109 protein-coding genes, 1 tRNA gene and 1 other RNA gene (2 of these 111 running past the window's edge) are annotated in these 112510 nt (G+C 65.9%); 78 read left to right on the top strand and 33 right to left on the bottom strand.

Annotated features, from left to right (window positions below; translation table 11 throughout):
- Together cobT and STE01S_RS05565 are read right to left on the bottom strand one after the other, a co-directional pair.
- Nucleotides 1-1209 carry the 5' portion of a cobaltochelatase subunit CobT gene (gene cobT / locus STE01S_RS05570; protein WP_003049002.1) on the bottom strand. It extends 615 nt beyond the left edge of the window, so only the first 1209 of its 1824 coding nucleotides appear in the window; it begins with the start codon at nt 1207-1209; its stop codon lies off the left edge, out of view.
- Between the two features lie 47 nt (nt 1210-1256).
- Complete coding sequence (locus tag STE01S_RS05565) at nt 1257-2450, bottom strand: alpha/beta hydrolase (protein WP_062765678.1); 1194 nt, start codon at nt 2448-2450, stop codon at nt 1257-1259.
- A 154-nt stretch (nt 2451-2604) separates the two neighbouring features.
- Here STE01S_RS05565 and STE01S_RS05560 point away from each other — a divergent pair, with 154 nt between their 5' ends.
- Nucleotides 2605-3681 (top strand): DUF5694 domain-containing protein, encoded by a 1077-nt coding sequence (locus tag STE01S_RS05560; protein ID WP_062765675.1) that lies wholly within the window; start codon nt 2605-2607, stop codon nt 3679-3681.
- Nucleotides 3682-3715: 34 nt separating this feature from the next.
- Here the strand turns inward: STE01S_RS05560 and cobS are convergent, their stop codons facing one another.
- From cobS to STE01S_RS05545, 3 genes are all read right to left on the bottom strand, one after another.
- Nucleotides 3716-4705: a cobaltochelatase subunit CobS gene (gene cobS / locus STE01S_RS05555; RefSeq protein WP_003049013.1), complete on the bottom strand. Its 990-nt coding sequence runs from the start codon at nt 4703-4705 to the stop codon at nt 3716-3718.
- Between the two features lie 100 nt (nt 4706-4805).
- On the bottom strand, nt 4806-5243 hold the full coding sequence (locus tag STE01S_RS05550) for a nuclear transport factor 2 family protein (RefSeq protein ID WP_062765672.1): 438 nt from the start codon (nt 5241-5243) through the stop codon (nt 4806-4808).
- A gap of 11 nt (nt 5244-5254) precedes the next feature.
- Nucleotides 5255-5845, bottom strand: a complete 591-nt coding sequence (locus STE01S_RS05545) for a DnaJ domain-containing protein (RefSeq protein WP_062765669.1) — start codon at nt 5843-5845, stop codon at nt 5255-5257.
- Between the two features lie 28 nt (nt 5846-5873).
- Here STE01S_RS05545 and STE01S_RS05540 point away from each other — a divergent pair, with 28 nt between their 5' ends.
- From STE01S_RS05540 to STE01S_RS05525, 4 genes are read left to right on the top strand one after another with little or no spacing between them, the layout of a single operon-like run.
- Nucleotides 5874-6152, top strand: a complete 279-nt coding sequence (locus STE01S_RS05540) for a BolA family protein (protein WP_457920832.1) — start codon at nt 5874-5876, stop codon at nt 6150-6152.
- A 7-nt stretch (nt 6153-6159) separates the two neighbouring features.
- On the top strand, nt 6160-6519 hold the full coding sequence (locus STE01S_RS05535) for a DUF2200 domain-containing protein (protein ID WP_062765666.1): 360 nt from the start codon (nt 6160-6162) through the stop codon (nt 6517-6519).
- Nucleotides 6516-6887 carry a cupin domain-containing protein gene (locus tag STE01S_RS05530; RefSeq protein ID WP_218016970.1) on the top strand — a complete coding sequence of 124 codons (372 nt, stop codon included), beginning with the start codon at nt 6516-6518 and terminating at the stop codon, nt 6885-6887. Before STE01S_RS05535 ends, STE01S_RS05530 begins: the two co-directional genes overlap by 4 nt.
- On the top strand, nt 6887-7771 hold the full coding sequence (locus STE01S_RS05525; RefSeq protein ID WP_062765663.1) for a pirin family protein: 885 nt from the start codon (nt 6887-6889) through the stop codon (nt 7769-7771). The genes STE01S_RS05530 and STE01S_RS05525 overlap by 1 nt, the downstream gene beginning before the upstream one ends.
- A 237-nt stretch (nt 7772-8008) precedes the next feature.
- Here the strand turns inward: STE01S_RS05525 and STE01S_RS05520 are convergent, their stop codons facing one another.
- From STE01S_RS05520 to STE01S_RS05505, 4 genes are read right to left on the bottom strand one after another with little or no spacing between them, the layout of a single operon-like run.
- On the bottom strand, nt 8009-8800 hold the full coding sequence (locus STE01S_RS05520) for a hydrolase 1, exosortase A system-associated (protein ID WP_062765841.1): 792 nt from the start codon (nt 8798-8800) through the stop codon (nt 8009-8011).
- Entirely contained in the window at nt 8785-9459 is a 675-nt protein-coding gene (locus tag STE01S_RS05515; protein ID WP_062765660.1) for an alpha/beta hydrolase family protein, read from the bottom strand. Before STE01S_RS05515 ends, STE01S_RS05520 begins: the two co-directional genes overlap by 16 nt.
- Before the next feature lie 18 nt (nt 9460-9477).
- Nucleotides 9478-9744, bottom strand: coding sequence for an acyl carrier protein (locus tag STE01S_RS05510; RefSeq protein WP_003049034.1), 267 nt, complete (start codon nt 9742-9744; stop codon nt 9478-9480).
- Nucleotides 9741-10682, bottom strand: coding sequence for a GNAT family N-acetyltransferase (locus STE01S_RS05505; protein ID WP_255265886.1), 942 nt, complete (start codon nt 10680-10682; stop codon nt 9741-9743). The genes STE01S_RS05510 and STE01S_RS05505 overlap by 4 nt, the downstream gene beginning before the upstream one ends.
- A gap of 95 nt (nt 10683-10777) precedes the next feature.
- Between STE01S_RS05505 and STE01S_RS05500 the strand changes: the two genes are divergently transcribed.
- The 25 genes from STE01S_RS05500 to rplA all read left to right on the top strand — a co-directional run bounded on the left by STE01S_RS05500 (nt 10778) and on the right by rplA (nt 35412).
- Complete coding sequence (locus tag STE01S_RS05500; RefSeq protein WP_062765654.1) at nt 10778-12307, top strand: acyl-CoA ligase (AMP-forming), exosortase A system-associated; 1530 nt, start codon at nt 10778-10780, stop codon at nt 12305-12307.
- Nucleotides 12304-13533, top strand: a complete 1230-nt coding sequence (locus tag STE01S_RS05495; protein ID WP_062765652.1) for a pyridoxal-dependent decarboxylase, exosortase A system-associated — start codon at nt 12304-12306, stop codon at nt 13531-13533. Before STE01S_RS05500 ends, STE01S_RS05495 begins: the two co-directional genes overlap by 4 nt.
- 184 nt (nt 13534-13717) lie before the next feature.
- Nucleotides 13718-14374, top strand: a complete 657-nt coding sequence (locus STE01S_RS05490) for an XrtA/PEP-CTERM system exopolysaccharide export protein (RefSeq protein WP_058812850.1) — start codon at nt 13718-13720, stop codon at nt 14372-14374.
- Nucleotides 14375-14427: 53 nt separating this feature from the next.
- Nucleotides 14428-15963, top strand: a complete 1536-nt coding sequence (locus STE01S_RS05485) for an XrtA system polysaccharide chain length determinant (protein WP_062765649.1) — start codon at nt 14428-14430, stop codon at nt 15961-15963.
- 14 nt (nt 15964-15977) lie between these two features.
- Nucleotides 15978-17012, top strand: coding sequence for an AAA family ATPase (locus STE01S_RS05480; protein ID WP_062765838.1), 1035 nt, complete (start codon nt 15978-15980; stop codon nt 17010-17012).
- Nucleotides 17009-18745, top strand: coding sequence for a hypothetical protein (locus STE01S_RS05475; protein WP_062765647.1), 1737 nt, complete (start codon nt 17009-17011; stop codon nt 18743-18745). Before STE01S_RS05480 ends, STE01S_RS05475 begins: the two co-directional genes overlap by 4 nt.
- A 23-nt stretch (nt 18746-18768) precedes the next feature.
- Nucleotides 18769-19926, top strand: coding sequence for an XrtA/PEP-CTERM system-associated ATPase (locus STE01S_RS05470; protein WP_062765644.1), 1158 nt, complete (start codon nt 18769-18771; stop codon nt 19924-19926).
- A 45-nt stretch (nt 19927-19971) separates the two neighbouring features.
- A complete protein-coding gene (locus STE01S_RS05465) occupies nt 19972-20832 on the top strand; it encodes an XrtA system polysaccharide deacetylase (RefSeq protein ID WP_062765641.1) in 861 nt (286 codons plus the stop codon).
- Nucleotides 20833-20849: 17 nt separating this feature from the next.
- On the top strand, nt 20850-21896 hold the full coding sequence (locus STE01S_RS05460) for a FemAB family XrtA/PEP-CTERM system-associated protein (protein ID WP_062765835.1): 1047 nt from the start codon (nt 20850-20852) through the stop codon (nt 21894-21896).
- A gap of 8 nt (nt 21897-21904) precedes the next feature.
- Nucleotides 21905-23110: a TIGR03087 family PEP-CTERM/XrtA system glycosyltransferase gene (locus STE01S_RS05455; protein ID WP_062765638.1), complete on the top strand. Its 1206-nt coding sequence runs from the start codon at nt 21905-21907 to the stop codon at nt 23108-23110.
- The gene (gene xrtA / locus STE01S_RS05450; RefSeq protein ID WP_062765635.1) at nt 23107-24618 is read left to right on the top strand and encodes an exosortase A; all 1512 of its coding nucleotides are present in this window, start codon (nt 23107-23109) and stop codon (nt 24616-24618) included. The genes STE01S_RS05455 and xrtA overlap by 4 nt, the downstream gene beginning before the upstream one ends.
- A 13-nt stretch (nt 24619-24631) precedes the next feature.
- Complete coding sequence (locus STE01S_RS05445) at nt 24632-26527, top strand: XrtA/PEP-CTERM system amidotransferase (protein ID WP_062765632.1); 1896 nt, start codon at nt 24632-24634, stop codon at nt 26525-26527.
- Between the two features lie 77 nt (nt 26528-26604).
- A complete protein-coding gene (locus tag STE01S_RS05440) occupies nt 26605-27789 on the top strand; it encodes a GNAT family N-acetyltransferase (RefSeq protein ID WP_058812872.1) in 1185 nt (394 codons plus the stop codon).
- The gene (locus tag STE01S_RS05435) at nt 27786-28652 is read left to right on the top strand and encodes a cupin-like domain-containing protein (RefSeq protein ID WP_062765629.1); all 867 of its coding nucleotides are present in this window, start codon (nt 27786-27788) and stop codon (nt 28650-28652) included. The genes STE01S_RS05440 and STE01S_RS05435 overlap by 4 nt, the downstream gene beginning before the upstream one ends.
- A gap of 83 nt (nt 28653-28735) precedes the next feature.
- Nucleotides 28736-28954, top strand: a complete 219-nt coding sequence (infA, locus tag STE01S_RS05430; RefSeq protein ID WP_003049127.1) for a translation initiation factor IF-1 — start codon at nt 28736-28738, stop codon at nt 28952-28954.
- 14 nt (nt 28955-28968) lie between these two features.
- Complete coding sequence (locus STE01S_RS05425; protein WP_062765626.1) at nt 28969-29547, top strand: Maf family protein; 579 nt, start codon at nt 28969-28971, stop codon at nt 29545-29547.
- The gene (locus tag STE01S_RS05420) at nt 29540-30502 is read left to right on the top strand and encodes a hypothetical protein (protein ID WP_062765623.1); all 963 of its coding nucleotides are present in this window, start codon (nt 29540-29542) and stop codon (nt 30500-30502) included. Before STE01S_RS05425 ends, STE01S_RS05420 begins: the two co-directional genes overlap by 8 nt.
- Nucleotides 30492-30686, top strand: coding sequence for a DNA gyrase inhibitor YacG (locus STE01S_RS05415; protein ID WP_003049134.1), 195 nt, complete (start codon nt 30492-30494; stop codon nt 30684-30686). The genes STE01S_RS05420 and STE01S_RS05415 overlap by 11 nt, the downstream gene beginning before the upstream one ends.
- Nucleotides 30687-30783: 97 nt before the next feature.
- Nucleotides 30784-30859: transfer RNA gene (locus tag STE01S_RS05410), tRNA-Phe, on the top strand.
- Nucleotides 30860-31237: 378 nt separating this feature from the next.
- Nucleotides 31238-31435: a preprotein translocase subunit SecE gene (gene secE, locus STE01S_RS05405; RefSeq protein WP_040590458.1), complete on the top strand. Its 198-nt coding sequence runs from the start codon at nt 31238-31240 to the stop codon at nt 31433-31435.
- Between the two features lie 40 nt (nt 31436-31475).
- Entirely contained in the window at nt 31476-32012 is a 537-nt protein-coding gene (gene nusG, locus STE01S_RS05400; protein ID WP_003049140.1) for a transcription termination/antitermination protein NusG, read from the top strand.
- Nucleotides 32013-32052: 40 nt separating this feature from the next.
- The gene (locus tag STE01S_RS05395; RefSeq protein WP_062765620.1) at nt 32053-32988 is read left to right on the top strand and encodes an acyl-CoA thioesterase; all 936 of its coding nucleotides are present in this window, start codon (nt 32053-32055) and stop codon (nt 32986-32988) included.
- 66 nt (nt 32989-33054) lie between these two features.
- A complete protein-coding gene (locus STE01S_RS05390; protein WP_162928208.1) occupies nt 33055-34092 on the top strand; it encodes an acyltransferase family protein in 1038 nt (345 codons plus the stop codon).
- Nucleotides 34093-34277: 185 nt separating this feature from the next.
- Nucleotides 34278-34709 carry a 50S ribosomal protein L11 gene (gene rplK, locus STE01S_RS05385; protein WP_003049146.1) on the top strand — a complete coding sequence of 144 codons (432 nt, stop codon included), beginning with the start codon at nt 34278-34280 and terminating at the stop codon, nt 34707-34709.
- 4 nt (nt 34710-34713) lie between these two features.
- On the top strand, nt 34714-35412 hold the full coding sequence (rplA, locus tag STE01S_RS05380) for a 50S ribosomal protein L1 (RefSeq protein ID WP_062765615.1): 699 nt from the start codon (nt 34714-34716) through the stop codon (nt 35410-35412).
- A 334-nt stretch (nt 35413-35746) separates the two neighbouring features.
- On the opposite strand, the gene STE01S_RS05375 is transcribed toward rplA, so the two are convergent.
- From STE01S_RS05375 to STE01S_RS05365, 3 genes are read right to left on the bottom strand one after another with little or no spacing between them, the layout of a single operon-like run.
- Nucleotides 35747-36394 carry a heme exporter protein CcmB gene (locus tag STE01S_RS05375; protein ID WP_062765612.1) on the bottom strand — a complete coding sequence of 216 codons (648 nt, stop codon included), beginning with the start codon at nt 36392-36394 and terminating at the stop codon, nt 35747-35749.
- Nucleotides 36391-36975 carry a heme ABC exporter ATP-binding protein CcmA gene (gene ccmA, locus STE01S_RS05370; protein WP_062765609.1) on the bottom strand — a complete coding sequence of 195 codons (585 nt, stop codon included), beginning with the start codon at nt 36973-36975 and terminating at the stop codon, nt 36391-36393. Before ccmA ends, STE01S_RS05375 begins: the two co-directional genes overlap by 4 nt.
- Complete coding sequence (locus STE01S_RS05365) at nt 36972-37400, bottom strand: metallopeptidase family protein (RefSeq protein ID WP_062765606.1); 429 nt, start codon at nt 37398-37400, stop codon at nt 36972-36974. Before STE01S_RS05365 ends, ccmA begins: the two co-directional genes overlap by 4 nt.
- Before the next feature lie 51 nt (nt 37401-37451).
- On the opposite strand from STE01S_RS05365, the gene STE01S_RS05360 reads away from it, so the two are divergent.
- The 16 genes from STE01S_RS05360 to STE01S_RS05285 all read left to right on the top strand — a co-directional run bounded on the left by STE01S_RS05360 (nt 37452) and on the right by STE01S_RS05285 (nt 57476).
- The gene (locus STE01S_RS05360; RefSeq protein ID WP_003049156.1) at nt 37452-37739 is read left to right on the top strand and encodes a 4a-hydroxytetrahydrobiopterin dehydratase; all 288 of its coding nucleotides are present in this window, start codon (nt 37452-37454) and stop codon (nt 37737-37739) included.
- 7 nt (nt 37740-37746) lie between these two features.
- Entirely contained in the window at nt 37747-38388 is a 642-nt protein-coding gene (locus STE01S_RS05355; protein WP_062765603.1) for a YoaK family protein, read from the top strand.
- Nucleotides 38389-38473: 85 nt separating this feature from the next.
- Nucleotides 38474-39868 carry an amino acid permease gene (locus STE01S_RS05350; protein ID WP_062765600.1) on the top strand — a complete coding sequence of 465 codons (1395 nt, stop codon included), beginning with the start codon at nt 38474-38476 and terminating at the stop codon, nt 39866-39868.
- 99 nt (nt 39869-39967) lie between these two features.
- Nucleotides 39968-42760, top strand: a complete 2793-nt coding sequence (locus STE01S_RS05345) for a DUF3857 domain-containing protein (protein ID WP_162928207.1) — start codon at nt 39968-39970, stop codon at nt 42758-42760.
- Nucleotides 42761-43126: 366 nt separating this feature from the next.
- Nucleotides 43127-43495 carry a BlaI/MecI/CopY family transcriptional regulator gene (locus tag STE01S_RS05340; RefSeq protein WP_058812891.1) on the top strand — a complete coding sequence of 123 codons (369 nt, stop codon included), beginning with the start codon at nt 43127-43129 and terminating at the stop codon, nt 43493-43495.
- A complete protein-coding gene (locus tag STE01S_RS05335) occupies nt 43492-45213 on the top strand; it encodes a M56 family metallopeptidase (RefSeq protein WP_062765597.1) in 1722 nt (573 codons plus the stop codon). Before STE01S_RS05340 ends, STE01S_RS05335 begins: the two co-directional genes overlap by 4 nt.
- Before the next feature lie 156 nt (nt 45214-45369).
- Nucleotides 45370-46296 (top strand): MBL fold metallo-hydrolase, encoded by a 927-nt coding sequence (locus STE01S_RS05330; protein ID WP_409371969.1) that lies wholly within the window; start codon nt 45370-45372, stop codon nt 46294-46296.
- The gene (locus STE01S_RS05325; protein ID WP_062765591.1) at nt 46297-47082 is read left to right on the top strand and encodes a hypothetical protein; all 786 of its coding nucleotides are present in this window, start codon (nt 46297-46299) and stop codon (nt 47080-47082) included.
- Entirely contained in the window at nt 47079-47711 is a 633-nt protein-coding gene (locus STE01S_RS05320) for a DUF4230 domain-containing protein (RefSeq protein WP_255265885.1), read from the top strand. The genes STE01S_RS05325 and STE01S_RS05320 overlap by 4 nt, the downstream gene beginning before the upstream one ends.
- 80 nt (nt 47712-47791) lie before the next feature.
- Nucleotides 47792-48505 (top strand): hypothetical protein, encoded by a 714-nt coding sequence (locus STE01S_RS05315; RefSeq protein WP_062765588.1) that lies wholly within the window; start codon nt 47792-47794, stop codon nt 48503-48505.
- A 94-nt stretch (nt 48506-48599) separates the two neighbouring features.
- Nucleotides 48600-49589, top strand: a complete 990-nt coding sequence (nadA, locus tag STE01S_RS05310) for a quinolinate synthase NadA (RefSeq protein ID WP_058812896.1) — start codon at nt 48600-48602, stop codon at nt 49587-49589.
- 924 nt (nt 49590-50513) lie between these two features.
- A complete protein-coding gene (locus STE01S_RS05305; RefSeq protein WP_040590464.1) occupies nt 50514-50768 on the top strand; it encodes a GlsB/YeaQ/YmgE family stress response membrane protein in 255 nt (84 codons plus the stop codon).
- Between the two features lie 117 nt (nt 50769-50885).
- On the top strand, nt 50886-51158 hold the full coding sequence (locus STE01S_RS05300; protein WP_058812897.1) for a GlsB/YeaQ/YmgE family stress response membrane protein: 273 nt from the start codon (nt 50886-50888) through the stop codon (nt 51156-51158).
- 314 nt (nt 51159-51472) lie between these two features.
- Complete coding sequence (locus STE01S_RS05295; RefSeq protein WP_062765585.1) at nt 51473-52657, top strand: efflux RND transporter periplasmic adaptor subunit; 1185 nt, start codon at nt 51473-51475, stop codon at nt 52655-52657.
- Between the two features lie 40 nt (nt 52658-52697).
- Nucleotides 52698-56114, top strand: coding sequence for an efflux RND transporter permease subunit (locus STE01S_RS05290; RefSeq protein ID WP_062765582.1), 3417 nt, complete (start codon nt 52698-52700; stop codon nt 56112-56114).
- 72 nt (nt 56115-56186) lie between these two features.
- Nucleotides 56187-57476 carry a DUF445 domain-containing protein gene (locus STE01S_RS05285; RefSeq protein ID WP_255265884.1) on the top strand — a complete coding sequence of 430 codons (1290 nt, stop codon included), beginning with the start codon at nt 56187-56189 and terminating at the stop codon, nt 57474-57476.
- Between the two features lie 31 nt (nt 57477-57507).
- Here the strand turns inward: STE01S_RS05285 and STE01S_RS05280 are convergent, their stop codons facing one another.
- On the bottom strand, nt 57508-58299 hold the full coding sequence (locus STE01S_RS05280) for a Rossmann-fold NAD(P)-binding domain-containing protein (protein WP_062765576.1): 792 nt from the start codon (nt 58297-58299) through the stop codon (nt 57508-57510).
- Nucleotides 58300-58345: 46 nt separating this feature from the next.
- Between STE01S_RS05280 and pepN the strand changes: the two genes are divergently transcribed.
- Complete coding sequence (pepN, locus tag STE01S_RS05275; protein ID WP_062765573.1) at nt 58346-60937, top strand: aminopeptidase N; 2592 nt, start codon at nt 58346-58348, stop codon at nt 60935-60937.
- A 4-nt stretch (nt 60938-60941) separates the two neighbouring features.
- Here pepN and STE01S_RS05270 read toward each other — a convergent pair whose 3' ends face one another.
- The 5 genes from STE01S_RS05270 to STE01S_RS05250 form a co-directional block, all read right to left on the bottom strand.
- Nucleotides 60942-61262, bottom strand: coding sequence for a DMT family transporter (locus STE01S_RS05270; protein WP_003049205.1), 321 nt, complete (start codon nt 61260-61262; stop codon nt 60942-60944).
- A 158-nt stretch (nt 61263-61420) separates the two neighbouring features.
- Nucleotides 61421-62029, bottom strand: a complete 609-nt coding sequence (locus STE01S_RS05265; protein WP_234179427.1) for an ABC-type transport auxiliary lipoprotein family protein — start codon at nt 62027-62029, stop codon at nt 61421-61423.
- Between the two features lie 14 nt (nt 62030-62043).
- Nucleotides 62044-62985 (bottom strand): MlaD family protein, encoded by a 942-nt coding sequence (locus STE01S_RS05260; protein ID WP_003049211.1) that lies wholly within the window; start codon nt 62983-62985, stop codon nt 62044-62046.
- Nucleotides 62985-63809, bottom strand: coding sequence for an ABC transporter ATP-binding protein (locus tag STE01S_RS05255; protein ID WP_003049215.1), 825 nt, complete (start codon nt 63807-63809; stop codon nt 62985-62987). Before STE01S_RS05255 ends, STE01S_RS05260 begins: the two co-directional genes overlap by 1 nt.
- Nucleotides 63809-64915 (bottom strand): ABC transporter permease, encoded by a 1107-nt coding sequence (locus STE01S_RS05250; protein ID WP_058812903.1) that lies wholly within the window; start codon nt 64913-64915, stop codon nt 63809-63811. Before STE01S_RS05250 ends, STE01S_RS05255 begins: the two co-directional genes overlap by 1 nt.
- Nucleotides 64916-65022: 107 nt before the next feature.
- Here STE01S_RS05250 and STE01S_RS05245 point away from each other — a divergent pair, with 107 nt between their 5' ends.
- Entirely contained in the window at nt 65023-65742 is a 720-nt protein-coding gene (locus STE01S_RS05245; protein ID WP_082813228.1) for an HAD family hydrolase, read from the top strand.
- 38 nt (nt 65743-65780) lie between these two features.
- Here the strand turns inward: STE01S_RS05245 and STE01S_RS05240 are convergent, their stop codons facing one another.
- The 6 genes from STE01S_RS05240 to lgt form a co-directional block, all read right to left on the bottom strand.
- Nucleotides 65781-67073 carry a cystathionine gamma-synthase family protein gene (locus STE01S_RS05240; protein WP_062765567.1) on the bottom strand — a complete coding sequence of 431 codons (1293 nt, stop codon included), beginning with the start codon at nt 67071-67073 and terminating at the stop codon, nt 65781-65783.
- Between the two features lie 74 nt (nt 67074-67147).
- Complete coding sequence (locus STE01S_RS05235) at nt 67148-68554, bottom strand: SLC13 family permease (RefSeq protein WP_058812904.1); 1407 nt, start codon at nt 68552-68554, stop codon at nt 67148-67150.
- On the bottom strand, nt 68551-69318 hold the full coding sequence (pgeF, locus tag STE01S_RS05230; RefSeq protein ID WP_062765564.1) for a peptidoglycan editing factor PgeF: 768 nt from the start codon (nt 69316-69318) through the stop codon (nt 68551-68553). Before pgeF ends, STE01S_RS05235 begins: the two co-directional genes overlap by 4 nt.
- Entirely contained in the window at nt 69315-69833 is a 519-nt protein-coding gene (locus tag STE01S_RS05225; protein WP_062765557.1) for a GNAT family N-acetyltransferase, read from the bottom strand. The genes pgeF and STE01S_RS05225 overlap by 4 nt, the downstream gene beginning before the upstream one ends.
- Nucleotides 69830-70867, bottom strand: coding sequence for a class I SAM-dependent methyltransferase (locus STE01S_RS05220; RefSeq protein ID WP_082813231.1), 1038 nt, complete (start codon nt 70865-70867; stop codon nt 69830-69832). The genes STE01S_RS05225 and STE01S_RS05220 overlap by 4 nt, the downstream gene beginning before the upstream one ends.
- A 25-nt stretch (nt 70868-70892) precedes the next feature.
- The gene (gene lgt, locus STE01S_RS05215) at nt 70893-71774 is read right to left on the bottom strand and encodes a prolipoprotein diacylglyceryl transferase (RefSeq protein WP_003049239.1); all 882 of its coding nucleotides are present in this window, start codon (nt 71772-71774) and stop codon (nt 70893-70895) included.
- Nucleotides 71775-71851: 77 nt separating this feature from the next.
- Here lgt and STE01S_RS05210 point away from each other — a divergent pair, with 77 nt between their 5' ends.
- From STE01S_RS05210 to STE01S_RS05195, 4 genes are read left to right on the top strand one after another with little or no spacing between them, the layout of a single operon-like run.
- Nucleotides 71852-73555 (top strand): class I adenylate-forming enzyme family protein, encoded by a 1704-nt coding sequence (locus STE01S_RS05210; protein ID WP_062765551.1) that lies wholly within the window; start codon nt 71852-71854, stop codon nt 73553-73555.
- A 47-nt stretch (nt 73556-73602) separates the two neighbouring features.
- Nucleotides 73603-74460 carry a cytochrome b/b6 domain-containing protein gene (locus STE01S_RS05205; protein WP_062765548.1) on the top strand — a complete coding sequence of 286 codons (858 nt, stop codon included), beginning with the start codon at nt 73603-73605 and terminating at the stop codon, nt 74458-74460.
- Nucleotides 74457-75227: a molybdopterin-dependent oxidoreductase gene (locus STE01S_RS05200; RefSeq protein ID WP_062765545.1), complete on the top strand. Its 771-nt coding sequence runs from the start codon at nt 74457-74459 to the stop codon at nt 75225-75227. Before STE01S_RS05205 ends, STE01S_RS05200 begins: the two co-directional genes overlap by 4 nt.
- Before the next feature lie 43 nt (nt 75228-75270).
- Nucleotides 75271-76506: an SAM-dependent methyltransferase gene (locus STE01S_RS05195; RefSeq protein WP_062765542.1), complete on the top strand. Its 1236-nt coding sequence runs from the start codon at nt 75271-75273 to the stop codon at nt 76504-76506.
- 348 nt (nt 76507-76854) lie between these two features.
- Here STE01S_RS05195 and STE01S_RS05190 read toward each other — a convergent pair whose 3' ends face one another.
- A complete protein-coding gene (locus STE01S_RS05190; RefSeq protein ID WP_062765539.1) occupies nt 76855-77061 on the bottom strand; it encodes a hypothetical protein in 207 nt (68 codons plus the stop codon).
- Nucleotides 77062-77446: 385 nt separating this feature from the next.
- Here STE01S_RS05190 and STE01S_RS05185 point away from each other — a divergent pair, with 385 nt between their 5' ends.
- From STE01S_RS05185 to STE01S_RS05165, 5 genes are all read left to right on the top strand, one after another.
- Nucleotides 77447-78664: an argininosuccinate synthase gene (locus STE01S_RS05185; RefSeq protein ID WP_062765536.1), complete on the top strand. Its 1218-nt coding sequence runs from the start codon at nt 77447-77449 to the stop codon at nt 78662-78664.
- Nucleotides 78661-79311 carry a DUF1345 domain-containing protein gene (locus STE01S_RS05180; RefSeq protein WP_058812775.1) on the top strand — a complete coding sequence of 217 codons (651 nt, stop codon included), beginning with the start codon at nt 78661-78663 and terminating at the stop codon, nt 79309-79311. Before STE01S_RS05185 ends, STE01S_RS05180 begins: the two co-directional genes overlap by 4 nt.
- 103 nt (nt 79312-79414) lie before the next feature.
- A complete protein-coding gene (locus tag STE01S_RS05175) occupies nt 79415-79597 on the top strand; it encodes a hypothetical protein (protein WP_062765533.1) in 183 nt (60 codons plus the stop codon).
- A 378-nt stretch (nt 79598-79975) separates the two neighbouring features.
- Nucleotides 79976-80977, top strand: a complete 1002-nt coding sequence (locus tag STE01S_RS05170) for a threonine aldolase family protein (protein WP_062765823.1) — start codon at nt 79976-79978, stop codon at nt 80975-80977.
- A complete protein-coding gene (locus tag STE01S_RS05165) occupies nt 80974-81930 on the top strand; it encodes a DMT family transporter (protein WP_062765530.1) in 957 nt (318 codons plus the stop codon). Before STE01S_RS05170 ends, STE01S_RS05165 begins: the two co-directional genes overlap by 4 nt.
- Here STE01S_RS05165 and murA read toward each other — a convergent pair.
- Nucleotides 81927-83210: a UDP-N-acetylglucosamine 1-carboxyvinyltransferase gene (gene murA, locus STE01S_RS05160; protein WP_003049268.1), complete on the bottom strand. Its 1284-nt coding sequence runs from the start codon at nt 83208-83210 to the stop codon at nt 81927-81929. The two genes, STE01S_RS05165 and murA, sit on opposite strands and share 4 nt — an antisense overlap.
- A 429-nt stretch (nt 83211-83639) precedes the next feature.
- Here murA and rnpB point away from each other — a divergent pair.
- An RNA gene (gene rnpB / locus STE01S_RS05155) (RNase P RNA component class A) lies at nt 83640-84024 on the top strand.
- A gap of 86 nt (nt 84025-84110) precedes the next feature.
- Nucleotides 84111-84272 (top strand): hypothetical protein, encoded by a 162-nt coding sequence (locus tag STE01S_RS20280; RefSeq protein WP_162928206.1) that lies wholly within the window; start codon nt 84111-84113, stop codon nt 84270-84272.
- Here the strand turns inward: STE01S_RS20280 and STE01S_RS05150 are convergent, their stop codons facing one another.
- The 3 genes from STE01S_RS05150 to STE01S_RS05140 form a co-directional block, all read right to left on the bottom strand.
- Nucleotides 84273-84902: a hypothetical protein gene (locus STE01S_RS05150; RefSeq protein ID WP_062765527.1), complete on the bottom strand. Its 630-nt coding sequence runs from the start codon at nt 84900-84902 to the stop codon at nt 84273-84275.
- A gap of 89 nt (nt 84903-84991) precedes the next feature.
- Nucleotides 84992-85474 carry a transcription elongation factor GreB gene (gene greB / locus STE01S_RS05145; RefSeq protein ID WP_003050287.1) on the bottom strand — a complete coding sequence of 161 codons (483 nt, stop codon included), beginning with the start codon at nt 85472-85474 and terminating at the stop codon, nt 84992-84994.
- 7 nt (nt 85475-85481) lie between these two features.
- Complete coding sequence (locus STE01S_RS05140; protein WP_062765524.1) at nt 85482-87515, bottom strand: lytic transglycosylase domain-containing protein; 2034 nt, start codon at nt 87513-87515, stop codon at nt 85482-85484.
- Nucleotides 87516-87616: 101 nt separating this feature from the next.
- Between STE01S_RS05140 and dapA the strand changes: the two genes are divergently transcribed.
- The 13 genes from dapA to STE01S_RS05075 all read left to right on the top strand — a co-directional run bounded on the left by dapA (nt 87617) and on the right by STE01S_RS05075 (nt 102072).
- Entirely contained in the window at nt 87617-88492 is an 876-nt protein-coding gene (gene dapA, locus STE01S_RS05135) for a 4-hydroxy-tetrahydrodipicolinate synthase (protein WP_058813324.1), read from the top strand.
- A gap of 20 nt (nt 88493-88512) precedes the next feature.
- Entirely contained in the window at nt 88513-88998 is a 486-nt protein-coding gene (smpB, locus tag STE01S_RS05130) for an SsrA-binding protein SmpB (RefSeq protein WP_003050298.1), read from the top strand.
- A complete protein-coding gene (locus STE01S_RS05125) occupies nt 88995-89609 on the top strand; it encodes a DUF2062 domain-containing protein (protein WP_003050300.1) in 615 nt (204 codons plus the stop codon). Before smpB ends, STE01S_RS05125 begins: the two co-directional genes overlap by 4 nt.
- A 96-nt stretch (nt 89610-89705) precedes the next feature.
- Nucleotides 89706-91766, top strand: coding sequence for a M13 family metallopeptidase (locus tag STE01S_RS05120; RefSeq protein WP_162928205.1), 2061 nt, complete (start codon nt 89706-89708; stop codon nt 91764-91766).
- 71 nt (nt 91767-91837) lie between these two features.
- Entirely contained in the window at nt 91838-94237 is a 2400-nt protein-coding gene (locus tag STE01S_RS05115; RefSeq protein ID WP_062765521.1) for a hybrid sensor histidine kinase/response regulator, read from the top strand.
- Entirely contained in the window at nt 94230-94583 is a 354-nt protein-coding gene (locus STE01S_RS05110) for a response regulator (RefSeq protein ID WP_058813322.1), read from the top strand. Before STE01S_RS05115 ends, STE01S_RS05110 begins: the two co-directional genes overlap by 8 nt.
- A gap of 124 nt (nt 94584-94707) precedes the next feature.
- Nucleotides 94708-95784 carry a recombinase RecA gene (gene recA, locus STE01S_RS05105; protein ID WP_003050311.1) on the top strand — a complete coding sequence of 359 codons (1077 nt, stop codon included), beginning with the start codon at nt 94708-94710 and terminating at the stop codon, nt 95782-95784.
- A 207-nt stretch (nt 95785-95991) separates the two neighbouring features.
- Nucleotides 95992-96807 carry an agmatinase family protein gene (locus STE01S_RS05100; RefSeq protein WP_062765518.1) on the top strand — a complete coding sequence of 272 codons (816 nt, stop codon included), beginning with the start codon at nt 95992-95994 and terminating at the stop codon, nt 96805-96807.
- A gap of 12 nt (nt 96808-96819) precedes the next feature.
- The gene (locus tag STE01S_RS05095) at nt 96820-97443 is read left to right on the top strand and encodes a glutathione S-transferase family protein (RefSeq protein WP_062765515.1); all 624 of its coding nucleotides are present in this window, start codon (nt 96820-96822) and stop codon (nt 97441-97443) included.
- On the top strand, nt 97433-98023 hold the full coding sequence (locus STE01S_RS05090) for a hypothetical protein (RefSeq protein ID WP_062765512.1): 591 nt from the start codon (nt 97433-97435) through the stop codon (nt 98021-98023). The genes STE01S_RS05095 and STE01S_RS05090 overlap by 11 nt, the downstream gene beginning before the upstream one ends.
- A gap of 108 nt (nt 98024-98131) precedes the next feature.
- Nucleotides 98132-98866 (top strand): hypothetical protein, encoded by a 735-nt coding sequence (locus tag STE01S_RS05085; RefSeq protein WP_062765509.1) that lies wholly within the window; start codon nt 98132-98134, stop codon nt 98864-98866.
- A 51-nt stretch (nt 98867-98917) separates the two neighbouring features.
- Nucleotides 98918-101572, top strand: a complete 2655-nt coding sequence (gene alaS / locus STE01S_RS05080) for an alanine--tRNA ligase (RefSeq protein ID WP_062765506.1) — start codon at nt 98918-98920, stop codon at nt 101570-101572.
- Between the two features lie 11 nt (nt 101573-101583).
- Nucleotides 101584-102072 carry an SRPBCC family protein gene (locus STE01S_RS05075; protein WP_003050328.1) on the top strand — a complete coding sequence of 163 codons (489 nt, stop codon included), beginning with the start codon at nt 101584-101586 and terminating at the stop codon, nt 102070-102072.
- A 120-nt stretch (nt 102073-102192) separates the two neighbouring features.
- Here the strand turns inward: STE01S_RS05075 and STE01S_RS05070 are convergent, their stop codons facing one another.
- Entirely contained in the window at nt 102193-102606 is a 414-nt protein-coding gene (locus STE01S_RS05070; protein WP_062765503.1) for a holin family protein, read from the bottom strand.
- Between the two features lie 56 nt (nt 102607-102662).
- A complete protein-coding gene (locus STE01S_RS05065) occupies nt 102663-103238 on the bottom strand; it encodes a glycoside hydrolase family 108 protein (RefSeq protein ID WP_003050332.1) in 576 nt (191 codons plus the stop codon).
- A 68-nt stretch (nt 103239-103306) separates the two neighbouring features.
- Here STE01S_RS05065 and STE01S_RS05060 point away from each other — a divergent pair, with 68 nt between their 5' ends.
- Nucleotides 103307-104284, top strand: a complete 978-nt coding sequence (locus STE01S_RS05060; protein ID WP_062765501.1) for an NADPH:quinone oxidoreductase family protein — start codon at nt 103307-103309, stop codon at nt 104282-104284.
- A gap of 131 nt (nt 104285-104415) precedes the next feature.
- Complete coding sequence (locus tag STE01S_RS05055) at nt 104416-104763, top strand: EF-hand domain-containing protein (protein WP_062765498.1); 348 nt, start codon at nt 104416-104418, stop codon at nt 104761-104763.
- A gap of 72 nt (nt 104764-104835) precedes the next feature.
- On the opposite strand, the gene STE01S_RS05050 is transcribed toward STE01S_RS05055, so the two are convergent.
- Nucleotides 104836-106533, bottom strand: coding sequence for an N-acyl-D-amino-acid deacylase family protein (locus STE01S_RS05050; protein ID WP_062765495.1), 1698 nt, complete (start codon nt 106531-106533; stop codon nt 104836-104838).
- A complete protein-coding gene (locus STE01S_RS05045; RefSeq protein ID WP_062765817.1) occupies nt 106526-107149 on the bottom strand; it encodes a helix-turn-helix domain-containing protein in 624 nt (207 codons plus the stop codon). Before STE01S_RS05045 ends, STE01S_RS05050 begins: the two co-directional genes overlap by 8 nt.
- Nucleotides 107150-107293: 144 nt before the next feature.
- Between STE01S_RS05045 and STE01S_RS05040 the strand changes: the two genes are divergently transcribed.
- From STE01S_RS05040 to STE01S_RS05025, 4 genes are all read left to right on the top strand, one after another.
- Nucleotides 107294-109270: a serine hydrolase domain-containing protein gene (locus tag STE01S_RS05040; RefSeq protein WP_062765814.1), complete on the top strand. Its 1977-nt coding sequence runs from the start codon at nt 107294-107296 to the stop codon at nt 109268-109270.
- Nucleotides 109270-110280 (top strand): dipeptide epimerase, encoded by a 1011-nt coding sequence (locus tag STE01S_RS05035; protein WP_062765493.1) that lies wholly within the window; start codon nt 109270-109272, stop codon nt 110278-110280. Before STE01S_RS05040 ends, STE01S_RS05035 begins: the two co-directional genes overlap by 1 nt.
- Nucleotides 110281-110367: 87 nt before the next feature.
- Nucleotides 110368-111522 (top strand): dipeptidase, encoded by a 1155-nt coding sequence (locus STE01S_RS05030; RefSeq protein WP_062765490.1) that lies wholly within the window; start codon nt 110368-110370, stop codon nt 111520-111522.
- A gap of 4 nt (nt 111523-111526) precedes the next feature.
- A protein-coding gene (locus STE01S_RS05025; protein WP_062765488.1) for a TonB-dependent receptor crosses the window boundary here: on the top strand, nt 111527-112510 show its 5' end (the start). Its footprint extends 1203 nt past the window's final position; only the first 984 of its 2187 coding nucleotides appear in the window; its start codon is at nt 111527-111529; the stop codon falls past the right edge of the window.

The following is a 112510-nucleotide window of genomic DNA, read 5'->3' as shown; positions in this document are numbered from 1 at the left end:
CGTGACGACGGTATCGCGAAAATCGGTATCGCGTTCGATCTTGTAGGACAGCGAATGGCCCGGTGACACGACGACGCGGGCAAGACGCGAGGCGTCGAGCTGGCCTTCCTCCTGATCGAAATCCCAGGCGCGGTTCTGCTGCGCCATCAGGCGGCGTTGCAAACGGTTGGCGAGCTTCGTCACCGCGCCCTGCAGATGCGTCATCTGTTGGTCGAGATAGGCGCGCAGCCGCGTCAATTCCTCTTCGTCGCACAATTCGGTCGCGGCGACGATCTCGTCATGCTTCTCGGTGAAGCGGACATAGTTAAAATCGGGAACGTCGGTGGGCAGGCGGTTGGGCCGCACGGGCAACATGCCCTCGTCGCCTTCGCCGCCCATCTCGGGCTCGCCGTCGGCTTCCATTTCCTGGGCGTCGGGATCGCTTTCGCCATCGTCGGCCTGATCGCCCGACATTTCGGCGCGCGCGTCGACCTGACTCTCGCCGGTGCCGCCGTCCTCGCTTTCCTGTTCTTCCTGGCTCTCTTCGGCTTCGGTCTGATCGTCCTCGCCGCCGTCCTCGGCGCCTTCCTCGAGCGGATCGTCGGCCTGCATCAGGTCGAGGTGGCGTAGCGCAAGCCGCGCGGTTTCGGCAAAGGCGGCCTGATCGTCGATCAGCATCGCGAGCGCGGTCAGGTCGGCGCCGGCATCCTGGCTGATCCATTCGCGCACCAGCGACAGCCCGGTTTCGGTGCCCTGCGGCGCCTGTTCGCCGGTCAGCGCCTCGCGCAGCATCAGTTCGAGCGCGCTCGATATCGGGACTTCGCCGCGATCCTGCGCGCGGCTGATCGGGTCGCTGCGCATCCGCATCGCCAGGCTGGCGCGCAGATTGGCGCGCATTCCGGCCATGTTGCGGGCGCCCAGCGCCTCGACTCGCGCGCGTTCCATCGCATCGAAGGCCGCAGCGGCGAGCGGTTCGACCGGGCGCGCCGCGGCGTGCACCGTGTCGCTGTGATGCTTCATGCGCAGCGCATAACCGTCGGCAAAGCCGCGCGCTTCGGCCACCTGATCGGCGGGCAGGGTGCGCGACGGGGTCGGCACCTTGATCTGCTTGCCGATCTGGACCGGCGCGTCAGCGGTGAACCCCACCTCGACCTCGGCATCGCGCGTCACGGCGCGCGCTACACTCGACAGCGCGGTCTTGAAATCGTCGAGGGGAGACTGGCCGGACATCGAATCGGCTCTAACGGGCTTTCACCGACGAAGGAAGAGCATCGGCTCTAATCCTTGTCGCCATCGGGGAGACGGTTGCAAATCGTCTCGTCGAGCCGGCTCGGCATCTGCGGATCGGGGGCGAGGCGAAAGACATGGGCGAGATGCGTGGGCGTGCGTTCGGGCCGACTGCGCTTGCCGCGGATCATGTCGACAAAATCCATGCAGGCGAGCGCGCTGCGCAGGAAATCGCTGTGCCCCGTCGATCCGCGCGAAATGTCGGTGGTGTCGACGATCGTCAGGCCGGGAATGGCGGCGGCATAGCAGCGTTCGGGCAGGCCCTTTGCGCGCAGATCCGCCGCCTCGAACGGATCGAAGCAATACGGAGAGCCGAGCCGCGGATAGCCGTGCAGCGCGCGCGATGCCGCCAGCGCCTTGTCGCTGCGCGATACATAGGCGGTGATGCGTCGGTCGCGCGCGACCCGCGCGGTGGCGAGCACGTCGTTCGCAATGTCGCGCTCGAACGTCTCGCGGTCGAAATCGGGCGAGGCGAGGATGATGTTGGAAATGTTGCTGCTGTCCGCGCTCGGCGCCGTCCGGTCGACATAGGCGATTGCGGGTATCACCAGCCGCGCGCCGAGCGAATGCGAAACGACGACGATTTCCTTTACCCACGGACGCTCGGCCAGCGCCTTCAGGAACAGGCGGAAATTGCGCACGTCATGATACATGTTGGTTTCGTCGACGGCATAGCTCAGCAGCTTGCCCTGCGACGGCCAGCTATATTCGACGATGGGCCCGTCGAAACCGGTCATCCGCGCGATCTGCGCCGCATCCTTCGACGTCGTTTCGAACGTCTCGCGATAGCCATGGACATAGAGGAGGACGCGGCCCTGACGGCGATCGGTTTCGGCCTGCAGACCCGCCCACCAGTCGCCCGCCTCCTGAAAGGCAAGCGGGGTCAGAAAGCGTGTCTTGCCGTCGACCTTCCTGTCGTGCGGCGCTGCAAAGCGGCCATAGCGGATGCGGTCGCCGCGATGGTTGGTCAGCCGGATGTCGGGCGTCCGGCAATCGGGTAGGCGGCTCGTCACGAAGAAGAGCGGCAGCGCCGCGGTATCGACCTCCGCCCCGGCCTGCGCGGTGCAGCGTGCGTCGGCGACATAGGCCGAATGCGGAACCTTGCCATAATCGACCGCGGTCGCACACCCTGCAAGCGGGAGGGCGAGAGCGAAAGCGAGCAAGCGCTTGGGGGGGCGGGGCATGCGCGGGAATCGCCGGATCATGGCGGCGACGCTGGCAGAGCGCAGCGGGCTTTGGAAGCGCGAAGTGCGGCTTCAGGCTGTATTGATGAATTAATACACGTTGGTATAGTGGCTCCACTGCGCGCGGTCGGCCGTGCAGCGACAGGGAAGGAAAATGATGTTCGCACTTGCCGCGCTGATGCTCGCTGCAACCGCCGCGCCCGCGGCTCCCGCCTATGAGCCGAGCTTCGACCCCAGCCGGCTCAAGCAGACTGTCGCGGGCGAGCCGGGGCAGGCACTCGTGCTCGGATCGCCGCACCTGTCGGGCTTTCCCAAGGATTTCGATGCCAAAGCCCTCGACCCGCTGCTGACTAGGCTCGCCGCGTGGCGACCGCAGATCGTCACCATCGAAGGGCTCTCGGGTCCCGATTGCGAGATGCTGCTGCGCTACAAACCGATCTATCCCGGCGTGTATGACGATTATTGCTGGAACCCCGAACCGGCGCGCGCGGCGACGGGGCTCGACGTTCCGGCGGCGACGGTTGAGGCGGAGCGGCTCCTCGCCGACTGGCCCGCCGAGCCCACCGCGGCGCAGCGCCGGCATCTCGCCGCGGTTTTCCTGGCGGGCGGCGAGCAGGCATCGGCGCTGGTCCAATGGTTGCGCTTGCCTGCGACCGAACGGCGCGCGGGCGATGGGCTCGATGCGGTGCTGGTCGAGCGCCTGACGATGCTGACAACACGCCGCAACGAAAATTTCCTGATCGGCGCGGCGCTGGCCGCGCGGCTGGGACTCGACCGGGTCTATTCGGTCGACGATCACAGCGCCGATGCGACGATCAACCGCGTTGCGGGCGAAGCGGGTTATGGCGAAGCGATCCAGCGCGCTTGGGACAATCCGGTGACCGCGAAGCGCAGCGCTATCGATGCCGACCTCAGAAAGCGGCTCGACGGTGACGGCGTGCTCGCCCTCTATCGCGCCTACAACAGCCCGGAGGCGATGCGGATGGCGTTCGACAGCGATTTCGGCGCCGCGCTCGCCGAACCCTCGCCGCAGCATTACGGCCGCTACTACACCGGCTGGTGGGAAACGCGGAACCTGCGCATGGTCGCCAATATCCGCGCCGCGATGGCGGCGCAGCCCGGGGCGCGCGCGCTCGTCATCGTCGGCGCGTCGCACAAGGGCTATTTCGAAGCCTCTCTGAACATGATGCACGACATCCGGCTCGTCGATGCCGAGGCGGTGCTGCGCTGAACGCGAGGGAAAGGGCGCATCGCGCCCTCCCGCCTTATTTGCCGACGACGCCTTCGGGCAGGTCTTCGCCGAACACGCGCTGATAATATTCGGCGACGATCATCCGCTCGGCCTCGTCGCACTTGTTGAGGAACGACAGGCGGAAGGCGAAGCCCAGGCTGTGGAAGATCGCCGCATTCTGCGCCCAGCTGATGACGGTACGCGGCGACATGACAGTCGAGATATCGCCGTTGACGAAGCCCTGACGCGTCAGATCCGCAACCTTCACCATATTGGCGACGGTGGCATCGTCGGTGCCCGGCACCTTCTTCAGGATGATCTCGCTCTCGGTCGCCGCGGGCAGATAGTTCAGCGTCACGACGATGTTCCAGCGGTCCATCTGGCCCTGGTTGATCTGCTGCGTGCCGTGATAGAGCCCGCTCGTGTCGCCCAGCCCGACGGTGTTCGCGGTGGCGAACAGGCGGAAGTGCGGGTTCGGGCGGATGACGCGGTTCTGATCGAGCAGCGTCAGCTTGCCTTCGGCCTCCAGCACGCGCTGGATCACGAACATCACGTCGGGCCGCCCCGCGTCATATTCGTCGAAGACGAGCGCGGTCGGCGTCTGCAGCGCCCAGGGAAGCAGGCCTTCGCGGAATTCGGTCACCTGCTTGCCGTCGCGCAGCACGATCGCATCGCGCCCGACAAGGTCGAGGCGGCTGATATGCGCGTCGAGGTTGATACGGATGCACGGCCATTTCAGCCGCGCCGCCACCTGTTCGATATGCGTCGATTTGCCGGTGCCGTGATAGCCCTGCACCATGACGCGGCGGTTATATTTGAAGCCCGCGAGGATCGCGAGCGTGGTGTCGCCGTCGAAGACATAGGAGGGGTCGAGGTCGGGAACCCGCTCGTCGGATTCGCTGAACGCCGGCACCTTCATGTCGATGTCGACCCCGAACAGCTCGCGCGCATCGACCTCGGTATCGGGCGCTGCCAGCAGCGTCGAACCATGATGGTCGGGAAGGCTGTTCGGAATATCGGTCATGTCGCAAGGTCCAGCAAAACGCATCGGGAGAGAGTCGCCGGACGGGCCGACGCTTCGGCTAGCGCGGTATCGCGATGGGTTGCCCCTTGCAACGCCTTATTCAGAACAGATCAAGCGCCTTCATCACCGCCGACTGGTCGTAATAGGGACGCTCGCAGACGATCCGGTCGCTGCCTGGTGCGAATTCGAAACTCGCCGCCATACGGATACGAAAGGCCTTGCCCGTCGGCTCGACGGTGCGCAGCCCCAGCTTCAGCGGGCCGAGGTGCGTGCCCGTCAGCCAGAATTCGACGAGCACCGTATTCGTCGCCGCGTCGGCGGCGATCGCGATGATCTCGTTCGCCTGATCGGGGAAGGGCTCGCGCGACGCGGCGAAATAGGATCGCACCGCCGCCTCGCCGTCAAAGACGGTGCCGGGGCCGAGCAGTTCGTAGCGCGGATGGTCGAAGGTCGCGATCACCCCGTCCCAGTCGTGGGTGATCTCCAGCGCCATATGGCGTTTCACCGTTTCGATCCGCGCCGCGTCGAGTTCGCTCATCCGTGCCTCTCCTATGCAAATGCCTTGGTCTTGCGCAGCAATTGATAGGCCGCGACGACTTCGCCCAGCCGCACCTCATGGCTGCGGTCGCCGCCGTTGCGGTCGGGGTGATATTTGCGCACCAGCTCGCTGTAGCGGCGGCGCAGCGCGGCGCGGTCGGCATCGGTGGCGAGCCCCATCAGTTGCAGCGCGCGATGCTCCTCGCGCGTGAAGCGCGGGTCGGCGGCTTCGCGCCGCGCCTCGTCCATGCGCTGGCGAAAGCGCGCGCCGAGCGCATCCATCGGATCCTTGAAATCGGCCCAGCGCGGCGGCAGGTCGGCGCTGCCGGCAGCGCGAAAGGTGCGGCTTTCGGTCTCCCAACCCGCGGTCGGCGACTGCGCGGCCATGATCTGGTCGGCATTCATGCCCTCGAAATAATTATAGCCCGCGTTGAATTCGCGAACATGATCGAGGCACAGCCAGCGATAGGGCGGCGGTCCGTCGGGCGAGCGATGCGGCGACGCGGGGGCGCGAAATTCGCCGGGCTCTTGGCAGCCGGGAACGGCGCAAGGGGCCTCACGCGGAACGCGGCCGTGGAATCGGGGGGAGCGGGGGCTTGTCATGCTGGGTATCTGCTCCCAACATGGGGGCATGACGCAAAAAGGTCCAGCCCAACGCGAAATGGAAGCGCTGCTCGCCGCGGCTTTCCCCGACGCCGATTTCACCCTGAATAACGACAGCGCCCAGCATCACGGCCACGCCGGCGATGACGGCAGCGGCGAATCGCATTTCAGCCTGACGATCCGATGGGCGGGCTTCGCGGGCCAGACCCGCGTCGCGCGCCAGCGGGCAGTGAACAAGGCGCTCGGCGACATGCCGGGCAACCGCGTTCACGCGCTGGCGATCCGGGCGCTCGCGCCGGGCGAATGAGGCGCGGATGACCGAGCATCGCATCTATCGCATGAGCTTCGCGAAGGTTTACCCGCTGCTGGTCGCCAAGGCCGAACGCAAGGGGCGAACGAAGGCCGAGGTGGATCAGGTTATCGGTTGGCTCACCGGCTACAGCCAGCGGGAGCTCAAGGCGTTGCTCGCGGCCGGCACCGATTACGCCAGCTTTATCGCGGGCGCGCCGGCGATGAATGCGGCACGCACGCAGATTCGCGGCGTCATCTGCGGCGTGCGTATCGAAGAAATCGACGATCCGCTGATGCGCGAGATACGCTATCTCGACAAGCTGATCGACGAACTGGCGAAGGGCAAGGCGATGGACAAGATATTGCGGGCGCCCGTGCCATGACGATCGACAAGGTCAACCTCGCCGCAGCCTTTGCGACCTTCCACGATCACTGGAACCCGCGTGTCGCCGGCGACATCAATGATTTTCAGGTCAAGCTGGTCAAATTCGAAGGCAAGTTCGACTGGCATCACCATGAAACGGAAGATGAATTGTTTCTGGTGGTGCAGGGCCGGATGAAGATGGGCCTGCGCAGCGGCGATGTGATCGTCGGGCCGGGCGAATTCATCATCGTTCCGCACGGAACCGAACATTGTCCCGAGGCGCTGGACGGCGAGTGCCATGTGCTGCTGCTCGAACCGGGATCGACGCGCAACACCGGCACGGTCGAAACCGACAAGACGCGCCACAGGCTGGAAAGGATCGGCTGATGTTCACTGTCATTACCCCCTCGACCCATGACATCGGGGCCTTCGATGTGCGGCGCACGCTGCCGAACAAGGAGCGGACGATGGTCGGCCCCTTCATCTTCGTCGATCAGTTCGGGCCGGCGCATTTCGACATCGGGCAGGGGATGGACGTGCGCCCGCATCCGCACATCAACCTCGCCACCGTCACCTATTTGTTCGAAGGCGCGATCGACCATCGCGACAGTCTTGGCACTTGGGCGACGATCCGGCCGGGCGCGTGCAATCTGATGACCGCCGGGCGCGGCATCGTCCATTCGGAGCGCACGCCCGCGGCCGAGCGCGCGACCGGATCGCCGATCTCGGGCATGCAGACGTGGCTGGCGCTGCCCGACGGCAAGGAGGAGATCGACCCGGCGTTCGAGCATGTCGCCAAGGAGGATCTGCCGCTGGTCGAGGACGGCAAGGTGTCGGCACGCGTGATCATGGGGACGCTGTGGGGCGCGACATCGCCGATCACCCAGCACGCCGCGACCATCTATGCCGACATATTGATGGCGGCGGGGGCAAGTCTGCCGATCGAAGCGGAGGCCGACGAGCGCGCGGTGCTGGTCGCGATGGGCGATGCGACCCTCGATGGCGAAGCGCTCGACCGTTACAGCCTCTATATATTGAAGCCGGGGCAGGCGATGACGCTGCGCGCCGCCACCGACGCACGCGTGATGCTGCTCGGCGGCGAAGCCTTCCGCACCCCGCGGCACCTGTGGTGGAATTTCGTCAGCTCGTCGCGCGACCGGATCAATCAGGCGAAGCACGACTGGAAGAATGGCAATTTCCCGCTGGTCGCGGGCGACAGCGAAGAATTCATTCCGCTGCCCGACGCGCCCAAGACGCCGGGCTATCCGTGATCGATTGCGAGCTTGCAGGGCCTATATTTCGCGAGTCGCGCCGAACGACTTTTTTCACCGTCATCCCGGACTTGATCCGGAATCCATTGTTCCGACGCTGCGTGAATGGATCCCGGATCAAGTCCGGGATGACGAAAGGCGAATAGGCTCGCCTACCCCACTCCGTTCACCCTTCTACAAGCTCAGGGTGAGCGGGTGGGGAAGTGGCAATGTCCGCATTCGGTCCCAAAGCCGCCGTCAGCGCAGCCGTTCCAATATTCTTGCAAAAAGCCAATCCGCGTCACCGCCAGCGAAGCTGTGCGATGCGCTTTCGAGATGTTCGACCGGGATGTTTGCGGGCCGGCAATGCGCGATGAATGCCTGCGCGGTGCGGTCGCCGGTCGCGAGCAGGATCGTCGAGGGGCAAGCCAGCGCGGTCATCGCCGCGTCGAGCCGCGCGGCGAGGCTGTCGGGTGCGGCGGCTTGCGGCGTCCGTTTCATCGCCGACAGGCCGCGGACCAGTTTGCCGATATCGATCTCGCCCTTCAGCAGGCGCAGCAGGCTTTTCGGATCCTTGATCCGCGCCAGATAGCGTGCGCGGATCGCCGAGGCTGGCGGCAGCGCCGGCTGTTCGCCTGGATCTGGTTCCGCGTCATCATAAGTCCACGGATTGGCGAGGATCAGACCGTCGAGCGGGAGCGGCTGGTGCAGCAGCAGCGCGCTCGCCGCGTCGCAATTGCCGAAGGCAAGGATGCGGGTGACGTGCGGCGCAGCCGTGCGAAACGCGGCGATCGCGGCGGCGATGTCGGCGCCGCTGCGCGTATAGCCACCATTTTCGCCCTCGCTGTCACCGATCCCGCGGCGGTCGAAGCGAAAGACCGGATGGCCCGCCGCCGCGACCCGCTGCGCCAGCATCGCCATGCCGCGATGCGCGCCGCTGCGGATCTCGTTGCCGCCCGACACGATCAGCAGCCCGGTCGTTCCCGGCGCGTCGTCGAGGCTCGCGGCGAGCGCCGCGTCTTCGCAAAGGAAGCTCAGCTGATGCCGCATGTCCGGCTCCATGCGGCGATGTCGGCGGCTATAGCATCAGCCATGGCGGCGTCTTCGCCCGGTTCGGCGCGCAGCCACAGCGGCGTGCCGGCAATCGCTTCGTCGCCGCTGCCCAGCGCCACAGTGCGCAGCGGCGTGACCGCCTGCGGCTCGCTTGTCGCGAGGGACACGACCATCGCCGGCGACAGGCGATTGCCGGCGAGCAGCAAGGGCTCGCTTTTCGCTTGCTCCTGAAGGCTGTCGAGCGAAGATGTCACGCCCGCCTCGCGATCGGCACTGACGCGCGCGCGCAGCAGGGTGCGGAGCAGCGAGCCGCCGCCGACGGGCGCCAGCCGCCACCATGCTGCGGCCGCGGCCTGATGGTCGATCAGCGCGCCGCCGCGCAGCGCGGCGATAATTATCGGCCCTTCTATTTCACTGGCCACCTCGGCAAAGGCGCTCTGCCACCGGTTCAAATCGACATCGGCGAGCGCGACGGGGCTTTCATTCTGGCCCGGCAGGTCGGGAAGCACGGCGGCGAAACCTTGCGCGGCCAAGGCGCGCATCGCGCGTACGATAGTGCGGCGGCTGCGGTTCGCTTCCTCGAACAAGGGGGCCGCGAACAGGATCGTCGCGCGGGGCGTGCCGTCGGGCGCGATGCGAAGCCTATGCTCGTCCATTCGCCCCTCGCATGCCGGTCAGCCCTGAACCTTGCGTTCGGCGAAGCGCAGCAGATTGCCATAGGTTTCGAAGATTTCGCCGTCGACGTCGTCATCGTCGATCAGGATGCCGAGACGGTCCTCCATCTCGGTCAGCACGGTTGCGACGGCCATGGAATCGAATTCGGGCAGTTCGCCGAACAGGCCGCTGTCTTCGGTCAGCGCTGCCGCGCGTTCGTCGCCAAGGCCGAGGACGTCGGCGAGCAGGGCGCGAAGGGTGGCATCGACTTTATGGGCTTCGGTCATGTGTCTTTCCTGAGCAGCGAACGGGCAAAGGCCTTCAATGCCGGTCCCCATGCCGCGATGCGCCCGCGATTGAAACCCTCCAATCGCCACAAGGGCTCGTGCCGGTTCATCCAGTCGCGCTTGTAGGCGTCGTTGCCGGTGCCGAAATCGATACGGCGCACGCCATCGACCGCGATGACATGGCGGAACAGAGCCGCCGAAAGCAGGGTGCCGGGCGATGCCTTCAGACTGTCTTCGACATGCGCGAGCTTGTGGATGAAGGCGGTGCCGTCCTCGACCGTCCAATATTGCGCCGCCACCGCTGCGCCGTCGATCCGCGCCAGCCCCATGCGAAAGGTGCCGCGCGCGCTTTCGCTCTCGGCAAAGGCGCGGAGCAGCGCGGGGTCGCCCTCTTCGGGCTTCCAGCTCGCGGCGTAGATATGCTCATAGGCCGCCCAGGCATCGGCGTCGAATGCGGTCAGAATCTCGATCGCGACAATATTCTTTTTCGCCTTGCGCTGGACCGTGCTGCGCAGCGCGCCGGGGCGGGTGGCCCACCAGCCGTCATGATCGAGCCCCGTCAGGTCGAGCCAGTGGCGATCGCCCGCCGGCAACGCGCGCACCCACCAGCCGGCGGCGCGCATCGCGGCAGCGATGCTGTCCTTTTCGGCATCGGGCACGGGATAGAGCGTCAGGCGTGCGGCCTCGGTGCGGGCGCGTGCGAACAGGTCGCGCAGCGCGGCCATATGGTCGCCCTGGCCGGTATAAAGCGGGCGGATTGCAAAGCTGTACCAGTTGACGAGGCCCGCAAGCACGCTCGATTTTTCACGCCGAAGCGGCAGCCACGCCGCGGTTTCGCCTGCGAAGCCCGCCGCATCGAATCGGCCTTCTCCGGCAAATCCATGCGCGGCAAGCAGGTCGAACCATTGGGGACGGTCGAACGGTGAAGCATGACCCATGCCGCGCGCTGCGGCGGGCAGCTTGGCATCATTAGCGTGATGTTCACCGTTCCCATCCATGGTGCGGCGCTCTATCACCACTGTCCTAACAGCCGATGACCAAAGCCGAAAACCCGCCCTCATACCCCCTCGACCATCTCGCGCTGCGCGGCGCGGCCGATGCGCCTGCGCTGCTCATCGGCGACGCGCCGATGTCGTTTGCCGATCTCGATGCGGGTGTCGGCCGGCTAGCGGCATGGCTGAGCGCCGCGGGCGCCCGGCCCGGCGACCGGGTGGCGAGCTGGAGCGCAAAGACGCGCGCTGCCTGCCTGATGCCGCTCGCCGCGGCGCGCGCCGGGCTGATCCATGTGCCGGTCAATCCGCTGCTGAAGGCACCGCAGGTCGCGCATATTCTGGCCGACAGTGGCGCAGCGCTGTTGCTTACCAATCGCGCGCGGGCCGACATGCTGGGCGACGGCCTTCCCGGCGGCTGTGCGCTGCGCGATCTGACTGCGGTCGAGGCGGCGATCGACGGCCATCCGGAGCGCTTGCCCCCTTCGGCGGGCGATCCCGGCGATCTGGTCGCCATTCTCTATACCAGCGGATCGACCGGACGGCCCAAGGGCGTGATGCTCAGTCACGCCAATCTGTGGCTCGGTGCCGAGAGTGTCGCGACCTATCTGGCGCTTGGCGCCGATGATCGCGTGCTGGCGGTGCTGCCTTTCAGCTTCGATTATGGCCAGAGCCAGCTTCTTTCGGCCTGGTATGCAGGTGCGGCGGCGGCGCCGCTCGATTATCTGGCGCCGCGCGATGTGGTGAAGGCGGTGGCGCGGCACGGCGCGACGACGCTCGCCGGGGTCCCGCCCTTATGGGTGCAACTGGTCGAGGTCGATTGGCCGGTGGATGTCGCCGCATCGCTGCGCCGCCTTACCAACAGCGGCGGCGCACTGACGCCGTCGCTGATCGACGCGATGCGCGCGACTTTTGTCGAGGCCGATATTTATCCGATGTACGGCCTGACCGAAGCGTTCCGGTCGACCTGGCTCGACCCGGAGTTGGTCGCGGCGCATCCGACCTCGATGGGCCGTGCCATTCCGCACGCCGAAATTCTCGTCTGCCGCCCCGATGGCAGCATCACCGCCGATGGCGAAGCGGGCGAGCTCGTCCATTGCGGACCCCTCGTCGCGCAGGGCTATTGGCGCGATGCCGAACGCACCGCCGAGCGGTTCCGCGCAGCGCCTGCGGCATCGACGTGGGGCGGCACCGCTGTCTGGTCGGGCGACACGGTGCGCCGCGATGGCGATGGTCTGCTCTATTTCGTCGGCCGCGACGATGCGATGATCAAGACCGCGGGCAACCGGGTCAGCCCGACCGAGGTCGAGGATGCCGCCGTCGCCACTGGCATGGTCTATGAAGCCGTCGCCTTCGGCGTGCCCGACGCGCGGCTGGGCGCTGCGATCCAGTTGATCGTGCGCGGCAAGGCCGATGCGGACCGCGAGGCGTTCGCCGCCGAACTGCGCCGGACGCTCCCCAACTTCATGCAGCCCAAGGCCGTGGAGTGGCGCGAGGCGCTGCCGCGCAATCCCAATGGCAAGCTCGACCGCGTCGCGATCGCGGCCGAATGGGGTGCAGGGGTGGCGGCATGAAGCCGCACGGCCCGATCCCGCCCGGCTTTGCTGCTGACGCCGACGGCATGCTGCGCATCGGGGGCCGGCGCGCCGATGCCCTCGCCGAGGCCGCGGGCGACACGCCGCTCTTTGTCTATGACCGCGCGATGCTGACCGCGCGCGCCGCCGAATGGCGCGCCGCAATGCCCGGTGGGGTGCAGCTCCATTATGCGATGAAGGCCAATCCCTTCGCGCCGCTGCTTGCGCATATGGCGACCATCGTCGACGGGTTCGACGTTGCATCCGGCGGGGAATTGGCGCTGGCACTCGCGAGCGGCATGGCGGCCGAACACATCAGCTTCGCCGGCCCCGGGAAGCGCGACCGCGAACTGGAAGCGGCGATTGCGGCGGGCGCGACGCTCAATCTTGAATCGGCGGGGGAGGGGGCACGGGCGCTGGCCATTGCCGACCGTATCGGGACGCGGCCCCGGCTCGCAGTGCGCGTCAATCCCGACTTTGATCTCAAGGGATCGGGCATGAAAATGGGGGGCGGCGCCAAGCCGTTCGGGGTCGATGCCGACGCGGTGCCGGCGCTGGTCCGCACGCTGATCGATGCCGGCGCCGATTGGCGCGGCTTTCATATTTTCGCAGGATCGCAGGCACTTGATGCCGATGCGATCGCTGATACGCAGGCGCAGACGGTCGCGCTCGCGGCGCGGCTTGCGGAGGCGGTCGGCGCCGCCCCGCCGCTCGTCAACCTGGGCGGCGGCATGGGGGTTCCCTATTTCCCCGGCGACCGCGCGGTCGACGCTGCGACGGTCGGCGCGCGGCTAGCCGAAACGCTCGGCGCGCGAGGGGCCGCGCTGGCAGAGAGCGGCTTTGCGATGGAACTTGGCCGCTGGCTCGTCGCCGAGGCCGGGGTCTATCTCACGCGCGTCGTCGACCGGAAAGTCAGCCACGGGGAAACCTTCGTCGTCACCGACGGAGGACTGCATCACCAACTCGCCGCGAGCGGCAATTTCGGGACGGTGATCCGGCGTAACTATCCGATCGCGGTTGCCGGCCGGTTCGGCCGCGAGGCCGTCGAAACCGTGTCGGTCGTTGGCTGTCTGTGCACCCCGCTCGACCGGCTGGGCGATCAGGTTGGCTTGCCGCGCGCCGATGTCGGCGATCTGATCGCGCTGTTCCAGGCGGGCGCCTATGGCGCCTCGGCGAGCCCCGCTGCATTCCTCGGGCAGGGGCCGGCGCACGAGATGCTCGTCTGAACCTTACCGAACGCGGTTAAATTTTGTGCCGAAGCGGCACAATGTGCGACAAGCGCGGACACAACTTATCCCAATACTAACGGTATGTTCACCCTTTTCCAGCATGGCTGACCCTGACGCATTGGCTGTTGCTGCGGGGATTGGCGCCGCGGCGGCACCCGTCCGCTCGAAAGGTGAATTGAACATGACGTCCTTCCCCTCGCTTCGCGCCGCCCGCGCCGCGCTGATTTCCGGCATCGCCGCGACCGCGCTGACCGGGTGCATGGGGGCCGGCACCACCGCGCCGCAGCTTCCCAGCGCCAATTTCGTCGCGAACCAGGAAGGACCGGGCGAGGAATATATCATCGGGCCGCTCGACGAGTTGCAGATCTTCGTGTGGCGCAACCCCGAACTCGGCGGCAAGGTGCAGGTGCGCCCCGACGGCCGGATCACCACGCCGCTGATCACCGATATGCCCGCGGTCGGCAAGACGCCGACGATGCTTCAGCAGGACATCAAGCTCGCGCTCAGCCAATATATCACCGATCCCATCGTCAGCGTGATCGTCACCAGCTTCAACAGCACCTTCTCGCAGCAGGTGCGTGTCGTGGGCGCGACCGAAAAGCCGGCGTCGATCCCCTATCGCGCGAATATGACCGTCCTCGACGCGATGATCGCGGTCGGCGGACTCGGCGACTATGCCGCTGGCAACAAGGCGCGGCTCGTCCGCTTCGACAAGGGCAGCGGCAAGCAGCATGAATATGGGCTTCGCCTCAACGACCTGATCAAGCGCGGCGACATCAAGGCGAACGTCAAGCTTCAGCCGGGCGACGTCATCATCATCCCCGAAAGCATGTTCTGACGGCGCGCATGCGCCCCCGACCGCCACTGCCCAGCAAGGACTGACGACAAGCGATGAACGGCCTTTATGACGAATTCCGGGTTGCGGTGCACAGCGTCTGGACGCGGCGCTGGCTCGTGCTCGCGGTCGCCTGGGGCATTTGCATCCTCGGCTGGCTGGCGATCGCGTCGATCCCGAACCGCTATGACAGCCGCGCGCGCCTGCTCGTCGATGTGAACCAGATCCTGCCCGACGATGCGCAGGGCGGATCCTTTGGCGGGCGCCAGCAGATCGACCAGATTCGCGAAACGCTGACCAGCGCGCGCAATCTGGAGAAAGTCGCGACGACCACCGGCCTGATCCCGGCGGGTGCGGGCGAGCGTGAGAAAGCCGGTGCGGTCGCGATGCTGCAAAAGAATATCAAGATCGTGCCGCAGCAGGATAATATCTTCGAAATCACCTCTAGCGTCGGCATCGGCAGCCTGTCGGACGCCGACAATGCCAAGCTGGCGAGCGGTGTGCTTGACAGCCTGATCACCGTCTTTCGCGACGATCAGCTGCGCGGGGGGCGCGTCGATGCGCGCGAGGGGCTGAAATTCCTGGATTCGCAGATCGCTGACCGCGAAAAATCGCTGCGCGAGATCGAGGCGCGGCGCGCCGCGTTCGAGGCGCAGAATATCGGCCTGATTCCGGGCGGTGCCGGATCGCCCGCCCAGCGCGTCGATGCGGCGCGCGCCGAACTCAGCCAGATCGAAACACAACTGGTTGCGGCGCAGGCGGCGCTGGCGGCCGCCAACGGCCAGCTCGCCTCGACCCCCGCGACGGTGCCGGGCGCAGGCGGTGTCGGCGGCGGCGTCGCGCGGCAGCAACTTGCGGGCGCACAGAACGAGCTTGCATCGATGCGCGCACGCGGGCTGACCGACGCGCACCCCGATGTCATCGCGCTCAAGAGTCAGATCGCCTCGCTCAAGGCGCAGGCCGACCGCGAAGGCAATGGCGGTGGCGGCGGGATGCAGAACCCCGCCTATTCGTCGCTGGCCGCGATGCGCGCCGAGCGGCAGGCGACCGTCAGCGCGCTGTCGGCGCGCAAGGCGCAGCTCACTGGCGACATCGCGCGCATCACCTCGCAGCAGATCCAGAACCCGGGCATTGCCGCGGAATATGACCGGATCAACGGCGAATATACGGCGCAAAAGGCGCAGTATGACAAACTGCTCGCGCAGCGCGAACAGGTGCGGTTGCGCGGCGATGTGCAGACCGAAACCGACGCGATCCGGATCGAATTGCTCGATCCGCCGTCGAAGCCGACCAGCCCTGCGGCGCCCAATCGCCCGCTGTTCCTGACACTCGTCCTGCTCGCCGGGATCGGCGGCGGCATCGGCGCGGCCTTTGGCCTGGCGCAGGTGCGCACAAGCTATGCCACCGCCGCGAAGCTTGAGCGCGCGAGCGGACTTCCGGTCATCGGATCGATCACCGAGGTCGTGACGCCCGACCGGCATGTCGAGCGGCGCAAGCGGCTTGTCTGGCTTGCCGGCGGGGGCGCGGCGCTCGTCGGCCTCTATGCGCTGCTGCTGGTCGCCGAGTTCGTCCAGCGTGGCATGGTCGCGTGAGCGAGGAAAAGGACATGAACGACCAACGCCCCGTCAAGCGCCAGCCCTCGCTGCTCGAACGCGCGGCCGACATGTTCGGCCTTGACCCGGCGAAGCATGCGCCGACGATCGACGTCTCGCAGCTTCCGCCCGAACCCGAGCGCAAGGCGAAGAAGGCGAAGCCCGCTGCCGAAGCGCCGCAGCCCGAAATCCTGCCGCCCGATGCGCCGGCACCGGCGGTCGAAGCGACGCCCCCATCCACCTCCACGCCCGCGGCAAAGGCATCGCCGCGCAAGGAGGTGGCGCGCGCCGCCCCGGCGATCGTCGCGAACCGGCAGGGCAAGATCGATCGCGAGCGGCTCGCCGCGCGCGGGATGGTGGTACCTGGCGCGCCGGTCACCGGCATCGCGGAAGAATATCGTATCGTGAAGCGCGAGATCATTCGCAACTTCGCGGGCACCGCCAACCGTCCCGTCGTGCCGCGCGGTCACCGCGTGCTGATCGCATCGGCCAATCCGGGCGAGGGAAAGACCTTTACCGCGGTCAATCTGGCGCTCAGCCTTGCGGTCGAGGCCGATCACGACGTGTTGCTGATCGATGCCGACATCGCCAAACCCAGCGTCCTCGAAACGCTGGGGCTGCCCGATGGGCCGGGCCTGATGGACGCGCTGGCCGACCCGCATCTGTCGCTCGGCGACTGCCTGATCCAGACCGACATTCCGGGGCTGAAGGTCATGCCTGCCGGTACGCAGCATATGCACGACACCGAACTGCTCGCATCGGCCCGAACCGAGACGCTGCTCGCGCAGCTCGAACAGGGTGCGCCGGGGCGGATCATCATCCTCGATTCGCCGCCGGTTCTCGCCGCCTCGCCGGCCGCGGTGCTCGCGGGGCATGTCGGCCAGCTCATCATCGTGGTGCGCGCCGATCAGACGCTCGAATCCTCGCTGCGCGATGCGGTCGGGCTGATGGGCGGTTGCCCGCATATCCAGCTGCTCCTCAACGGAGTGAAATTCTCGCCGGGCGGCCGCCGCTTCGGCACCTATTACGGACAGGGAGGCGCGTCATGATGCGCGACCGGACTTATTTGCGCGGCGTGGCCGCGATCGCGGCGTTGTTGCTCGCCGGAACGGCGACGGGCGCGCAGGCCCAATGGTCGCAGGACAGCGGTTCCGGCTCGGGCTCGGGCGCAAGCGATGCTGCCCCGGCTTCGGGCGCTGCCTCCGGCGAAAGCGACCGCAAGGGCGGCAAGCGCGCCGAGAAGCAGAAGAAGCGCCGCCAGGTCGACGTCAGCCCCTATCTCGAGATCGGCCAGGTACTCACTGCCGAGCTCAAGAATGGCGGCGACGTGCTCACCTACACGACCGTAGCGGCCGGGGTCGATGCGGTGATCGCGACGCGCCGCGCCGAGGCGGCGGCCACGATTCGCTACGAACATCGCTTCGGCGAATCGGGCGGTCTCGGCGATGCAGACGTGCTCAGCGGTCTCGCGCGGGCGCGCCTCGAACTGATGCAGGGCTTCAATATCGAAGGCGGCGCGCTTGCGACCCGTGCGCGCGCCGACGGTCGGGGCGCCGACAGCGGCCTGTTCATCGGCGGCGCGAACAATGTCGCCAATCTCTATTCCATCTATGCCGGTCCGACGCTGACCAAGCGCATCGGCAACCTCGACTTCGGAGCCGGCTATCGTTTCGGTTATACGAAGGTCGACATCGATACACCCGCGGTGCTCGCACCGGGCGTTCCGGTCGGCGATGCCTATGACAGCTCGACGAACCATGTCGCCTGGGCCAGCCTCGGCCAGCGTCCGGGCGATCTGCCCTTCGGCTGGCAGGTTTCGGGCGGCTATGAGCGCGAGGACAGCAATCAGCTCGACCAGCGGTTCGAGGGCAAATATGCCCGCGCGGACGTTACGGTGCCGATCAGCCCCAGCGTCGCCTTGCTGGGCGGCGTGGGCTATGAAAAGGTCCAGATAAGCCAGCGCGATCCGCTGCTCGACACCAATGGGGTGCCGGTGCGCGATTCGAACGGCCGCTTTGTCACCGACACGTCGCAGCCGCGACAGCTTTCGTTCGACACCGACGGACTGATCTGGGATGCCGGCGTGATGTGGCGGCCCAGCCCGCGCACCTCGCTGACCGCGCGCGTCGGCCGCCGCTATGGCGACACGGTCTATACCGGCAGCTTCGCCTATCGTCCCGACGACAGGACGCTGTTCCAGCTTGGCGTTTATGACGGGCTTTCGAGCTTCGGGCGCGGGCTGACCACCGGGCTGTCGGCGCTGCCGACGCAGTTCGATCCGACACGCAATCCGATCAGCGGCGATGTGAACGCCTGCGTCTTCGGGCAGCAGAGTGGTGGATGCCTTGCCCCGCAGCTTGCCAATACGACGACCGCGCAGTTCCGCAGCAGCGGCGTGCAGGCGATCCTGTCGTCGCGCTATGGCCGCTGGAGCTATGGTGTCGGTGCGGGATACGACCGCCGCAAGCTGCTGGTGCCGACCGGATCGGTACTCGGCGCGATCAACGGCACGGTGGACGAGGCCTATTATCTTTTCGTCTCCGCCGGGCGCCAGCTCGATTCCTCTTCGGACCTCAGCATTTCGGGCTACCTCAACTATTTCGACAATGGTTCGCCCGGTGCGTCCGACGTCCAGTCGGCCGGTATCTCCGCGGCCTATTCGCGGCGCTTCTGGCGCGGCCTGACCGGAACGGCGGCGGCGGGGCTCAACGCCTTCGACCAGGATGGCTTCAACAGCCAGCTTATCGGATCGGCGCTCGTCGGTCTGCGTTACAACTTCTGATCCAGCACAACGGGATTACTGCGATGTACGATCAATTCTACGGCTTCACCGGACGCCCGTTCCAGCTGACGCCCGATCCCGCTTTCTATTTCGAGAGCGGAACGCACCGCAAGGCGATGTCCTACCTTGGCTATGGGCTGGCGCAGGGTGAAGGCTTCATCGTCATCACCGGCGATGTCGGCGCGGGCAAGACGACGCTGGTCGGCCATCTGATGAACACGATCGATCCGAACCGGCTGACCGCCGTCAAGCTGGTGTCGACACAGGTCGAGGGCGACGATCTGCTGCGCCTTGTTGCCGAACAATTCGGCATCGAATGGGAGGGGCAGAGCAAGGCCGAACTGCTGCGCGCGATGGAGCAATATCTGCGCGAACAGGCGCGCGCCGGGCGGCGCACGCTGCTGATCGTTGACGAGGGGCAGAATCTTGCGATCTCGGCGCTCGAAGAGCTGCGGATGCTGTCGAACTTCCAGCTCGGCGGCCATTCGCTGCTGCAGATTTTCCTGCTCGGCCAGCCCGAATTCCGCCAGACGCTTTTCCATTCGCCGACGCTGGAACAATTACGCCAGCGCGTGATCGCGACGCATCATCTCGATCCGATGGAACCCGAAGAGGTCGAACCCTATATCCTCCACCGCCTCGGCAAGGTGGGCTGGACGGGCAACCCGAGCTTCAGCCCCGACAGTTTCGAGCTGATGTATGATTATAGCGAAGGCGTGCCGCGCAAGCTCAACGTCCTCGTCAGTCGCCTGCTGCTGTTCGGCGCGGTCGAGGAACTCAACCGCATCAACGCGCAGCATGTTCGCAACGTGATCGCCGAGATCGAATCGGACCGCGGCATCGACGAGGCGAGCCTTGCGCCGTTGCCCGTCGAGGAAGTGGTGGCGCATGCTGCATCGGCGCGCGCGCCGCACGCCGCCCCACCGCACGAATGGCCGGTGGCAAGCGCAGAGCGCGCGCCCTTCGCGGCGCCGGCGACGGACGCCGCTGTGCCGGCAGTCGCGGCTCCGCAGGATACGGCGCAGTTCGATGCGCTGCGCGCGCAGATTTCGGCGCTCGAGACGCGGATTGCCGAACAGGACGAAGCGCTGCGCCGGGTTCTCGATCTGCTGATCGAATGGGTCGAGCGCGATCCAGATAATGCCCCCAACCCCGCAAAATCGCAGGTTTGGGCGGCCTGACGGCAGCGCCGATTTCGGCTATGCGACCGGCAGAGGTGATGGACGATGCAGAACGGCCTGTCGGTCGATGTCGAGGACTGGTTTCAGGTCGGCGCCTTTGAGCGCACGATCGATCGCGCCGACTGGCCGGCGCTCGAATGCCGGGTCGAGGCGAATTGCGACGCGGTTCTGCACCTGTTCGCCGAAGCCGGGGTTCGGGGCACCTTCTTCACGCTCGGCTGGGTCGCCGAACGCTATCCCGCGCTGATCCGGCGGATCGTCGATGCGGGGCACGAGCTGGCGAGCCATGGTTATGACCACAAGCGCGTGTTCCAGATGACGGCGGGCGAATTCGCCGCCGACCTTGAAAAGACGCGCGCCATCCTCGAAAATCTGGGCGGACAGCCCGTGCGCGGCTATCGCGCACCCAGCTTTTCGGTCGATATGCGCACGCCCTGGGCGCATGCCGTCCTTGCCGAACAGGGCTATGCCTATTCGAGCAGCGTCGCGCCGGTGGTGCACGATCATTATGGCTGGCCGAAAAGCCCGCGCCATGCGTGGCAGCCGCTTCCCGACAGCGCATTGATCGAATGGCCGGTGACGACTGCGCGCGTCGCGGGCCGTACGCTTGCTGCGGGCGGGGGCGGTTTCATGCGCCTGCTTCCTTATGGGTTCACGCGCTGGGCGATCGAGCGGATGAATCGCGAGGGACATCCCGCGATCCTGTATTTCCACCCTTGGGAGATCGATCCCGGTCAGCCGCGCGTCGCCGATGCGCCGCTACGGTCGAAGGTCCGGCATTATACTGGCCTCTCAGCGATGGCGGGTAAGTTGAAGAAGCTGCTCGACGATTTCGAATGGACGCGCGCCGATGCACTGCTCGCGGCGCAGCGGTATCGCGCCCGGCCGTGGCGCGCCGCGGCGTGAACGCACCGGTCAAAACGATGAGCGACGCCTTTGCCGGCGCGCCGCTTGCGGACGCGGCGGCGTGGGACGCCTATGTCGCCGCGCACCGCGATGCAACCCCCTTTCATACGCGCGCCTGGTGCGAAGCGATCACCAAGGCGGCGGGTCACCGCTGCCATCTCGTCACGGCGCGCGATGCGCACAGCGCGCTGACGGGGCTTGTCCCACTACACCATGTCCGCTCGCCGCTGTTCGGACAGGCGCTGGTCGGCAGCGGCTTTGCTGTCGACGGCGGACTGCTGGCGGACGATGCAGCGGTTGCCGCCACACTGGCCAAGGGCGCCGCCGACCTGGCCCGCGCGCTCGGCGTTCCGTCGGTCGAACTGCGCGGCGGCCCGCTGCCCGCAGGCGAGGGCTGGCGCTGCGAAGGCGACGTCTACGCCGGCTTCACGCGCGACCTCGCCGCCGATGACGAAGCCGAATTGCTCGCCGTCCCGCGCAAGCAGCGCGCCGAGGTGCGCAAGGCGCTGGCGGGCGATCTGTCGGTGACGACGGGGCGCGATGCCGCCGAGCGGCGCGACCATTACCGCATCTACGCGACGAGCGTTCGCAACCTCGGCACGCCGGTCTTTCCGAAGGCGCTGTTCGATGCGGTGCTCGACGCCTTTGGCGAGGATGCCGACATATTGACCGTGCGCGCCGACGGCCGGCCGGTGGCGAGCGTGCTCAGCCTCTATTGGCGCGGCACGGTGATGCCCTATTGGGGTGGCGGGACGGCGGCAGCGCGCGGGCTGCGCGCCAACGAGCTGATGTATTTCGCGCTGATGGGGCATGCCCGCGCGCGCGGCTGCACCCGTTTCGATTTCGGCCGTTCGAAGCTTGGCACCGGTCCCTTCGCCTATAAGAAGAATTGGGGTTTCGAACCCCGCCCGCTGACTTATGCGCGCTGGCTCGCGCCGGGCGAGGCGCCGCGCGACACCAACCCGAACAGCGCCAAATACCGGTTGCAGGTCGATCTGTGGAAGAAGCTGCCGCTGTGGGCGGCCAACCGCATCGGGCCGCTGATCGCGCGCGGATTGGGTTGACCCGCGCGATGGCCGAAATCCTGTTCCTGGTCCACCGCGCGCCCTGGCCGCCCGACCGCGGCGACCGGATAAGAAGCTGGCACATGTTCGAGGCGCTGCGCAAGCTGGCCCCCGTCCATGTCGCCGCGCTCGCCGACAATGTGGGCGAGGCGGAGACGGCGCGGACGAAAATGGCGCCGCTTTGTAAAAGCCTGTGCATCGACGCGCGCCGCGCTGCGCGGCCCATCGCGCTCGCGCAGGCGGTGCTGCGCGGCGAGCCGGTGTCGAACCGGCTGTTCTGCAGCAGCGTGGTCGCCTCTTACGTCGATGCCTTGCTGGCGACCGGGCGCATTACCCATATCGTCGCCTTCTCGGGCCAGATGGCGCAATTTCTTCCGGCGCGTTTCGACGGACCGGTCATCATGGATTTCGTCGACGTCGATTCGGCCAAATTTGCGACCTATGCCGAACAGGACAGGCGCCAGCCCATGAACTGGGTTCACCGGCGCGAAGCGGCAAAGCTCGGCGCCTATGAAGCGAAAGTCGCACGTTCGGTCGATACCAGCCTGTTCGTCAGCGAGGCGGAGGCGGCGCTGTTCCGGACGCGCAGCGGCCTTGGCGGCGACATCGCCGTCGCGGTCGAAAATGGCATCGACACCGACCGTTTCGACCCGGCGCAGGATTTCGCGGCGGTGGATGAAGGCGATGGACCGCTGGCGGTGTTCACCGGCCAGATGGACTATCGCCCCAATATTGACGCGGTGAGCTGGTTTGCGGCGGCGGTGCTGCCGCTGCTGCGCCAGCGCGAACCGCGCGCACGCTTTGCGATCGTCGGCCGCGCGCCGACCGAAGAGGTGCGGCTGCTCGCCCGGCTGCCCGGCGTCACCGTCACCGGCGAAGTCCCCGACGTGCGCCCGTGGCTCTCCGCCGCCGATGTCGTCGTGGCGCCGCTGCTGCTCGCGCGCGGGGTGCAGAACAAGCTGCTCGAGGCGATGGCGATGGCGCGGCCGGTCGTCGCGAGCGCCGCCGCCGCGACCGGGATCGACGCGGTCGACGGCGACCATCTGCTCGTCGCCGATGGGGCCGCGGCCATGGCGGACGCAATCGCCGGCGTATTTGGCGATCCGGGCGGTGCCGCGAAGATGGGTGCCCGCGCGCGTGACCGAATGATCGCGCGCTATGGGTGGGACGCGCGGCTGGAACCACTCGGCGACTTGCTGGGGCTTCCCGAATGACCGCCCGGCCGATCGCGGCGCTGCGCGGCTGGTCGCTGTGGCAGCGGCATCTGGCTGCGCTCGGCGCGCTCGCGGCGGCGATCCTGCTGCTGTTCGCGCGCGATGCCGCCGACATGGCAGGCATCTGGTGGCACAGTTCGACATTCACCCATTGCCTGTTGATTGTGCCGATGATCGGCTGGCTGGTGCAGCAGCGCTGGCCGCAGCTTCGCACGCTGGCGCCGGTCTGGTGGTGGCCCGGCGCCGTATGGCTGGCGGGCGGCGGCTTCGTCTGGTTGGTGGGCGAAGCGGCGGGCGTCGGCCTGTTCAGGCAGTTGGGGCTTGTCCTGATGTTGCAGGGCGCGGTCGGTGCTGCGCTCGGCGAAAACCTCGTGCGCGGGCTTCTCTTCCCGCTTGGCTATGCGCTGCTGCTCGTTCCCTTCGGCGAGGAATTGGTGCCGCTGCTCCAGACGCTGACGGCGCGGATCAGCGTCGTCCTGCTTCATCTCTCGGGGCTCGACGCGGCGATCGAGGGCGTGTTCATCACCACGCGCGCCGGCTTCTTCGAGGTGGCGGAGGCTTGTTCGGGGGTCAATTTCCTGATCGCGATGCTCGCCTATTCGGTGTTCGCCGCGAACCTCTGTTTCAAAAGCTGGACGCGGCGGATCGTCTTCGTCGCCGCGGCGCTCGCGACGACCGTCGCCGCCAATGCGCTGCGCGCCTATGGCACGATGGTCGCCGCCGAAATCTGGGGGATCGAGGCCGCGGGGGGCATCGATCATGTCTTCTACGGCTGGATATTCTTTGGGATCGTGATCCTGATCGTGATGCTGGTCGCAAAGCGATGGTTCGACCGGCCGGCGAACGATGTGGCGGTCGACATCACTGGGCTGGATGCGCCGCTGCGATTTGCCGGTCGGGCGCCTGCGGTATTGGCGGTCGCCTTCGCGCTGCCGCTCGCCTTTTCGGGGTGGGCCGCGCTGATTGGGGGCCGCGCCGCGCCGCTGCCCGCGACGATGGCGGCGCCGCCGCCGCCGGGCTGGCACGACGCAGCGAGCGAGGGCGCCGCGTGGCATCCGCGCTTCGACGGTGCCGACCGCCGGTTGGTCCGGCATTTCGTCGATGCCGCGGGACGCCGCGTGACAGTCGCGATCGGGGGCTATGAACGACAGGCCGAAGGCCGCGAGGTCGTCGGCTTCGGGCAGGGCGCGATCGACCCCGACAGCAAATGGGCGTGGAGCGCGGCGCTGCCCGCTGTCGATGGCGGCAAGACCGAGCGGCTGCTTCATCCTGGCCCGGTGCTGCGCGACGCGGCGACCTGGTATGTCGTCGACGGCCGCGCGACGGGCAGCGCGCGCGCCGCGAAATTGGCCGAACTCAAGGCGCGGCTGCTCGGCGGGGATCCGCGCGCGCTGGCGCTGATTCTGACGGCGGAGGAGCGCGCGGGCGGCCGCGATGCGATCGCCGATTTCCTTTCCGCGTCGGGCGGAGCGCAGGCGATGGCTGACCGCGCGCTGAAACTGCGCTAGGGCTGCTTCCTATATGTGTGGGATCGCGGGCATTTATCATCTGGAGACGGCCAAGCCCGTCGATCCCGCGCGGCTGCGCGCGATGCTGCATCCCATGAGCCATCGCGGCCCCGATGGGTCGGGCGAATGGACCGCACCAGGCGTCGGGCTTGGGCATCTGCGGCTGTCGATCATCGACATCGAAGGCAGCCCGCAGCCGATGGCGAGCGACGACGAAGCGGTGACGATCAGCTTCAACGGCGAGATCTATAATTTCCGGCAATTGCGCGCCGAACTCGAAGACCGTGGCCACCGCTTTCGCACCAGCGGCGATACCGAGGTGATTCTGGCGGCGTGGCGACAGTGGGGTCCGGATTGCCTGTCGCGGCTCAATGGCATGTTCGCCTTTGCAATCCACGACCATCAGCGGGGTTGCCTGTTCCTTGCGCGCGACCGGCTGGGCGTGAAGCCGCTGCATTTCGCGCAGCTGTCGGACGGATCGATCGCCTTTGCGTCCGAACTCAAGGGCCTGCTGCGGCATCCGCTGCTGCGGCGCGAGGCCAATCTGTCGGCGGTCGAGGACTTTCTGGCGCTGGGCTATGTGCCCGACGACAATTGCATCATGGCGGGCGTCAGCAAATTGGGCGCGGGCCATTATCTGCTGCTCGAACGCGGCAAGCCGTTTCCCGCCCCGACCTGCTGGTGGTCGCCCGATTTTTCGAACCGCATCCGCGCCAGTGAGGGCGAGGCGGCCGAGCATCTCGTCCATCTGATGCGCGCCGCGGTTACCGACCGCATGGTCGCCGACGTACCGCTCGGCGCCTTTCTGTCGGGCGGCGTCGATTCGAGCGCTGTGGTGGCGCTGATGGCCGAAGCGAGCGCGAAAGCCGTCAAGACCTGCACCATCGGTTTTGATCAGGCGGCGCTCGACGAAACCGCCTATGCGGCGACGATCGCGGACCGCTTCGCCACCGATCACCGCACCCGCACCGTCGCGGCCGCCGATTTCGCGCTGGTCAACCGTATCGCCGACATGTTCGACGAACCCTTCGCCGACGCGAGCGCGCTGCCGACCTATCGCGTCTGCGAACTGGCGCGCGAAGAGGTGACGGTCGCGCTGTCGGGCGACGGCGCCGATGAGGCGTTTGCGGGCTATCGCCGGCTGGTCTTCCATCATCAGGAGGAACGGCTGCGTTCGCTGATCCCCGCCGTGCTGCGGCGCAATCTTCTGGGGCCGCTCGCGCGCGTCTGGCCGCAGATGGACTGGGCGCCGCGCCCGCTACGCGCCCGCGCTACGCTTGCCAGCCTGTCGAAGAGCGGCGCCGAAGGCTATGCCGAAGCGGTCGGCGTCACCGGCCCCGACCAGCGCGCGCGCCTGTTCAACGATGCCGCGATCCGCGCGCTCGGCGATCATGTCGCGGAAACGCGCTATTGGCAGGCGATGGCCGAGGCGCCGGCGCGCGAACGGCTCGACCGCGCGCAATATGCCGACCTCAAGATCTGGCTGCCCGGCGACATTTTGACGAAGACCGACCGGATGAGCATGGCCGTCAGCCTCGAGGCGCGCGAGCCGCTGCTCGATTACCGGCTCGTCGAATTCGCCGCCTCGCTCCCCGCCGCGATGCGGGTGAAAGGCGGGACGGGGAAAGCGATCCTGAAACAGGCGATGGAACGCTATCTGCCGCACGACATATTGTACCGGCCCAAGATGGGGTTCGTGACGCCGGTGTCGCACTGGTTCCGCGGCGCGCTGACCGAACAGGCGCGCGCGCTCGCCCATTCGGGGACGCTCGCGCGGACGGGTTGGTTCGACATGGCGGAGATCGAACGCGTTGTCGCCGCGCACCAGTCGGGCCGCCGCGATCATGGGCGGCTGATCTGGCAATTTTTCATGCTGGAAAAGTCGCTGGCGAAGCTTTTTGGTATCTAGTTTCTCGGCGGCGCGCGTGGTGCGAAGCCGCTGAATCGCCACCGCTTCTTAACAACTCGCTGCTAGGCTCGCCGCCGATGACGGTGCATCCCGCCTTTCCGACCCATGCCGCCGAAGCCGCGCCGCTGACCGTTCGTGTTGTCGATCCGCTCGCGCTGTCGGACGATCTTGCCGCGGCTTGGGACCGCCTGGCCGCGGCGGCGAGCGAGCCCAATCCCTTCGTCGAACGCTGGTGCCTGCAATCGGCGCTGCACCTGCTCGATCCTGAGCGGCAGGCGCGGCTGGTGATGGTGATGACGGGCAGCGACGGGCCGCTGATCGGCGTAATGCCGCTGGCGCCCGCCGCACGCTACGGCCCGTTGCCGCTCCGCCATGTTGTCGGCTGGGCGCATCCCAATCATTTTCACGGCGCCCCGCTGGTGCGCGCGGGCTGCGAAACGCTGTTCTGGTCGATCCTGCTTGGCTGGTGCGATGCTGCGCCGTGGGCGCAAACGCTGGTTCAGGTGCCGCGATTGACCGAAGACGGCCCGCTGCATCGCGCGCTGGCCGAAGTCGTGCGCGGTCGCGGCGACGAGGCCGAAGCCGTCCACCGCGAGGAGCGCGCGCTGCTCGAAAGCGACCTTTCGCCGGGCGCCTATTGGGAAGCCGCCATGCGCGGCAAGAAACGCAAGGAATTGCGGCGCCAGGCCAACCGCCTTGCCGAACTGGGGCCGCTGACATTTCGCCAGTGGCGCAGCGGCGACGCGATCGAGGGCTGGATCGATGCCTTCCTCGACCTCGAAGCGCGCGGCTGGAAGGGGCGCGCCGGATCGGCGCTTGCGAGCCAGAGCGAAACCGAGGCCTGGTTCCGCGCGATCCTTGCCGCAGCGGCCGAGGCGGGCCGGCTCGACATGCGCGCGCTCGATCTTGGCGAGCGGCCGATCGCGCTGCTGATCAACTTCGTGGCGCCGCCCGGCGCCTTTTCCTTCAAGACCGCCTTCGACGAGGAATATGCCCGCTTCTCGCCCGGGGTGCTGCTTCAGCAGGCGAATCTCGATATCCTCGCCGACGCGCGCGTCGCATGGGTCGACAGCTGCGCGGCGCCCGATCATCCGATGATCGACAGCGTCTGGCGCGAACGGCGCCGGTTGGTGTGGATCAACGCGCCCCTGTCGGGCGCCTCGGACCGCTGGCGCTTTCGCGCGCTGGCGCGTGCCGAGAAAATCTGGCGCCGCCTGAAGCGCGCCGCCCCCAAACCGCCGATCGAACAGGATCCGTCATGACCGCGCAATCCGCCGACCAAGTTCGTGTCTTTCCGCCCGAAACGCTGGAGCGTATGACCGCGCTCTATCCGGCGCAGGCGGGGCTGCTGCACCACCACCTGCCCGACCATCCCTTGCTCTCGCTCGATGCGCTGGCCGCGCTCGCCGACACTTTGCCGGGGTCGCAGGTCGAATATAATCCGGGCGATCTGCCTGTCGGTATCCGGCCCGAGGATGTGCCATCGAACGGGCTGTCGATTGCCGAAACGATCCGCACCATCGATAGCAACCGCAGTTGGGCGGTGCTCAAGAATATCGAAACGGTCGATGCCTATCGCACGCTGCTGATGGATCTGCTTGGCGAGCTGGAACCCGTCGTTTCGCCGCGGACGGGTGCGATGCTGACGCCGCAGGGGTTCGTCTTCATCTCGTCGCCAGGATCGATCACGCCCTATCATTTCGATCCCGAGCACAACATCCTGCTCCAGCTTCGCGGCAGCAAGGTGATGCACGTCTGGCCCGCGGGCGACGAACGCTTTGCCCACCGGATTGAGCACGAACGCTACCACACCGGCGGTCACCGCAACCTGCCGTGGGAAGATGGCTTTGAAGGCGCCGAACAGGCGGTCCCGCTCGCGCCGGGCGATGCGGTGCTGATGCCGGTGATGGCGCCGCATTATGTCCGCAACGGCGACGCGCCCTCGATCTCGCTCTCGATCACCTGGCGCAGCGAATGGAGCTACCGCGAATCCGAAGCCCATGCCGCCAATGCCGCGCTGCGCCGGATGGGGCTGAACCCCGCAATGCCGCCACGCTGGCCGAGCTATGCCTGGGCAAAGACCGTCGGCTGGCGCGTCGCGCGCAAACTGAAACTCGTGTCCTGACGCCACCGCGACAGATGGCTTTCAATTGCGCGCATTTGGAGCTATGGGCGCGCATCCTTAAATTTCGAGCCCATAGAGGATAGATGGCGAAAGAAGAACTTCTCGAAATGCGCGGCCAGGTGGTCGAACTGCTGCCCAACGCGATGTTCCGCGTCCGGCTGGAAAACGACCATGAAATTCTGGGCCATACGGCCGGCAAGATGCGCAAGAACCGCATCCGCGTTCTGGTGGGCGACGAAGTGCTCGTCGAACTCACCCCCTATGACCTGACCAAGGGTCGGATCACCTATCGCTTCAAGTGAGTGGGGCGGCGATCTTGCCCGCACCGTCGCTCGTGCTCGCATCGACGTCGCCGCGTCGGCGCGAGCTGCTGGCGCGCATCGGTCTCGAGCCGGCGCGCATTGCGGCTCCCGACATCGATGAAACCCCGCTGAAGGGCGAACTGCCGCGCGCCTATGTCGCGCGCCTCGCCGAGAGCAAGGCCCGCGCCGTCGACCGCTCGGCGGACGAGGTGGTGCTGGCGGGCGACACGACCGTCGCGGTCGGGCGCCGCATTCTCGAAAAGCCAGCCGACGAGGCCGATCTGCGCCGGATGCTCGGTCTGTTGTCGGGGCGGCGCCATCATGTCTATTCGGGGGTTTGCGTTGTCGCGGCGGATGGCCGCCCGCGCGTTCGCGTCGCCGATACCGTCGTCGCCTTCAAACGGCTGACGCCCGCCGAGATCGACTGGTATGTCGCGAGCGGCGAGGGGATGGGCAAGGCCGGCGGCTACGCCATCCAGGGCAAGGCCGAGATGTTTGTGCGCTTCCTTTCGGGCAGCCATTCCAACGTCGTCGGCCTGCCGATCTTCGAGACGCGCGCGCTGCTGACGAGTGCCGGAGTGCCACTTGGCTGAGTGGCTATACGAAGCCGGCATCGGCGAGGCGCGGGCCGCATTGATCGAAGACGGTCATATTATCGAGGCGCGGATCGAACGCGAGGGCGAGCGGCCGCGCGTCGGTGCTATTATCACCGGGCGGTTGATCGAACCGGGGGTGGTGCGGCTCGACCTGCCGGGCGACCCCGTCGCGACCGTGGCGGCAAGGGGCGTTCCGCTCGGCACGCGGCTGGCGGTCGAGATCATACGCATGGCGCTGCGCGAGCGCGGCCGCGACAAGCCCGCGCGCGGCCGGCTTAGCGACGCCGCGCCAGATGACGGCCCCGACCTGCGCGCGCGCATCGCCGCGAGCGGCCTGCCGGTGACCGACTTGGCGCCGACCGGCCCCGACCGGCTCGAGGACGCGGGCTGGTCCGATCTGATCGATCATGTCCGCACCGGCCACTGGCCGTTCGCCGGCGGCGCGCTGTGGGTCGATGCCACGCCCGCGATGCTGCTCATCGACATCGACGGCGATGGCGATCCGCTGGCGCTGGCACAAGCCGGCGCCGCCGCTGCGGCGCATGTGGTGCGCTGCTGCGACATCGGCGGTTCGATCGGCATCGATTTTCCCTCGCTGCCCGGCCGCGCCGAGCGGCAGGCGGTAGATGGCTGGGTCGATGCGTATTTCCCGCAGCCGTTCGAGCGCACCGCGACCAACGGGTTCGGCTTTCTGCAGATCATCCGGCGCCGCGAGCGCCCGTCGCTGATCGAGCAGGTTCGCTTCGATCCCGTGGCGACCGATGCCGCGCTGCTCTTGCGTCAGGCCGAGCGCGCGGTTGGTGCCGGACCGCTGCAACTCACGGCGCGACCGGCCGTTGCCCAATGGATCGGCGCGCACCCGCACTGGGTCGCGATGCTCGAACGGCGCGCCGGGCGCGCGGTCGCGATCGCCGCCGATGCGCAAGTGAAAGGAACGGGCCATGCCCAGTAATGCCGCCGCCCGATCGCGCCGCTGCCCCTTGTGCGGCAAGCCGCGCGACGAGACCTACAAGCCCTTTTGCAGCCGCGGTTGCCGCGACCGCGACCTCAATCGCTGGTTCGACGAAGGCTATCGCGTACCGGTCGATCAGGCGCCCGACGGGGGCCTCGACGGCGACCGTTTCGAGGATGAATGACAGGACAAAATTTGCGCAACAAAGGCTCTGGACAGGATCGAAACCCCTGCCTATAGCCGCCGCTCCCGAACAGGCCGCACGGCCTTGTGGAGCCCGTGCCCGGGTAGCTCAGTTGGTAGAGCATGCGACTGAAAATCGCAGTGTCGGTGGTTCGATCCCGCCCCCGGGCACCACGGTCCCTCGGCGACCGTTCCGGAACATCTTGAAACCGGCATGATATTTCTCCGATGGCTGGCGTGGCTCTTTGGCGCGGCGGGGCGCGCCATGCCGCTCGGTTCCGATCGGAAAATTCCCGGCCGGCCTTCTGTGGGCGCGTGCATGGCGCGATCTCTCAGGCCGGCGCGTGGGGGTGCCATGCGGCAATCGCTTGCCAAGGCCCTGGCGCGCGGCTAAAGGCCGCCCATTCGGACAGATGCGCCGTTTTCCTTCCGCCTTTCGCCGACATGCTCGGGGAGGGTGGGCGGACTATTGCCTGAAGCCGTGTTTGACGCGGCGGGGGCGGCAACCCATCTGGCCGTGAACTGAGACGCATGAAGGACGGGACGATCGATATGGCGAGGCCCAAAATTGGCGAATTCGTCAACCAGGTAAAGGCGGAAGCCGGCAAGATCGTGTGGCCGACGGGCCGCGAGACGATGCAGACGACGATCATGGTTCTGATCATGACGATCCTGCTGTCGCTGTTCTTCTTCGGCGTCGACACGGTATTCAAGCTGATCGTCGGCTGGCTGACGTCGCTCGCGGGCTGATCCGCGCTTCACACCCAATTTCAGGACAGGACACGCACAGATGGCGCGCTGGTACATCATTCACGCCTATTCGGGTTTCGAGAACAAGGTTCGCGATTCGGTCGTCACCGAAGCCGAGCGTCTGGGACTCAGCGATTTCGTCGAGGCGGTCGAAGTGCCCGTCGAAACGGTGACCGAGGTCAAGCGCGGCAAGAAGGTTCAGTCCGAACGCAAATTCTTCCCCGGCTATGTGCTCGCCAAGCTGACGATGACCGACGATGTGTATCACCTCGTCAAGAATACACCGAAGGTTACGGGCTTCCTGGGGTCGTCGGGCAAGCCCCAGCCGATCAGCGAAGCCGAAGCCGCGCGTATCCTGAACAGCAAGGAAGAAGCCGCCGCGCGCCCGAAGACCGAGATTCGCGTAGATTACGAAATCGGCGATCAGGTCAAGGTGCTCGAAGGCCCGTTCGCGAGCTTCAACGGCGTGGTCGAAGAACTCGATTTCGACAAGGCGCGCGTCAAGGTCAGCGTATCGATCTTCGGCCGTGCGACGCCGGTCGAGCTCGATTTCGAGCAGGTCGAACGGATGAAGTGATGGCCGTGGGCCGTCGCTTTTCGCAGCACTGGATAATCGCATGAGTCTGAGTCAGGACGAGATTCAGGCTCGCGTTGCGCGCGCACGCGAAATCAACGCGGGTGTTTCGGCCGAGAAGGTCGTCGCGGCGGTCGCGCGGCTGTTCGATCTCGACCCCGTGCCCGGCGTCGAGGATGAATTTACCTATCCCGCCCTAGCGACCACCGCGCGCGACCGGATTTTCGGCGGGCAGGTCATCGCGCAGGCGATGTTCGCGGCTTCGCGCACGGTCGAGACCGGAAAGCAGGTGCATTCGCTCCACGCCTATTTCCTGCGCGGCGGCGACGAGACCAAGCCGCTGCACTTCCGCATCCACCGCGATTTCGACGGGCGCAGCTTTTCGAACCGCCGTGTCGTCGTGCGCCAGGACGGCAAGGTGATCTTCAACCTGACCGCATCGTTCCAGATTCCGGCGAAAGGGCTGTCGCATCAGGTGCCGATGCCCGACCTGCTGCCGCCCGAGCAGTGCTGGGACTTCACCGATTTCATCGCTGCCGATCCCAATATTTCGGACCGCCACCTTGCCCATATGGCGCGGCGGCGGCCGTTCGAGGTGCGCAGCTATCGCCCCCCGGCTTCGGCCAAGGCGACGCAGCATTATCAATGGTTCCGCGTCGCCGCACCGATCGGCGACGATCCGCTGCTTCATCGCGGTTTCCTCGCTTTCGCATCCGACATGGGGCTTTTGTCGTCGGCGATGCTGCCGCACGGCGTCAACTTCTGGACGCCCGGTCTGGTGTCGACCAGCCTCGATCATGCGATGTGGTTCCACGACGATATTCGTGTCGACGACTGGTTCGTGTTCGTGATGGACAGCCCGTGGACCGGCGGTGACCGCGGGCTGTGCCGCGGGTCGATCTATCGCCAGGACGGCACGCTGATCGCAACCGTGGTGCAGGAAGGCCTGGTACGCTATCGCCCGGATGCCGCGCGATAGCGATTGCGCGCGCCGCAGAAGGGGGCTGCTTTTCGAATGGGAACGGACGGCACGGCCATCGGACGATTGAAGCAGCTTGACGGGGTGCGCGGGCTTGCTGCCTGCGCTGTCGCCTTCGGTTATCACACTCAGGTGATGTTCGACCGTGCCGTTTTTGCCGACGGCTGGGGCGGACCGGTCATAGTATGGCTCCGTCACTATGGATGGGCGGGGGTCGACCTGTTCTTCATCCTGTCGGGCTTTGTCTTCGCGCATGTCTATCGCTTTGGCGAAACGCTGCGAACACCGGCAAACTTGGGCGATTTTACCGTGGCGCGTATTGCGCGGCTCTATCCGCTTCACCTGTTCATGCTCGGGGTTACGGCTATCGCCTTCTGGTGGATGTCCTATAATACTGTGGGCGCTTTCATCGCTCACCTGTTCATGTTGCAGGTGTTCACGCAGCCCGTCGCGCGAACCTTTGATGGGCCGTCCTGGTCGATCTCGGTCGAAATTTTCTGCTACATCCTTTTCGCTGCGGCAGCGTTTGTCGGGCGGCGGACACTCGTGGCGGTCGCGTGTCTGGCGATTGCCGTAAGTGCGGCGGTGCTGCTGCTCGACGGACATGCCGGCCAACCGCTGACGTCCGCGAACAGCCTTGCCCGCGGCGGGCTCGGCTTTTTCATCGGTTTGCTGCTCTGGCGCTATCGCGCGCTGCTGGCGCGCGTCCCGACCTTGCTGCTCGCCGCGATCGCGGTGGCCGGATTGTTCATTCCGACAGGTATGGCGAATCCCGCCTTGCCCTTCGCCATACTGACATGGCCGGCGGTGCTGATCCTTGCGCTCCGGACCCGGTTCATGGGTGCAGCCCCGCTCGTCTGGCTCGGCGATCGCAGCTATTCGATCTATCTGCTGAATATCCCGGTCGCGGAAGGTCTGTTGAGGCTGACCACGAAGTTCCGGCACTGGGACTATGGCTTGTTGACGGCGCATGTCCTCTTCGCAGCAATCGTGTTGCTGCTCGCCGAACTCACCTATCGCATCGTCGAGCGTCCGGCGCAGCGCATCATCCGAAACCGGTGGAAGAATCGCCGGAGCGGACTGGCGGTCGCCGCGGCCGCCTGACCACGCCGCGCGGCGCGTCTTTCCTTGCATTTCGGGCGAAAGCCCGCTAACGGCCGCGCTTCGCGATCGCCCTCCTTTGGAACGGCGGCGTGATTCCGCGCGGGAGGAGGGCTGATAACCCTCTGCTGGACCGCTTATTTTGAGCCCCGGACGCGTCCGGGGCGACAGAAAGAAAGGAGGCCATCATGGCCAAGAAGATCAGCGGCTATATCAAGCTGCAGGTGCCCGCCGGCACTGCCAACCCCTCGCCGCCGCTCGGGCCAGCGCTGGGTCAGCGCGGCGTCAACATCATGGAATTCTGCAAGGCGTTCAACGCCGCGACCGACGGCATGGACAAGGGCACGCCGACCCCGACCATCATCACCGTCTTTGCGGACAAGAGCTTCTCGTTCGTCACCAAGACGCCCCCGGCGACCTACCTCATCAAGAAGGCCGCGAACCTGAAGTCGGGTTCGAAGGAGCCCGGCAAGATCAGCGGTGGCAAGATCGCGCGCTCGAAGCTCGCCGAAATCGCCGAGATCAAGATGAAGGATCTGAACGCCAACGACATCGAACAGGCGACCAAGATCATCGAAGGCAGCGCCCGCTCGATGGGCCTCGAAGTGACGGAGGGCTGAACCGATGGCAAAGCTGACCAAGAAGCAGAAGGCCCTCGAGGGCAAGGTCGACGCGACGAAGCTGCACAGCATCGAAGACGCGCTGAAGACCGTCCGTGAACTCGCTTCGGCGAAGTTCGACGAAACGCTCGAAATCGCGATGAACCTGGGCGTCGATCCGCGTCACGCCGACCAGATGGTCCGCGGCGTCGTCACGCTGCCCGCCGGTACCGGCAAAGACGTCAAGGTCGCGGTTTTCGCGCGCGGCGACAATGCCGACAAGGCGCTCGCCGCCGGTGCCGACAAGGTCGGTGCCGAAGACCTGATGGAAGACATGCTCGCGGGTAACCTCGACTATGGCCGCGTCATCGCGACGCCGGACATGATGGGCATCGTCGGCCGCCTCGGCAAGACGCTGGGTCCGAAGGGCCTGATGCCGAACCCGAAGCTGGGCACTGTGACCCCGAACGTCGCCGAAGCGGTCAAGGCAGCCAAGGGCGGCCAGATCGAATTCCGCGTCGAAAAGGCCGGGATCATCCACGCTGGCCTCGGCAAGCTGTCGTTCGGCGAGGAAAAGCTCCGCCAGAACTTCGACGCGTTCGTCGACGCGATCGTCAAGGCCAAGCCGGCCGGTGCGAAGGGCAAATATGTCCGCAAGATCGCGCTGTCGTCGTCGATGGGCCCGGGCGTCAAGATCGACACCGCGGACGTCGCCGGCGCCTGATTTCAGGCGAAGCCATTCAACGAAAGGGCCGGGGGAAACTCCGGCCCTTTTCTTATGGGCTGAAGGGATGGATTGGGATGGAAAGTGGGCGTTGCCGCTAACCGCTTGGTGTTCCCCGGCGAAAGCCGGGGGCCAGGGCTTTACAGTATCAACATCAGCGCTCGACACTCTGGACCCCGGCCTTGGCCGGGGAACACAAAGACGACGTGGAGCTCTATTCGTTCGTCATCCCGGGCTTGATCCGGGATCCATTATTCTGACGCTGCGTGAATGGATCCCGGATCAAGTCCGGGATGACGATGAGGATCAGATGCCCCTTTCCGCTCGAAACCCGCTATTCCCGCAAGCCTCGTAACGCCGCCCCCGCCGCAAAGGGGCCGATCACCGTCAGCAGCAGGCTGGCAGCGGCGAGCAGTTTCATGGCGCCGCGCCCCGACGGATCGAGCATTCCGGCGCCGAAGATCAGCAGCGGCACCGCGAGCGGCAGGACGAGCAGGCCGCCGATTGCATTGCCGCCCTTGAGGTTCGCCGTGAGCGCGGCGCTGAGCACGGCGAGCGAGGCGAGGGCGGGGATGGCGATGGCGAGGCCGAGGGCAATCGTCGCGACGCGCGCCGCATCCTGTGCAAGCAGCGCGGCGGCTGGCAGCAGTGCAATCAGCAACGGCAGCCCGAAGCCGATCGCATGGGCGGCGATCTTGACCGCCGCGACGACCTCGTCGGCGATGCCGCGCACCGCAAGCTGATCGAGCACGCCCGCATCCTTGTCGGGGCGGATCAGCCGGTCGATCGGCAGCAGCGCCGCGAGCAGCGCCGCGACCCACAGCATGCCGCCCCCCGTGCGCGCGAGCAGCGGCGCGTCGGGGCCCACCGCGAAGGGAAAGGCGGTCGCGACCAGCAGGAAAAAGACGACGGGCAGCCACAGCGCGCCGCTGCCCCAGGCGCGGCGCAGGTCGCGCCAGAAAAGCGCGAGCAGGGCGGTCATGCGCGCGCGCCCATGTCCAGCTCGGCAAGATCTGGGATGTCGAGCGCGAAGTGCGAGGCGAGCAGTACCGCGCCGCCGTTCGCGCGGTGCGCCGCGATCGCTGCGACGAGCCGCGTCCGGGCGGCGTCGTCCATGCCATTGGCGGGTTCGTCGAGCATCCAGATCGGCGCCGCGCTGCCGATGACGCGTGCCATCGCGGCGCGTTTGCGCTGGCCCGTCGACAGCATAGCAACCGGTACTTCGGCAAGAGCGCCGAGCGCCATCGCCTCCATCGCGCGCTGCGTCATCGGGCCGTCGATGCCGTCGATGCGCGCCCAGACGTCGAGCGCCCGGCGCAGCGGCAGTTCGGCATCGAGCGCCGCGGCTTCGTCGATCAGCGCGCAGCGTTCGTGCCGCGTCACCGTGCCCGCCGCGGCGCGGAGCAGGCCCGCGGCAACGCGGATCAGGCTCGATTTGCCGGCACCGTTGGGACCACGCAGCCACAGCGCCTCGCCGCGCGCAAGCGCCAGCGACAGGCCTTCGAACAGCAGCCGGTCGCCACGGATGCAGGCAATGCGGTCTAGCTGGAGCAACAGCGTCACGCCATGTCTTCCAGCGCGTGCATATCGTCGTCCGAAAAGCCGAAATGATGTCCGATTTCGTGGATCAGGACGTGGCGCACCAGCCAGTCGAGCCGTTCGCTGCCTTCGATCCATTCGATCAGAATCGGGATGCGATAGAGCGTCACCCGGTCGGGCATGCCGCCGCTCATGTCGATGCTGCGTTCGGTCAGCGGCCGGCCTTCGTAGAGGCCGGTCAGATCATAGGGATGCTCGATACCGAGCGAAGCGAGCGTTTCGTCGTCGGCAAATTCCTCGATCGCGACGACCACGCCGCGGATGTGCGGCTTGAAAATATCGGGCAGCGCGGCCAGCGCCGCGTCGGCCATTGCGTGAAAGGCATCGGCATCGGGGGCGCCGCCGGTCCAGCCGTCGGGCAATCGGGAAAGGGCGGCCTTGTCGCTCATCGCGCCCTTCCTTATGGCGGGGACACGGTCTTTACCAGCGGGAGAAAGCGGATGGTCCAGAAACTCGACGATGCGGCGCGTGCGGCGCTGCTCGCGCGCTTTCCCGAATGGACGCACGAGCCGCAGCGCGACGCGATCACGCGCCGGTTCCGGTTCGACGATTTCGCGCAGGCCTTCGGCTTCATGGCGAGCGTCGCGATCATCGCCGAAAAGATGGATCACCATCCCGAATGGTCGAACGTCTATAATCGCGTCGACATCCTGCTGACCACGCACGACGCCGACGGGCTGTCCGATCGCGACGCGCGCTTGGCGGAAGCGATCGAAGCCTTGCTCTGATCCGCCGATGATCCGCTTCGATCAGGCTTATCGCACGCTCGCTGTCGGGATCGCTGTTTTGGCGGGCTTCGTCGATGCGATCGGCTTCGTCGAATCGGCGGGCTTTTTCGTGTCGTTCATGACGGGCAATTCGACCCGCCTCGCGGTCGGGGTGGCGGAGGGCCATCGCGCCGCCCTGCTTGCGGGCAGCATCATTGCGATTTTCGTCACCGGCGTCGTCGCCGGATCGTTGATCGGCGCGCGCGCAGGGCGGCGGCGCACGCCGGCGGTGCTGATGTGCGTGACGCTGCTGCTGGTCGTCGCGGCGCTGCTGCGCGTGGCCGATGCCGGCTGGGTCGCCATTCTCGGCCTCGCTTTTGCGATGGGCGTCGTCAATGCGGCGATCGAGGGCAGCGACGGCACTGTGGTCGGCGTCACCTATATGACGGGCACGCTCGTCCAGATGGGGCAGAAGATCGCCAACGCGCTTCGTGGCGAGGGCGACCGGCGGTGGCGTCATCATCTGGGGCTATGGGCGGGGCTGGCGGGCGGTGCCGTCCTGGGTGCGCGCACCGTTCTGTGGTCGGCACCGCTGGCTTACGTGCTCGCGATCGCGCTTGCCGCGGGGCTGGGGGCGCGCGCGATGTGGATGGCGCGCCAGGCGCCATAAGGCGGCGCTTGCCTTCCCCGGCCGAGCGTTCCAAAAGTCGGCAATAAAGTAACACGCCAAATCGTGAGACAGGGGAGTGTGCCGCATGTCCGACAGCCTATTTCGCCGCAAGGCGATCGTTCCCGACGCGCATGAGCACAAGCTCGCGCGCACGCTCGGATGGCCGCATCTCGTCGCGCTCGGCGTCGGCGCGATCGTCGGCACCGGTATCTTGACGCTGATCGGCGTCGGCGCCGACAAGGCGGGCCCCGCGGTCATCCTTTCGTTCGTCATTGCCGGACTGATCTGCGCCTGCGCCGCGCTCGCCTATGCCGAAATGGCGACGATGATCCCCGCGTCGGGCAGCGCCTATACCTACAGCTATGTGGTGATCGGCGAACTGATCGCGTGGATCGTCGGATGGAGCCTGATCCTCGAATATTCGCTGGTCGTCAGCGCGGTCGCGGTCGGCTGGTCGGGCTATGCCGCGCCGCTGCTCCACGAATGGGCGCGGGTGCCGCAGGAATTGATGCAGGGCCCCGAACTCGGCGGGATCGTCAACCTCCCGGCGATCGCGATCATCGCGGTGGTCGCGGGAATGCTGCTTTATAGTATGCGCGAGAGTGCGACGGTCAACGCCATTCTCGTGCTGGTCAAGATCGTCGCGCTTGCGGTGTTCGTGGCGGTCGCGCTGCCCGCCTTCGACGCCGCCAATCTCGAACCCTTCAGCCCGTTCGGCTTTGCCAAGCATATGGGGCCTGACGGCGTCGAGCGCGGTGTAATGGCGGCGGCGGCGATCATCTTTTTTGCCTTCTACGGCTTCGACGCAATCGCGACGGCCGCCGAGGAGGCGAAGAATCCCGACCGCGACCTCAAGATCGGGATCGTCGGGTCGATGATCGCCTGCGTCCTGATCTACATTGCCGTCGCGGTCGCGGCGGTCGGGGCCATTTCCTACAGCCGCTTTGCGAACAGCCCCGAACCGCTGGCCTTGATCCTGCGCGAACTCGGCCAGCCGCTCGCCGCCCATTATCTGGCGATTTCTGCGGTCATTGCGTTGCCGACGGTGATCCTGGCCTTCTTCTACGGTCAAAGCCGCATCTTCTTCACCATGGCGCGCGACGGCCTGTTGCCCGCCAGCCTGGCGAAGCTGTCGGCGCGCGGGACGCCGGTGCGGATCACGATCTTCACCGCCGCAGTCGTCGCGGTGCTGGCGGGTTTCATCCCGCTCGGCGAGCTGGCGGCGCTGGCCAATGCGGGAACGCTCGCGGCCTTTACCGCAGTGTCGGTGTGCATGCTCATCATGCGCCGCCGCGCGCCCGACGCACCGCGGACCTTCCGCGCGCCAATGCCGTGGGTGGTCGGCGGCATCGCAGTGCTGGGGTGCATCTATCTTTTCTTCAGCCTGCCCGCGAAGACGCAGCTGTGGTTCCTCGTCTGGAATATCGGCGGTCTGGCGGTCTATTTCCTTTATGCGCGGAGCCGTGCCGTCGCCGGCTGACCAATAGATCCATGCTGGCATGGAATGGCGGTTGCATCGCGCCGTCAGCCCATGCAGGCTGGAATTTGTTTTGGGGCATTTGATTGGGGGAAAAGGCCGATGGCCGGATGGGGACGTGTTGCCGGTGTGGTATTGCTGATTGGCCCGGCCGGGTCGGCGTTGGCGGGCGAGCAACCGCTCTATCAGCCCGCCCCCGACTGGGCACAGGTCGCCACCCTGCCCGACGCTGCACCGGGCGGCGGGTTGCAGGTGCTCGATATCGAACAGCGTGTCGATGGCGCGACGGTCTGGAACTACACCGACACCGTCATCAAGCTCAACACACCCGAAGAACTGGCGCAGAACAGCAATGTGACGGTCGGCTGGGCGCCCGACAAGGGCGATCTGATCGTCCACGAACTGTCGATCATCCGCGACGGGCAGGTGATCGACGCACTGGCGGGCGGCCAGAAGTTTACCGTATTGCGCCGCGAAGAAGCGCTCGAACAGCGCGAACTGACCGGCATCCTGTCGGCCAATCTGCCCGTCGAGGGACTGCGCGTGGGCGACATGTTGCGGCTGCGCATGTCGATCACCAACAAGGATGACGCGCTGGGCGGCCGCGCACAGCTGGCTGTGCCGCTGATCGCCGAACCCGCGCGCATCGGATCGGGCAGCTACCGTCTGTCCTGGCGCGCCGACGACAAGCTGCAATGGAAATCCTTCGCCAATGGCGTCACGCTGAAGCCGGTGCGCAAGGGCGCCTATTACGAGCTGCCCGTCACCCTGCCGATCGCGAAACAGGCGGAAATGCCGTCGGACGCGCCGATGCGCTTTCGCAGCCCGCCGCTGATCGAGGCATCGACCTTTTCGGGCTGGTCCGACGTGTCGAAGGTGATGGCGCCGCTGTACGCGACCGCCGGCACCATCGCGGACGATAGTCCGCTCGCCGCCGAAGTGGCGGCGATCAAGGCCGCTGCGACCGACCCGCTCGAACGCGCCGCCAAAGCCTTGCAACTCGTGCAGGGCAAGGTCCGCTATCTGGCGGTCGGCATGGACGGCGGTAATTATGTGCCGCAGACGCCCGCGAAGACCTGGGACGTCCGCTATGGCGACTGCAAGGCGAAAACGCTGCTGCTGCTCGCGATGCTGCACGCGATGGATATCGACGCCGAACCGGTGCTTGCGCATGCGCAGCTCGGCGATGCGGTGGCGAGCCGCCTGCCCACCGCGCTGGCTTTCAATCATGTCATCGTCAAGGCGACGATCGGCGGCGAGCCGCTGTGGCTCGACGGAACGGGGCTCGGCACGCGGCTCGCCGATATTCGCGATACGCCGGCCTTTGGCTATGTCCTGCCGGTGCGGGCCGAAGGGGCGGAGCTGGAGAAGATCGCGCTGCGCCGTCCGGCGCGTCCGACGATCGACCTGGCGCTCGATGCCGACGAAAGCACCAGCATCGACCTTCCGTCGGTCATCAAGGTCGACATGGTCGTGCGCGGCCAGCTCGCGAGCCTGCTTACCCTGTCGACCGCGCAGCTCGGTCCCAAGGAGCAGGAGGACATGCTGAACGGCCTGCTGCAGAATTTCGTCGGGCAGGCGCAGTTCGACAAGCTGGAAGCCAAGCCCGACGCCGCGGACGGCAGCGTGACGATCACCGCGCGCGGCGTGTTCGGATCGGGGTGGGAGCGCGAGGATAATCACAGCGAGCGCTGGCTGTCGCGTGTCGGCAATCTGATCGAATTTTCGCCCGACCGCGCGCGCGCTTCCTGGGCGAATATTCCCGTTGCGACGGGCGCGCCCGACTATGCGCATTATCGTTTGCGCGTCCGGTTGCCCGACGGCGGCCGTGACTACAAGATCGAGGGCGAAGGCGCGCTCGACGCGCGGCTCGCCGGCGTCGATGTCAAGCGCAGCGTGACGATGGCCGACGGCTATGTCGTCGTCGACGAGGTGCTGGCGAGCAGCGGCGTCGAAATCGCGCCGACGGATGTCGCGGCCGAGCGCGACCGCGTTGCCACCGTCATCAGCCAGACCCCGCGGCTGGTCGCGCCCGAGGATGCGCGGCGGCGCTGGAACCTGAAAGGCGCACCATCGACGTCGCAGCTCGACGCAGTGCGGTCGATTTATGCGGTCAACGCCGCCAAGGCCGATGAGGAAAATGTGTCGGCGCTGATCAGCGAAGCGTCGTTCCAGCGCGGCATCGGCGATTATAAGGCAGCCGAGCAGACGTTGACCCGCCAGATCGCATTGCAGCCGTCGGAGGACGCCTATCTGTCCCGGTCGGGGGTGCGCAAGGAATTGGGGAATATTGCGGGCGCGCTCGCCGATGCCGAAGAGGCGCGCAAGCTCGACCCCTCGTCGCTCGGCGCGATCGGGGCTGTCGCAATGCTGACCGCCGAAAAGGGCGATGTCGCCGCGGCGACGCGGATGTTCGACGATCGCATCGCGCTTGGCGGCAAATCGAAAAGCGACCTCCGGCTCGCCAAGGCGGCGATGGTCGGCGAATTCGGCGATCCCAAGGCCGCGATCGACGAGCTCGATGCGCTCTTTGCGACAAAGCCCGGGTCGCCCGACCTGCTCAACGCGCGCTGCTGGGTGAAGGCATCGCGCGAAGTCGCGGTCGACAGCGCGCTCAAGGACTGCACCTCGGCGATGGAACTGGCGGACAGCACGGCGCATATTCTGGACAGCCGCGCGCTGGTGTGGCTGCGCCTTGGCCGCAACGACGATGCGCTGCGCGATCTCGACGCGGCGCTGCTGCAGGTGCCGTCGCTCGCATCGAGCCGCTTCCTGCGTGCGATCGTCTACCAGCGGCTGGGCCGCGCCACCGATGCCGCGGCCGATCTCGCGATCGCGCGCCAGCTGTCGCCGTCGACCGAACGCGATTATGCCCGCTTCGGGCTGAAGCCGTAACGACAGCGAAAATTGATGCGGGAAATGCATCCGGGGGGCGGGGCCTGAAGGCCGCTCCGCCCCCCGTCTGCGTCGGGGGCAAGTGGGGATGTCCCGGTGGGGGCAGGGGGCATCAGGGACCAGACCGATGCCCCCCACCGCTCCATTGAGCGGAACACTCGGGAACATATCTTACTATACAAGTGCCGTGCCATTTTCGGGCCGTCGCGCAAATCGGCGGGTTGCGCTGGTTAGCGATTTCTTACCGTGCGGCAGACTTGTCAAAAATTCCGACACCGGCCGGAAAAATTCCGTTCATCGACCGTTCAGTCAATTGACTACATTTGTAGTCGCATAGATTGTCGCAGCCGAAGGGAGGGGTTCACCATGGCGGAACGACCAAGCGAATCCGAAATGCAGGTGCTGGCCGCACTGTGGGATGACGCCCCGCAGACCGCGGCCGATCTGACCGCGCGCGTCGGCCGGGCGAATGGCTGGACGCAGGCAACGGTCAAGACGCTGCTCGCGCGGCTCGTGCAGAAGGGCGCCGTTGCGGCGGAGGCCGACGGCCGGCGTTATCTCTATCGTCCGGCGGTCGATCGCGACGCGGCGGTGGGCGAGGAATCGCAGCGTTTCGTCGATCGCCTCTTCGGCGGCCGCGTCAGCCCGCTGATCGCGCATCTCGCCGACCGCGAAGCCTTGACCGACGCCGATATCGCCGAGATCGAGGCGCTGCTCCGGAAGCTCAAGTCATGAGCGGCCCGACCATCATGCAGATTTGGGGCGACACGCTCGTCACCACCGCTCTGCTCGTCCTCGCGGTGCTGCTGGTGCGCAAGCCCTTTGCGCGCCAGTTCGGTCCGCGCCTGACCTATGCGCTGTGGCTCGTGCCGGCGCTGCGGCTGGTGCTGCCGCCCTTGCCCTTGGCCAATCCGGTGGCAGCGCCGACCGCGGCCAGCGTCCCGGCCGATGTGATGCTGATCGAGGCGGCCGACGCGGCGCGGACGATCGGGACGCCGGCGGCGATGCCGCAGCCGAGCTGGGGGCTGGCCGACGCGCTGCCGCTGCTGTTCACCCTGTGGATGGCGGGCGCGCTGTTGCTGATCGCGACGGCGATCGTGCGCCATATGCGCTTCCGGCGGCTGGTGCTGGCGCAGGCGGTCGCGCTCGAACCGATCGGTTCGATCCGTCTCGTCATGAGCGGCGCCGTCGATGGTCCCGTCGCCTTTGGCCTTTTCAGCCGATATGTGGCGGTACCCCACGACTTTTTCGCCCGCTACGCCGCCGAAGAGCGCGCGCTGGCGATCGATCATGAACTTGCGCACCATCGCCACGGCGATTTGTGGGCGAACAGCGCCGCGCTGCTTCTGCTCGCTTCGCAATGGTTCAACCCGCTCGCGTGGCGCGCGATCCGGGCGTTTCGTTTCGACCAGGAGGCGGCGTGCGACGCGCGCGTGCTGACGATGGCCGACACCGCCGAACGCCGCGTGCGCACCGCCCATTATGCCGCCGCGATCGCCAAGGCAGCGGTCGGTGCGCGCCTGTCACTTGCCGCCCCGATGGCGGTTCACGATAATCTGCAGGAGAGGCTGACCATGTTGATGCAGCAGGATATTTCGAAACAGCGGCGCTTTGCCGGCAAACTTCTCGTGGGCAGCGCGACGCTGGCCGTTCTCGGCGCGACGGCGACGCTCGTCCCAGCGGGAACCGCCACCGCGCATGTCCAGGACGCCGGATTGATCGCGCCGCCCGCCACGCCGGCTCCGCCCGCCGCACCGGAGGCGCCGCCGGCTCCTCCTGCGCCGGTTCTGGACGGACCGCACCGTATCATGATTGTCACCACCAATGGCGATGACAAAAGCGAAACCGTCACGACGTCGGCCGATGGCACGCGGCGCGAAGTGAACCGCGTGGTCGTGCGCCAGATCGTCGATGGCGACGGCAAGGCGGCGCGCGTCGCGCTGGCACCCGGTACCGAAGCGGGACGGCGGTTCGAGCTTCACTTGCCGGGAAATCTGTCGCGCGAGGACATTCTGGCGACGCTGAAGGAACAGGGCATCAGCGGCGCGCGCGCCGAGGCCATAGCGGACAAGCTGGAAGCCAAGCGCACCGAGCGCTTCCGCACCGCGCTGGCACCGATGCCGCCAATGCCGCCACTCCCGCCGATGCCTCCGATGGGCGAAGGCGCCTGGCGTTCGAAGGATGGCAAGGCGATGGCGACGGCCACCTGCAAGGACGGGCCGAAATCGGTTCGGCTGTTTTCCAGCGACGAACAGGAACAGGGCGGCCGCAACCGCATGGTGATGATGGTGTGCGGTGATGCCGGGGCGAGCAAGGCCGATCGGGTCGCGGCGCTCAAAAAGGCGCGCGACCGGTTGGCCGCCGACAGCCGTAGCGCGATGTCCGGCGAAATGCGCGCCAAGGTGATCGCCGACATGGATCGCGCCATAGCCGAGGCCCAAAAGGGCCAATAACGGGATCAGCTTTGACGCCGGTCTTTGCTCCCCGGTTGGGATCGGCGGCAGGGGCGGGGAAAGGGAGCGCGGTTCTTCCCCGCTTCCTTTCTCCGCTCCCTTTTTTGCCCTTCTTTCGGCGGGCGCGGGCTTTTCCTTTCGCCCGCGCGATGCCACATGGGAGGGGTGAGCGAAGAAAAACCCTGGCCCGACACGATCCGCGCCGGCGACTGCGAACAGCATGAGCCGCTGGTGCGCCGCGTGCTCGCGCCCAATCCGTCCCCCTATACCTTCACCGGAACCCAGACATGGATCGTCGGCGCCGGCCGCGATGTCGCGATCATCGACCCCGGCCCGACCGGATCGGGGATGAGCATCGGCGATCCACCCGACGCGAATGGCGCAGGGCATGTCGATGCAATTTTGCGCGCCGTCGAAGGGCAGAGCGTGGCGGCGATCCTCTGCACGCATACGCACCGCGACCATAGCCCCGCCGCCATGCCGCTGAAACAGGCGACGGGCGCGCCGATTATCGGCTGCGCACCGCTCGCGCTTTCGGACGATGGCCCGCGCGCCGATTCGGCCTTCGACCCCGATTATGCGCCCGACCGCGTGCTGACGGACGGTGAGCAGATCGCGGGCGACGGCTGGACGATCGAGGCGGTGGCGACACCGGGCCATACGTCGAACCATTTATGCTACGCGCTTATGGAAAGCGGCGCGCTGTTCACCGGCGATCATGTCATGGCGTGGTCGACGAGCGTCGTCAGCCCGCCCGACGGCGATATGGCCGCCTATATGGCGAGCCTTGCCAAGCTCTATGACCGCGACGACCGCGTCTATTATCCGGCGCATGGTCCCGCGGTCGCAAAGCCCAAACAACTCGTCCGCGGCATGCTCGGCCATCGCCGGCAGCGCGAGCGTCAGATATTGCGGGAACTCGAAAAGGGGCCGCGCGTCGTCCCCGATATGGTGAAGCATATGTACAAGGGGCTCGACCCCCGCCTGACCGGCGCTGCGGGCCGATCGGTGCTCGCCCATCTTCTCGATCTGCAGGCGCGGGGCCGGGTGCGCGTCGAGGATCAGACCTGGGAGCTTAGCTGAATGATCGCGATCATCCTGCTGGCTCTCGCCGCGCAAGCCGCGCCCGATGCGCCATCAGACGACCGCATCGTGATGCTGTCACCCGGAGGCGACGGGGCGCTGTGCGTTGCCGGTAGGGGCCTATGCCTCTCGCTTACGGGAGATGGCGATGCGCGCGCGCTTCACGTCGCCGCTCCGGTGTCGGGCGATGCTGCGGGAACGGACCTGCCGTTACCCGCTCCCCTTGCTGCTGCGCCGGACATTGCGCTCTGGCCCCATCTCATTGCTGTTCCCCGCGACGACGTGGCCGGACAGGCGGCGGGATCGGAGTATCTTGCCGGATTCGTAACGACCGAGAGGACAGGCTATTCGGGTGGCGGCGGGACTGGTGGACGCCTGCATCTTTTCCGTTTGACCACGGCGCCCGACGCGATCGGCTTCGGCAGCGAAGTGCTCGACGTCGTTTGGGACAGTTCGCTCATCATCCGTGCCTGCTTTTCGGAGCGCGATGCAAAGGACAGGCTCGGTGCCTGCCACGACGAATATCGCTTCATTGCCACGCTCAACCCGGCGCCGGGCGACGGAGCGGAGCTTCCGGCCTTGCATTATCGCAGCATAGCCACGGCCTATCCGCAAACGGCGCGGCGCGGCGAGGACAATAGCGGGCAAAAGCTGACCAAGGCCGATCTTTCGGACTGGCGCGACTTCGACTGCAGCTACGAACGTGTTCTGCACTATAATCCCGCGACCGCGCGATATGAAATGGATCGCCCGGCGCCCGATTGCTCGGCCTACACGACGCCATGACCGAAGCGAAAATTTCTTCCGCGCGCATGATCGCCCGCCTTCTTCTCCTCGCCGCCGCAATGCTATTCGCGCTCGGCACATGGTGGGCGGTTTCGGCGTGGCGCGATTGGCGCGAGGGTACGGCGCCGCAAACCGTGGTCGCGGCGAGCCTGCAGGGGCTTCAGGAGCAGAATGTCCTCGTGCCCTTCACCGCGCGCTATGTCGCGGTCGTTACCTCGACGCAGAACCGGCTGGGGCTGGAGGCCAAGAAGACGCTGATCATGCCGGGGACGGTGCGGTACGAGGTCGATCTTGCCAAGCTGAAGCCCGCCGATCTTGAATGGAACGCGGCGACCAACGCGCTGACGGTCACCTTGCCGCCGCTGCGCCTCGCGGGGCCGGAAATCGACATCGATGCGATCAGCGAATATCGCGACGGGCTGATCCTTCTGACGCTGACCGATGCCGAACAGGCGCTCGATGCCGCGAATCGCAAGGCGGGGCAGGCCGAATTGATCAAGCAGGCGCGGGGCGACACGCCGATGCGGCTCGCCGAAAATGCCGCCCGGACGGCGATCGAACAAAGCTTTGCGATGCCGCTCAAAGCCGCGGGGATCGACGCCAAGGTCACGGCGCGCTTCGGGCGCTGAGCCCCTCCGAAATTTCGGCTTTCGTCAGCGCGGGCTTCACGCTAGCTTCCGCCGCCTGTCCGGCCTGAGGGGGGTATGGCATGGCAACGACCGCAAATCGCGCGCTCGCCGGCGAGCGTTTCTGGCAGCGTATGGCAATCGGCCTCGCGCTTTTCATCTTCGTCGCATTCGCCCAGTTCGCATTTCGCGGGCTGGCCGATCCGGTAGCCGCACCGATTTGGGTGCATCTGCACGCGCTGGCGATGTTCGGCTGGCTCGGGCTGCTCGTTGTCCAGCCGCGTCTGGCGGCATCGGGCAACCGGACGCTGCACCGCCAGCTTGGCTGGACCGGCGCCGCGCTGGCGACGATCATCGTCGGGCTTGGCATCTTCACCGGCTTTGCCGCGGTGATCCTGCACCGCCAGCCGCCCTTTTTCACCGCACCTTATTTTCTCGCGCTGACCGCAATCGAAGCGATCGCTTTCGGGCTGCTTGTCTATGCTGCGATCCGCCGCCGCCGTGCCACCGACTGGCACCGGCGCCTGATGCTGGGGGCGACGATCATCGTCCTCGAACCGGCGCTTGGGCGCGTCTTGCCGCTACCGCTGATGATCGGCTGGTCCGACATTCCGATCGGCCTTGTCGAACTCGCGGTCGTCGGCCTGATCGCGTTCCATGACCGCCGCACGATCGGGCGCGTGCACCCGGCGACGATCCGGGTCGCGCTCGCGGTGGTGCTAACCCGCATTGCGGTCTACTCGCTCGCATTGGCACCGCCGGTCGAGGAGCTTGCGCGGCGCCTTGGCGGCGGCTGACCAGCCGCGGCCGGCATAAGCCGCGGCGGGCGCGTTTGCCCTCGCGCTGACGGCGGTGTAGGGAGCGCCCGACAAGCACCGACAAGGAACCGCCATGACTGCTCCCGTCCGCGAAAATCTCTCCGGCCTCGACCTGCGCGCCGAGATCGATCGTCTGCGCAAGGAGCGCAATGCGGTGATTCTGGCGCATTATTACCAGAAGCCGGAAATTCAGGATCTTGCCGATTTCGTCGGCGATTCGCTCGAGCTTTCGCGCAAGGCGGCCGAGACCGATGCCGATGTCATCGCCTTTTGCGGGGTCAAGTTCATGGCCGAGACGGCGAAGATTCTCAGCCCCGAAAAGATCGTGATCCTGCCCGATCTCGACGCCGGGTGCAGCCTGGAGGACAGCTGCCCGCCCGAACAATTCGCGCGGTTCCGCGCCGCCCATCCCGACCATATCGCGCTGACCTACATCAACTGCTCGGCGGCGGTGAAGGCGCTCAGCGACGTTATCGTGACCTCGTCGAGCGCCGAGACGATCATCAGCCAGATCCCGCCCGAACAGAAGATCATTTTCGGCCCCGACCGCCACCTCGGCGGCTATCTGAACCGCAAGTTCGGGCGCGACATGCTGCTCTGGCCCGGCGTGTGCATCGTCCACGAAGCCTTCAGCGAAACCGAGCTGCTGAAGCTGAAGGCGCAGCATCCGGACGCGCCGGTCGCGGCGCACCCCGAATGTCCGCCCTATATCGTCGATCATGCCGATTATGTCGGATCGACCAGCGGCATCCTGCAATTCGCCAAGACCTTCGACGGCGATACGCTGATCGTCGCGACCGAACCGCATATCATCCACCAGATGCAGCTCGCGCTGCCCGGGAAGAATTTCATCGGTGCGCCGGGTGCGGACGGCAACTGCAACTGCAACATCTGCCCCTATATGGCGCTCAACACGATGGAAAAGCTCTACATCGCGCTGCGGGACCTGAAGCCGCAGATCGAACTCGACGAGGACCTGCGCCTTGCCGCGCGCAAGAGCCTCGACCGGATGCTCGAAATGGCGTCGGGAACCGTCGGCAAGGGCGATCTGGGCGCTCGCTGAGTCGCGAGTCGGCGTCGCGCGGGGCGAGTCGGATCGGCGAGTCGTCGCTGAAACCGCCTCTGGGCGAATCCGAAAATGCTGCAACGCTGTTACAAAAATGCTGCCCCGAATCCGCTTGTTGCTAATGCCGGACTTATCCACAGAAGGCGGCGTGTGCTGCGCGCGAAAGCGCGTTTTTTATTTGGCGCTCCGCGGCCTTCATGTCAGCTTCAAATCATCGGACGACAGAGACGTCGGACCGCCGGGACACGAAGGGTGGTTGCAAGACTAGCCAGAAGAGAACGGGCCGGTTGACGAGGAAATTGACCGATAGCTCGATCACGGAACGCCGCGATTCCCACGAGTTGAGGCGAACCCGATCGGGTACGGGAAAGCAGACCGTCGCTTGGACGGCGACCGCTTCGGCGGACGCGCAGACCGGATGACGAAGGGCTTTCCGGGTGAGGCCGGCCCCCGAAAGGGGGCCGACCAAACCATCGCCGGATCGAGCCGGCGCGCGCCGCGACGCATCGTTTGGCGGGCTGCTGGTCGCCAGGCCAGCGGTTCGGGATGAAGCGGAACGGACGCGCGACGATCGAAACCGGATAGTGGGGGTTGGCAGCGATGTCGGCCCCCATTTCGTTTGCGTGCCGCCTGTTTGGGTGCCGCTATCGGCCTTCGGCATTTTTTTCGCACCTGTGATGCCTGTCACAACCGCGGTGCACCAATCCCCCTAAATCCCGTCCTGCGACCCGGAGCAGTTCCCCGACCGGAACTGATCCCACTGTCCCGGCCGTGACCTTTCGGGGAAGCGGCCGGGAACTTTTCGACCTCCATCGACATTATGATCGCATCGTTGAAGCGATGTCGCACCGCGACCGGCCGAGCGCCGGAACGGGTTCCGCATCGACGTTCGACTATGTTCAAGGAGGAGATTGCAACATGATCGGCATTATCATTTGGCTCGTTGTCGGCGGTGTGGTCGGCTGGCTCGCCAGCATCGTCATGCGCACCGACGCGCAGCAGGGCATCCTGCTCAATATCGTTGTAGGCATCATCGGCGCCTTCATTGGCGGCCTGCTGATCGGCGGCGGTTCGATCAACAACGCGATTACGCTGTACAGCTTCCTCGTGTCGCTGCTGGGTGCGATCATCCTGCTGGCGGTCGTGAATCTGGTGCGCCGCGGCAGCGTCCGCTGACCCCGATGGCGGCGTCCTTCGGGTCGCCGCCAATTCATTAGGCAATCGGGGCCGTTCGCGTTATCAAGCACATACCCGCAGACTGGCGGGCAACAATGATCGTAGGGGGTCAATGTCATGATCGATTTCATCATCGCTATCGTCGTAGGCGGCATCATCGGCTGGCTTGCCAGCATCGTGATGCGGACCGATGCACAACAAGGCATTTTCCTGAATATCATCGTCGGCTGCATCGGCTCTATTCTGGGGCGGTTTCTGCTCGGCGGTCTGATCGGCGGCGGCCATTTGCGTGGTGACGCGTTCGATCCCAAGACGTTGCTGACGGCCTTTCTGGGCGCCGTGATCCTGCTTGCCATCGTCAATCTGGTCCGGCGGGGCAGGGTGCGCTGAAGCGCTGAAACCGACATAGCTCCAAAGCGGAGCGAAGGTTCGAAAAAGGGCGGTCTGCGGTGGCAGGCCGCCTTTTTTCGTGGGGCATAAGCGCTGGAAAAGACCGATGATTTCGTCTAGTTGCGCGCGGCTGTGCGCGGGGTGGGCACGGGCTCAATCGCCTCTTGTATGTGGTGATGTAATAGGGTAATACACCTTCGACATATTTGTCCTGCCGTTCGGAAGAGAGGGGCGGCCGTCACGAACGGCTGCGGCACATGCCGGCGCGGAGGGATGGGGAGTTCGACGTGAACTACGAGCGGAAAGTGGATTCGATGGATAGCCTGGCGGGTTCGACCCAAAGCTTTTACGAAGAGGCGGACAATCGCCGCAAGCGGACGATCCTGATCGTCGCGCTGGTATTGACCGCGATCGTGCTTGCCGTCGCCTGGTTCGCGTTCGGTTCGGGTAAGGCCGGCGACGATGCGGCCGCGGGCGGTGCAGCGGGCGCCGCTGCGGGTGCCAGCACGCCGACCGTGACGGTGATGATCCCGGGCCGCCAATCGGTCCAGGCGGTGATCGCTGCCAACGGTACCATCGCGGCGCGCCGCGAGATGCCGGTCGGCGTCGCGGGCGAGGGCGGTCAGGTCGTCAGCGTCCTTGTCGAACCCGGTCAATGGGTCGGCGCGGGCCAGACGCTCGCGGTGATCGACCGGTCGGTGCAGGCGCAGCAGGCCGCAAGCCTCTCCGCATCGATCCGTGTTGCCAAGGCGGATGCCGACCTCGCGCAATCCGAACTCGATCGCGCCGAGGCACTGGTCGGACGCGGCTTCATCTCGAAAGCGGACCTCGACCGCAAGCGCGCGACGCGCGACTCCGCGAACGCACGGGTTCGCGTTGCCGAAGCGCAGTATAAGGAAGCCGTTGCGCGCAATGGCCGCCTGAATATCGTCGCACCCGCGGCGGGCCTGGTGCTCACGCGTCAGGTCGAACCGGGCCAGGTCGTCGGCGCCGGCAGCGGCGTTCTGTTCCGCATGGCCAAGGCCGGCGAAATGGAAATGCTCGCGCAGTTGGCCGAGGGCGACCTCCAGCGTGTCCGCACCGGAACGCGCGCGACCGTGACCCCGGTCGGCACCAATCTGCAGATCGCCGGACAGGTGTGGCAGGTGTCGCCGGTCGTCAATCCCGACACGCGGCAGGGCACGGTGCGCATTGCTGTTCCCTACAGCGACGCACTGCGTCCCGGCGGCTTCGCCGACGCGCGCCTCGTCTCGGGTTCGGCCGAGGCGCCGCTTCTTCCCGAAAGCGCGGTGCAGAGCGGGCCCGAGGGCAATTATGTCCTGATCGTCGGCAAGGACGACAAGATCGAACGGCGTCCCGTCAAGGTCGGAACCGTCACCGATGGCGGCGTGTCGATTGCGTCGGGTCTGACCGGCAATGAAAAGGTCGTCGTGCTTGCGGGCGCCTTCCTCAACGTCGGCGACAAGGTGAAGCCGACGATCCAGAAGTCGTCGCAATAAGCCTCTCTCCGGACCGACTGCGCACAAGGGCGTTTGAATCATGAGCTTTCGCAACATTTCCGCCTGGTGCATCCGCAATCCGGTGCCGCCGATCGTCCTGTTCGCGCTGCTGCTGCTGGCGGGGATCGTCAGCTTCAACCGGATGGACGTCAACGACAATCCCGATATCGAATTCCCGGCGGTGCAGGTCATCGTCGCGCAGCCGGGCGCCGCGCCTGCGGAACTCGAAACGCAGGTGACGCAGCGTATCGAGGCCGCGGTGCGCAGCGTCAGCGGGGTCGATGAACTCTCCTCCTATGTCAGCGAAGGCAGCAGCCGTACGATGGTGCAATTTGCGATCGGGACACCGATCGATCGCGCCTATAATGACGTCAATCAGGCGATTTCCCAAATCCGCAGCAACCTGCCCGACGGGATTCTCGAGCCGCAGGTGGTTCGTGTCGATATCGCCGGCGGCCCGATCACCTATTTCTCGGTCGAAGCGACCGACATGACGCTCGAACAATTGTCGTGGTTCGTCGACAATACGGTCGCAAAAGAGCTGCTGTCGGTGCCGGGTATGAGCCAGGTGCGCCGTTCGGGCGGGGTCGACCGCGAAATCCGCGTGATCCTCGATCCCGCGCGGATGCAGAGCTATGGCCTGACCGCGAGCCAGGTGAACCAGCAGCTCCGTCAGGTCAATCTGAACGCGGCGGGCGGGCGCACCGAAATTGCCGGGTCGGAGCAGGCGGTCCGCGTCCTCGGCAACGCACAGAATGCTTTCCAGCTCGGCGAAACGCGCATTTCGATCGGCAACGGCCGGACGATCCAGCTTTCGGACGTGGCCAAGGTGACCGACGGCTATGCCGAACAGCGCAATCTGGCCAAGATCAACGGCCGTCAGGTGCTGTCTTTCTCGATCGAAAAGGCGAAGGGCTCTTCGGACGTCAGTGTCCATGACGAGGCGATGAAGAAGCTGGCGCAGATCGAGAAGAACAACCCCAAGGTGAAGTTCAAGATCCTCTTCACCCGCACCGACTATACGAAGGAACAATATCGCAGCTCGATGGCCGCGATGATCGAAGGCGCGGTGCTCGCCGTCGTCGTCGTCTTCCTGTTCCTGCGCGACTGGCGCGCGACGATGATCAGTGCGATGGCGATCCCGCTGTCGGCCATTCCGACCTTCTGGTTCATGGATCTGATGGGCTTTTCGCTCAACAGCCTGTCGTTGCTCGCGCTCAGCCTTGTCGCCGGGGTGCTGGTCGACGACGCGATCGTCGAGATCGAGAATATCGTCCGACATATGCGTATGGGCAAGACGGCCTATCAGGCTTCGATCGACGCCGCCGACGAAATCGGCCTCGCGGTTGTGGCGACGACGATGTCGATCGTCGCGGTCTTCCTGCCCGTCGCGTTGATGCCCGGCATCTCGGGCCAGTTCTTCATCCAGTTCGGGATGACCGTGGTGTTCGCGGTGCTGATGAGCCTTGCCGTCGCGCGTATGATAACGCCGATGATCGCGGCCTATTTCCTGGCCGCGCACGGCGAACAGGCGCACGCCGAAGGGCCGTGGATCGATCGTTACGAGCGCGTGCTGCGCTGGACGCTCGACAATGGCAAGCATCACGCGGTGCGCGCCCGCTACGAAGCGGTTCCGACCCGGCTCGCCTTCCTCGCTGTTCCCCTGATCCTGTCGGGCATCTTCGTCCTCTATTCGGCCTACGCCTATTTCCAGCCGGTGCCGGTCGGTCAGGATGCGCCGAATACCGCGCTCTATTTCCTGCTGCGCACGCCGACGCTGACCGTGATCGTCTTCCTTGCGATCAGCTTGCTCGCGATCTTGCTCGGTGCGCTCGCCTGGTTTGTCGGGATGCGGCAATGGGCCTTTACCGGCTGGGCCAAGTTCATGCTGCAGCGCGCCTGGGCACGGCTGTTCGATCACCGCGTGTGGATCGTCGGCATCGGCGCCGCGGCCTTCGTGCTGAGCATTGTCCTGTTCGCCACGCTGCCGCAGCAGTTCCAGCCGACGATCAACAGCGATTACAGCCAGATCAAATATGAACTGCCGCCGGGATCGACGCTGGCGCAGAGCGAGCATATCGCGAACCAGGTTTCGTCGATCCTCAGCGCAAGCCCCGCCGTCGATACCGCCTTTTTCGACGTGAATGTCGGCGGCGGCAATGCCTTCCTGACGCTCAAGAAGGACCGCGATATCAGCAGCGTCGAATGGGAACGCAGCCTGCAGCCGAAGCTGACGGCGATTCCCGATGCGCGCGTGTCGTTCCAGAGCCAGTCGGGCGGCTTTTCGGGCCGCGACATCACGATGGTGATCGGCGGCGACGATCCGGTCGCGCTGGAAAAGCACGCGCTCAAGATCGTCGACGAAATGAGCAAGCTCAAGGAACTGCGCGCGCCGCGGATCGAGGGTGACATTCCGCGGCCCGAGATCATCGTCAATCCGCGCATGGATCTGGCCGCCGAACTCGGCGTGACCACCGCGGCGCTCAGCCAGACGATCCGCATCGCGACGCTGGGCGATATCGATCAGAATGCGGCGAAATTCTCCCTGTCCGATCGCCAGATACCGATCCGCGTGCTGCTGTCCGAAGATTCGCGCCGCAGCCTCGCGACGATCGAAAATCTGCCGGTGCCGACCTCGCGCGGGACGACCGTGCCGCTGAAATCGGTAGCCGAAATCGGCTTCGGGGCGGGGCCGACCGAATTGCGTCGTTACAATCAGACGCGGCGTATCGTCATCGGGGCGGATCTTGCGCCCGGCCTTGTGACGGGCAATGCGCAGCAAAAGATCGATGCGCTGCCCGCGGTCAAGAATATGCCGCAGGGTATCCGCAAGGTCATCCAGGGCGATCAGAAGTGGCAGGCCGAGCTGATCAAGAACTTCCTGATCGCGGTCGTGTCGGGCCTGATGCTCGTATTCTCGACGCTGGTGCTGCTCTATCGCCGCTTCCTGTCGCCGCTGGTCAACATGTCGTCGCTGCTGCTGGCACCGCTCGGCGGGTTGCTCGGCCTGCTCGTGACCGGGATGCCGATCTCGATGCCCGTCTATATCGGCCTGCTGATGCTGCTGGGGATCGTCGCCAAAAACTCGATCCTGCTCGTCGATTTCGCGATCGAGGAAATGGACAAGGGGATCGGCAAGGTCGAGGCCCTCGTCGATGCAGGGCGCAAGCGTGCGCAGCCGATCATCATGACGACCGTCGCGATGGTCGCGGGCATGGTGCCGACGGCGCTGTCGCTGTCGGGTGACGGCGCATGGCGCGCGCCGATGGGCGTCGTCGTCATCGGCGGCCTAATCCTGTCGACGATGCTGACGCTGCTGATCGTACCCGCGGGCTTCAGCCTGGCCGACAGCATCGAAAAGCGCCTCGGCCGCTTCTTCTCGAGCAATCTGCTCACCTACAAGAAGGGCGACGATACGCGGCCGCACGGCGATGCCGCGCCGCAGCCGGCCGAGTAACCGGACGCGACCGGCGACCGCGCGCGCGGTCCGCCGGTTGCAACCTTTGGCGGGCTGCCCCATTTGAACGGCATGACCAGCGTATCGCCCCCGACCGAAAGCAGGCGCGCCCACCCCGCCGGAGTGGGCGTCGCCGTTCCGACCGGCGGCATCAACGTCCGCATTGTGGCAACCGGACTGCTGCTCTTCATGGCCGCGGTCTTCGTGACCGCAAAATATTATCAGGACGTTCACCCCGCCGTCGGCTTCGTCCGCGCCTTTGCCGAAGCGGCGATGGTCGGCGGGCTGGCCGACTGGTTTGCCGTGACCGCGCTGTTCCGTCACCCGATGGGGCTGCCGATTCCGCACACCGCGATCGTGCCGCGTAACAAGAATCGCATCGGCGACACGCTGGCGCGCTTTCTGCTCACCAATTTCCTGTTGCCGCGCCTGATCGCGCGCAAGATGCAGACGGTCGATGTTGCGGGCGCGGTCGGCAAATTCCTCTCGCAGCCTGCCGAGGGCGGCGGGCGGCTGAGGCTCGGCGCGTCGCGAATTATCGCCGACGGGCTCGGCGCGCTCGATCAGCAGCGGCTCGGCGGCATGGTCAAATCGGCGATCGCGGACCGGCTGCGCGAACTCGACGTCGCGCCGCTGCTCGGGCAGGCGCTGCAGGCGGCGCTGGCCGAGGGGCGGCATCAACCGTTGCTCGATGCGATGGTCAAATGGGGGTCGAAGACGCTCGACCTCAACGAGCATCTGATCCACCAGATGGTCCACGACAATTCGGGGGCCATCGTCCGCTTCACCGGCCTCGACGAGAGCATTTCGAACCGCATCGTCGCCGGCCTGTCGAAGCTGCTCAGCGAAATGGCGGTCGACGAAACCCATCCGATCCGCATCCGCGTCGAAGAGGGGCTCGCAAAGCTGGCGCTCGATCTGCAGCATGACCCGGAAATGCAGGAAAAGGTTGCGCGGGTGCGCGACGAACTGCTCGATAACCCGGCGGTCAAGCGCTGGCTCGACGGATTGTGGGAACAGGGGCGGGGCGCCTTGCTGCGCGCGGCGCGCGATCCCGAGACGATGCTCGCGGGCCGGATCGGCGAGCTGGTGACGCAGTTCGGCGCGATGCTGGGCGAGGACCAGGCGATCAAACGCACGCTCAACCGCTACGCCCGCCGCGCCGTCGTCGGCGCGGTCGACAGCTATGGCGAAACGGCGCTGAAGCTGGTGTCGGACACGATCCGCGGCTGGGATGCGAAGACGATCACCGACAGGCTGGAGAATGCCGTGGGCGACGACCTGCAATATATTCGTATCAACGGCACGCTGGTCGGCGGACTGGTGGGCGTTTTGATCCACACGATCGATATCTGGATTTGACCGTCGCCCCTCGAAGGGTGGAGCCGCTGGCTTAAAGACAGGCCGCCAGCCCCTCGCGAAAACTCGGGTAGCGCGGATGCCAGCCCAGCAGCCGCTTCGCCTTGCCGTTCGCGACGCGGCGGTTCTCGGCATAGAAGGCACGCGCGGCGGGCGACAGGCCGGCGGCGTCGAGCGATTGCAGCGGCGGCAGCGGCGCCCCCAGCAGCGCGCAGCCCCATTCGACGAGGCGGTTCTGGTGGCACGGCGCATCGTCGGCGAGGTTGTAGACGCCCGCCGGGCCGCGGAAGGAGGCGATCACGCCGCCCGCGATATCGTCGACATGGACGCGGCTGAAAACCTGATCGGGCAGATCGATCCGGTGCGCGCGGCCTTCGCGGATACGATCGAGGATGCTGCGGCCGGGACCATAGATGCCCGGCAGCCGAAAGACGCACATGTCGCCGCGCAGCGCGGCCCACGCCGTATCGGCGGCGTTGCGGTCGGGCCGGCGGCCCGTCACCGGTGCGCTTTCATCGACCCACGCGCCGCCGGCATCGCCATAGACGCCTGTCGAGGAGAGATATCCGGTCCAGCGCGCCGGCGCGAGCGCCACCGCCTCGCCATAGCGGGCGAGCACGGGGTCGGCGCCGTCCGCCGGGGGAACCGACGACAGGATATGCGTCGCCGATCGCAGCGCGCCCAGCACCGCGGCCTCGTCGGCGAAGGCGATGCTGTCGCCGCGTCCGTCGCGCGTCGTCCCGCTCACCTCCCACCCGCGCGCGCGCAACCGGTCGGCGATATGGCCCGCCGCATAGCCCATTCCGAAAATCAGCATATGTCCCATCGCCGCCCTTATTGCGCGGCGCGCGGCGCAAGCCTAGACCCGCATTATGACCGACGCTTCTTCCTCCCCCGTTCCGCCCGTCACCATCCACCGCAGCGATTATCGCCCGCCCGAATGGCAGGTGCCCGACATCGCGCTCGATTTCGCGCTCGGCCTCGATACGACGCGCGTCGGTGCGGCGCTGTCGGTCGTGCGCCATGCCGATGCGCCGGCGCCGCTGACGCTGCGCGGTGACGGTCTGACTCCGCTCGCGGTGCGCGTCGACGGCGAAAGCTGGAACGATTGGCATATGGAGGGCCCCGACCTGATCGTCGATCTCGGCGACCGGGCCCGCGCTATCGTCGAGGTCGATACCGCGATCGATCCCACGGCCAATACCCAGCTCATGGGCCTTTATGCCTCGAACGGCATGCTCTGCACCCAGTGCGAGGCCGAGGGGTTCCGGCGGATCACCTTCCATCCCGACCGTCCCGATGTCCTCAGCCGCTACAAGGTGCGGATGGCGGGCGACAAGACGGCCTTTCCCATCCTGCTGTCGAACGGCAATTGCGTTGCAAAGGGTGCGGGTGACGACGGCAGCCATTGGGCTTTGTGGGAAGATCCCTGGCCGAAACCTTCCTATCTTTTCGCGCTCGTCGCGGGCGATCTTGTCGTCAACCGCGACAGCTTTACCACCATGTCGGGGCGCAAGGTCGAACTGGGCATCTGGGTGCGCGCGGGCGACGAGGGCCGCACCGGCCACGCGATGCAGGCGCTCAAGGACAGCATGGCGTGGGACGAGCGCGTCTATGGCCGCGAATATGACCTCGACCTGTTCAACATCGTCGCGGTCAGTGATTTCAACATGGGGGCGATGGAGAACAAGGGCCTCAACATCTTCAACACGCGTTATATCCTGGCCGATCCCGATACCGCGACCGACCTCGACTATGACGGGGTGCAGGGGGTGGTCGCGCACGAATATTTTCACAATTGGTCGGGCAATCGCGTCACCTGTCGCGACTGGTTCCAGCTCAGTCTGAAAGAAGGCTTCACCGTCTATCGCGATCAAAGCTTTTCGGCGGACATGGGATCTGCACCGGTCAAGCGGATCGAGGATGTCCGCCTGCTCCGCGCGGCGCAGTTTCCGGAGGATGCGGGGCCGCTTGCGCACCCGATCCGGCCCGACAGCTATCAGGAGATCAGCAACTTCTACACCGCGACCGTTTATAACAAGGGCGCAGAGATCATCCGGATGATGGCGACCCTGCTCGGTCCGCAGCGCTTCCGCGCCGGCACCGACCTCTATTTCGACCGCCACGATGGCGAGGCCGCGACGTGCGAGGATTTCGTGCGCGCGATGGAGGAGGGCGGGGCGATCGACCTGACCCAGTTCCGCCGCTGGTACGAGCAGGCGGGGACGCCGCGGCTCAAGCTGACGCTTTCAGAGGATCAGGGGCAGTGGGCGCTCGATGTGGTGCAGACCGTGCCGCCGACCCCCGGCCAGCCCGAAAAACTGCCGATGATGATGCCGCTGCGTATCGCGGCCTTCGATAGAAGCGGCGGTGCATCGCTGCCCGATACGCTGGTGACGCTGACCGGTGCGACGCAGCGGATCGCGCTCGGCGCCTTCGACGGGCGCCCTGCCTTGTCGGTCAACCGCGGCTTTTCGGCACCGGTCATCGTCGATTTCGATCGCGCGCAGGGGGAACTCGCCTGGCTTGCGGCGCATGATGACGACCCCTTCGCGCGCTACGAAGCCTTGCAGCAGCTCATGCTCGACACACTTGTCGCGGCAGCGGCGGGGAATGAAGTCGATCATCGGGCGGTGGTCGATGCGGTGGCGCAGACGCTGCGTGGGCGCGGCGAAGATCCCGCCTTTGTGGCCGAGGCGGTGCTGCTGCCCAGCGAGGCGTTCATCGGCGACCAGATGCTCACCGTCGATTCCGACGCAATCCGCCGCGAACGGCTGGCGCTGCAGGCCGCGATCGGCCGCGCGCTCGAGGAGGAATGGCGCGCGATACTGGCGGGCAAGGCACCGCCGGCGACCGACCTGTCGCCGCACGCCAAGGGTGAACGGCGCCTGCGCGGCGTCGCGCTCGCCTATCTTGCCGCGACGGGGATCGCCGATATCCCGGCGCTCGTCTTCGGGGTGTTTTCGGATGCCGACGGTATGACCGAGCGTCAGGCGGCGCTGGCGACGCTCGCGCATGGCGACAGCGACGAACGCGCCCATGCGCTCGACATCTTCTATCAGCGCTACCGCGACAATCCGCTCGTGCTCGACAAATGGTTCCAGGTACAGGCGTGGTCGATGCGCCCCGACACGGTGGAGGCGGTGCGCCAGCTGGCCGAGCATCCCGATTTCACCCTGTCCAATCCGAACCGGGTGCGATCGCTTTATGGGGCGTTCACGGGCAATCAGGCGGCCTTTCATCAGGCCGATGGCGCGGGCTATCGGCTGATCGCCGACCTTGTCATCGCGCTCGATCCGCGCAATCCGCAGACCGCGGCGCGAATGATCCCGCCGCTCGGGCGGTGGAAGCGCTTCGACGAGGCACGCGCCGCGATGATGCGCGCCGAACTGGAACGCATCCTCGCCCAGCCCGGCCTGTCGCGCGACACGACCGAACAGGCGTCGAAGAGCTTGCTGGGCTGAGCGATCAGGCCGGCGCCGACAGCTTCGTGCCGACGACGCCGATCACGATCAGCGCCATGAAGCCGATCTGCACGGTGCCGATTTTTTCGCCGAACAGGACGATACCGCCGATGATGACGCCGACCGCGCCGAGGCCGGTCCAGATTGCATAGGCGGTGCCGGCCGAAATCTCGCGCATCGCAAAGGCGAGCAGCGCCATGTTGAGGAAGCTGAGCGCGATCGGCACCGTCGAGGCCTGCCACGTGCCGAGCGTTGCGGCCCATTTCAGGCTGAGTGCCCAGCAAATTTCGGTAAATACGGCGATTGCCAGGATGAACCATCCCATGCGCGAGTCCTTTCGTCAGGCGGGCTCGTGCGGGAGGCGCACGCCGGAAACCCGAAAGAGGCGATGCGCGAAAGAGGCGGCTATCGCGGCCGCGGCTCGCCCCTAAGGGGCAGGCGCGCAAAGTGCAAGAGTGGAGCGGCGAAGAGGCGCGGCGCGCGTCAGCCTGCGAGCCAGGCCGCGACGTCCGCGGCGACCTTGTTGGCGGCGCGGGTCAGCGCCTCGCCGACCGGCTTTGCCTCGATCTTGCCGCCGATCGGTTCGCGCACCTCGAAGCGGCGCTGTGTGACCGTCTTGCCGCCCGCCGCGACGCGCATCGCCTGGAGCGAGACGACCGCTTCGTTGGTGCGCGCATCGACGCCGAATTCGAGCAGCTGGCTGGCAAGCTGTTCGCCCGGTGCGGTCAGATACTGACCTTCGTCGAGCACGACCAGCGGGGTTTTTGCCGCAACGGTTTCCGACAGGAGCCGCTGGAACAGGCGCTGCGGCGCCTCGACCCACTGGGCGTCCTTGACATAGGCGACGCTCGCATCGTCCTGCTGCACCGGGATGCGCGTGGTGCGCAGCTTTTGCGGCGCATTCGGGATCAGGATCGTCAGCGTCTGCGCTTCGCCCGCCGAGCGCGCCTCGCCGACGACCGGGGCGACATCGGAATCGAGCGTGAGCAGAAAGGGCGGCGCCTTGCCGCCGAAACTGACACAGGCCGAGAGCGACAGCGCGCCCAGCGCGAGCAGCGCGGGGGTGCGAAGACGGCGAAGCGGGTGGGGCATGGCGGTCGTCATCCTCATTTCTTGTAATCGGGCAGCTTGCTGCCGCCGAGCACCGCGCCCGCGCCTTGCTGATCGAGCTTGTCGGTCAGGCTCGAAAGCGAGGAGGAGGTACGGCGCAGGTCGCGGATCAGCGCATTCGCTTCGGGAATCGTCGTTTCGCTGAAGGTCTTGAGGCCGGGCCGGGCGTCCGAAATCGCCGATTCGAGCGTCTGCATCGACTTGTTTGCGGAGGCGAGCGTGTCGCGCAGATTGCGCATCGCAGGATCGACATTGCGGTCGATCGTGCCCTGCGTCGCGGCGGCAAGATTGCCGATCTGTTCGGCCGCGGTCCCCGTCTGCTGGATCGCAACGCGCGTGTCGGCGAGCGCGGCTTCGATCGCCGGTCCGTTGCGCGCGAGGATCGCGGTCGATTGCTCGACATTCTTCAGGATCGCCGCGAAGCTCGCCTGATTCTTGTCGTCGGCCAGTTCGGCCAGCCGCTCGGTCAGCGTCGACAGGCGCTGGAGAAGCTGCGGCGCGGTGTTGAGCAGTTCACCGAGCCCACCGACGCGCGTCGGGATGACCGGTTTGCCGGCGGGGCCCTTGTCGGCGATCGGCGGCGCGCCCTTGACCGCGCCGTCTAGCGAGATTTGCGATACGCCGGTGAAGCCGACGCCTTCCAGCGCCGCGGTCGTCCCCTGCAGCACCGGCACATGCTCGTCGACTTCGATACGCACGCGGACGAATTGCGGATCGTCGGGCCACAGCGCGATCTGCCGCACCTGGCCGACGGGGACGCCGGAGAATTGCACCTGTGCGCCTTTGTTCAATCCGTCGACAGACTGTTTGAAAAATATATCATATTCCTGACGCTTGCCGCCGCTGTCGTTCGCCAGCCAGACCACGAACAGCGCGAGCGCAACGGTGAACAGCAGGACGAAGGCCCCGACCAGAACATTGTTCGACCGCGTTTCCATCAGCTCTTCCTATCTGCCCGCGTCAGCGCGTCGTTGCTGCCAGAGGCGGCGCGTCCGCGCGGTCCGTTGAAATATTCCTGTATCCAAGGATGCTCGGTGGCAAGAAGTTCCGGAATCGTGCCGACCGCGATCACTTTTTTCTCGGCCAGCACCGCGACCCGGTCGCAGGTCGCGTAGAGCGAATCGAGGTCGTGGGTGATCAGGAACACGGTCAGCCCCATCGTGTCGGCCAGTTCGCGGATCAGCTCGTCGAACTTCGCGGCGCCGATCGGGTCGAGCCCCGCGGTCGGTTCGTCGAGGAACAGCAGCGCCGGATCGAGCGCCAGCGCCCGCGCCAGCCCCGCACGCTTGACCATGCCGCCCGACAGCTCGGCCGGATATTTGGGGCCGGCATCGTTTGGCAGGCCGACCATCGCGACCTTGTAGGCCGCGATTTCGTCGAGCAGCTCTGAGTCCATGCGCGGATAGAACTCGCGCAGCGGCACCTGGATATTCTCCGCAACGGTGAGCGTCGAGAACAGCGCACCGCCCTGGAACATCACGCCCCAGCGACGGCGCAGGTCGCGCGATTCCTCTTCGTCAACGATCGTGTCGAGCGTCTTGCCATAGACTTCGACCTCGCCCGCGGTCGGGATCTGCAGCCCAATGATCGACCGCATCAGCACCGACTTGCCGGTACCCGATCCGCCGACCACTCCCAATATCTCGCCCGACCGCACGTCGAGATCGAGGTCTTCGTGGATCACCGCATCGCCGAACTGGTTGCACAGCCCGCGCACCTTGATCGCAATGTCGAATTTTTCTGGTTCGATCAGCTCGGCCATCAGTTCCAGCCCAGCGAGGTGAAGAAAACGGCGAAAAAGGCGTCGAGAACGATGACGAGGAAGATGGCGGCGACAACCGCCGAGGTCGTCCGCTTGCCGACTTGCTCGGCATTCTGGCGCACCTGCATCCCTTCGTAACAGCCGGTGACGCCGATCAGGATGCCGAAAACCGGTGCCTTGATCAGCATGATCCAGAAATCGGTCATCGGGATGATTTCACGGATGCGCTGGACATAGGTCAGCGGCGGGATTTCCAGCCCGATCCAGCAGAAGATGCCGCCTCCGATGATCGCGCAGATGCTGGCATAAAAGCCGAGCAGCGGCATGGTGATCGTCGACGCCGCGACGCGCGGCAGGACGATCGCTTCCATCGGCGACACCCCGATCGTGCGCATCGCATCGACTTCCTCGGTCAGCTTCATCGTTCCGATTTGCGCGGCGAAGGCCGAACCCGACCGGCCGGCGACCATGATCGCGGTCATCAGCAATCCCAGCTCGCGGATCGACGCACGGCCGACGAGGTTGATCGTGAACACTTCGAGCCCGAATTGCTTGAGCTGCACCGATCCCTGCTGCGCGATGACGATGCCGATCAGGAAGCTCATCAGCCCGATGATGGGCAGCGCGTCGACGCCGACGGTCTGGAACCGCGTGACGATCGCATTCCAGCGGATCGCGCGGCGGGCGCGGATCTGGTTGAACAGCGCGACGACCATCGCGCCGAAAAAGCCGATGATGCCAAGCAGTTCGTTCCAGATCGCCACACTTGCGGTGCCGAGCTGTTCGAGCATACGCACCCAGGCAGGGCGCCGGTCGCCATGGATGCGATACTCGCTGGTGTCGTTCGCCAGCGCGTCGAGCAGCCGCTGCGCATCCTGGCTCGCGCCGACGACCTTCGCGTCGTGGCGATGCATCGTGCGCGTCACGATCCACGCCCCGACGGTGTCGATGCGGGTAATATTTGAAAGATCGAGGAGCGAAATCGGTCCAAGCTCGTCGAGCCGCTGCGGCAGGTCGCCCATCCGGGCGAGCGTCAACCGGCCCGAGAAGCGGACCTCTGCGCCGTCAGCGCCATCGTTCGTTTCGAAGTCCGCCCAAACCGCCATGACGCGGGCGACATTGGATTATTTGCCAGGGCACGGCAAGCGAATTGGCCGCGCTTGCGGCAGGCTGCGCTCTTGGCCGGCGGTGGGCGCGCGGTTATAGCGGGAGTATGGAGGTTCCGACGCTCGATCCCGTCCGCGACTATGCGCATCGTGTTGCGATGTACGACATGGACCGCACGATCACGCGGTCGGGGACGTATAGCGGCTTTCTGATGCACGTTGCGCGGCGGCGCCAGCAATGGCGGCTGCTGTTGCTGCCGCTGGTGGCGCTTGCCGCCGCTGCCTATTCCTTGCGCCTGATCGACCGGTCGCGGCTGAAGGCGATCAATCTGCGGCTGCTGGTCGGAAAGAGTTTCAACCGCGCCGAGATCGCTCCGCTCGCCGAAAGCTATGCCGATCAGGTCATCGCGCGCGGCGTGCACGCGGCGGCGCTCGACCAGATCGCGGCCGACCGCGCGGCGGGTTACCGCGTCCTCCTCGCGACCGCGTCCTTCCATCTCTATGTCGATGCGATCGCGCGGCGGCTGGGCATCGACGATGTGCTGGCGACCCGCCTCGACGCAGCCGACGGCGCCGATCATATCCACGCGCGGCTGGCGGGCGACAATTGCTATGGCGCGGCCAAGTTCGCGCGCATCGGCGAATGGCTCGCCGATAATGCCATCACCCGCGAAGACGCGCACATCCGCGCCTATTCGGATCATGTCTCCGATCATCCGATGCTGGGCTTCGCCGACGAGGCGGTGGCGACGACGCCGTCGCGCGCGCTGAAGAAGCTGGCGCCGCAGCGGGGATGGGCCGTCGTCGACTGGCGGCAGAAGACATAGTCATCCCGGCGGTGCGGGAGGGCTTGCCTCGCTTCCGCTCAGACCGCGTCCAGTGCCTGCGCGAAGTCGGCGATCAGATCGTCGGCATCCTCGATCCCGATAGAGATGCGGACGAGATTGTCGGTGATGCCCAGCGCCTTCTTGCGTTCGTCGGGGACCGACAGATGCGTCATCGCCGCCGGATGGCTCGCGAGCGTTTCGGTGCCGCCGAGGCTGACCGCGAGCTTCGCGATCTTGAGCGCGTCGAGAAAGCGGAAGCTCTCTTCCTCGCCGCCCTTGATGAACAGCGAGAAGGTCGATCCCGCGCCGCTGCAGTGGCGGTCGAAGATGTCCTGCTGGCGCGGGTCGGCAATGAAGCCGAGATAGCCTAGTCCTTCGACCTTGGGATGATCGCGCAGGAAGGTGCAGACCTTCAGCGCATTCTCGCCCGCCCGGCTCATGCGCAGTTCGAGCGTCTCGAGGCTGCGTAGCAGCATCCACGCCGTGTTGGGATCGCAGATGGTGCCAATCGTGTTTCGCATCGGCCGGATGATGTCGATCAGCCGTTGATCGCCCGCCACGCCGCCCGCGACCAGGTCCGAATGACCGCCGGCATATTTGGTCAGGCTATAGACGACGAGTTCGGCGCCCTGCTTGAGCGGCTGTTGCCAGAGCGGGCCGAGGAAGGTGTTGTCGATCGCGATCGCGGGCTTGTGGTCGCCGGGGAAGGCGGCATCGCGTGCGCCGCGCACCGCCTCGACATCGACGAGCGCGTTGGTCGGGTTCGCTGGGCTTTCGAGATAGACGAGCGCGACCTTGCCGCCCTTTTCATCGGCGAGCGCCTGGGCGCGGGTGAGCACGTCGTCGATCTGCTCGCGCGTCGCGCCTGCCGGAAAATCGACGAAGCCGACGCCGAAGCGCGAGAGGATGCGCGCGATCAGCGTCTCGGTCGCGGCATAGAGCGGCCCCGAATGGACGACCACGTCATTCTGTCCGACGAGCGCCAGCATCAGCGTCGCGATCGCCGACATACCGCTTGAAAAGACGAGCGCATCGTCGGCGCCGTCCCACAGCGCCAGCCGGTCCTCGACGATTTCCTGATTGGGGCCGTTGAAGCGCGAATAGACAAGGCCATCGGCGGGCCCCTGCCTTTTGCCGGTGATATGTTCGAAGAAGCGCTTGCCCGCCGCTGCGCTTTCGAACGCGAAGGTCGAGGTCAGGAAGATCGGCGGCTTCAGCGCGCCTTCGGACAGAAAGGGGTCATAGCCATGCCCCATCATCTGCGTCGCGGGGGTCAGCTTCTTGCCGCCGACTGCTTCGATATTCGCCTTGTTCTTGCCGCGCGTGGCCATGACATGCTCCTGAAAATGATCACGCAGCTATAGCAAGGCTGGTTACGATTGAAACCGGTTCGCGGTCAGCCGGGTCAGGCAAGCGCGGCGATGGCCCAGATAATGCCGATCAGCAGCGGTACGCCGAGCAGATCGAGCGCCAGCCCCGCCTTGAGCATACGCGGCAGAGCGATGTTGCCCGTCGCCCAGGCAAGCGCGTTGGGGCCCGTTCCCGATGGCAGCATGAAGCCCCAGCTTGCCGCCATCGCGACCGGCAGGGCAAGGAGGACGGGATCAGTGCCGGTGGCCGCGATCAGCGCGGCGAGCACGGGCATGATGCCGCTCGCCGTTGCGACATTGCTGGCGAATTCGGTGATCAGGATCGTCAGCGCGACAATCACCGCCGCGAGCAGGATCGTCGGGATCGAACCGAGCGGTGCGAGAACCGCGCCCAGCCAGGCGGCAAGTCCGCTCTCGGTGATTGCGGCAGCGAGGGCAAGCCCGCCACCGAACATCATGATGACGCCCCAGGGCGCGCGATCGGCTTCCTTCCAGACGAGCAGCGGCCGGCCGGTACCGTCGGGCACGACGAACAGCAGCAGGCTGCCCGCCACCGCGACGGTGCCGTCGGTCAGCGCGCCCTTCGGGAACAGCGGTTCGAGCCAGGGCTGCATCACCCAGGCGATCAGCACGAGCAGAAACACGGGCACGACGCGCCGCTCGGCGGTCGACCAGATTGCCTGGTTGCCGAGCGCGGCCGCCGCCGCGCGCCCGTCGAACGGATGCTCGGCAAGCCGCTGCACCCGCGCAAGGACGATCATCGCAAAGGGCACCGACACAAGCACCACCGGCACGCCATAAATCGCCCAGTCGAGGAAGGATATGTGCAGCCCGAGCGTCCGCTCGATCAGGCCCGCGGCGATGGCGTTGGTCGGGCTGCCGACCAATGTGCCCAGTCCGCCGAGCGAAGCGGCGAAGGCAATCCCCATCATCACGGCGCCGGGGAAACCCTCGGTATCGCCCTCGCGGGCGCCGGCGGCTCCGACGACCGCCAGCGCGATCGGCACCATGATGAGCGCGGTCGACGTGTTGGAAATGAACATGCTGAGCAGCGCGGTCGCCGCCATGAAAGCGAAGAGCAGCCCGGTCGCGGTCGGCGACGCGCGCTTGAGCAGCGCCAGTGCGAGCCGGCGGTGCAGCCCGACGCGCTCGATCGCGAGTGCGAGGAAGGCACCGCCCAGGATCAGAAACAGGATCGGCGAATAATATTCCTTGGCGATGGCATTGGCGTCCATCACCCCGAAGGCCGGGACGGTCAGGAAGGGAAGGAGTGCGGTGACGGTCAGCGGCATCGCTTCGGTCATCCACCAGATTGCCATCAGGACGGTCAGCGCCGCAACGCGCCACGCCGTCGGTTCCATGCCCGCGGGGGCCGGCAGCGCCAGCATCGCGACGAAAGCCAGCAAGCCGCCGATCAGCCCGAGCAGGCGCGTGCGCGTCATCCGTCCCCCAATCCGATCACCGAAAGCTGCCGGCCATAGCTGTTCTCGCTTTTATGGCAGGCGCGGCGATAGCTGAAATATTCCTCTGCTTCGGCGTAGGTGTCCTGCCCGCCGATGGCAACCGTGGCGACGCCCGCCGCCGCAAGGCGCGCCGCGACATAAGCGGCGATGTCGAACATGGCGTGTCCCGGCTTGCCGGCCGCGAAGAAGCGTTCGTTGGCGGGATCGTCGGTGACGCAGCGCCGCACAAAGCTGTCGTCGACCTCATAGGACGCGCGGCCGATACAGGGGCCGATCGCGGCGACGACATCGCTGCGCCGCGCGCCGAGGCTTTCCATCGCGCCGAGCGCCGCGTCGGTGACCCCCGCGATTGCGCCCTTCCACCCGGCATGCGCCGCCGCGACGACGCCGGCGGAGCGATCGGCAAACAGCACCGGGACGCAATCGGCAGTGAGGATGCCGAGCAAGATGCCCGGCGTGCGCGTCGCCAGCGCGTCGGCTTCGGGTCGGGCGGCAAGGTCGCTGTCCGCATCGACGATATGGCAGCGATTGCCATGCACCTGATAAAGCCCTGTCAGCGTGGCACCGGGCAGCACGGCGGCGCCGACGCGGCGGCGATTTTCCGCAATCAGCGCGGCATCGTCTCCCGATCCCACGCCGCAGTTGAGCGAGGCAAGGTCGCCGGTCGACACGCCGCCGCGCCGTCCGAAAAATCCGTGCGCGACGCCGGCGAGCGGGGCGGCGGTGGTGAAAGGCGGGGTCACAGGTCGAGCCTCCAGATCCGGTCTTCATCGATATGGTTGCCGACGCGGAATGCGTTGCGGCCGACATCGACGAAGCCATAACGGCGGTAAAAGGCCTGCGCGCGCGGGTTCTCGGTGAAGACCGACAGATAGAGGATCGATGCCCTTTGGCGCGCCCAGTCGATGCCCCATTGCATCAGCGCCGCAGCAACGCCCGTCCCTTTGGCTTCGGCGGCGACATAAAGCTGGTGGAGTTCGGTCGCGCCCTCCGCCGGCTGCCCCGCGGGCAGATCGAAATCGATGGGGCCAAGCTTGATATAGCCGAGGATCGCCTCGTCGGCGCCGCGGACGAGCGCGACTACCATCGCGGGATCGGCGATCTGCGCGCGCAGTTTCTCGGGCGGATTCCAGTCCGCGAGAAAGCTCGCAAGGTCGGCGGGATCGTAGATATGACCGAAGGTCTGCACGAAGGCGGCTTCGGCAAAGCGCGACAGCGCGTCGGCGTCGGCAGCGGTGGCGAGCGTGACGTCGGTCATGCAATCTCTCCCGAACTATCGAATCCGGCGGGCTGCGGCCAGCCGGCGCCGGTCAGCGCCATCGCCTCGAACAATGTTCCCATCTGATCGGCTGCGACCAGCCGGTCGCGCTGTCCCTGCAAATCGCCCGCGCGTGCGGGCGAGGCAGCGACCAACGTCTGCAAGCGGGCGTCAATGCCCATCGCCTGCAACCACGCGCCCTGATCAACGGGGCCGAAGACGTTCGTGCCGGGGCGCCGCGCGGCATGGGCGAGCGCTGCGAAGTCGACATGGGCGGTCAGGTCAACCTCGCCCGGATCGGCGAAGGGATCGGCGAAACGATGCGCCTTTACCGCCTGCAGCGTGTCGCCGGTGGCGGGGCCGCAATAGCCATAGTCGATCGCGAGCATTGCGCCGCCCTGCCGTGCGAGCCGTGCGCTGCACTGATGCATCACCGCGGCGGCGACGGGCGCGGTTTCGACGATCGTGCCTTCGGCGCGGTCGCGCAGCGCCGGCGGTATGGCCTCGTCCGCGGGAACCGTGTCCGGAGCAGCGGTTATGCCGTTGCCCCCACGCACGACGATGCGCTCGCGCCAGCCGTCCTTCGTTGCCACATATTGATGGATGGGCAGCGCGTCGAAAAATTCATTGGCGATGACGATCAGCGGCAGGTCGTCCGGCAGGCTGTCGATCTCGTCATGATGCTCTGCGTCCGGCAGGCGCGCCGACTGCGCCGCGCGCAGCGCCGGGCTCGTCTCGACGAGGTGGAGGCCTTGCGGCTTGCAGTCGAAGCGGGCGGCGGTGCGCAGCGCGTCGGCGGCCAGTGTGCCGCGCCCCGGCCCCAGTTCGACATAGTGAAAGGCGGGGCCGCCCGCACGCGTCCACAGGTCGGCGATCCAGACGCCGACCATTTCGCCGAACATCTGGCTGATTTCGGGCGCCGTGGTGAAATCGCCCGCGGCGCCAAGCGGGTCGCGCGTCGCATAATAATGCGCATTCGCCGCCGCCATATAGTCGGCGATGGTCACCGTGCGCGCTGCGGCAATTTCCCTCAGTAAATCGTCGGGAGTCGGCGGTCCGTCAGGCAACGCTGTCGGACCCCGCGACGGGTTCGACGCGCTTGCGCCGGCCCTTGGCGGTCGCGACGAGCCAGATGCCGGCGAGCAGCATGGGTACGGTCAACCACTGGCCCATCGACAGGCCGGTCATGTCGACGACCCACTGGCGCTGGACATCGGGTTCGCGGAAATATTCGACGACGAAACGGCTGACGCCATAGAGGATCGCGGCCATGCCAAACAGGAATCCGGGCTTGTAGCGCGCATCGGTGCGCCAGAAGAACCAGGCGAGCACCGCCATCATGACGATGCCTTCCAGTCCTGCTTCGTAAAGCTGGCTGGGATGCCGCGGGTCCATCGTCCCGCTTTCGGGAAAGATGATCGCCCACGGCACCGTCGTGGCGCGGCCCCACAACTCGCCGTTCACGAAGTTGGCGAGGCGGCCGAAGAAGAGGCCGAAAGGCACGACGCACGCGACATAGTCGCAGAAGCGCAGAAAGCTGAGCTTCTCCTTGCGCGTCACGTACCAGATCGCGACCAGCACGCCGAGCACGCCGCCGTGCAGCGACATGCCGCCGTCCCAGAGGCGGAAGACTGCGGCGGGATCGCGAATGTAGGATTCCAGATTGTAGAACAGGACATAGCCGATGCGTCCGCCCAGGATGATTCCGAGCATTGCATAGAAGATCATGTCGTCGGCGTGACGGCGCGCCATCGGCGAGCCCGGCTGGTCGATCAGCTTGGTAAGATACCAGTAGCCGACGAAAATGCCCGCGAGATAGGCGAGGGCGTACCAACGGATCGGAAGCCCGAATACCGAAAAGGCAATCGCGCTATTGTCTCCCATCAGGTCATGGAAGTTCACATATTGCGTTGCTTCGGCTAGGGTTGCAAAAAGAAACATATATTCTCGGAACCTTCCCCAGGAGAGGGCTTCCCCATAAGGGGTAAGCGCCACGAGACCAAGAGGAGAGATACAGGATGCCATCCGCGCTCGATCTGCGCCTGGACGCCGCATATGAACTGATCACCGGCCCCGGCGGGCCGATCCAGGTCGGATCCATCGAAAAGGACGGGCGTTCGCTGCCCTTCATCACCAATGCGCCGACTAATCTGGGCGACTATGTTGCGTTTTTTTGTGCGCAGCATGGCGACGCCATTTTTCTGGTCGAAGGCGATGAACGGCTGAGCTTCAAACAGGTCTATGCCGCCGCGCGGAAAGTTGCGGCGGGACTGATCGAAACGCACGGCGTCGCGCGCGGCGACCGTGTCGGGCTGGCGATGCGCAATGCCAATGCCTGGTGCGTCAGCTACCTCGGCATCCTGCTCGCGGGCGGCTGCGCGACGCTGCTCAACGGCTGGTGGCAGGGCGGCGAGCTGGCGGCGGGGATCGAGGATGCGGAGGCGAAGCTGGTGATCGCCGATCCGCAGCGCGCGGCGCGGCTGGCCGAACCCGGCGTGGCGCACAGCGCCAAGGTCGTGACGCTCGACATCACGCGCCCGATCGACGAAGCGATCGCGCCGGTCAGCGGCAGCGCCGACACCGCATTGCCCGCGCTGACGGGTGACGATCTGGCGACGATTCTCTTCACCTCGGGTTCGACGGGTCAATCGAAGGGCGCCTATTCGCGTCACCGTTCGGTGGTGCAGGCGATCTTCAACTATGTCACCCAGACCGCGAGCATCGTCCATCTTCTGACCGAAGACGGGCAGATGTCCGATATTCAGCCCGCGACGCTGATCTGCACCCCGCTGTTCCACGTCACCGCCGAAATCCCCGTGTTCCTGCAAAGCTTCGCGCTCGGCCGGAAGCTTGTGCTGATGCCGAAGTGGAATGCCGAAGAGGCGATGCGGCTGATCCAGGACGAACAGGTCAATTATTTCGTCGGCGTGCCGCTGATGAGCTACGAGATTCTCGTCCATCCGAACCGCAAGAATTACGATCTGTCGACGTGCAAAAGCTACGCCGGCGGCGGGGCGCCGCGCCCGCCCGAACATGTGAAGCGCCTGGCGACCGAAATGGGCGAGGGCAAGCCGCTGCTCGGCTATGGCCTTACCGAAACCAACGCCGTGGGCTGCGGCATCATCAACGAAAATTACGTCGAAAAGCCGCTTTCGACCGGCCCGGCGTCGAAACCGCTCGTCGATCTTGCGATCCTCGACGACAATGGCGCGGCGCTCGCGCAGGGACAGGTCGGCGAAGTATGCATCCGGTCGATCTGCAATTTCGAAGGCTATTGGAACAATCCGGCGGCGACCAAGGCGGCCTTTTTCGACAATGGCTATTTCCGCACCGGCGACCTCGGCTATCTTGATGCCGACGGCTATCTGTTCATCGTCGATCGCAAGAAGGACATCATCATCCGCGGCGGCGAGAATATCAGCTGTCAGGAGGTCGAGGCGGCGATCTACGAACATGCCGACGTCAACGAATGCGCGGTGTTCGGCCTGCCCGACGAGCGGCTGGGCGAAGTGGTCGGCGCTGTCGTGTGGCTGAAACCCGAGAGCAGCGTCGATGCAAACGAACTGACGGCCTTCCTGCAGGAGCGGCTGGCGGCGTTCAAGGTGCCCTATCGCATCTGGATGGCAACCGATGCGCTGCCGAAGCTGGGCAGCGAAAAGATCGACAAGGTCAGCCTGCGCAACAAATATCGCGAGGAATTTGCGGCTCAGCCCGCGGCATGATCGCAACGACGGCGTAACCGGAGAGGGAGCGGGAGCGAATGAGGGATATGGAAGAGGACCAGTCCCCCGTCGCCCCCGCGGCCGCCCCGCCGCCGCGCGTCTATCGCCATCGGCTGCCGACGCGGCTTTGGCACTGGATCAACGCCGGGACGCTGCTCGTCATGCTGATGAGCGGGCTGATGATCTTCAACGCGCACCCGCGCCTCTACTGGGGGCAATATGGCGCAAACTACGACCAGCCGTGGCTGTCGATCGGGTCGAAGGCGAATCGCGGCTACCTCCGCATTGCCGCGGTCGAGATCGACACGACGGGTGTGCTTGGCCGCTGGACCGACGCCAATGGCGCGACGAAGACCTGGGCCTTTCCGGGCTGGGCGACGATTCCCACCAGCTACAGCCTTGCCGACGGGCGGCGCTGGCACCTCTTCTTCGCCTGGGTGCTGGCGATCAGCCTGACGCTCTATATGCTGTGGACCGTGATCGGGGGGCATTTGCGCAAGGATCTGCACGTCCGGCGCCCCGAATGGTCGCCGGGGCATATTTGGCAGGATATCAAGGATCACGCCCGGCTGCGCTTTCCGACGGGCGAAGCGGCGGCGCGGTACAATATCCTGCAAAAGCTCAGCTATATCGGCGTGATCTTCGTGCTGCTGCCGCTGATGATCGCGACCGGGCTGACGATGTCGCCGGGGATGAATGCCGCGGCGCCGTGGCTGCTCGACCTGTTCGGCGGGCGCCAGTCGGCGCGCTCGATCCATTTCATCCTGGCCTGGGCGCTCGTCGCCTTCTTCCTCGTCCATATCGCGATGGTGCTGCTCGCCGGGCCGGTCAACGAACTGCGCTCGATGCTTACGGGCTGGTTCCGTCTGCCGGCCGACAAGCCTCGCGTGGGAGAAAACGCATGACCGGCCTGATCCTGCCGCGACGCGAACTGATCGTCCGCGCGGGCGGTATGGCGGCCGCGCTGCCGCTGCTCGCTGCGTGCGATCGGGTCAACGAGGCGCCCGCAGTGCGCAAGATCCTGTCGATGGGCGAGGAGATGAACCGCGCCAGCCAGCGGGCGCTGACGGATCGCGATGCGCTCGCCCCCGAATTTGGCCGCGCCGACCTGTCGCCCGTCTTTCGCGCCAACGGCACCCGCCTGCCCGAAGGGGCCGACTATGCCGCGCACGCCGCGAACGGCTTTGCCGGCTGGCGCGTCCGCATATCGGGGCTGGTCGCGCGGCCCTTGTCGCTGTCGCTCGCCGATTTGCGGGCGATGCCGCAACGTCGGCAGATCACCCGCCACGACTGCGTCGAGGGCTGGAGCGCGATCGCCGAATGGATGGGGCCGCAACTGCGCCAGGTGTTGGCAGCGGCAGGGGTGCGCGATGCAGCGCGCTATATCGTCTTTCATTGTGCCGACCGGATAGGCGGCGCGGCTTATTATGAAAGCTGCGACATGGTCGATGCGCTTCATCCGCAAACGATCCTTGCGTGGGCGCTCAACGGATCGGTATTGCCGATCGCCAACGGCGCGCCGTTGCGGCTGCGGATCGAGCGGCAGCTCGGCTACAAACATGCCAAATATCTTACCGGCATCGAAGCGGTCGCCAGCCTCGACAAGGTGGGGGCGGGGAAGGGCGGCTTCTGGGAAGACCGCATTGATTATGAATGGTATGCGGGTATTTAGGGGGCCGCAGGGGGCAGGCAAGACGCAAAAAAAGGTCGCACCCATGTCCATTCTCCGCCCGTTCCTGGCCCGCGTCATCCGTCACGGCCAGCTGACCGTCCTGTCGCCGGACGGGAGCAGCGAAAGCTTCGGCGCGCCAGCCGCCGGCTATCCCGAAGTGACGGTGCGTTTTACCACGCGAAAGGGGATGCGCCGCATCATCCTCGATCCGCGGCTCGGCGCCGCCGAAGCCTTCATGGACGGCGAGATGGAGATCGTGCAGGGCGATATCATGGAGCTGATCGGCCTGCTGCGCGCGAACACGCCGTGGGACCGCGGCGCAAAGCTCAAGGACAAGACCGCGCTCGGCGAATGGATCGAGGGGGTGAAGACGCGGCTTAATTCGATCAATCGCCGGCGCTCGTCGCGCGCGAATGTCGCGCATCATTACGACATCGGCAACGATCTCTACCGCCTCTTCCTCGACAGCGACATGCAATATAGCTGCGCCTATTGGCCGCGCCCCGACATGACGCTGGAGGAGGCTCAGGCGGCGAAAAAGGCGCATATCGCGGCCAAGCTGGCGCTCGCGCCGGGGCAGCGCGTGCTCGACATCGGCTGCGGATGGGGCGGCATGGCGATCGCCCTCGCGCAGCTCGAACGGGTCGAGGTGCTGGGGATCACCCTGTCCGAAGAACAGCTCGCGCTCGCCCGCGAACGCGCCACGGCGGCGGGTGTGGCCGACCGGGTGCGCTTCGAACTGATCGACTATCGCGACCTTGCCGAGCGCGAGGTCGGGGGTTTCGACCGGATCGTGTCGGTGGGCATGTTCGAACATGTCGGCGCCGCCAATTTCGAAACCTTCTTTCGCGCCTGCGCCAATCTGATGACCGCCGACGGCGTGATGCTGCTCCACACCATCGGCCGTTTCGGTAAACCCGGCGCGACCGACGCCTTCACGCGCAAATATATCTTCCCCGGCGGCTATATCCCCGCGCTCAGCGAAACGGTCGCGGCGAGCGAAAAGAGCCGGCTGATCGCCACCGACGTCGAAACGCTGCGGCTGCATTATGCGCTTACGCTGCGCCAATGGTATGCGCGCACGCTGGCGCATCGCGACGAGATCGTCGCCATGATGGACGAACGTTTCTATCGCATGTGGACCTTCTACCTGGCCGGCGCCACCGCGGCCTTCGAAAGCGGCGGGATGGGCAATTACCAGATCCAGTTCGCCCGCAGCCGCCACGCCCTGCCGCTGACCCGCGACTATATGGCTGAAGCCGAGGGGCATTATCTTTAGCCTCGCGATGTGAAAGGCGGCAGGCTTGTGCTTCGGGGTGGAAGGGGACTTCGCCGCTCACCGCTTCGTGTTCCCCGGCGAAAGCCGGGGTCTAGGGCGTCGAACGCTGACGTCGGTGCCGTAAAGCCCTAGACCCCGGCCTTCGCCGGGGAACACATATAGATGCTGGGCTCCACCTCAGTCGTCATCCCGGACTTGATTCGGGATCCATTCACTCAGCGTCGGAATAATGGATCCCGGATCAAGTCCGGGATGACGATGAAGTAGATTTCTACAATTGGTCTTTAGAAGTGATTCCGTCCAAATAAGCAGGGAACGGCTGATATAGGTTTGGAAGCGAACTCTGGTTCACTGGGTTTCAGAGTTATGCATAGGGGTCTTGGCCGCTGTCATCCTGACAATTCCAAGCGCTCCTAGAGTAAGAACAAGTGCGCCATAAGCGAGGTTCTCAGGCTTCTCTAATCCTTGGACGCCATAACCATACTCGGCCAGCAGCAAGCCCAGAACCGCCCCGGCGAGGGCAATCGACAGCCGATCAAGCGCCGTCTGGATCATGGGACCTTAAGCTCCTTCAATTGGTCATATAATTTGGATTCGCGAGGTCCGCAATCAGTCGGACGCCGCCATTTCATCCCAGCAAATCGCTGTCCTACAAAACCGGGCCGCGCTAGCCTCCTGCTTATGCCGTTTGTGTCCACCCAGATTGGTCGCTTGGCCGCTTCGACGCGGCCGCCCTCAAAGCGAAGAAGGAGGTATTTTGACCCTGCGCACGGGTTCTCTTGTCGCGTTTAGGCCGCCGTTGAAGCCGCGCGCGGCTGCGCGACTATGATTTGCGCGTGAAGTTTCGCAGTTTTCCGTCTCTTTTTCCGATCGGGCCGTTGCGCCGCGTCGGCAGGCCTGCTAGCCGCGCCCGCGTCATTTCCCGCCAGAAGGTACTGCCATGTCCGAGTCCATCAAGCGCGTCGTCCTTGCCTATTCGGGGGGACTCGACACCAGCGTCATTCTGAAATGGCTGCAGGTCACCTATGGGTGCGAGGTGGTGACCTTCACCGCCGATCTGGGACAGGGTGAGGAACTCGAACCGGCGCGGGCCAAGGCCGAGCTGATGGGGATCAAGCCAGAGCATATCTACATCGACGATGTGCGCGAGGAATTCGTGCGCGACTTCGTTTTCCCGATGATGCGCGCCAACGCGCGTTATGAAGGCGATTATCTGCTCGGCACGTCGATCGCGCGCCCGCTGATTTCAAAGCGGCTGGTCGAAATCGCCCGCGAAACCGGCGCCGACGCGGTGGCGCACGGCGCGACGGGCAAGGGCAATGACCAGGTGCGCTTCGAGCTGTCCTGCTACGCGCTCAACCCCGACATCAAGGTGATCGCGCCGTGGCGCGAATGGGATCTGACGAGCCGCACCGCGCTCATCGACTTCGCCGAAAAGAACCAGATTCCGGTGCCCAAGGACAAGCGCGGCGAAAGCCCCTTCTCGACCGACGCGAACCTGCTGCACACGTCCTCGGAAGGCAAGGTGCTCGAGGATCCGTGGCAGGAAACGCCCGATTACGTCTATTCGCGCACCGTGAATCCCGAGGATGCACCCGACGCGCCAGAATATATCACGATCGATTTCGAACGCGGCGATGGCGTCGCGCTCAACGGTCAGGCGATGTCGCCCGCGACGCTGCTCGCGGCGCTTAACGACCTCGGCCGCAAGCATGGCATCGGCCGCCTCGACCTCGTCGAAAACCGCTTCGTCGGCATGAAGTCGCGCGGTATGTACGAAACGCCGGGCGGCGAAATCTATGCCCGGGCGCATCGCGGGATCGAAAGCATCACGCTCGATCGCGGCGCGGCGCATCTCAAGGACGAGCTGATGCCGAAATATGCCGAGCTCATCTACAATGGCTTCTGGTTCGCGCCCGAGCGCGAGATGCTGCAGGCGGCGATCGACCACAGCCAGGAAAAGGTGAGCGGCACCGTCCGCCTGAAGCTCTACAAGGGCAATGCCAGCGTCGTCGGCCGCAAGTCGCCGAACAGCCTCTACAGCGAAGCGCATGTGACGTTCGAGGATGATGCCGGCGCCTATGACCAGAAGGATGCGGCGGGCTTCATCAAGCTGAACGCGCTGCGCCTCAAGCTGCTCGCGAAGCGCGATCGGTGACGCAGACGGGCAAGACGGCGATCCGGCAGGCCCGGGTGCCGTGGCGCTTTGTGCTGTTCACCGTCCTGCTCGCCGACATACCGCTCTTTCATCTGCGCTTCGCCTGGCCCGAGGCGGCGCTGCTCGGCTTCGTCGCCGCGGCGCTGGTCTTCTTCGCAACGCTGGTACCGCTGTTCCGCGACGGCAATGGCGCGATCCGCGAACAGGCCGAGCGCAACGATCCCGATCAGCTCATCTCGCTCGCGATCACCGTCGCAGTGCTGATGCTTGTGCTGTTCGGCGTCGGCTTCATTCTCCATGGCCGCGCCGACGCGCCGCTGCTCTGGCAGAAGATTTTGGTGCTCGGCACGCTGCTCGTCGCCTGGCTGTTCTTCAACATGGTGTTCGCGCTGCACTATGCGCATCTGTTCTACGCGCCCGATCGCAAGGGCGAGTATCGCGGCGGCATCGACTTTCCCGGCGAGCGCCAGCCCGGATATTGGGATTTCGCCTATTTCGCCTACACGCTGGGAATGACCTTCCAGACGAGCGATGTGGAGATCCACAGCCCGCATTGGCGCCGCATCGCACTGGTCCAGAGCTTTGCCGCTTTCGTCTTCAACATCGGCGTCATCGCTTTCACGATAAACAGTCTCAGCGGCGGTTGAACCGGATTGCCGGGCCGATGGTCGCGCGACGCGGCGTTTCCGGTCTCCATTCTCCCCGGCTTATGCTAATTTGCGGAAATGGGGCGGACTCGGAGAACAGCATATGGATGCGCCGCCCGCCAATGATTCCGCCCGGCACGAATGGATACCCTGCCTCATCTGGCTGCCACGTCTGGCCCTGATCATAACGACGCATGGCATCGCCACGCGCCTGCTATTGCCCGGTGCCTATTATGTGCGCTGGTCGCGCTCGCTGGGCCGCAAAATCTATCGCCGGCGCCATTAGGGTCAGGACCCATTAATTCCGCGATCGAGGTTTGAAGCGATTTTGCTCAGGGCGAGGAGAAAAGGTGTAGGAATATGGATATATTTCAAGGCTTTTTGACGACGCCATGGGCAAAATCGGTCAAATCCCGCAGGGACGTCGAAATGGCTTCGATCTCGGGCCCGCGCGGCCTTGCGGGTAGCGATGCTACCCGCTGCACCCGCCCGAACCCGATGTCTTCGCCATTTCGACGCCTCGATCGTGGAATCAATGGGTCCTGCCCCTAACTTCCTTTGGAAAGGATATTGTCTCGATTTCGCGAACGAATGGCACTGAATTTCACAAATAACGGCTTAGCATGACGTCACATCCTGCGCTAAGGGCGACGTCATGACCGCCATGCGCTTTTTTTCGGACAATGCCGCCGCCGTCCACCCCGCCGTAATGGAGGCGCTTGCCGCCGCCAATCATGTCGACACCGCCTATGACGGCGACGCGATCAGCCAGTCGCTCGACGCGGCCTTTTCCGACCTGTTCGAAACCTCTTGCGAGGTGGTGTGGATTGCGACCGGCACCGCGGCGAACAGCATCATCCTCGCCCATTTCGTACGGCCGTGGCAGGGTATCCTCTGCTATGAAGAGGCGCATATCGAAGTCGACGAATGCGGTGCGCCGACCTTCTATTCGGGCGGCGCCAAGCTGATGACGCTGCCGGGCGCGGGTGCGAAGATCGACGCCGAGGCGCTGAAGGCGCGGATCGGCGGCATCCGCAAGGATGTGCATCAGGTGCAGCCCGCCGCGATCAGCATCACCAACGCCACCGAATATGGCTTGGCGTGGCGGCCGGACGAAGTGCGCGAAATTAGCGAAATTGCGCGGGCCAACGGCATGAAGCTGCATATGGACGGCGCGCGTTTCGCCAATGCGGTCGCCTTCGCCGGCTGTTCGCCCGCCGATGTGACGTGGCGCGCGGGAGTCGATGCGCTGTCATTCGGTTTCACCAAAAATGGCGCGATGATGGCCGAGGCGCTGGTTTTCTTTGGTGGCAGCGGCGGTGCGGGCGTTCGCGAGCTCAAGAAGCGCGGCGGACATCTGCTCAGCAAGGGACGCTTCGTCGCCGCGCAGATCCGCGCGATGCTGAAGGACGATCTGTGGCTCGCCAATGCGCGCGCCGCCAATGCCGGCGCGCAGGCGCTCGCGCAGGCGTGCGGCGGCCGGCTGATGCACCCCGTCGAGGCAAACGAACTATTCGTGCGGCTGAGCGCCGAAGAAGCGGCCGACCTGCGCGCCCGGGGTTTCGATTTTTACGATTGGGGCGAGGGCGCCGCGCGTCTTGTCACCAGCTGGGACCAGGATGCCGCCGCGGTGGCGCCGCTCGCCGCTGCGATCGCGGCGCTATGACCGCACCTTCGGCGTCGCTGCTCAGCCCGCGCGTCCTGCTTCCCTTTGCGCTGGTAACGCTGATCTGGGGATCGACCTGGATCGTCATCAAGGGGCAGCTTGGCGTCGTACCGCCGAGCTGGTCGGTCACTTATCGTTTCGCGGTTGCGGCGGCGGCGATGTTCGCCTTTGCCGTCGTCCGCCGCGAGCGATTGACGCCGGGTTCGCGCGCGCTGGCGTTCGCGGCCTTGCTCGGCGTCGCGCAATTCGCCTTCAACTTCAATTTCGTCTACCGCGCCGAGCAGCATATCACGTCGGGGCTGGTGGCGGTGCTGTTCGCGTTGCTGATCGTTCCCAACACGCTGCTTGGCCGCCTGTTCCTCCGCACACCGATCGAGGCGCGTTTTCTGGCGGGGGCGGGGATTGCGATCGGCGGGGTGGCGATGATGATCCTGCACGAATATCGCGCCGCCGCGCTCGACGCGCACGCCGTGCTGATCGGAACCGCGCTCACCCTGTCGGGGGTGCTCAGCGCCTCGGTTTCCAATGTGATGCAGGGGACGCATTTCGCGCGCGCGCAGTCGATGATCGTGATGATCGCGTGGGCCATGCTGTTCGGCGCGCTTGCCGACGGCGCCTTTGCGTGGATCACCACCGGTCCGCCGCGCATCGAGGCGACGCCGGCCTATATCGGCGGCGTCCTCTATCTCGGCGTCATTGCGAGCGCCGTTACTTTCCCGCTCTATTTCGGCGTCATCCGCGCGGTGGGGCCGGGCCAGGCGGCCTGGTCGAGCGTGCTGATCCCGATCATCGCGATGGGCTTTTCGACCGCGCTTGAGGGGTATCACTGGGCGCCGCTGTCGATCGCGGGCGGCGCGGTCGCGCTTGTCGGACTGGTGATAGCGGTCGCGAAACGGCCTGCCAAACCCTCCGTCAGCGGCAATATGGTGTCGATGCCGGTCGAGAGCGACTAGCCCGCGCTGATCCGCTCGATATCGGCGCCGACCGCCTGCAGCTTTTCCTCCAGCCGCTCATAGCCGCGGTCGAGGTGGTAGACGCGGTTGACCTCGGTCTGGCCCTGCGCCGCCAGCCCCGCGATGATCAGGCTCATCGATGCGCGCAGGTCGGTCGCCATCACCGGCGCGCCGACCAGATGATCGACGCCGCGGACGATCGCGGTGCGGCCCTTGACCTGGATGTCGCAGCCCATGCGCGCGAGTTCGGGGACGTGCATGTAGCGGTTTTCGAAGATCGTCTCTGTAAACAGCGAGGCGCCGGTACCGAGTGTCGCCATCGCCATGAACTGCGCCTGCATGTCGGTGGCGAAGCCGGGGTAGGGCGCGGTCGATAGTGTCACGGGTTCGGCGCGGCCGTCCATCGCGACGCGGATCCCGGCCTTGGTCGTCTCGACCGTCGCGCCGGCTTCGCGGAGCGCGGCGAGCGTCGCTTCCATCTCGTCCGCCTTGGCGCCGACCAGTTCGACATCGCCTTGGGTGATCACCGCGGCGCAGGCGTAGCTGCCCGCCTCGATGCGGTCGGCCATCACGCGATAGGTCGCGCCATGCAGACGGTCGACGCCTTCGATCGTCAGCGTTTCGGTCCCGATGCCGTCGATATGCGCGCCCATCGCGACCAGGCAGTTGCACAGATCGACGATCTCGGGCTCGCGCGCGGCGTTTTCGAGAACACAGGTGCCCTTGGCGAGAACTGCCGCCATCACCGCATTTTCGGTCGCACCGACCGACACGACGGGGAAGGTGAACTTGCCGCCGGCAAGGCGCCCGCCGGGGGCGACGGCCTTCACATAGCCCGACGCGAGTTCGATCTCGGCGCCGAAAGCCTCCAGCGCTTTCAGATGCAGGTCGATCGGGCGATTGCCGATGGCGCAGCCACCCGGCAGCGACACGGTGGCTTCGCCCGCGCGCGCCAGCAGCGGGCCGAGCACGAGGATCGACGCGCGCATCTTGCGGACGATGTCATAGGGCGCGACGGTCGAGGTGAGCGTCGTCGCGCGCGCGGTCATCACGCGGCCGAAATCTTCGGGCCGCGATCCTTCGATCGTCGTCGAACAGCCGAGCTGGTTGAGCAGATGCCCGAAGCCGTCGACGTCGGCGAGCCGCGGCAGGTTGCGCAGGGTCAGCGGCTCGTCGGTCAGCAGCGCACAGGGTAGAAGGGTGAGCGCGGCGTTCTTGGCGCCCGAGATGGGGATACGGCCCTTGAGTCGCTGGCCGCCGCGAATGACGATCTGATCCATCGGGCGTCTTTAGCGGATGCGTGGGTGCGTGCAAGCGGATGCGGTAAGGGCAGGAAGGCTGGTTGCGACCGATTGTGGTCTTTCGATCCTCCCTGTGGCGTAGCCATGGGGAGGTGGCAGCGCGAAGCGCTGACGGAGGGGCTAATGGCGCGCCGTCGCAGCCCCTCCACCATCGCCTACGGCGACGGTCCCCCTCCCCATCGCTGCGCGACAGGGAGGATATTCTAATTCGTCCGACGTTGATGCGCTCCCCGGCGAAAGCCGGGGTCCAGAGCGTCGAACGCTGACGTCGGTGCCGTAAAGCCCTGGACCCCGGCCTTCGCCGGGGAACACGAAGCGGTTAGCGGCGAAGTCCGTTCCCCCACCCCGTTTTCGCCGTTCGCGCAATCGCTCGCAATCGGCGCTCGTTCGCGCTATAACCGCATGAGGCCAGAGGGTCGGGCGATCGCCGCCGCGCAAGCGGGGGAGGAAAGTCCGGGCTCCACGGAAACCACGGTGCCGGATAACGTCCGGCGGCTTCGGGCAACCGGAGCAAGGGAAAGTGCCACAGAGAGCAGACCGCCAATGGCTTCGGCCCGGCGAAAGGTGAAAGGGTGCGGTAAGAGCGCACCGCGCGGACGGCAACGGACGCGGCACGGCAAACCCCACCGGGAGCAAGGTCGAATAGGGATGGCAAGAGGTGACTCAGGGCTGGTTCCGGTCCCGCCGTCCGGGTTGACTGCTTGAGCGTCCGGGCAACCGGCCGCCTAGAGGAATGATCGCCCATCCCCGGCAACGGGGTGGACAGAACCCGGCTTACAGACCCTCTGGCTTCACTCTCCCATCCCCGCGCGCCCCGCGCGCGGGAACCGCGCTGTCCAGCCCCGCGTTGGATGCAGACAGTCTGAAGGGAGACGAAGCATGAAAGTCGTCGACGACCATGTCGAAGTGACCGACGAAGAAGCCAGCAGCGGCGTCAAAGGTCATGGCGTGCGCTATGTCCTTGCGATTTCACTGTTTCTGGCGGTAATCGTGCTGTCGATAGTGTGGATTATCCCGGCGCTGATGGGGCAGGGGCAATAGTCATTTCGCCGCTGCGTCGAACGCATCGTCGCCGCTGGGCGCTTCTTCCATCCAATAGACGCGGATCGGGCGGCGAAAACGCTTGAGTCCCGTTTTTTGATAGGACGCATTTTCGCCTGACCCGCTTAGCTTGAGCGTGGAGGTGATGACGTCGCCGGTCAGCAGATTCCAGCTCAGTTCGCTGCCGTCGTGCGCGAAGGTGCGGCTATACATCGTCGCATCGAGGCCGATGAGCTTCATCCGCCCAGCCTCCGGGTCGAGTCGAAAGCGATAGGTCGCCGTCGTCGCGGTCGTTCCGCCGGTCAGGTCCTTGACCACCAGAACGCCCTTCGCGACCGACATCTCCGCCGCGCCGAGCGGATAGGCGTCGAGGTCGAGCATGCCCAGCGGCGCATGGCCGAAATCGATCTTGCCCTTGTCGGCCAGGCGAACGCGCAATGTCCTTTTGTCGTCACCGCGGACGATATAGGCGATGTCGTCGACGCCATCGCTATTCAGGTCGCCCGCGATGCGCGTTTCAAGCTCTTCGCCGCGGCTTAGGTCAGCCTTGATCTGTGCATCGCCCGGCGGCTGCATCGCCTGGGTACCATTTGCCGCCAGCGACAATGCAACGACGATAATTCCCCGCATCGACCCATCTCCTTGCGTGACGATCGGATATCCTCGCACGATCTTTCGCGTGTCGCTGTGATCTGGCGCACAGACGGCGGGAGCCGCGATTACGGATAGGCGATGGCGACGATTTCCCATTCCTTGGGCCCCGCGGGCAGTTGGACCGTGCGCAAATCGCCGGTCGCCGCGCCGCGCAGCGCCCGGGCGAGCGGACTGTTCCAGCCGATCCGGCCGGCGCCCGCATCCGCCTCATCGTCGCCGACCAGCGTGACGGTGCGGCGCGCATCCTCCTCGTCCGCGAGTTCGACCGTGGCGCCGAACCAGATGCGGCCTTTGTCGGGCTGTTCCGCGGGATCGATGACGCGCGCTGCCTTCATTCGGCGCGCGAGGAAGGACAGCCGCCGGTCGATCTCGCGCAACCGTTTGCGGCCGTAGATATAGTCGCCATTCTCGCTGCGGTCGCCGTTGCCGGCGGCCCAGCTGATCGTTTCGACGAGCTTGGGACGTTCGGTTGCGAACAGCAGATCATATTCGGCGCGCAGCGCGGCGAAGCCCGAAGGGCTGATGATATTGGTCTTGTCCCCCGCCATCGACCGGTCAGCCGGGTGTGCGCTTGCCGAGATAGAAGCTCAGCGGTGCATTGGGCAGCGACCGGTCGCCGTCGCGCAGTGTGTCGTAGACGACCGCATTTTCGAGCACGCGCTGCACATAGTTGCGCGTTTCGAAAATCGGAATCGCCTCGATCCAGTCGATCATGTCGACCGTGCCCGATCGCGGATCGCCATTGGCGCGCAGCCATTTGTTCACATTGCCGGGACCGGCGTTGTAGGCCGCGACCGCGAGCGGATAGCTGCCGCCGAAATAGCTGAGCATCTGCTGAAAATAGGTCGATCCCAACGTCATATTATAATTGGTGTCGCTGGTCAGCGAGCTCGCGTCATAGCCGAGGCCGAGCTTGTTTGCGACTTCGCGCGCGGTTCCCGGCATCAGCTGCATCATCCCGCGCGCGCCGGCGTGACTGATCGCCTGGCGGTCGAACTGGCTTTCCTGACGGGTGATCGCGTGGATGAAGGTCCAGTTGCTTTCCTGCCCCGCCGGGACACGCACCGTGGGGAAGCCCGAAACCTCGACCGCGTCGAGGCTGTTCGCCTGCGCGCTGCGGCCGATCATGACGCCGAGGTCGGGACGGCCGATCGACGCGGCGAGCTGGCCCGCCAGAACATGGTCGGTCGGCGTCGTCGCGCGCTGCGCCAGCGCGCGGAGGAACAGCGACTGTTCACGCCAGGCGCCGATCTCGCCCAGCGCGCGCGCGGCGCGCACCAGCCGGTCGTCATCGAACGCCTCGCGCTCTGATGCGCTGACCCGGATCGTCGGGACGGGCTCCGGCTTGGGCTGGCGACGGCCAAGCCGTTCGAGCGAGAGCTGGCCGTAAAACTGGTCATAATGTTCGGCAGCGTCGGCGAAATGCGCGTTGGCCGCAGCCGTGTCGCCCGCTGCGAGCGCGGCGCGGCCGGCCCAGTAAAAGCCCTTGGTGCGCGTCTGCGCCGAGCGTGCGGCTTCGCCATAAGCGCGGAACAGTCGCACCGCCTCGCCCGGACGGCCGAGGCTCTTGTAGGCGAGCTGGCCCGCGAGCCATGCCAGCGAGGTGTAATCGTCGCGGACGTCGAGCGGCTGTTCGCGCACGACCGTCCCCGAGGGCAGCGCGTCGTCGAGCTGCCGCGCGATATTATAGGCGGTCGTCTTGTCGCCCGCGGCGTCGGCCTGACGCGCATTGGTGAGCAGGGTTTCGAGCCATTCCTCGGCATCGGTGGGTGCCGAGGCCAGATTGCGCGGCCCTGCGAGCAGCGCGCGCGCTTCGCCGACGCGGCCGGCCTTGCGCAGCCACGTCGCCTTGTCGGCAATATAGCCGGGGTCGGTGCGGGTCAGCGACGGATATTGCGCTTCGATCGCCGACGCCTGCATCGCGGCGTCGACCGCGCCGCTGCGCATCGCCAGCCGCGCCGCGAAGATCGGCCGCCGGTCGGGCGAGGTGAAGGCGAGTTGGCGCGAGGCGGGGCCGGTCGCGCCCAGCCATAGCAGCTTGTCCATGCGGGCATCATGATCGGCAAGCGAGATCGCGCCTGGGAAGAGGCTGAGCACCCGGCTGACCTCCGCCTCGTCGAGCGTGCCGCCGGTCCAGGCGCGGCGCACCGCGGCATAGGCTTCGTCGCGGCGGCCCGACGCGTTGAGCGCCAGCGCCATGCGCAGTTCGCCGCTCGCAGTGCGCGGCGGAAAAGCCTGGAAATAGGCGAGGGTACGCGCAGGATCGAAGCTGTCGATCGCGATCGCCTTTTCGGCGCGGACGCGCATCTTGTCGGCATCGGGCCAGTCGCGATTGGCCATCAGGAACCGCGAAAGCCGGTCGAAGGACGCGTTCTGGTCCTGCGTCAGTCGCCGCCATTCGAGCACCGCGTCGCCGACGGTGTTGGTCGCGCTCGGCGGCAAGGTCGAGACCGACGCGAGCCCCATCTGGGCGCGATACCACGCCATCTGATCGGGCGTCAGTTCGCTCGCGGTGGCGACCGATGGGACAAGCAGCGCTGCGGCGAGCGCGAGGCGGGAAATTGGGGGCAGCGAAAACATGCCGGCCATGTTAGTGGCAAACTCCTTGCAGGGCGCTGAATAGGCGTTCATGACGCGGCGCGCTGACCGGATTCTATCGGTGAAAGCGGCTTTTTGTAAAGGAGCGGAGCATGTTCTCGGGGTCGATTCCCGCTTTGGTGACGCCATTTCGCGACGGTGCGTTGGATATGCAGGCCTTTGCCCGCCTCGTCGACTGGCAGATCAAAGAGGGGACGAGCGCGCTTGTGCCGTGCGGCACCACCGGCGAGAGCCCGACGCTGAGCTTCGACGAACATTATCGCATCATCGACGCGTGCATCGAGGCGGCGGCGGGACGGGTGCCGGTAATCGCCGGCTGCGGGTCGAACGACACCGCCACCGCGATCCGCCACATGCGTCATGCGCAGGCCGCTGGAGCGAGCGCCGCGCTGATCGTCGCGCCCTATTACAACCGGCCGACGCAGGAAGGCATGCTCGCCCATTTCAGGGCGCTCGCCGACGCGAGCGATCTGCCGATCGTCGTCTACAACGTCCCCGGCCGCACCGTCGCCGACATCAGCGCCGAAACCATGTGCAAGCTTGCCGAAATTCCGACGGTCGTCGCGACCAAGGACGCGAGCGGCGATCTTGCGCGCGTGACGATGCACCGCGCAGGGGCGGGCGCCGATTTTTGCCAGCTCAGTGGGAACGACGACTTGTGGTTGCCGCACGCCGTTCTGGGCGGGGCGGGCTGCATTTCGGTCACCGCCAATGTCGCGCCGCGCCTGTGCGCCGATTTCGCCGCCGCCTGCGCCGCGGGCGACTGGGCGCGCGCGCTGGTCCTGCACGACCGGCTGTTTCCGCTGCACAAGGCGATGTTCACCGACGCGTCACCGGCGCCGGTCAAATATGCGCTGTCACGGGTGCACGACTGGTTTTCGCCCGATGTGCGCCTACCTATCATTCCGGCGTCCGCTGCATCGCGCGCCGCCGTCGATGCCGCACTGGTTTCGGCGGGCGTTCTCTAGGTTTCAGGTTTTCTTCATTCATGGCCCGTCCGCAATCCGCCCCCGAATTCGACAAGAAGAAGGTCGTTGCCGAAAACCGGCGCGCGCGCTTTGACTATGCCATCGACCAGGTGTTCGAGGCGGGGATCGCGCTGCAGGGCACCGAGGTGAAATCGCTGCGTTTTGGTGAGGGGACGATCGCCGAAAGCTATGCCGAAGTGGCGGGAGGCGAGGTGTGGCTGATCAACGCCAACATCCCCGAATTCAGCCACGGAAACCGCTTCAATCACGAGCCGCGCCGGCCCCGCAAGCTGCTGCTCAACACGCGCGAGATCAATAAATTGCACGCGGCGGTGGCCCGGCAAGGGATGACGCTGGTGCCCTTGAGCGTATATTTCAACGGACGCGGGCGCGCGAAGGTCGAACTCGCGCTCGCCAAGGGCAAGAAGGCGCACGACAAACGCGAGTCGATCAAGGAACGCGACTGGAAGCGCGACAAGCAGCGATTGATGAAGGAACGGGGATGAGCGGGGGGAAGCCGCGCGACAAGGCGGCGGTGATGAACTGGATCAAGCGCCACTCGCCGTCGCGTGAGGAGCTGCTCGAAAGCCGGTTCGTCAAGCCCTTTGCCCATCGCGTCGCGCATAGCCATTTGTGGCGCTTCACCCGCACCTCGGTGCGCCGCGGCACCGCGCTCGGCCTGTTCGTCGGCATCTTTTTCCTGATTCCCGGCGCGCAGATACTGGGCGTGGCGCTGCTTGCGCTGCCTTTCCGTGCCAATATTCCGATCGGCGTGGCGATGACCTTCCTGTCCAACCCTGCAACGACGCCGCTGCTGATCGCCGCAGCGGTATGGCTTGGCAATGATCTATTCGGGCTGCATGCCAATGTCGCAACCTTCTCGATCATGATCGACAAGGGCGCATCGGTCGGCGAATGGGCGCGCTGGCTGTTGTCCGACGCCGCGCCGGCTCTGATCGCGGGTCTCTTCGTGATCTCGGTCGTTACCGCGGTGGTCGGCTTCCTGCTCGCGGCGGTGATCTGGGACAATTGGATCCGCCTGCGCTGGCGGCGCAAATTGCGCCGCGCGCGCGACCAACGACTTGAGTCATCGACGAGCGACACGGCGGCCGGTTGATCGCCCGCCGTCAGCTTTTATAGCTGTCTCCATCGCAGGATCCGCGCCGTCCATGGCGCGGAGGATCATGTCCTGCCCGTCAACCTGGGGATAATCATGACACGTATGACGCATTCTTCGCGCCTGATGGCGACCGCCGCGCTGGGCGCGATGCTGTTCGGCATGGCGCCGGCGGTTTCGGTTTCGGCCAAGGAACAGGCTGCCGCCTCGGCCAAGGCCGACAAGCCCGAAATCGGCGACTTCGGTTTCGACACGACCGGCATGGACAAGAGCGTACTGCCCGGCAACGATTTCTACGCCTATGCCAATGGCACCTGGGCCAAGAACACCGCGATCCCGGCGGACAAGTCCAACTATGGCATGTTCACCGCGCTTGCCGATCTGTCGCAAAAACGCACGCAGGAGATTCTCGAAGCGGCGAAGGGCGATCCGAACAGCATGATCGGACGGGCCTATGCCTCCTATCTCGATTCGGCGCCGGTCGAGGCGAAGGGGCTTGCCCCGATCCAGCCGTGGCTCGCGAAGATCCGCGCCGTCGACAAGCCGGGCCTCGCCGCGTTGCTCGCCGAAGCCGACCGCAACGGCGTCTCGCATTTCTTCGGCGGCTATGTCGGGCAGGACGACAAGAATCCCGACGTCTACATCTACACGATGTTCCAGGGCGGCCTCGGCATGCCCGATCGCGACTTCTACCTGAAGGACAATGAGCGCAACGCCAAGCTGCAGGCGGCCTACCTCAAGCATCTGGAAAATGTCCTGACGCTTGCAGGCGAACAGGACGCCGCGGCGCGGGCGCAGGCAATCTATGCCTTCGAAAAGCAGATCGCGATGGTCCATTGGGACAAGAATGACAGCAGCGACGCGACCAAGGTCTATAACAAGATGACGCTTGCCGAACTGGAAAAGGCGGCGCCGGGCTTCGACTGGACGACCTTTGTTCGCGGCATCGGCGTCAAGGAAGACGCGCTGCTCGTGTCGCAGCCGAGCGCTTTCACCGGCGAGGCGAAGCTGATTGCCGACGCGCCGATCGGCGTGCTGCGCGACGCGCTGCTCGTCCGCAGCCTCGACGGCTTTTCGGACGTGCTGCCCGATGCGGTCGCGCAGGAAGCCTTCTCCTTCTATGGCACCGCGCTGTCGGGAACGCCGCAGATGCAGGAGCGCTGGAAGCGCGCGGTCGATTTCACGACCGGCAATCTGGGTGAAGCGGTCGGCAAGGATTATGTCGCGAAATATTTCCCGCCCGAAACCAAGGCGGAAATGGACAAGCTGGTCAAGAATGTCATCGCGGCGCTCGGCCACCGCATCGACAATCTTGCGTGGATGCAGCCCGAAACCAAGGTGAAGGCGAAGAAGAAGCTGGCCAATTTCACCACCAAGATCGGCTATCCTGATCGCTGGAAGGATTATGGGTCGCTGGAAATCCGGGCCGACGACCTGTTCGGCAACGCGCTGCGCGCCAACCAGTGGCAGCATGACGACAATATCAGCCGTCTCGGCGGCCCGATCCGGCGCTGGGAATGGGGCATGACCCCGATGACGGTCAATGCCTATGCCAATTTCGGGATGAACGAGATCGTCTTCCCCGCCGCAATCCTGCAGCCGCCCTTCTTCGATCCGAAGGCCGACCCGGCAATCAACTATGGCGGCATCGGCGCGGTGATCGGCCATGAGATCAGCCACCATTTCGACGACCAGGGTTCGAAATATGACGAAACCGGCAAGCTCGCCGACTGGTGGACGCCCGAGGATGTGAAGGCCTTCGAAGCGGCGAGCAAGGCGCTCGTCGCGCAATATGACGCCTATGAAGTGCTGCCGGGCGAGCATCTCGACGGCACCTTCACGCTGGGTGAGAATATCGGCGATCTCGCCGGCCTCAACATCGCCTATGACGCGTACAAGGCGTCGCTGGGCGGCAAGGAGGCGCCGGTGATCGACGGGCTGACCGGCGACCAGCGCTTCTTCCTCGGCTGGGCGCAGGTATGGCGGCGCAACTATCGCGAACAGAATCTGTCGCAGCGCATTTCGACCGATCCGCATTCGCCCTCGATCCAGCGGACTTGGGTCTCGCGCAATCTTGACCCTTGGTATAAGGCCTATCAGGTTAAGCCGGGCCAGAAGCTCTATCTGGATCCGAAGGATCGTGTTCGCATCTGGTGATGCGCTGACTGGGAAAGTGTGAATTGACCGCGCAGAGCCTGCCTTCCGCTGATACCGATTTCAGTAGGGGGGTGGGCGCTGCCGGTCCGCTTTCTGCAATTCAAGGACTTTCCCGGATCGACCTTGCGCTGCTCGGCGGTCTCGCGCTGGTGTCGGTCGGGCTGTTGTTCTGGGCCACCGGCGACGCGGTGCTTGCCGCCGGTTTCCTTGCCGGACTCGCGCTCGCGGCGGGCGGCATGATCCTCGCGCGGCGTCTTTTTCCGGCGGCCGCGGTGGGCGAGGCAGCGCCGACCGATTGGTCGATGCTGCGCGCCGCGGTCAATCATGACGATATTGCGATTGCGATCACCGACCGGGCCGGACGTCTCGTCTGTGCGAACGACCTGTTCGCGACATGGATGGGCGGCTTCGTCACGCCGCCGGGCCTGCCGCTCGAAGGGCGCGGCGCCGAGCTGCTCAAAAATGCGGGCCGGACCGCGTGGCGCGACGGTGAGGGTGGGGTCGACGAAATCGCGGTCGGGCCCTTGCAACTTCGCGCGCAAGTGCTGCGATCGGGGCAGGCCGAAGACTATCTGATCTGGCGCTTTTCGGCCCATGAACGGCTCGATCTGGCGGGAGAGATCGTCCGCCACCTCGACGGACCCGCGGGGCGCACGCTGGCACAGGCGGGGGTGATGGCGGCGCTGGTCAGTGCCGAGGGCCGGTTGCGCGTTGCCAATCAGGCGTTTCTTTTGCGCGCGCTCGGCGAGGAGGATGCGCTGCATTATGCGGGGCGCGATGTCGCCGGTATGTTGCGGCTCGATGATGCCGGCGCGCTCTATTTTGCGCGTGAGGGCGATCGGGCAACGCCGGTGCGGATGCTGCAAATCCCGCTGACGCCGGCCGATACGCACGGGCCGATGCTGCTCGCCATGCTCGACGAGGAGATCGGACCCGCCGATCGCGGCACCGCGCAAAGCTATATCGAAACGCTGCTGTCGCTGCTGCCCTTCGGGCTTGCGCTCGTCGATCGCGACGGCCGCTTTCTTTACATGAACCGCGCTTTCATGCGCGCCGCGGGCGTCGCCGATAGCAAGAAGCCGCGCTACCCCGGCGATCTTGTGGTCGGCGAGGACAAGGGGCCACTCGCCGACATGATCCGCCGTCACAGCAGCGGGCAACAGGTCGGCGGCGATCTCTCGATCCGGCTGGCCGGACAAGGCGACGAGCCGGTGTCGATGCGCGTCGTCGGCGTGCGCGGGCTGGGCGAGGCGGCGGTTCTGCTCAGCCTCAAGGATTCGAGCGAGGAGTCGCGCCTCAAGCGGCAGGTGGCGCAGGCATCGAAGATGCAGGCAGTCGGCCAGCTTGCGGGCGGCGTCGCGCATGATTTCAACAATATCCTGACCGCGGTGCTCGGAAGCTGCGATCTGATGCTGATGCGGCACACGCCGGGCGACAGCGACTATGACGATATTCAGCAGATCCGCAGCAACGCCAACCGCGCGGCGAGCCTGACGCGGCAGTTGCTCGCCTTTTCGCGCCAGCAAACGTTGCGGCCGCAGATATTGCAGCTTCCCGACGTGATTTCGGAGGTATCGCATCTGCTCAAGCGGCTGATCGGCGATACGGTGCAATTGTCGGTGCATCACGGTCGCGGGCTGGGTGCGGTGCGCGCCGACCCGGGGCAGCTCGAACAGGTCATAATCAACCTTGCCGTCAATGCGCGCGACGCGATGCCCGGCGGCGGGACGCTGACGATCGAAACCTATCCCGTTTCGGCCGCCGACGTGCGCCAGATGGGCAATGAATTCATGCCGCCCGCCGATTACAGCGCGCTGAAGGTCAGCGATACGGGCACCGGCATTCCCGCAGAAGTGCTGCCCAAAATCTTCGAACCCTTTTTTACGACCAAGGATGTCGGCAAGGGGACAGGGCTGGGACTGTCGACGGTCTATGGCATCATCAAACAATCGGCGGGCTTTATCTTTGCCGACAGCAAACCGGGCGCGGGGACAAACTTCACCATCTACCTGCCGGTCCACCGGGCCGAAAGCGGCGTGCCAGCGACGCCGCCGCCGGCCGCGAAGGCGAAGAAAAGCCAGTGGGGCACCGGCACCATCCTGCTCGTCGAGGACGAGGATATGGTGCGGGCGGTCGCCGAACGGGCGCTGACCCGCGCGGGTTACACGGTCGTCACCGCGTCGCAGGGCGAAGAGGGGCTTGAACGCTTCGCCGCGATGGACAAGATTGACCTGGTGATCAGCGACGTTGTGATGCCGACGATGGACGGGCCGACGATGGTCCGTGCCATGCGCGCCAAGCGGGCGAACCTGCCGGTGCTGTTCATGTCGGGCTATGCCGAGGAGCAATTGCGCCAGTCGATCAACATCGACGATGTCGCCTTCCTGCCCAAGCCTTTCTCGGTCGCGCAGCTTGCAGAAGCAGTGTCGATGGCGCTCGACGATGCGGCGCACAGGGTGGGCCATGGCTGAAGACCGGTTGATCCTGCTTGTAGAAGACGATGTCCTGATCGGCATGATGCTCGTCGATATGTTCGACGCGCTCGGCTATCCCGAACCGGCGCAGGCGACGACCAACGAAGAAGCGCTCGCGGCAATCGCGTCGCAGCCAGTGGCGGGCGCACTCGTCGATATCAACCTGGGCGACGAAAAGGGCTGGCCGGTCGCCGATGCGCTGGCGGAGCGGGGGATTCCCTTTGCCTTCACCTCGGGCGGCGGCGACGTGATTCCCGCGCCGCATGCGAACCGCAAGCTGGTGACGAAGCCGTTCCGCATCGCCGAAATCGAGGCCGTTCTGGACGGGTTTTTCGCGGAATAGCGCGCACCTTGCGGATAGCGCGCAAAAATATCTGTTCTCCACTTGTTCCAATAGAACAAATGACGTACACAGCTCTGGCGTTGCGGTGGTTCTGCCTTCGCTCTAGAGCTGGAAAGGAACGGTCATGGCCGGACAATTATCACTCGTCGAATCGGGGAAATCAGTGAACAGCACAGACAGGCAGAAGGCGCTCGACGCCGCACTCGCGCAGATCGATCGCGCGTTCGGCAAGGGCTCGGTGATGAAGCTCGGATCGAAGGAAGCGATGCAGGTCGAGGCGGTCTCGACCGGATCGCTCGGGCTCGACATCGCGCTCGGCGTGGGCGGTCTGCCGCGCGGCCGCGTCATCGAAATCTACGGTCCCGAAAGCTCGGGCAAGACCACCCTCGCGCTGCATTGCATCGCCGAAGCGCAGAAGACCGGCGGAACCGCGGCCTTCGTCGATGCCGAACATGCGCTCGATCCCGTCTATGCGAAGAAGCTGGGCGTCAATATCGACGAACTGATCGTGTCGCAGCCCGATACGGGCGAACAGGCGCTTGAAATTGTCGATACGCTGGTGCGCTCGAACGCGATCGACGTGCTTGTCGTCGACTCGGTCGCCGCGCTCGTTCCGCGCGCCGAAATCGAAGGCGAGATGGGCGACAGCCACGTCGGCCTTCAGGCGCGCCTGATGTCGCAGAGCCTGCGTAAACTCACCGGCTCGATCAGCCGTTCGCGCTGCATGGTGATCTTCATCAACCAGCTGCGCATGAAGATCGGCGTGATGTACGGCAATCCCGAGACGACGACGGGCGGCAATGCGCTCAAATTCTACGCCTCGGTCCGCCTCGATATCCGCCGCACCGGCCAGATCAAGGACCGCGACGAAATCGTCGGCAACACCACGCGTGTCAAAGTCGTCAAGAACAAGGTCGCGCCCCCGTTCAAGCAGGTCGAATTCGACATCATGTACGGGCAGGGCATTTCGAAGATCGGTGAAATCCTCGACCTGGGGGTCAAGGCCGGTCTGGTCGAAAAATCGGGCGCCTGGTTCAGCTATGATTCGATCCGCATCGGTCAGGGCCGCGAAAATGCGAAGAATTTCCTGACCGAAAATCCCGAACTGATGGAGCGGCTCGAAAAGGCGATCCGCAGCCGCACCGATGCGGTGGCCGAAGAGATGATGACCGGCCCCGACGCGGACGACGACGATATCTGATCCGAATCCGGCGAGCCGTCGCAATACGGCTCGCCGGCGAACGGCGGCGGGCCCGTGCCTTCTCCGGCACGCCTCCTTGGATCTGCCCGACCCCTCTCTTGGCAGGTCGGCCCGGCCGCCGTTGACCATGCCGGCGCTGACCATGCTGGCGGGGGCATGTGCCGCATCCCGGCTTGCGTGTTCAGGGGCAAGGACTACACAGGCTCGATGCCCGCGATCCGCCTTTTCGGTTTGCCGACCGACGTCAACAGCAGTTTCGAACGCGGCGCGGCGGGTGGTCCTGCCGCGATCCGTGCGGCGCTGCGCAGCGCTCGCGGCAATATGGCAAGCGAACTCGGTCCCGAAATCGGCACGGATATCGCCTTCACCGACGATGGCGACCTGCCGCTGACCGAGCATGTCGCACACGACGATGCCGCGATCCGGCGCCATGTCGCGATGCTGCACGAGGATGGCGAAATTCCCGTCGCGCTTGGCGGCGATCATGCGGTGACATTCCCGCTCGTCGAAGCCGCCGCCGCTTGTTTCGGCCCGCTCAACATCCTGCACATCGACGCGCATTCCGACTTGTACGACGACTTCGGCGGCAATCCGCGCAGCCATGCGTCGCCCTTTGCCCGGATATGCGAAGCGGGCCATGCCGCGCGGCTGGCCCAGGTCGGTATCCGCACGTTGAATCGTCATTGCGCCACGCAAGCCGATCGCTTCGGCGTCGAGATCGTCCCGATGGCGGGCTTCGTTCCCGAAGCGGTTCCGGTGCTGAGCGGCCCGCTCTATATCTCGATCGACCTCGACGGACTCGATCCGTCGGCGGCGCCCGGCGTCGCGCATCCCGAGCCCGGCGGGCTGACGGTGCGCGAACTGCTTGCAGTGCTGCACCGGCAGTGCGCGCCGATCGTCGGCGCGGACATCGTCGAACATCATCCGGGCCGCGATATCGGCGGCGTGACCGCGATTGTCGGCGCCAAGCTGGTGTGTGAGCTGGCGGCGCTGATCGATCGCAACGGATATTGGCGCGGATAAGAGGAGAATGCGATGAGCTTGATCGTCCACCATCTGAACAACAGCCGCTCGCAGCGCATATTGTGGCTGCTTGAGGAAATCGGCGCTCCATACGAAATCCGCCACTATCAGCGCGACGCGGCGACCAACCTCGCGCCGCCCGAGCTGAAAGCCGTCCATCCGCTCGGCAAATCGCCGCTGCTCGAGGACGATGGACGGGTGATCCAGGAATCGGGCGCGATCGTCGAATATCTGTGCGAGCGTCATGGCGGTGACGCCCTGGTCCCGCCGCGCGGCACCGACGATCATGTCCGGCACCTCGAGCTGCTGCACTTTGCCGAGGGTTCGGCCATGACTCCTGTTCTCCTCAATCTCTACGTCGCCCGCCTCGGCGACGCTGCGGCGCCGCTGCGGCCGCGGATCGACGAACAGCTCGGCGCGCATTTCGCCTATCTCGAAGGCGAGATCGGCGACGCCGGGCATTTCATCGGCGATCGCCTGTCGGCTGCCGACATCATGCTGAGCTTCCCGGCCGAGGTTGCGGCGATGAACGGTGCCGATCGCTATCCGCGCCTCGCCGCCTTCGTCGCGACGTGCCACGCGCGCCCCGCCTGGCAGCGCGCGCGCGAACGCGGGGGCGATTATTTTGTCTTTTGATCGCCGGTTCGGCGGGCTGCTCCTGACCGCACTATTCACAGCGGCGACTCCGCTGGCGGCCGCACCGCCCGTTCTGGGGCCCGAGGTCGAGCGCGACGTCGTGGTACCCGAGGGCAAGAGCTTCGAGCCCGCCCCAGCCGACGAGGAGGGCGCGATCGACCGCTTCACCGGGTTCACGATGGCGCTGGCGAAGCGCGACTATGAGGCGGCTTATGCGATGCTGCGCCTGTCGTTTCAGGCGTCGAACCCGCGGCTGGAATGGGAGATGAACCTGCGCAAGCGGGCCGCGCTGTGGGCCGATGGCACGCTGCGCATCCTGCGCCTGACCTGGTATGCCGACCCGGCCGGACAGCCGCCCGGCCTGTATGCCGCGTTCGATTTTCGCGGCGATCGCAAGGATGGCACGATGGATTGCGGCTATGTCGTCGTCCATCGCAGCGCGCCCGGTGCCGCCTTCACCGTCGTGCGCGTCGATACGTCGGAAGTGCCGCCTGACCTGATCGAGGACGGGGTGCCCAAGGCCGACGTGCTGCATCAACTTCCCTGCTATCTGGGCAAGGGCATCGCGACCGCCTTTTGAGCGTAGCGGCGCTGAGCCAGCCGACATCGGACTTGCGGTCCGCGCCCGTTGTCCGCAATATCGACCCGCGTTCATCCGGGCGACGGATGGCGGGGGGAGTTCGGGGTTATGGCAGGTCTGGTATTGGCGCTGTTGCTCGCGGCGGCGGGAGAGCCCGCAATCCGCGTCGAGAAGCTGGCGGCGGGTGGTTTCAGCGCTGATGTCGCCGATATCGAGGCGGCGCGGCTGACGACGACGATGGAAGAGGTCCAGCGGATCGCGGCGCAGCGCTGCGGCAAGATGAAGGTGCGTTTCGGCCGGTATAATTTCGACAGCCGCGTCGATACGGCCCGCAACGTCATGATGATCGAAAACCTGCGGCAGAAATTCTTCTGCTACGATCCCGCGACCGATCCCTACAAGCCCGTTCCAGCGGACTGGAAGGCGAGCGACGCCGATACGGCGGCGGCGACCAGCTTTGTGACCCGCTTCCTCGACCGGCTTGATCGCGGCGATCAGGCCGGGATCGCGATGATGGACCCACTGGCGGAAATCACGCCGAAGGACTGGGCAAACCTGCATGCCGGCGCCACGCAGTTCCAGACCGGCGACGGATCGATGACGCCGCAATTCGTCGCGTGGAGCAACAATCCGGACGGAGCCGCCTATCCCGGCGCCTATGTCCTGTTTTCGGTGATCGACGATCATCCGGGGATTGCCGGAACGTGCGGCGGGATATTGGTGCAGCGCGTTCGCGAAGGCGAATATCGCATCGCCCAATATGATGTGCAGTTCATATCGCAGGCACTGGTGAACCAGCAGGGGTTGACCGGGCAGCAGCTCGACCAGCTCTGCCAACGCTAATGCTGCGCGTCTGTGCTTGAGTAACGGACGATCCGGCACTAGATCGCGCGCATGACATCGACCAACGACATCCGCCGCTCGTTCCTCGACTATTTTGCCGGGGCCGGCCACCATATCGAACCGTCGGCACCGCTGGTGCCGTTCAACGACCCGACGCTGATGTTCGTTAACGCGGGCATGGTGCCGTTCAAGAATGTCTTCACCGGGCTGGAGAAGCGTCCGTACAGCACGGCCGCGTCGTCGCAGAAATGCGTCCGCGCAGGCGGCAAGCACAACGACCTCGATAATGTCGGCTACACCGCGCGGCATCATACCTTCTTTGAAATGCTGGGGAATTTCTCCTTCGGCGACTATTTCAAGGAACAGGCAATCGACCATGCCTGGACGCTGGTTCACAAGACCTGGGGCCTGCCCGCCGACAAGCTGACCGCGACCGTCTATCACACCGACGACGAGGCGTTCGACCTGTGGCGCAAGATTGCGGGCCTTCCCGAAGAGCGGATCATCCGCATCCCGACGAGCGACAATTTCTGGTCGATGGGCGACACCGGCCCGTGCGGGCCGTGCAGCGAAATCTTCTACGACCATGGCGACCATATCTGGGGCGGCCCGCCGGGATCGCCCGAAGAGGATGGCGACCGCTTCATCGAGATCTGGAACCTGGTGTTCATGCAATATGAGCAGATGCCGGATGGGCAGCGCGTCGACCTGCCGCGCCCGAGCATCGACACCGGCATGGGGCTGGAACGCATCGCGGCGGTGATGCAGGGCGTCCACGACAATTACGACATCGACACGTTCAAGGCGCTGATCGCCGCGTCGGTCGACCTGACCGGCGTTGCCGCCGCGGGCGGAAGCCAGGCAAGTCACCGTGTCATCGCCGACCATCTGCGCGCATCGAGCTTCCTGATCGCCGACGGTGTGCTGCCGTCGAACGAAGGGCGCGGTTATGTGCTGCGCCGGATCATGCGCCGTGCGATGCGCCACGCGCACCTGCTCGGCGCCAAGAATCCGCTGATGTACCGGCTGCTCCCGGCGCTGACGACCGAGATGGGCGCGGCCTATCCCGAGCTGATCCGCGCGCAGGCGCTGATTGCCGAGACGCTGGAGCGTGAGGAGGTCAAGTTCCGCCAGACGCTCGACAAGGGGCTGCGGCTGCTCGACGAGGCGACCGTGGGCATGGGTAAGGGCGCGACGCTGCCCGGTGATGTCGCGTTCAAGCTCTATGACACCTTCGGCTTTCCCTATGACCTGACCGAAGATGCGCTGCGCGCGCAGGGCATTGCAGTCGACCGATCGGGCTTCGATGCGGCGATGGCGCAGCAGAAGGCGGCGGCGCGCGCGGCATGGAAGGGCAGCGGCGAAAAGGCGTCGGACGAAATCTGGTTCGACCTTGCCGAAGCCAACGGCAGCACCGAGTTCACCGGCTACACCTCGACCGAGGGCGAGGGTGAGGTGATCGCGATCGTCAAGGACGGCCAGCCGGTCGAGGCCGCCGAAGCCGGCGACACGGTCGTCGTGCTGACCAACCAGACGCCCTTCTATGGCGAAAGCGGCGGCCAGATGGGCGATGCGGGAACGATCACGACGCTGGAAGGCGCCAAGGCCAATGTCGAGGACACCGGCAAGCCGCTGGGCCGGCTGCACACGCATCAGGCGACGCTGGAGGCGGGCAGGCTGAAGGTCGGCGACACGGTGCATCTGTCGGTCGATGCCGCGCGCCGCGATCGCATCCGCGCCAATCATAGCGCCACGCACCTTGTCCACGCCGCGCTGCGCAATCGGCTCGGCGCGCATGTCACGCAGAAGGGCAGCCTGGTTGCCGAAGACCGATTCCGGTTCGACTTTTCGCACCCCAAGGCGCTGACACCGGAGGAAGTCGTCCAGATCGAAGCCGATGTGAATGCGCAGATCCGGGCGAACGAACCCGTTTCGACGCGGCTCATGACCCCCGAGGATGCGATCGCGGCGGGAGCGATGGCGCTGTTCGGCGAGAAATATGGCGACGAGGTGCGCGTGCTCAGCATGGGCAAGGGCGGCGAGCATAGCTATTCGGTCGAACTGTGCGGCGGTACGCACGTGCGTGCGCTGGGTGACATCGCCTTGTTCAAGATCATCAGCGAAAGTGCGGTTTCGTCGGGCGTCCGGCGCATCGAGGCGCTGACCGGCGAGGCGGCGCGCCAGTGGTTGCTGGGCCGCGACGAGGCGCTGAAGTCGGCGGCGGCGGCGCTCAAGACCTCGCCCGACGAGGTGCCGGCGCGCGTTGCCGCGATGGCCGAGGCGCTGAAGAAGGCCGAACGCGAGCTGGCCGACGCGAAGAAGGCGCTGGCGCTTGGCGGCGGCGGTGCGGCCGGCGGAGCGGCGGCGGGTCCGGCGGTCGAACAGGTCGGCGATGTCGCCTTTCTGGCGCAGGTCGTCGAGGGGCTCGATCCCAAGGAACTGCGCGGCACGGTCGACGGCCTCAAGAAACAGGTCGGCAGCGGCGTCGCGATGCTCGTCGCGGTCAATGATGGCCGCGCGTCGGTCGCGGTTGGCGTGACCGACGACAAGACGGGCAGCCATAGCGCGGTCGATCTCGTCAAGGCCGCGGTCGCGGCGCTCGGCGGGCAGGGCGGCGGCGGCCGTCCCGACATGGCGCAGGGCGGCGGCCCGAACGGCGGCGCGGCGGACGAAGCCATCGCGGCGGTCAAGGCCGCGCTCGCCTGAAACGGTCGGACGTGAAACCGACAAAGAAGACGCGGCGCACCGATCATGCCGAACGGCTGATCGCGGCGCCGCTGGTCGATGTGTTCGCGGCCTTTACCAGCGCCGAAAAACTGGCGCGCTGGCTACCGCCCGAGGGCGCGACGGGCGAATTCGAGCACAGCGATCTGCGCGAGGGCGGCGGGTTCCGCCTGCGCCTGACCTTCGACGACCCCGATGTCGAGACCAAGAGCGACGATGACAGCGATCTGGTCGCGGTGCACATCCCGGTGCTCGATGACGGGCGGCTGATCGTGTGGGAGGTCGAATTCGTGTCGGATGATCCCCGCTTTTCGGGCACAATGGCGATGCACTGGTATCTGTCGCGCAAGGGCGGCGGGACGCTGGTCACGGTCGATGCGCATCATGTGCCGCCGGGGATTTCGGCGAAGGACCATGAGGCGGGGCTGACGTCGTCGCTGGCGAAGCTGGCGGCGGTGGTGGAAGAAAGAGCGGCCAGTTAATAGCGACCTGTATCCCCGCGAAGGCGGGGATCCATCATCCGGCAGTGCAATTACGAGCCGGCGGGAGATGGGTCCCCGCCTGCGCGGGGACACACAATTAAGAGTAGGGCCTGGAAAGGTTCAGCCCTCCACCCCTTTCGCTTTCCCCCACGCGCGGGCAGCGGTATAGCCGAGGTAGCCGGTGCCGAAGAGCGCGTAGAGCGGTTCGGGGATGCCGGCGAGATAGGCGTTCATGCCCTCTGCGATGCCCCTTGCCATGTCGGGGCGCGTCGCGGCGATCAGGCCCATCGGGATCGCCCACAGAAGCAGCGTATACATGACGTAGAGGAAGCTGGGCCGCGCGCGGCTGGTCCAGGGGTCGGTGCTGTTCGCCTCGGCGACGATCGCGGTCATCCGCGTCTTGATCGCCTCCATTTCCTGGCTGCCCTCGAGCTTCAGCAGTTCGAGCTTGGCGCGGTCGCGTGCTTCGGGGTCGGGGATGATCTTGTCGATCAGCTTGGCGACGGGGCCGATCAGGCCTTCGATGATGCTCATATTGGCGTTCCTTTCGTCCTTAACTTGTCAAACTTGTCACCAGGTCGTGTTTGGAATCAGGAGTTTGCGTCGCCGATTCGATTGGCGAGCCAGCCATAGAGAAAGGCCTCCTGGCTGGGCCGCCGTTCGGCGAGCGCAATGTAGCGTTCGCCCTGCAGCGCCTCCATCGCGCGCAGCAGCACGGTTTCGCCGCCCTTGCCGCGCGCCTTCAGAAAGCCGTCGAGCGCCGACAGCGTGCGCGGGCCGATGGCGCGGTCGACGGCGATATCGGGATAGTCGCGCGCCGTGCGGTTGAGCGCGTTGAGCGCGCGCTGGAGAAAGCCGGTCGCGATCGCCGTCCCCATGTTGACGCCAGTATCGAACAGTTCGGCCGCGATGCGCGGCGCGCGCGCCGCGACACGATCGAAGGCGGGGCGCAGCCAATAGATGCGGCGATAGATGTTGGCCGCCTCGGCACGGGGCAGATCGCGCATCGGCCCCGCATAGCCCTGCGCCCGCGCCACCGCCTCGGTGACCCCCCAGCGCGTCGGACCGCCGCGATCGGCGGGGTGGTTTACATATCCGCCTTCGCGGTCGATGACGGCATCGATCAACGCGTCGATGGCAAGGCGGGGCAGGTCGGCAAGGGACATGATTCGCTCCTGTGGTTCATTGAGATATCAAAACGAACCATATTGGAATATTGTAGGAAAGGATTTTCATGCGCGCGCTGCAAGTGAGCCGATTGGCCCCCGATCACGCGGGTTGCGCGATCGCAGACCTGCCGGTGCCCGAACCCGGGCCGGGCGAGGTACGGGCACGGGTGCGCGCGGCGGCGGTGAATTTTCCCGACCTGCTGATGACGCGCGGCGCCTATCAGCTCAAACCCGACCTGCCTTTCGTGCCGGGACTGGAGTTTTCGGGCGAGGTCGACGCGGTGGGTGCGGACGTCGAAGGCTGGGCGCCCGGCGATGCGGTGATCGGCGGCAATCGTTTCGGCGCAATGGCCGAATATTGCATCGTCCCGGCGGCGACGCTGCGGCGCAAGCCCGCCGCGCTCGACTGGGCGGCGGCGGCGGCCTGTCCGGTCGCCTATCTGACGGCTTATGTCGCGCTCGTCCGCTGCGCGCCGGTCGCGCCCGGCGACTGGGTGCTGGTCCACGGCGCGGCGGGCGGCGTGGGCCTGGCGACGGTCGATCTGGCGCGCGGGCTGGGCGCGCGGGTGATTGCGGTGGCGAGCAGCGCCGCGAAGCGCGATGCCATCGCCGCGCTTTACGCGCCCGAGGCGGTGATCGAGGCGGCGCCGGGTTTTCGCGAGACGGTAAAGGCGTTGACGGGAGGGAAGGGCGCCGATGTCATCTTCGATCCGGTCGGCGGCGATGTGTTCGACGAATCGACGCGCTGCATCGCTTTTGGCGGCCGCTTGCTGGTTGTCGGCTTTGCGTCGGGGCGGATTCCCGAGATTTCGGTCAATATGCCGCTGATCAAGGGCTTTTCGGTCGTCGGGGTGCGCGCGGGCGAATATGGCCGCCGCTTTCCTGAGCGCGGGGCAGAGAATATCGCCGCGATTGATGCATTGGCGGAGAGCGGAGCGATCCGCCCGCATGTCCACGCCGCGCTTGACCTTGCCGATTGGCGCGCGGGGTTTGCCATGCTCGAACGGCGCGAAGTGGTGGGAAAGGTCGTGCTGACGCCCTGACGAGCGGGCGCGGCGGCGCTTTGGCCCGCGACTGCGGCACCACGGCGCAACTGATATAGTTTTGCGACAATCGATGGGTCATTGAGCCGCGGGGTGCCCGGCGCTTTGCCGCCCATAGTGAAGGACGACATGTGAGAAAATTTCTGACGATTGCTGCGCCGCTGATGCTCGCGATTCCGGCCGCGCATGCGCAGCCGCCGGCGCATAATGGCGAACGCATGTTCGCGATGATGGATGCCAATGGCGACGGCAAGCTCGACAAGGATGAGATCGCCAGGATGATGCAGATGCGCGCCGAGCGCATGGGCGAGCCATCGATGGCGACGCCCGAGCGGGTCGATGCGCTGATGAAGCGTCTTGACACCAATGGCGACGGCTTCGTCGACAAGGCCGAAATGGAAGCGATGCGCAAGGCGCGCGCCGCCGCCCCGCCGCCCGAAGCGCCCGCCGACGGCGCCGATCAGAGCGAATCCAATTGAACGGACAGAATTGAACGGGCCGGCGGCGGCTTCGGCCGCCGCCAGTCAATTACCGCCGGTCAACGCGCGCGATCAGGAGCAGCGTTTCCAGCCCGATCCGCGTACCGCCTTGCCCGGGGTCGCGCCGGTCGGGTCGCCGCCGCGCAGCACCGCGGTACCGTTGACGAACACATCACGCACGCCGGTCGCATATTGGTGCGGCTTTTCGAAGGTCGCGCGATCGGCGACGGTCGCCGGATCGAAGATCACGACATCGCCGAAATAGCCGGGGCGCAGCGCGCCGCGATCCTGAAGGTTGAGGTTGCCCGCGGGGAGCGAGGTCAGCCGCCGCACCGCCTCTTCGAGCGGGATCAGCTTTTCGTCGCGAACATAGCGGCCGAGCAGGCGGGCGAAATTGCCATAGGTGCGCGGGTGGGCGCCCGATTTCAGGAACACGCCTTCGGCTGCCTGCGACGCGGCATCCGAGCCGAAGCTCATCCAGGGAAGCTGGACCTGGCGCCGGACATTGTCTTCCGACATCAGGAAATAGACGGTCCCGACGCGCGAGCCATCTTCGACGACGAGGTCCATCGCGGTTTCCTCGGGCGATTTTCCGCGCATCGCCGCCACTTCGGCCAGCGTCTTGCCGGTGAGCGGCTTGAGCGCGTCATTCTTGAAGCCGGTCAGGATCATCTTGTCGGCACCCGCGCCGATGTAGAGATTTTCCCAGTCGCTGCCCGGCTTTTTCATTTCGGCCGCGACGCGGGCGCGGATCGCCGGGTCCTTCAGCCGTTCGATCCACGCCTCCAGCCCGCCCGCCTGAACCCAGGTCGGCATGGCGGCGTCGAGCCCGGTGGCGCCCGCGGTATAGGTGTACATGTCGGCGGTGATCCGCGTTCCCGCGGCGCGCGCCGCCTCGATCTTCGCAACGACGGGCGCGAATTTGTCCCAGTTCGCGCGGCCCGCCATCTTGAGATGATAGATTTCGGCGGGTGCGCCAGACCGGCGCGCGATGGCGATCAGTTCGTCGACCGCTTCCTCCAGCCGGTCGCCCTCCGAGCGCATATGGCTGATATACATGCCGCCGCAGCGCGCCGCCTCGCTGGTCAGCGCGACGAGTTCGTCGGTCTCGGCATAGGAGCCGGGGGCGTAGATCAGCGAGCTGCCGACCCCCAGCGCGCCTTCGTCCATCGCCTGACGGACGAGCGCGCGCATCCGCGCGAGCTGTTCGGGGGTCGGATCGACATCGCCTTCGCCCAGTTCGTGCACGCGCACCGTCGCCGCGCCGACGAAGCTCGCGACATTGGGCGCAATGCCGCGCTTTTCGAGATAGGCGAAATAATCGCCCAGCGTCGTCCAGCTGATGTCATATTTGATATCGCCCTGACGCTCGGTCTCCTGCGCCTTCATCGTCGCGTTGAACGGGCCCATCGACCAGCCTTCGCCCATCACTTCGAGCGTCACGCCCTGGCGGATGTCGCTGAGGCTGCGCGGGTCGGCGATCAGCGATTCGGTTGCCCAGCTCAGCATGTTGATGAAGCCGGGCGCGACGGCCATGCCCTTTGCGTCGATCTCGGTCCGGCCGCTGCCCGCGACCGTGCCGACCGCGACGATGCGGTCGCCCTTCAGCGCGATATCGCCAACGACGGGGGCGGCGCCCGAACCGTCGTAGATAGTGCCGCCGCGGATGACGACGTCATAGGCAGGGGCCGCGCCGCGCGCGCCGGCCGAGGCCGAAAGGAGCAGCGAGCTGGCGAGCAGCGCCGCGACGAAAGGCGAGCGCCTATGCATGGAGGCTCATCAGCGAATCCATGAGCCCTTCGTCGGCGCTCGAGCAGACGCCGAGGACCAGCGCCTCGTCGCAGCCGTCGGCAACGACATAGGCATGGCCCATCGACGAATCGATATAGATGCCCTGACCCGCGTCGAGGACCACGGGATCGTAGAATTCGCTGTGCACTTCGATCCTCCCTTCGATGACATAGATGAACTCCTCGCCCTGGTGGTGGACGAGCTCGCCGAATTCGCTCGCACTGCGCGCGCGGATGCGCGTGATGATCGGGATCATGCGCTTTTGCCGCAGGTCGGTGCAGAGATAATGATAGTCGTAATTGTCGGTGGTGACGCGAACCGCGGTGTCGATCGTGCCGACGCTGCGCCGGCCGGTAACGCGCGGCGCGCTGTCCCCCGCATCTTCGGCGAACAGGTCGGACATGCGGATGTTGAGCCGCTGGCTGAGCTGTTGCAGCTTGTCGTAGCTGAGCGTCAGCCGGTCATGTTCGACCTTCGACAGCGTCGATACCGGGATGCCCGAGCGCGCGCTCATTTCCTTGAGCGTCCAGCCGTTTCGGGTGCGAATTCCCCGCATGACCTCGCCGAGCGTCGGGGGATTCGATCGGGATGTCATCGGGTCGGTCCATTCCTCATTTGACAATTTTCCAATCAGGATCATTATGTCCGCATTGGGTCAATTATTGCTGACCCTTGGTAAGGCGTCTCGCGGCTCGCTGCAAGCATGTCGCGCGGCGCGCCGGATAAGGGGGATAAAGCGATGCGTTTCCTTCGCAAGCTGATGATAGGATTGGGAGTGCTGGCGGCCGTCCCGCTGGCCGCGCAGGGGCCGGTGCAGCAGATCGCCGCCAAGCCGGCGGAGCAGGCGTCGGCCGTGCCGCCGCCGCCTGCGGGCGCAGCCAAGCTCGACGCCGCCGATGTCGAGGCGTGGCTCGACGGTTTCATGCCCTATGCGCTCGCGCGCGGCGAGGTTGCCGGTGCGGTTGTCGTCGTGGTGCGCGGCGGCGGCACGGTGCTGCAGAAGGGCTATGGCTTTGCAGATGTCGCGTCGCGCAAGCCGGTTGATCCCGCGACGACGCTGTTCCGCCCCGGTTCGGTGTCCAAGCTGTTTACCTGGACCGCCGTGATGCAGCTTGTCGAAGCCGGCAAGCTCGACCTCGACAAGGATGTGAACACCTATCTCGATTTCAAGATTCCGCCCTTCGAGGGCAAGCCGGTGACGCTGCGCAATATCATGACGCACACCGCGGGCTTTGAAGAATCGATCCGCTATCTGATCAGCAGCGATCCCAAGGCGGTGATGCCGCTGAAGGATTATGCGCGCGAAGCGCTGCCCGCGCGGGTGTTTGCGTCGGGAAGCACGCCCGCCTATTCCAACTATGCGACCGCGCTGGCCGGATACATCGTTCAGCGCACCAGCGGCGAATCGTTCGATGATTATATCGACCGGCACATCTTTGCGCCGCTGGGCATGAAATATGCGAGCTTCCGCCAGCCGCTGCCGGCCGCGCTCGCGCCCTTCATGTCGAGCGGCTACCGCGTGATGACCGACAAGGCCAAGCCCTTCGAAATCGTCGTGCCGGCCCCCGCCGGCAGCCTGTCGGCGTCGGGCGGCGACATGGGCAAGTTCATGATGGCGCATCTGAACAACGGCGGCGTGCTGCTGAAGCCCGAGACGGCGAAGCTGATGCACGATTACAAGGCGCCCGGCGTCGGCCCGCTCAACAGCATGGCGCTCGGCTTCTACGAACAATGGGTCAACGGGCATCGCGCTATCGCGCACGGCGGCGACACCGAATGGTTCCACAGCTATCTGTGGCTGTTCCCCGATTCGGACATCGGCCTGTTCGTGTCGATGAACAGCCCCGGCAAGGAAGGCGCAGCGGGCGCAATCCGCAGCGCGCTGTTCCACCAGTTCGCCGACCGCTATCTGCCCGGCACGCCCAAGCCCGGACAGGTCGATGAAAAGACTGCGCGCGACCATGCCGCGATGCTGGCCGGCCATTATGTGTCGAGCCGCGGGTCCTTCACCAATTTCATGAGCCTGTTCGGCCTGCTCGGCCAGGCGCAGATCGTGGTCGGGGCCGACGGCAAGATCGCGATGCCGGCGCTCGACGGGTTGAGCGCCGGACCGCGCGACTGGGTCGAGGTTGAACCCTTTGTGTGGCGCGACACGGGCACCGGCGAACGGCTCGCTGCCGAGGTCAAGGACGGACGCGTCGTGCGCGTCAGCCTCGATGCCGCATCGCCGTTCATGGTCTTCTGGCCCGCCCCGGCGGGCGAGAATGTCGCCTGGCTGAACCCGGCGCTGATCGCGGCGCTGCTGCTCGTGCTGCTCGCGGCGCTCGCATGGCCGGTGCGCGCGCTGGTTCGCCGCAATTATGGCGCGGCCTTTGCGCTCGAAGGCCAAGCACGGCGCGCCTGGCGGCTGTCGCGGCTGTTCGCGTGGCTCGTCATCGCGGCAGTCGCCGGATGGGCGATGTTCATCGCCACCTTCTCGGGCGACATCGGCAGCGTCGGCGGTCCGCTCGACTGGCTGATCATCCTGCTGCGCGTACTGACGCCGATCGCCAGCCTTGGGCTTCTGGCAACGAGCGCTTGGCACCTGTGGCTGTGCATCAAGGACAAGCGCCGCTGGACGATGAAGTTGGGGGCGGTGCTGTTGCTGCTGTCGGCGCTGGTGCTCGTCTGGGTGACGCTGCACTTCCACCTCTATGGCTTCGGCATGGTCTACTGATGACGGCCGATGTCATGACCGGACTGACGCTCGACCTTCGGGTCGAGCGTTTTCCCTATCACCAGCCGTTCCGCATCGCGGGCCATGAGTTCACCGAGACCGCGCTGCTCGTCGCCACCCTGTCCGACGGCCGCTTTGAGGGCCGCGGCGAGGGGGCGGGGGTCTATTACCTCGGCGACGATATCGACCATATGCTCGCCGAAGCGACGCGGGTGCGGCCCGCGATCGAAGGTGGCGCGACGCGCGCGGATCTGCAGCACCTGATGCCCCCCGGCGGCGCGCGCAACGCGATCGACTGCGCCTTCTGGGATATCGAGGCCCGGCGCGCGGGCAAGCCAGTCTGGGAACTGGCCGGGCTCGACCCGCCGCGCGCGCTGCGCTCGACGCTGACGCTCGGCGCCGACAGCCCCGAAGCGATGGCGGCCGCCGCGCTGGCGATCGACCCGCACGCGCCGGTGAAGGTGAAGCTGACGGGCGAGGTCGACCTTGATGCGGCGCGCATCGCCGCGATCCGCGCGGCGCGGCCGCATGCGTGGATCGGCGTCGATGCCAATCAGGGTTATGACCGCGCCACGCTGGGCGATCTGTTGCCGCTGCTCGTCGCGCACCGCATCGCGCAGCTCGAACAGCCGCTGCGGCGCGGGCGCGAGGCCGACCTCGACGGTGTCAAGCGGCCCTTGCCCTTCGTCGCCGACGAAAGCGCGCTGTCGCTCGCCGACACCGCATCGCTCGTCGGGCGCTTCGACGTCGTCAATATCAAGCTCGACAAGTGCGGCGGGCTGACCGAGGGGCTGGCGATGGCGCGGCAGGCGCGGCGGTTGGGGCTCGACGTGATGGTCGGCAATATGATGGGCACCAGCCTGTCGATGGCGCCATCCTACCTCGTGGGGCAGCTCTGCGACATCGTCGACCTCGACGGACCGACCTTCCTCGCGCGCGACCGCGAGCCCGGCGTCACCTATCGCGACGGCATGATCCATTGTCCGCCGAGCCTGTGGGGTGGCGGCTGATATAATTTTCCTGTCCTAAATGGGTTGACAATTTTCTGATTAGGACAATAGTCTTGAAAATGAAATTTTCTTGAGGTGGAGGGTGGAATGACCGCGTCATTCCCGGCGACGCGCCGCGCCTTTGTGGCGGGCGCGGTCGGGACAGCCTTGTCTGCGACGATCGCAGCGCCGATGATCGGGCGCGGTGCCTATGCCTTCGCGGCGGCGCCGGCGCGCCGCTATTCGAAGCGCGCGGTCGATCTGGTTGCCGCCTCGCTGGTGATCGACATGCTCGCGCCGCTCAAGATCACGATGGCCCCCGATTATATCGCGCACCGCCTCAGCGATGCCGAGGCGGCGGAGTTTCGGGCGAGCGGCATCACCGGCTTTCACAACAGCTTCGGCCTTGGCGGTCCCGATGCGCGGGCGCAGGCGATGGAATATATGGCGGGGTGGCAGGGCTTCGTCGGGCGCAACGGCCATGTCTTTTCGCTCGTGGACGCCGTCGATGACCTCGACAGCGCAAAGGCGATGCGCAAATGCGCGGTCATCATGGGCATCCAGAATGCCGACCAGTTCGACAGCGTCGAGGATGTCGCGGTATTTCACCGGCTGGGCCTGCGCTGCGCGCAACTGACCTACAACAGCCAGAACCGCATCGGGTCGGGCAGCACCGACCGGGTCGACGGCGGGGTCAGCGACTATGGCGCCGCGATCATCGACGCGATGGAACAGGCGAAGATGCTGATCGACGTATCGCATTGCGGCGACCGCACCACGCTCGACGCGATCGCGATCGCCAAGGGGCCGATCGCGATTACCCACAGCAATGCGCGCGCGCTGGTCGATCATCCGCGGGTCAAGACCGACGAGGCGATCAAGGCGCTCGCCGCCAAGGGCGGGGTCATGGGGATCACCGGGGTACGGATGTTCGTCCGCGCGAGCGACCCTACCAATGTCGGCCATATGGCCGATCATATCGACCATGTCGCCAAGCTGGTCGGGATCGAGCATGTCGGCATCGGCTCCGACGCCGACCTCAACGGCTATGACGACATGGCGCCGGAGGAATATGCGGCGCTGAAGGCAAGCTACAAGGACAGCTATGCCTTTCGCGACAAGATCGACATCGACGGTTTCGACCACCCGCTCAAGGTCTTCGACCTGACCGAGGAACTGATCCGTCGCGGCTATTCGGACGATAACATCCGCGCGGTGCTGGGGGGCAATTTCCGCCGCCTGCTCGCGCAAGTGTGGGGGTAAGGCGATGAAACAGGGTCTTTGGATTACGGGAAGCATCATGGTGCTCGCGGTGGCGATGCCGGTGCAGGCGCAGGAAGCGGGTGGCGCGGAATATAGCGGCGAGATCGTCGTCACCGCCCAGAAGCGCGTGCAGAATGTGCAGGACGTTCCGATTTCGATCAGCGTCGTCGGCGGTGAGGATATCCAGCAGCAGGGTTCGGCCTCGCTCGTCGATTATGCCGGCTATGTTCCCGGCATGAATGTGAGCAACGGCGGCACGCCGGGGCAGACGACGATCACGCTGCGCGGCGTCGCACCGCTCAGTTCGGCGCAGACGGTCGGCATCTACCTCGACGATGCGCCGGTCGGATCGAGCGCGATCTACAATCGCTCGGGCGCCTTCACCATCGACCTGATGCCCTATGACCTCGACCGCGTCGAAGTGCTGAAGGGGCCGCAGGGTACCCTGTATGGCGCGAGTTCGATCGGCGGCCTTGTCAAATATGTCACGGTGCAGCCCGACACGCATGAATTCCGCGTTCGCGCCGGACTCGAGGGCTTTTCGATCAAGGATGCAGGCGGTCTCGGCTGGGGCGCGCAAACCTATGTCAATGTCCCGATCGCACAGGACACGCTGGCGATCAGCGGCAGTTTCGCCTGGCGCAAGAGCCCGGGCTGGGTCGACAGCGTCAACAATGCCGGGCTGACCGATCAGAATGATTTCGAACAGCGCGGCGGCCGCGCGGCGCTGCTGTGGCAACCGACGCCGCAATTGAGCGTCAAGCTGGCGGGCATCTGGCAGTCGCTCAATTCGGACGGCAACGGCCTCTATGCCGCGGACCTTTCGGGCAACCGGCTCGGCAACGGCCATTCGTTCAACAATTATGTCCCCGAATCCTATGATATCTCGCTCGATTATTATTCGGCGACGATCGATTATGATTTCGGCGCGGCAACGCTGACCTCTGCGACCACCTACAGCAAGACGAAGAGCCGTCAGGTGCAGGAT

This window comes from Sphingopyxis terrae subsp. terrae NBRC 15098 (genome assembly GCF_001598815.1).
In the GTDB taxonomy this organism is placed as follows: domain Bacteria; phylum Pseudomonadota; class Alphaproteobacteria; order Sphingomonadales; family Sphingomonadaceae; genus Sphingopyxis; species Sphingopyxis terrae.
This window is presented reverse-complemented; position numbering and strand designations above follow the sequence as displayed.

Excerpts from the sequence above, each read along its gene's own strand:
- STE01S_RS05340 (WP_058812891.1), top strand. The coding sequence starts at position 43,127 with ATGGCGGAACGACCAAGCGAATCCGAAATGCAGGTGCTGGCCGCACTG.
- STE01S_RS05225 (WP_062765557.1), bottom strand. The coding sequence starts at position 69,833 with ATGACCGACGTCACGCTCGCCACCGCTGCCGACGCCGACGCGCTGTCG.
- nadA (WP_058812896.1), top strand. The coding sequence starts at position 48,600 with ATGACTGCTCCCGTCCGCGAAAATCTCTCCGGCCTCGACCTGCGCGCC.
- STE01S_RS20280 (WP_162928206.1), top strand. The coding sequence starts at position 84,111 with ATGAAAGTCGTCGACGACCATGTCGAAGTGACCGACGAAGAAGCCAGC.
- STE01S_RS05070 (WP_062765503.1), bottom strand. The coding sequence starts at position 102,606 with ATGAGCATCATCGAAGGCCTGATCGGCCCCGTCGCCAAGCTGATCGAC.
- STE01S_RS05060 (WP_062765501.1), top strand. The coding sequence starts at position 103,307 with ATGCGCGCGCTGCAAGTGAGCCGATTGGCCCCCGATCACGCGGGTTGC.
- STE01S_RS05455 (WP_062765638.1), top strand. The coding sequence starts at position 21,905 with ATGGCCGAAATCCTGTTCCTGGTCCACCGCGCGCCCTGGCCGCCCGAC.
- STE01S_RS05250 (WP_058812903.1), bottom strand. The coding sequence starts at position 64,915 with ATGGCGGTTTGGGCGGACTTCGAAACGAACGATGGCGCTGACGGCGCA.
- STE01S_RS05195 (WP_062765542.1), top strand. The coding sequence starts at position 75,271 with ATGTCCATTCTCCGCCCGTTCCTGGCCCGCGTCATCCGTCACGGCCAG.
- STE01S_RS05170 (WP_062765823.1), top strand. The coding sequence starts at position 79,976 with ATGCGCTTTTTTTCGGACAATGCCGCCGCCGTCCACCCCGCCGTAATG.
- STE01S_RS05265 (WP_234179427.1), bottom strand. The coding sequence starts at position 62,029 with ATGCCCCACCCGCTTCGCCGTCTTCGCACCCCCGCGCTGCTCGCGCTG.
- STE01S_RS05475 (WP_062765647.1), top strand. The coding sequence starts at position 17,009 with ATGATGCGCGACCGGACTTATTTGCGCGGCGTGGCCGCGATCGCGGCG.
- STE01S_RS05530 (WP_218016970.1), top strand. The coding sequence starts at position 6,516 with ATGACGATCGACAAGGTCAACCTCGCCGCAGCCTTTGCGACCTTCCAC.
- smpB (WP_003050298.1), top strand. The coding sequence starts at position 88,513 with ATGGCCCGTCCGCAATCCGCCCCCGAATTCGACAAGAAGAAGGTCGTT.
- infA (WP_003049127.1), top strand. The coding sequence starts at position 28,736 with ATGGCGAAAGAAGAACTTCTCGAAATGCGCGGCCAGGTGGTCGAACTG.
- STE01S_RS05360 (WP_003049156.1), top strand. The coding sequence starts at position 37,452 with ATGGTCCAGAAACTCGACGATGCGGCGCGTGCGGCGCTGCTCGCGCGC.
- STE01S_RS05040 (WP_062765814.1), top strand. The coding sequence starts at position 107,294 with ATGCGTTTCCTTCGCAAGCTGATGATAGGATTGGGAGTGCTGGCGGCC.
- STE01S_RS05490 (WP_058812850.1), top strand. The coding sequence starts at position 13,718 with ATGACGTCCTTCCCCTCGCTTCGCGCCGCCCGCGCCGCGCTGATTTCC.
- STE01S_RS05110 (WP_058813322.1), top strand. The coding sequence starts at position 94,230 with ATGGCTGAAGACCGGTTGATCCTGCTTGTAGAAGACGATGTCCTGATC.
- STE01S_RS05365 (WP_062765606.1), bottom strand. The coding sequence starts at position 37,400 with ATGAGCGACAAGGCCGCCCTTTCCCGATTGCCCGACGGCTGGACCGGC.
- STE01S_RS05045 (WP_062765817.1), bottom strand. The coding sequence starts at position 107,149 with ATGACATCCCGATCGAATCCCCCGACGCTCGGCGAGGTCATGCGGGGA.
- STE01S_RS05050 (WP_062765495.1), bottom strand. The coding sequence starts at position 106,533 with ATGCATAGGCGCTCGCCTTTCGTCGCGGCGCTGCTCGCCAGCTCGCTG.
- STE01S_RS05285 (WP_255265884.1), top strand. The coding sequence starts at position 56,187 with ATGACCAGCGTATCGCCCCCGACCGAAAGCAGGCGCGCCCACCCCGCC.
- STE01S_RS05065 (WP_003050332.1), bottom strand. The coding sequence starts at position 103,238 with ATGTCCCTTGCCGACCTGCCCCGCCTTGCCATCGACGCGTTGATCGAT.
- lgt (WP_003049239.1), bottom strand. The coding sequence starts at position 71,774 with ATGTTTCTTTTTGCAACCCTAGCCGAAGCAACGCAATATGTGAACTTC.
- STE01S_RS05210 (WP_062765551.1), top strand. The coding sequence starts at position 71,852 with ATGCCATCCGCGCTCGATCTGCGCCTGGACGCCGCATATGAACTGATC.
- STE01S_RS05330 (WP_409371969.1), top strand. The coding sequence starts at position 45,370 with ATGGGAGGGGTGAGCGAAGAAAAACCCTGGCCCGACACGATCCGCGCC.
- dapA (WP_058813324.1), top strand. The coding sequence starts at position 87,617 with ATGTTCTCGGGGTCGATTCCCGCTTTGGTGACGCCATTTCGCGACGGT.
- STE01S_RS05030 (WP_062765490.1), top strand. The coding sequence starts at position 110,368 with ATGACCGCGTCATTCCCGGCGACGCGCCGCGCCTTTGTGGCGGGCGCG.
- STE01S_RS05205 (WP_062765548.1), top strand. The coding sequence starts at position 73,603 with ATGGAAGAGGACCAGTCCCCCGTCGCCCCCGCGGCCGCCCCGCCGCCG.
- STE01S_RS05085 (WP_062765509.1), top strand. The coding sequence starts at position 98,132 with ATGGCAGGTCTGGTATTGGCGCTGTTGCTCGCGGCGGCGGGAGAGCCC.
- STE01S_RS05095 (WP_062765515.1), top strand. The coding sequence starts at position 96,820 with ATGAGCTTGATCGTCCACCATCTGAACAACAGCCGCTCGCAGCGCATA.
- STE01S_RS05190 (WP_062765539.1), bottom strand. The coding sequence starts at position 77,061 with ATGATCCAGACGGCGCTTGATCGGCTGTCGATTGCCCTCGCCGGGGCG.
- STE01S_RS05245 (WP_082813228.1), top strand. The coding sequence starts at position 65,023 with ATGGAGGTTCCGACGCTCGATCCCGTCCGCGACTATGCGCATCGTGTT.
- STE01S_RS05525 (WP_062765663.1), top strand. The coding sequence starts at position 6,887 with ATGTTCACTGTCATTACCCCCTCGACCCATGACATCGGGGCCTTCGAT.
- STE01S_RS05325 (WP_062765591.1), top strand. The coding sequence starts at position 46,297 with ATGATCGCGATCATCCTGCTGGCTCTCGCCGCGCAAGCCGCGCCCGAT.
- STE01S_RS05345 (WP_162928207.1), top strand. The coding sequence starts at position 39,968 with ATGGCCGGATGGGGACGTGTTGCCGGTGTGGTATTGCTGATTGGCCCG.
- STE01S_RS05300 (WP_058812897.1), top strand. The coding sequence starts at position 50,886 with ATGATCGATTTCATCATCGCTATCGTCGTAGGCGGCATCATCGGCTGG.
- STE01S_RS05470 (WP_062765644.1), top strand. The coding sequence starts at position 18,769 with ATGTACGATCAATTCTACGGCTTCACCGGACGCCCGTTCCAGCTGACG.
- STE01S_RS05235 (WP_058812904.1), bottom strand. The coding sequence starts at position 68,554 with ATGACGCGCACGCGCCTGCTCGGGCTGATCGGCGGCTTGCTGGCTTTC.
- STE01S_RS05460 (WP_062765835.1), top strand. The coding sequence starts at position 20,850 with ATGAGCGACGCCTTTGCCGGCGCGCCGCTTGCGGACGCGGCGGCGTGG.
- STE01S_RS05175 (WP_062765533.1), top strand. The coding sequence starts at position 79,415 with ATGGATGCGCCGCCCGCCAATGATTCCGCCCGGCACGAATGGATACCC.
- STE01S_RS05545 (WP_062765669.1), bottom strand. The coding sequence starts at position 5,845 with ATGACAAGCCCCCGCTCCCCCCGATTCCACGGCCGCGTTCCGCGTGAG.
- nusG (WP_003049140.1), top strand. The coding sequence starts at position 31,476 with ATGGCGCGCTGGTACATCATTCACGCCTATTCGGGTTTCGAGAACAAG.
- STE01S_RS05200 (WP_062765545.1), top strand. The coding sequence starts at position 74,457 with ATGACCGGCCTGATCCTGCCGCGACGCGAACTGATCGTCCGCGCGGGC.
- STE01S_RS05515 (WP_062765660.1), bottom strand. The coding sequence starts at position 9,459 with ATGGACGAGCATAGGCTTCGCATCGCGCCCGACGGCACGCCCCGCGCG.
- secE (WP_040590458.1), top strand. The coding sequence starts at position 31,238 with ATGGCGAGGCCCAAAATTGGCGAATTCGTCAACCAGGTAAAGGCGGAA.
- pepN (WP_062765573.1), top strand. The coding sequence starts at position 58,346 with ATGACCGACGCTTCTTCCTCCCCCGTTCCGCCCGTCACCATCCACCGC.
- greB (WP_003050287.1), bottom strand. The coding sequence starts at position 85,474 with ATGGCGGGGGACAAGACCAATATCATCAGCCCTTCGGGCTTCGCCGCG.
- STE01S_RS05315 (WP_062765588.1), top strand. The coding sequence starts at position 47,792 with ATGGCAACGACCGCAAATCGCGCGCTCGCCGGCGAGCGTTTCTGGCAG.
- STE01S_RS05440 (WP_058812872.1), top strand. The coding sequence starts at position 26,605 with ATGACGGTGCATCCCGCCTTTCCGACCCATGCCGCCGAAGCCGCGCCG.
- STE01S_RS05270 (WP_003049205.1), bottom strand. The coding sequence starts at position 61,262 with ATGGGATGGTTCATCCTGGCAATCGCCGTATTTACCGAAATTTGCTGG.
- STE01S_RS05290 (WP_062765582.1), top strand. The coding sequence starts at position 52,698 with ATGAGCTTTCGCAACATTTCCGCCTGGTGCATCCGCAATCCGGTGCCG.
- STE01S_RS05035 (WP_062765493.1), top strand. The coding sequence starts at position 109,270 with ATGACGGCCGATGTCATGACCGGACTGACGCTCGACCTTCGGGTCGAG.
- STE01S_RS05505 (WP_255265886.1), bottom strand. The coding sequence starts at position 10,682 with ATGGGTCATGCTTCACCGTTCGACCGTCCCCAATGGTTCGACCTGCTT.
- STE01S_RS05260 (WP_003049211.1), bottom strand. The coding sequence starts at position 62,985 with ATGGAAACGCGGTCGAACAATGTTCTGGTCGGGGCCTTCGTCCTGCTG.
- STE01S_RS05185 (WP_062765536.1), top strand. The coding sequence starts at position 77,447 with ATGTCCGAGTCCATCAAGCGCGTCGTCCTTGCCTATTCGGGGGGACTC.
- STE01S_RS05335 (WP_062765597.1), top strand. The coding sequence starts at position 43,492 with ATGAGCGGCCCGACCATCATGCAGATTTGGGGCGACACGCTCGTCACC.
- alaS (WP_062765506.1), top strand. The coding sequence starts at position 98,918 with ATGACATCGACCAACGACATCCGCCGCTCGTTCCTCGACTATTTTGCC.
- STE01S_RS05150 (WP_062765527.1), bottom strand. The coding sequence starts at position 84,902 with ATGCGGGGAATTATCGTCGTTGCATTGTCGCTGGCGGCAAATGGTACC.
- STE01S_RS05395 (WP_062765620.1), top strand. The coding sequence starts at position 32,053 with ATGAGTCTGAGTCAGGACGAGATTCAGGCTCGCGTTGCGCGCGCACGC.
- murA (WP_003049268.1), bottom strand. The coding sequence starts at position 83,210 with ATGGATCAGATCGTCATTCGCGGCGGCCAGCGACTCAAGGGCCGTATC.
- STE01S_RS05540 (WP_457920832.1), top strand. The coding sequence starts at position 5,874 with ATGACGCAAAAAGGTCCAGCCCAACGCGAAATGGAAGCGCTGCTCGCC.
- STE01S_RS05485 (WP_062765649.1), top strand. The coding sequence starts at position 14,428 with ATGAACGGCCTTTATGACGAATTCCGGGTTGCGGTGCACAGCGTCTGG.
- STE01S_RS05465 (WP_062765641.1), top strand. The coding sequence starts at position 19,972 with ATGCAGAACGGCCTGTCGGTCGATGTCGAGGACTGGTTTCAGGTCGGC.
- STE01S_RS05355 (WP_062765603.1), top strand. The coding sequence starts at position 37,747 with ATGATCCGCTTCGATCAGGCTTATCGCACGCTCGCTGTCGGGATCGCT.
- STE01S_RS05320 (WP_255265885.1), top strand. The coding sequence starts at position 47,079 with ATGACCGAAGCGAAAATTTCTTCCGCGCGCATGATCGCCCGCCTTCTT.
- STE01S_RS05565 (WP_062765678.1), bottom strand. The coding sequence starts at position 2,450 with ATGCCCCGCCCCCCCAAGCGCTTGCTCGCTTTCGCTCTCGCCCTCCCG.
- STE01S_RS05375 (WP_062765612.1), bottom strand. The coding sequence starts at position 36,394 with ATGACCGCCCTGCTCGCGCTTTTCTGGCGCGACCTGCGCCGCGCCTGG.
- STE01S_RS05415 (WP_003049134.1), top strand. The coding sequence starts at position 30,492 with ATGCCCAGTAATGCCGCCGCCCGATCGCGCCGCTGCCCCTTGTGCGGC.
- STE01S_RS05510 (WP_003049034.1), bottom strand. The coding sequence starts at position 9,744 with ATGACCGAAGCCCATAAAGTCGATGCCACCCTTCGCGCCCTGCTCGCC.
- recA (WP_003050311.1), top strand. The coding sequence starts at position 94,708 with ATGGCCGGACAATTATCACTCGTCGAATCGGGGAAATCAGTGAACAGC.
- STE01S_RS05500 (WP_062765654.1), top strand. The coding sequence starts at position 10,778 with ATGACCAAAGCCGAAAACCCGCCCTCATACCCCCTCGACCATCTCGCG.
- STE01S_RS05295 (WP_062765585.1), top strand. The coding sequence starts at position 51,473 with ATGGATAGCCTGGCGGGTTCGACCCAAAGCTTTTACGAAGAGGCGGAC.
- STE01S_RS05280 (WP_062765576.1), bottom strand. The coding sequence starts at position 58,299 with ATGGGACATATGCTGATTTTCGGAATGGGCTATGCGGCGGGCCATATC.
- STE01S_RS05100 (WP_062765518.1), top strand. The coding sequence starts at position 95,992 with ATGCCCGCGATCCGCCTTTTCGGTTTGCCGACCGACGTCAACAGCAGT.
- STE01S_RS05240 (WP_062765567.1), bottom strand. The coding sequence starts at position 67,073 with ATGGCCACGCGCGGCAAGAACAAGGCGAATATCGAAGCAGTCGGCGGC.
- STE01S_RS05120 (WP_162928205.1), top strand. The coding sequence starts at position 89,706 with ATGACACGTATGACGCATTCTTCGCGCCTGATGGCGACCGCCGCGCTG.
- rplK (WP_003049146.1), top strand. The coding sequence starts at position 34,278 with ATGGCCAAGAAGATCAGCGGCTATATCAAGCTGCAGGTGCCCGCCGGC.
- rplA (WP_062765615.1), top strand. The coding sequence starts at position 34,714 with ATGGCAAAGCTGACCAAGAAGCAGAAGGCCCTCGAGGGCAAGGTCGAC.
- STE01S_RS05350 (WP_062765600.1), top strand. The coding sequence starts at position 38,474 with ATGTCCGACAGCCTATTTCGCCGCAAGGCGATCGTTCCCGACGCGCAT.
- STE01S_RS05520 (WP_062765841.1), bottom strand. The coding sequence starts at position 8,800 with ATGCGGCATCAGCTGAGCTTCCTTTGCGAAGACGCGGCGCTCGCCGCG.
- STE01S_RS05435 (WP_062765629.1), top strand. The coding sequence starts at position 27,786 with ATGACCGCGCAATCCGCCGACCAAGTTCGTGTCTTTCCGCCCGAAACG.
- STE01S_RS05255 (WP_003049215.1), bottom strand. The coding sequence starts at position 63,809 with ATGGCCGAGCTGATCGAACCAGAAAAATTCGACATTGCGATCAAGGTG.
- STE01S_RS05535 (WP_062765666.1), top strand. The coding sequence starts at position 6,160 with ATGACCGAGCATCGCATCTATCGCATGAGCTTCGCGAAGGTTTACCCG.
- STE01S_RS05140 (WP_062765524.1), bottom strand. The coding sequence starts at position 87,515 with ATGGCCGGCATGTTTTCGCTGCCCCCAATTTCCCGCCTCGCGCTCGCC.
- STE01S_RS05550 (WP_062765672.1), bottom strand. The coding sequence starts at position 5,243 with ATGAGCGAACTCGACGCGGCGCGGATCGAAACGGTGAAACGCCATATG.
- STE01S_RS05560 (WP_062765675.1), top strand. The coding sequence starts at position 2,605 with ATGATGTTCGCACTTGCCGCGCTGATGCTCGCTGCAACCGCCGCGCCC.
- STE01S_RS05480 (WP_062765838.1), top strand. The coding sequence starts at position 15,978 with ATGAACGACCAACGCCCCGTCAAGCGCCAGCCCTCGCTGCTCGAACGC.
- STE01S_RS05125 (WP_003050300.1), top strand. The coding sequence starts at position 88,995 with ATGAGCGGGGGGAAGCCGCGCGACAAGGCGGCGGTGATGAACTGGATC.
- cobS (WP_003049013.1), bottom strand. The coding sequence starts at position 4,705 with ATGACCGATATTCCGAACAGCCTTCCCGACCATCATGGTTCGACGCTG.
- STE01S_RS05495 (WP_062765652.1), top strand. The coding sequence starts at position 12,304 with ATGAAGCCGCACGGCCCGATCCCGCCCGGCTTTGCTGCTGACGCCGAC.
- STE01S_RS05165 (WP_062765530.1), top strand. The coding sequence starts at position 80,974 with ATGACCGCACCTTCGGCGTCGCTGCTCAGCCCGCGCGTCCTGCTTCCC.
- STE01S_RS05445 (WP_062765632.1), top strand. The coding sequence starts at position 24,632 with ATGTGTGGGATCGCGGGCATTTATCATCTGGAGACGGCCAAGCCCGTC.
- xrtA (WP_062765635.1), top strand. The coding sequence starts at position 23,107 with ATGACCGCCCGGCCGATCGCGGCGCTGCGCGGCTGGTCGCTGTGGCAG.